This window comes from Pseudomonas sp. Yb2C2 (assembly GCF_052112325.1).
GTDB lineage: Bacteria > Pseudomonadota > Gammaproteobacteria > Pseudomonadales > Pseudomonadaceae > Aquipseudomonas > Aquipseudomonas marginalis.
The window spans coordinates 1-115343 of the sequence record NZ_JAVAJK010000011.1; the positions used below are offsets into that span (position 1 = coordinate 1).

Here is a 115343-nt window from a genome sequence, read left to right on the forward strand (position 1 = left end):
ACCCCGCCCGCCGCCCCGACCCCGACCGCTCCAACCGAGCCTGCGCCGACGCCCGCTGCGTCGCCCGCGCCCCATGACCCTACATTGCCGCCGCGAGCCCCATGAGCGCTGATAAACCGGAAAACGACCAGCATATGCCGCTGGTCTCGCACCTGACCGAGCTGCGGACCCGCCTGCTGCGTTGCGTGGCCGCGATCTTCGTGATCTTTGCCGGGCTGTTCGCCTTTACCCAGCAGATCTACACCTTCGTCTCCACGCCACTGCGCCAGTACCTGCCGGCCGGCGCGACGATGATTGCCACCGATGTGTCATCGCCCTTCCTGACGCCGTTGAAGCTGACGATGATGGTCTCGCTGTTCCTGGCGATCCCGGTGATCCTGCACCAGATCTGGGGCTTTATCGCACCGGGCCTGTACAAGCATGAGAAGCGCATCGCCGTGCCCTTGCTGGTATCGAGCATCCTGCTGTTCTACACCGGCATGGCCTTCGCCTACTTCCTGGTGTTCCCGTTGATCTTCAAGTTCTTCGCCGCCGCCACCCCGGCCGGCGTGGAGATGATGACCGACATCACCAGCTACCTTGACTTCGTCATGACGCTGTTCTTCGCCTTTGGCGTCGCCTTCGAAATCCCGGTGGCCGTGGTGTTGCTGGTGTGGATCGGCGTGGTCAACGTGCAGTACCTGAAGAAGATCCGCCCGTACGTGATCATCGGCTGCTTCGTGGTCGGTATGATCCTCACGCCGCCGGACATCTTCTCCCAGACCCTGCTGGCCGTGCCGATGTGGATGCTGTTCGAGATCGGCATCCTGTTCAGCGGCCTGATCAGCAAGCGTGGCGATCACCCGGATGACCAACCCGCCGACGACGACCAGCCGCCAGCGACCCAGCCGTGAACCTGCTGCTGCTGTTCGATGCCGACTTTATCGCGGCCGACCGGGTGATCCTGCGTGATCGGCGCCTGGTGCATATGCAGGAAGTCCACCGTGCCGCCGTAGGCGACAGCCTGCGGGTCGGGCGCCTTGGCGGGTTGATGGGCAACGCGCAATTGCTGCGCCTGGAAGCCCGCGAAGCCGAACTGCAAGTGAGCTTCGACCAACCACCGCCGGTCAAACTGCCCCTGACCCTGCTGCTGGCCCTGCCACGTCCGAAGATGCTGCGCCGGGTCCTGCAAACCGTGGCGGCCATGGGCGTGCCGAAAGTGGTGCTGGTCAACAGCTACCGGGTGGAAAAAAGCTTCTGGCAGACCCCCTTCCTGGAGCCCGAGGCCATTCGCGAACAACTGATCCTCGGCCTGGAACAGGCGCGGGACACGGTACTGCCGCAAATCGTTATCGAAAAGCGCTTCAAGCCCTTCGTCGAAGACCGCCTGCCGGCCATGACCGCAGGCACCCTTGGCCTGATTGGCCATCCAGGCGACTACCCAGCCTGCCCCCGTGGGCTGGATGAACCGGTCACCCTGGCCATAGGCCCGGAAGGTGGCTGGATTCCCTACGAAGTGGATTTACTGACCAAGGCCGGCTTGCAGCCAGTGCAATTGGGTGCGCGCATCCTACGCGTCGAAACGGCCGTCACCGCCCTGCTCGCCCGCCTTTTCTAACCACACCGCATAACCCTGTGGGAGGGGGCTTGCTCCCCCCCACAGGGGACAGCGTCGCTACAGAATTCCGTATGCAAGCCGATAACCCGTGAATAAGTCCAAGCTTTGTTCCAGGGGAGTTCGCAGCATGTATCGTTGGTTAGCCGAAAAACTGGGAAATGTCAGCGTCAAAACCAAGCTGGCGGTGGGCTTTGGCCTGGTATTGCTGTTGACACTGATGATCACCTTCACCGGCTGGAGCGGCCTGGGCGACGTGATCAGCCGTGGTGACAAGCTGGGTTACATCTCCAGCCTCAACGGCTTGACCAAAGACCTGCGCCTGGCACGCCTTGACTACGAGATGCGCCGTGGCGAACAAGGCCCGACCGCCGTCAGCGAGCTGCTGAACAAGCTGGACACTGGCCTGAAGACCGCACGCAGCCTGATCGAACAACCCACGGATGCCGCCCTGGTCGATGAGCAATTGGCCGCCGTGGACCAGTACAAGCGCGCGTTCAACGATATGGTGCAGGCAGGCACCAACCGCGAAAATGCCCGCAGCAAGCTGGGCGATACCGCCGATAATGCGGTACTCAAGGTCAGCGAAGTGGAGAAATCCCTGCTGCAAGGCGACAGTGTCACGCTGTTCAACAGCGTGGTGGACCTGAGCAAACTGATCCAGCAAGCGCGCTTCCAAGTACGGGGCTACACCTACAGCGGCAAGGTCGAGGCCGAGCAGCCCGCGCTGGATGCCATCGACAACGCGCTGAAAAAAATCACCAGCCTCACCAGCCAAATACCTGATCAGTATTCAGCCAACCTGCAACAGGCCAGCGTCTCACTGCAAGCCTACCGCGCCGCCGTCAGCCAATACCGCGACTCTCAAGTGGCCAGCGCAGCGGCACTCAAGACCATGTCTGCCCAGGGCGATATCCTGCTGGGCCACAGTGACAAACTGACGGTTTCCCAGACCGCGGTACGCGATGCGGATGCCGCGCAAGCCAAATACTTGCTGCTAATGGCCACCGTGCTGGCGCTGATCTTCGGCCTGGTTGCCGCCTGGGCCATCACCCGCCAGATCATCCTCCCCCTGAACCAGACCCTGCAGGTCGCCGAGCGTGTCGCGTCGGGCGACCTGAGCCACAACCTCACCTCCTTGCGCCAGGATGAGCTGGGCCAATTGCAACGCGCCATGCAAAGCATGACCATGGGCCTGCGCGAGTTGATCGGCGGCATCAGTGAAGGGGTCACCCAGATCGCCAGCGCTGCCGAGCAACTGTCGGCCGTGACCGAACAGACCAGCGCCGGGGTCAACAGCCAGAAAGTCGAGACCGACCAGGTGGCCACCGCCATGAATGAAATGGCCGCTACCGTGCAGGAAGTGGCGCGCAATGCCGAGGAAGCCTCGGAAGCCGCGCTGGCCGCCGACCAGCAGGCCCGTGAAGGCGACAAAGTGGTCGGCGAAGCGATCGCCCAGATCGAACGCCTCGCCACTGAAGTCGGCAACTCCACGGTCGCCATGGCCGATCTGAAGCGCGAAAGCGACAAGATCGGCAGCGTGCTCGATGTGATCAAGTCCGTGGCCCAGCAAACCAACCTGCTGGCCCTCAACGCAGCCATTGAAGCGGCACGGGCCGGTGAGGCCGGACGCGGTTTCGCGGTGGTGGCCGATGAAGTACGCAGCCTGGCCCAGCGCACCCAGAAGTCCACCGAAGAGATCGAAGAGCTGATCGTCGGCCTGCAAAGCGGCACCCAGCAGGTGGCGAACATCATGGACAACAGCCGTGGCCTCACCGACAGCAGTGTCGAGTTGACGCGCCGCGCCGGCAGCGCCTTGGAGAACATCACACGTACGGTCTCGACCATCCAGGCGATGAACTCCCAGATCGCCACCGCCGCCGAGCAGCAAAGCGCCGTGGCGGAAGAGATCAATCGCAGTGTGTTGAACGTGCGTGATATCTCCGAGCAGACGGCTTCGGCCAGTGAAGAGACTGCCGCATCGAGTACCGAACTGGCGCGCCTGGGCACCCATCTCCAGGCGCTGGTCGGCCGCTTCCGGGTCTGACCCCTTCCCCGCGTGGCGACCCGCCCTGGGTCGCCGCCTGCAATCTGTGAAATTTCCTACGCGTTTATCAGCCCCACCTCTGCGCCGAGAGAACTAGCGTTCAATTCAGCTCAATGTGCCTGCGCATGTTGAGAACGCCCACTGTTCACTTGTCGGAGGTTGATCATGCTTCGTCGAATGACTTACCTGTTGGGTGACGCCAGTGTCACTCTCAAACTGGCCCTGGGCTTCTCCCTGGTCCTGGCATTGAGCCTTGTGATTGCCGTGACTGGCTGGCAGGCGCTGGCCGCGTCCCTTTACCGCTCGCAAACCCTGACCGTGCTCGCGCAACTGGCCGTGACGGGTGAAGAACTGCGGGCCGACAGAATCGTCTACCGAACCCTGGACGATACCAACAGCCTCAACAAATTGAGCGTGAGCATAGAAAAAATAGACGGGCTCCTGAGCGAGCTTTCCAACCGGCTCAAAGTCCCCAAATCCATTCAATACCTGCAGGAGATGACCCGCCTCTCCGCAACGTTCAAAACCACGCTCAAGGAGGTGCCTGCCCTGGTCGAGAAACGTGAGAGTGCCCGTGAACAACTGAAGCAGAGCTCCGTACGCACCGGTGACGTGCTGGCACAACTGGCCAGCGACTTACCCGACCAGGAGGATGAAAAAGCCCTCGATGCCATCGAAAACCTGCGCCAGGCCATAGAGCAGGCGGAGGATCGCGCCCAAACCCCTGCCTGGGCCGCCAGCTCGCTGGATGCCTACGCCCAGGCCGTCAGCGACGCCGAGCGTAACCTCGAACTCGCCCAGGCTGGCGTAGCAAAATTGCCGGTCGACAGCGGCGCCCTGAAAAATACCGTGCTCAGTATCCGCACCCACCTCACACGCCTCAAGGACACGCAACTCACAACCGAAGGCGCGCAAAATCAATTGGAACAGCAGCTGGACCAACTGCTCGCCCAGAGCGATCTCTTGAGCCAGGACCAAACTCAACGACGCGAACGCGAAGCCGAACAAGCCCGCACCCAAACCCTTGGTACGACCGCTGCAGCCTTGCTCCTCGGAGCCCTGGCGGCCTGGCTGATTGCCGGGCAAATCGTGAAACCGCTGCGCAAAGCGCTGTCCGCCGCCAATCGCATTGCGCAAGGCGACCTGAGCCATGACGTGCAATCCCGACGGCGTGACGAGTTGGGTCAACTGCAACGCAGCATGAGCCAAATGACGCTGAACCTGCGGGGGCTGATTGGCAACATCAGCGACAACGCGCGGCAAATTGCCAGCGCCGCCGAGGAGCTCTCCACCGTGACCGAACAAACTCGCGCAGGGGTGAATAATCAGCGCGATGAAACCGAGCAGGTCGCCGCCGCCATGAACCAGATGCTCGCCACCGCCCAGGAGGTTGCGCGCCACGCCGAGCAGGCGTCCCTCGCCGCCGGACAGGCCAATCAACAGACTGAGCTGGGCGATCAGGTGGTGACGGATGTCGTGGCGCAAATCGAGCACCTTGCCCATGAAATGGCGCGCGCAGGCCAGGCCATGATTGGGCTGCAACGGGAAAGCCAGAAAATCAGCAGCGTGCTGGATGTGATCAAGTCCGTGTCACAGCAGACCAACCTGCTGGCGCTCAACGCTGCGATAGAAGCCGCACGGGCCGGCGAGGCCGGTCAAGGCTTCGCGGTGGTCGCCGATGAGGTGCGCGGTCTCGCCCAACGGACCCAGCAGTCCGCCGAGGAAATCGAAGAGCTGATTGGCGGCCTGCACAGCGGAACCCAACAAGTGGCCGACATCATGGATTACAGCCGCACCCTGACCGACAACAGCGTCGGCCTGGCCCGCAACGCCGGGGACTCCCTGACGGAGATAGCCCGCACGGTGTCGGTCATCCAGGAAATGAACCCGCAGATCGCCGCTGCCGCCGAGGAGCAAAGTGCGGTGGCCGAAGAGATCAATCGCAGCGTATTGAAAGTACGCGACGCCTCGGAGCAAACCGCCGCCGCCAGTGAACAGACGGCAGCGGCCAGTATCGAACTGGCGCGGCTGGGAACGGATTTGCAGCAATGCGTGGGGCGGTTCAAGGTATGAACGCCCCGCGCCCTATAGCACCTGGCGCAGGAACGCCTGGGCACGCGGGTCTTTGGGCGCCGCGAAGAACTCGGCCGGGGCCGCATCTTCCAGCAACTTGCCATGATCGAAGAACAGCACCCGGTCCGCCACTTCACGGGCAAAACCCATTTCGTGAGTGACGCAGACCATGGTCATGCCTTCCAGGGCCAGGGTCTTCATCACGTCCAGCACCTCGCCGACCATTTCCGGGTCGAGGGCCGAGGTGGGCTCGTCGAACAGCATCACCTTGGGCTCCATCGCCAACGCCCGGGCAATCGCCACGCGCTGTTGCTGGCCACCGGAAAGCCGCGACGGGAACTCGTTGGCTTTCTGCGCAATGCCGACCTTTTCCAGCAGCGCCAGGGCCTTGGCTTCGCGCTCTTTCTTACCGCGCTTGCGCACGACTTTTTGCGCCAGGCACAGGTTTTCCAGCACGGTCATGTGGGGGAACAGGTTGAAGTGCTGGAACACCATGCCGACTTCACGGCGATAGGCATTCACATCGGTTTTCGGGTCGGCCAGTTGCAGGCCATCGATGCTCACCGAGCCGGAATCGAACTCTTCCAGGCCATTGAGGCAACGCAGGAACGTGGACTTGCCGGAGCCGGACGGGCCGATCACCACCAACACTTCGCCCTTGGCCACCTGGGTGGTCACATGGTCCACCGCGCGCACCACATGCCCGCGGGTATCGAAGACTTTTACCAGATCGCGGACTTCAATCACTTTGGGCGAGCCTCCGCTCAAGCCGGCTGGCCATTTTCGACAGCGGCAGGTTGATCAGCAGGTACAACCCTGCGACGCAGAACAGGATTTCAAACGGCGAGAACGAGGTGGTGATCACTTCGCGACCGCTTTTGAGCAGCTCGGTAATCGCGATCACCGAGACCAGCGAGGTGTCTTTCACCAGGCTGATAAATTGCCCGGCCAGCGGCGGCAACACGCGCTTGAAGGCCTGCGGCAGCACCACATGACGCATCGACTGGCTGGCGCTCAGGCCCAGGGAGCGAGCCGCCTCGTTCTGGCCACGGGTGATGGACTGCACCCCCGCGCGGACGATTTCCGCCACATAGGCGCCGGTGAACAACGACAGGGCGGCGATCCCGGCGAATTCCCGGGACAGGTTGAGCACCGTGCCGATAAAAAAGTAGAAAATGAAGATCTGCACCAACAGTGGCGTACCACGCACCAGCTCGACGTAGATCGTCGACAGATCGCGCAGGGTCGGGTTATTGGACAGTCGGCACAACCCGGTTGCAAGACCGATCGCCAGGCCGAGAATCCCGGATACCACCGACAGCCACAACGTGGTCCACAGCCCCCACATCAAGGGGCCCAACGCCCAATGGCGGTTAACCCCGATGACATCGCCTTCGGCCACATCATCGCCGCGCGCCACTTGCAGGCTGTTGTCGGCCACGCTCACGCGTTGTTCGACGCCGGCATCGTTGCGCAGGGTGACTTCGGCCACATCGCCCTTGCGGACCAGCTCCACGACAGTGGAGATGTCCGCAGCGCGCTGGGACTCTTCGGCCTGGTAGGCGAAGTATTGCGGGACCCGGTTCCAGCGCCATTCGTAGGACATCAGCGAGGTAGCGTAGTACAAGGCGCCAGCCAGGCCGACCAGCACGACGACGGTCAGCAGGTGCCAGGGCCATTGGGCTTTTTTCTGTTTCATCTACTCAGCATCCAAAAAATTCGAGGCCCGCACACTTGAGGTGGCAAGCCCGCTCCCCACATCAAGCCCTCTCGCAACAGAAAACAGTCCCGCTTTATTCCATGTCCTTGAGCCACTCGGAGCTCTTGAACCACTTGTCATGGATGCGATCGTAGGTGCCGTCGTTCTTGATCTGGTGCAGGAAATTGTTGATGAAGTTGATGCTGTCGTAGTCACCCTTCTTCAGGCCGAACGCCAGGGGTTCAAAGGTGAAGGGTTCTTCGAGGAACACCAGCTTGCCGTTACCGACTTTTTTCTCGGCGACCACGTTGTATGGCGCGTCATACACGAAGGCATCGGCCTTGCCGTTGACCACGTCCAGCACACCTTCCTGCTCGTTGTCATAGCCGTGGTACTTGGCCTTGGAGATCAGCTTCTTGGCGACCATCTCACCGGTGGTGCCGAGCTTGGAGGTCAGGCGGTACTTCTCGTCGTTCAGGTCTTTGTAGGACTTGATGGTGCCTTCCAGCTCCTTGCGGATCAGCAGGGTCTGGCCAACCACAATGAAGGGTTCGCTGAAGTTCAGGCGCAGGTTGCGTTCCTGAGTCAGGGTCATGCCGCTGCCGATCATGTCGAACTTGCCGGTGAGGAACGCCGGGATGATGCCGTCATAGCCGGTGGACACCAGCTCCAGCTTGACACCCATGGACTTGGCCATGGCCTTGAGGATATCGACCTCGAACCCAATGATTTCGCCGCGTTTGTCGGTCATTTCGAACGGCATGTAGGTCGGGTCCATGCCGACTTTCAGCGTGCCGCGCTTGACCGCATCATCGATGGCACCGGCCTGGGCGGCATTGGCCGCAACCAGCGCGGCGACGCCGAGCAGCAGCATCGAAAGATACTTTTTCATCATCAAGTCCCCTGAACGATTCTTATACGGTCGGCGCGCAAAAGGGCTGCACCAATTCGGGGTGCGATCCTAACCCACTCATTGCCTGTCACAAAGGTTTCACGGGTATTTGTTATCTGCGTATGTCGGAAAAGTCCCACAACAACGCAGCCAGCTGCTGGGATAGACGCTTGCGTTGGTAGCGCTGGCAACGGATTGATGTGTAAGAAGTTATGACTTCCAGTCGACCTCTACCAGCCAGTCCATGTCCTTGAACCACTTGTCGTGCAAGCGATCGTAGGTCCCGTCCTGGGCGACTTGATTGAGGAAATGGTTGATCCAGTTGAGGCTGTCAAAATCGCCTTTCTTCACGCCAAACGCCAAGGGTTCAAAGGTGAACGGCTGTTCAAGCGCCAGCAGCTCGCGGTTTTCCGGCAAGCTCAGGGCGATCAGGTTGTAGGGCGCATCGTAAATAAAGGCATCGGCGGCACCGTTCACCACTTGGCGCACAGCTTCCCGGGGCGTTGCAAAACTGCTCAAGCGCGCCGCCCCCAGGAAGCGTTGCGCCGCCGCCTCGCCAGTGGTGCCCTGGACGGTGGTGACACGGTAAGTGGCGTCGTCCAGGTCTTCGACACTGGCGACCTTGTCCTTCAGGCTGGGGTGCAGCAACACGGTTTGCCCTACCACGATAAAGGAGTCGCTGAAATTCAGCTTCAGGTTGCGCTCCTGGGTGACGGTCATGCCGCTGCCGATCAGGTCGAACTTTTTCGCCTGTAGCCCAGGCAGCAACTCGGTATAGGGCACGCTGACCAATTCAAGCTCAACGCCCAGGGCCTGGCTCATCACCTTGAGCAGGTCGATTTCAAAGCCAACGATACGGCCCTCTTTATCGGTCATTTCAAAGGGGACATAGGTGGGCGTAGTACCCACTTTCAACACACCACGCCGAACCGCATCGTCGATGGCACCGGCCTGCACCAGACCAGCGTGAATCAATGCAATAACGCCGATCAGCAATGCCGAACAATACCTTTTGATCATGAATCCCCCTGTGACCGAGTCAAATTTGGGGGGCGATCCTACCCCACTCGCGGGCACGCAAATACGCCTCGGACAAGGGACTTTTGTTTCGAAATAACAAGGAGTTAGAGCGATAGAGAAACGCTGTAGGACCAGCGCTTCGAACGCCCCCGAAGTGAACCCTCGGGGGCGCCTGAATCAGGCCGGTTGGGCCTGGGACGACAGCGGTTGCAGCGGCAGTAACGGCGCGTGCGGGTCGGCCTTGATCGAATTACGCCAGGCAGCGAGCCACTCGGCATGCCCTTCGCTCCAGATCTGCTCATGCAAGCGGGCCAGGGCTACCGGGTCGCTGAGCAACGCCAGGCGTTCGCCGTTGTTGAGGCCGGCAGGGCCGACTTTCAACGCGTGGCGCACACGCTCGGCACGCAGGTACTCGATCGGCTCGGCCTGACCGTGACGCGAGGTCGCCAGGGCACAGGCCAGGGCGTTCTGCTGCGGGTCGACCACCGAGCGCACAAAGCCGTCTTTCAGCGCGTGCCAACGGTTTTCGTGGGTGTACTTGTCGGTGGACAGCAACGCTTGCGGCGGATTGTATTCCTCAGGGATCAGGAACAGGCTCTCATCGCGGGACTTCAGGCCAAGGTTGACCCGGCTGGAGATCACCGACACCGGGATCGACAGCATCAACGAACCGACGATCGGTACCAGCCACCACAGGAAGCTCGGGTTCAACCACACCACCAGCAGGGCCCAGAAGAAGCCCAGCAGGGTCTGCGTGCCGTGACGCTTGATCGCTTCGCCCCACGGGGTGGAGTCGTCGTCACGCTGCGGCGAGTTCCAGGTCGCGGCCCAGCCGAGGAACGCGGCGAGCACGAAACGGGTGTGGAAAATCATCCGCACCGGCGCCAGCAGCATGGAGAACAGCATCTCCAGCAGCATGGACATCGTCACCTTGAACTTGCCACCGAACTCCTTCGCACCTTTGGCCCAGATCAGGATGATGCTCAGCAACTTCGGCAGGAACAGCAGCACGATGGTGGTGGAGAACAGCGCCACCGCCTTGTCCGGATGCCATTGCGGCCACAGTGGGTACAACTGGCGTGGCGCCATGAAGTACTGCGGCTCCATCAGGGTGTTGACCGCCAGCAAGGCCGTCGACAGCACCAGGAACAGGAACCACAACGGCGCCGACAGGTAGGACATAACACCGGTCAGGAACACCGCGCGGTGCACCGGGTGCATGCCCTTGACCAGGAACAGGCGGAAGTTCATCAGGTTGCCGTGGCACCAGCGACGGTCACGCTTGAGTTCATCCAGCAGGTTCGGCGGCAGTTCTTCGTAGCTGCCCGGCAGGTCGTAGGCAATCCACACGCCCCAGCCGGCACGGCGCATCAGCGCCGCTTCAACGAAGTCGTGGGACAGGATGGAACCTGCGAACGCACCTTTACCCGGCAATGGCGCCAGGGCGCAGTGCTCGATAAACGGTTTCATGCGGATGATCGCGTTGTGACCCCAGTAGTGGGATTCACCCAACTGCCAGAAGTGCAGGCCGGCGGTGAACAGCGGGCCGTACACCCGGGTGGCGAATTGCTGCATGCGCGCATACAGGGTGTCCATGCCCGACGCACGCGGCGCGGTCTGGATAATCCCGGCATCCGGCGTGGCTTCCATCAGGCGCACCAGGCTGGTCAGGCATTCGCCGCTCATCACGCTGTCGGCGTCGAGAACCACCATGTACTTGTAGTCGCCGCCCCAACGACGGCAGAAGTCGTCGAGGTTGCCGCTTTTACGCTTCACGCGACGGCGACGGCGGCGATAGAAGATCTTGCCGAAGCCACCCGCCTCACGGCAGACGTCGAGCCAGGCTTGCTGCTCGGCGATGCAGATGTCGGCCTCGTTACTGTCGCTGAGCACGAAGAAGTCGAAACGATCGAGGTCACCGGTGGCGGCCACCGATTCGAACGTCGCGCGCAAACCGGCGAATACCCGCGGCACGTCTTCGTTGCAGATCGGCATGACCAGCGCGGTGCGCGCCTCTTTCGGGATCGGCTCGTCGCCGGCACTTTTACCGGAAATCCGGTATTTATCGTGGCCGGTGAGCAGTTCGAGGAAGCCCATCAATGCAGTCCAGAAACCGGCCGAGACCCAGCAGAACAAGATCCCGAACATGATAAGGATGCTGGTCTGCAGGGCGTAAGGCAGCACCTGGGTGGCGGTTTGCAGCAGGGTCTGGTTGCGGATCTCGTCGAAGTCGACCAGCGACCAGCCCTGGTACGGCATGATGCCTTTCATGTACCAGCCGGCCACAATGGTCTGGCCGAGCATCAGCACCAGCAGGATGTAACGACGAATCGAACCCACGGTACGCCAGCGGGCTGCCGGCAATACGCGCTCATCCTTCGGCGGGGTCGGCGGGTTGCTGCGGCCGGTGATCCGTCGCCAGCCGCGCACCAGGATATTGGTGCGCCACGGTTCAGGCACCACGCGGGTACGGCGGATGGGCGGCGTGGCCTTGAGGCACACGCGCCCACTGGCGTCGAGCCCGAGCATTTCGGCGTCTTGCAGCTCTTCGGCCGTGCTGAGGGTCAAGCGGCGACCCACCGACGCCTGGGCGGCGTCGACGGGTGCATCGAACGCCTTGGACGACAAGCGCTCGTGCAACTCGGTGAAGGATGTGCAGCCCGCCAACTCGGCGCGCTGCTCAGCGGTCATCGGAAGATGCGCCAGGTACTCGGAGAGAGTCTCTGGCTGGACTTGAGAATTACTCATCGGCAGGCAACTGATAGCTCCAGGTTTCGGTCAGGACTTGCTCGGTCTTGATCGGCTCCGGTGTGGCTGGGGCAGCTTCTGGCTGCTTGGCTTCCTTGTCTTTCGCGTCTTTCTTGGCCTGTTTATCATGCTGCTTGGCCAGGACCTTGTCGGCCTTCAGCACCTGGGTGGAAACATGCTCAGGCTCAGGCGGCGTGATGTCCTGGACCAGGGCTGCACGCATCTCGGTCGGCTTGCCTGCGTCCTTGATCTTCATACGCAGGGTCAGGCGCCAGCCTTTGGTGTGTTCGTTGTAGCGCACGCTGTTTTCTACCAGCTCCGCGTTGTCACTCACGCTCACCTGGCTGCGCACCGGGGCGTCCGGCAGCAGTTTCTTCAAGGACGGGCCCTCGAAGTCCACCAGGTAAGCCACGCTGCCATCCGGCTGACGGATCAGGTTGGATTGCTTCACGTCACCGGTGGAGCGCAGGGTCTGCTTGACCCAGGCGCTGTCCGGCGAATGGAACGCGGCATCATCGAGGGTCCAGTGCAGGCGGTAGGCCACTTCCAGCGGCTTGCCGACTTCCGGCAACTCGGCCGGACTCCAGAACGCAACGATGTTGTCGTTGGTTTCATCGGCAGTCGGGATCTCGACCAGGTCGACGGAGCCCTTGCCCCAGTCGCCTTCAGGCTCGATCCACGCGCTTGGACGCTTGTCGTAGTTGTCGTCGAGGTCTTCGTAGTGGCTGAAGTTGCGACCGCGTTGCAGCAGGCCGAACCCACGCGGGTTCTCCACGGTGAAGTTGCTGACCGACAGGTGTTTAGGGTTGTTCAGGGGGCGCCAGATCCACTCGCCGTTGCCGGCATGGATCGACAGGCCGCTGGAGTCATGCAACTCGCGACGGTAGTTGAGCACCTTGGACGGCTGGTTGGCGCCGAACAGGAACATGGAGGTCAACGGCGCAACGCCCAGCTTGCTGACCTTGTCACGCAGGAACATCTGGGATTTCACATCGACAACCGTGTCGGTGCCCGGACGCAGGATCAGGCGATAGGCGCCGGTCGCACGTGGGGAATCCAGCAGGGCAAAGATCACCAGGTGCTTGTCACCCGGTTTTGGACGTTCGATCCAGAACTCGGTGAAACGCGGGAATTCTTCACCCGACGGCAGCGCGGTATCGATCGCCATGCCACGGGCGGACAGGCCATAGACCTGGTCCTTGCCGACGACGCGGAAATAGCTGGCGCCGAGCATGGTCATGATTTCGTCTTGCTTGTCGCCCTTGTTGATCGGGTACAGCACACGGAAACCGGCGTAACCCAGCTGTTCGGTGGCTTTAGGATCAAACTTCACGTCGCCGAAATCGAAGCGAGTCGGGTCGTATTTGATTTCCTGGACGCTGTCGGCGGTCACTTCGTTGATTTTCACCGGTGTATCGAAATGCATACCCTGGTGATAGAAGGACAACTTGAACGGGGTGTTCTGATCGGCCCATTCGGCTTTTTCATTGCGGAAACGAATCTTCTGGTAGTCCGCGAACTTCATTTCGCGGAACTCGTTCGGCAGATTGCTGCGCGGAGCTTCGTATTTCTGCCCGGCCAGCTCTTTTGCCTTGGCCGACACATCATCCAGACTGAATGCCCACAGTTGACCCGCGCCGAACAGGCAAAACAGGGCGGAGCCCGTCACCAGTGCGTTTCGTAACCGTTTGGCAGACAATTTTGGTGCATTACAGGGACTAACAATCACGAGCAACCCTCGCCGAAAACAGATCAAAAAACCAACGGCCAGCTATCTATATGCCAGGTTGGCGAGCATTGTTCCGACTCCCCAGGGTCCAAATGATTCCCCTGAGGCCGTCGGACAAGTCTCTACCTAAGTCAAAAATGGACCAAACAACGCTGATCCCCGTAGCGCGCGATTATCTAGTAGCCCGCGAGACAACGCATCAGGGACAACGAAGTATTTGTAGCGAAACCCTACGTTTTTAGGCATTAAAGTCGTTTTTAATACATTCATGTCTGTAAGAGAAAGGTCACAGGGCCATCATTGACCAGATGCACCTGCATATCTGCGCCAAAACGCCCCGAGGCCACCTTGCCATGCAATTGTTGCGCTTGTAACAGCAAGTGATCAAAAAGCGCCGTTCCCAGGGCCGGCGGTGCAGCGGTTGAGAAGCTTGGCCGCAGGCCGCTCTTGGTATCCGCCGCCAGGGTGAACTGCGACACCAGCAGCAATCCGCCATCGATATCCTTCAACGACAGGTTCATCTTGCCCTCGTCGTCGCTGAACACCCGGTAGTTAAGCAGCTTGTGCAGCAGTTTGTCGGCGCTCTCGGGCGTATCTGCAGGTTCGACGGCCACCAGCACCAGCAAACCTTGGTCAATCGCTCCGACGATTTCGTCCGCCACTTCGACCCGGGCGCTACGCACCCGTTGCAGCAAGGCCTTCATGCTTCTTCTGGCGGCAGATCAAGCAGGCGCCGTGCCATTTCGCCGGTCGCGCGCACCAGTGCATCGGTAATCCCGGGCTCGGACGCCGCATGACCCGCTTCACGAATGACCTGCAGTTCGCTGTTCGGCCAGGCCTGATGCAGCTCCCAGGCGTTATCCAGCGGGCAGATCATATCGTAGCGGCCATGGATGATGACGCCAGGCAGATGGGCGATCTTGTGCATATCGCGAATCAGCTGGTTGGGCTCCAGGAAGGAGTTGTTGGTGAAGTAGTGGCACTCGATACGGGCGATGGACAGCGCGCGCTGAGGCTCGGAAAAACGCTCCACGTGCTGCGGGCTCGGGCACAGGCCGAGCATGCGCCCTTCCCAGCCGGACCAGGCCTTGGCGGCGTGCATCTGGGCGATCTGGTCGTTGCCGGTCAGGCGCTTGTGGTAGGCCGCGATCATGTCGTGACGCTCATCGGCGGGAATCGGCGCGATGTAGTCCTGCCAGTAGTCCGGGAACAGGCGGCTGGCACCAGCCTGGTAGAACCATTCGATGTCCTGGGGGCGGGCGAGGAAAATACCGCGCACGATCAGGCCATGCACACGTTCGGGGTGGGTTTGCGCGTAGGCCAGGGCCAGGGTCGAGCCCCAGGAGCCGCCGAACAGCACCCATTTGTCGATGCCAAGATGTTCGCGGATGCGCTCGAGGTCGGCGACCAGGTCCCAGGTGGTGTTGTTTTCCAGGCTCGCGCGCGGGGTGGAACGGCCGCAGCCACGCTGGTCGAAGGTGACGATGCGGTACAGGTTGGGATCGAAATAGCAGCGGCTCTGGGCATCGCAACCGGCGCCAGGGCCACCGTGGATGAATACGACAGGCAAGCCTTCGGGGGAGCCACTTTCATCGACGTACAGCGTGTGGGTGTCATCGACGGCCAGATCGTGCCGGGCGTAGGGTTTGATCTGCGGGTACCAAGTCTGCATTGCGCGCTCCGTAGGGGGTCGGGTTCATCCCTGGGGGGACGTCTTTTATTTTGCCGTCTGGCACTATAAACCCGAATTGTGCAATGAGCATGTCCTTGAGCGCTTAGAGCTGCGTCAGTAGTTCGCTCCTCAGGTAATCCAACAGGTAGCCGTACAGCCGATCCACCTCCGGGGCCTGGCCCTTTGCGCGTAGACAGCCGTGGACCAGGCCTTTGCCCGGATACAACCGCGCAGGCACACCGGCCTGTTGCAGGCGCTCGGCGTACAGCATGCCGTCGTCGCGCAGCGGGTCGAATTGGGCTACTGCGATCAAGGCCTTGGGCAAACCACTGAAATCCTCGGCCAGCAGCGGCATAGCATAGGGCGATGGTTTAGCCAAACCACGCAGGTAGAGCGCCAGGTAGTAGTCGGTGTCGGCAGTGCTGAGCAGCGGCGCGTCCATGCAGTCACGGCGCGAGGGCAAATCAGCCGGGCCGCCCAGTCCGGGGTAAATAAGGACCTGGGCCCGCGGCATAGGCTGGCCATCATCGCGCAACCCCAGGCACAACGCCGCCGCCAGGTTGCCGCCCGCACTGTCACCGACCACTGCCAGGCGTTGCCGATCGATGGCGTGTGGCGCCTGCCCTTTCTGGATCGCCTGCCACACTGCGCGGCAATCGTCGTAGGCGGCCGGGAATGGGTGCTCGGGCGCCAGGCGGTAGTCGATGGCGATCACCAGCACCCGGAGGGCATTGGCCAGCTCGAAGCAGATGAAGTCGTGGGAATCCAGGCCGCCGACCACCCAGCCACCGCCGTGTATATAGAGGAGACATGGCCAGCCGTCGGCGGGTGGCGGTGTGGGGGGCAGATAACTGCGCACGTCCACGCCGGCCAGGGTGAAGTCCGTGAGCTGCAAGCCTTCCGGTTTCGGCGGGGTGAATGCCTGGCACATGCGTTCGTAACTTTGGCGCAGGCTCGCCAGGGAAGAGTCGGCGCTGGTGAAAGACTCGGTTTTTTCAACGAACGCGACAAGTTGCGGGGATATCGGGTACATACGCAATGATCTCTGGCGCGGCAGGTTCAAGGTCGGAGGTTTCCGATTGCGATGGATCAGTCACTTGATAGGTGGCCCGGCATGGCGCTATCGGGGCAGTCGTATCTACACATCTTCGGTGAAAGCATAACCTGAGGTAATGAAGCCCTTGTGGTGAGCGGGGGCTGCACTTGGCTTAGGGTTTGAGGTAGGCCTGGAGCGACGCCAAGCCATCGCTGCCATCAAATGCTGTAACCCCGGCCAACCAGCGCTGCAAATCCTCGGGGTGGTCGCGCAGCCATTGCCTGGCCACGTCCTGCGGTGACTGGCGCTCCATGATCGGCACCATGAGCTGGCTTTCCTGGGCCGCGGTGAAGGTCAGGTTCTCGAGCAATCGGTTAGCGTTGGGGCAGCGTTCGGCGAAGTCCGGCGCGGTCACGGTGGAGACCGTGGCGCGCCCTTCGTCAGGACCGAACACGTCTTCGCTGCCAGTGAGATAGGCCATTTTCATATTGATGTTCATGGGGTGCGGGGTCCACCCGACAAATACCACGAACTCCTTGCGGTTCACCGCGCGCTGCACCGCCGCCAACATGCCAGCCTCACCGGAAGCCACCAGCTTGAAGCCGCCCAGGCCGAAGTGGTTGGTGTCGATCATTTTCTGGATATCGGTATTGGCGCCGCTGCCGGGCTCGATGCCGTAGATCTTGCCGCCCAGCTTGTCCTTGAAGCGGGCGATGTCGGCAAAGGTCTTCAGCCCGGCGTCAGCCACGTATTGCGGCACGGCCAGGGTGGCCTGGGCGTCGGCGAGGCTGGGTTTATCAAAGACTTTGACCTGCCTGGCGGCCAGAAACGGCGCGATGTTGTTGTCCATCGCCGGCTTCCAATAGCCGAGGAACACGTCCAGGCGTTTATCGCGGATACCGGCAAAGATGATCTGCTGCACGGCGCTGGTCTGCTTGCTGTCATAGCCCAGGCCGCTGAGCAGCACGTCGGCCATGCCCGAGGTGGCGACCACATCGGTCCAACTGACCACGCCCATGCGAATGGATTTGCAGGAGGCCGGTTCGGCGGCCATGGCTTGGGCACTGAGGAGTGCGGCGCCGGTGAGGGTCAACAGGTAACGGTTGAACAGTCTTCTCATGAAAGAGGTCTCACTCGGCAGCTTTTATTATGGGAAGTGGCGTCTGGTGCGCCATAACCACAACCTTACCGAGCGAGACCTCTCCCAACACGACCTGTGGCGACTGTGAGTTGCACAGGGGCGACCGTTCGTCACTCGTAGCGCTTGCGCCCCCACGCCAGCAAGCCTTCCAGCAGCTGCTTCAACACCACCTGCGTCGGCTCGGCCAGATCCGGGCGATAGCGGAACGGCTCGAACTCTTCCATATACGTGCTCTGGCACAATTCCAGCTGCACCGCATGGATATCCTGCGCCGGGTTGCCGTAATGGCGGGTGATATGGCCGCCCTTGAAGCGCCCGTTCAATACATGGGTGTACTGAGGATGGGTGGCACAAATGGCCTCGAGCTGGCTGGCCAGTTCCGGATCACAGGCGGCGCCGTTGAAGGTGCCCAGGTTGAAATCCGGCAGTTTGCCGTCGAACAGGTGCGGGATCACCGAGCGGATCGAGTGCGCATCGAACAGCAACGCATAACCGAACTCGGCCTTGAGCCGCGCCAGTTCCTCTTGCAGCGCGCGGTGATACGGGCCCCAGATCTTTTGCAGGTAACTGGCGCGCTCTGTCTCGCTCGGCTCCAGACCTTCGCGGAACAACGGCACGCCATCGAACAGGGTCGCCGGGTACAGGCCCGTGGTGGCACCGGCGTACAGCGGCTTGTCGTCCGAGGGCCGGTTCAGGTCAATGACAAACCGCGAGTACTCCGCCGACAGGGTGCTGGCACCCAGCGCTTCGGCGAAGTCATACAGCGTGGGGATGTGCCAATCGGTGTCCGGCAGGCTTTGCGCTTCGGGGATCAACCCGGCTTCCACCGCAGGCGTCAGGCGCAGGCCGGCGTGGGGCATGCTGATCAGCAGCGGCACACGGCCTTGTTTGAAGTTCAGAACCTTATCCACAGCAGTGCTCCTTATAGGGTGACGTCGACGCCGTGGCGCACGACGCGTTTATCCAGCTCACCGCCCAGCCAATAGGCGAGGTCGGCGGGGCGATCAATCTGCCAGGCGACAAAGTCTGCGACCTTGCCCACTTCCAGGGACCCATGGGTGTCGCCCATGCCCAGGGCGGTGGCCGCATGTTGTGTGACACCGGCCAGGGCTTCTTCCGGGGTCATACGGAACAGGGTGCAGGCCATGTTCAGCATCAGGCGCACCGACAACGCCGGCGAGGTGCCGGGGTTGAGGTCACTGGCGATGGCGATCTTCACGCCGTGCCTGCGCAGGGCGTCCATCGGCGGCAGCTGGGTTTCGCGCAGGAAGTAGAACGCCCCCGGCAGCAACACGGCGACGGTGCCGGCAGCGGCCATGGCGATGGCGTCTTCTTCGGTCATGAATTCCAGGTGATCCGCCGACAGCGCGTGGTAACGCGCCGCCAGGCTGGAGCCGTGCAGCGACGACAGCTGCTCGGCATGCAGTTTCACCGGCAGGCCGAGTTGCTGGGCGGCCTTGAACACCCGCTCCACCTGCTCGGTGGAAAACGCCAGGTATTCGCAGAACGCATCCACCGCGTCCACCAACCCCTGCGCCGCCAAGGCCGGCAGCATTTCATTGCAGATGTGCTCGATGTAATCGTCGGCGCGGTCCTTGTACTCCGGCGGCAATGCATGGGCCGCCAGGCACGTGGCACGCACGCTGACCGGCAGCGCTTCGCCCAGGCGCCGAGCCACACGCAACATCTTGCGCTCGTTGGCCAGGTCCAGGCCGTAGCCGGACTTGATCTCCACCGTGGTCACGCCATCGCGCAGCAGGCTGCGCAGGCGCTTATGGGCGCTGGCGAAGAGTTCATCCTCCGTGGCGGCGCGGGTGGCGCGCACGGTGCTGGCAATACCGCCGCCCTTGGCCGCGATGTCGGCATAGCTCACGCCCTCGAGGCGCTGCTCGAATTCGCCGCTGCGATTGCCGCCAAACACCGCGTGGGTGTGGCAGTCGATCAGCCCGGGGGTGACCCACGCGCCTTGCAGGTCATGCACCTGGGCGTAATCCGCCGTCGGTACTTCGCTGCGCGGACCGATCCACTCGATGAGCGAACCGGCGGTGACCAGGGCGGCATCCTCGATGATCGAGTATTTGCCCTGGGCCATGGTTGCGACGTGGCAGTGTTGCCAAAGGGTTTTCATCAACGCCTCCCTAAGTTATCGATGAGACAAGGCCGGGTCGTAATGGACCTTGGCCGCTTGCCCGGCGGCGGGCTTGACCCACAGCAGATAGGCAACGACCAGCAACACGATCCACACCGCACCGACCAGCAAGGCCGCCTGGGTGTCCGGGAAGTAACCGAGCACGCCAAACACAAACAGCATGAACACGATGGCCGCAGCCGGTGCGTAGGGCCAGAACGGCACCGGGAATTTCAATTCGGCGACCTGCTCTTTCGTCATCGAGCGGCGCATGGCGACCTGGGTGAACAGGATCATCAGCCACACCCATACGGTGGCGAAGGTGGCAATCGACGCGATCAGCAGGAACACGTTTTCCGGGATCAGGTAGTTGAGCAGCACACCGCCGAGCAAGGCGGCGCCCATCACCACCACCGTCATCCACGGTACGCCTTGCCTGGACAACCGGGCAAAGCCCTTGGGCGCCTGCCCTTGCTGCGCCAGGCCGTACATCATGCGGCCGGCACCGAAGATGTCGCTGTTGATAGCCGACACGGCCGCCGAAATCACCACGATATTGAGGAGGGTCGCCGCCGAGCCTATCCCGAGGTTGCTGAAGATCTGCACGAACGGACTGCCCTGGCTGCCGATCTGCGGCCATGGGTAGATGGCCATCAAGACAAACAACGTCAGCACGTAGAACAACAGGATGCGCAGCGGCACGGCGTTGATCGCCTTGGGGATCACGCGCTGCGGATCCTTGGCTTCACCGGCGGTGATGCCGATGATCTCGATGCCGCCAAACGCGAACATCACCACTGCAAACGAGGCGATCAGCCCACCAATGCCGTTGGGCATGAAGCCGCCGTGGGCCCACAGGTTGCTCAGGCCGCTGGCCTGGGTTTCGCCGGCCGAGTGGATGCCGAACAGCATGATGCCGAAACCGCCGAGGATCATCGCCACGATGGCGCCGACCTTGAGCAGCGACAGCCAGAACTCCATCTCGCCAAAGACCTTGACGTTGCACAGGTTCAGGCCGCCGATCAAAAACACGATGCCGAGCACCCAGACCCAGCGTGCGACCTCGGGAAACCAGAAGCCCATGTAGATGCCGAAGGCGGTGACGTCGGCGAGACAGACGATGATCATTTCAAAGGCGTAGGTCCAGCCCAGGATAAAACCGGCCAACGGGCCCAGGTAGGTGCTGGCGTATTGGCCGAAGGAGCCGGAGACCGGGTTGTGCACGGCCATTTCACCGAGGGCGCGCATCACCATGAACACCGCGGCGCCGCCGATCAGGTAGGCCAGCAGCACGGCGGGGCCAGCCATCTGGATGGCCGAGGCGGACCCGTAGAACAGCCCGGTGCCGATCGCGGAACCGAGGGCCATGAAGCGAATATGTCGGGCGCTCAGCCCGCGTTTCAAACCCTTTTCTTGCTGGTGCATTTCTCGTCCCTAATTATTTTTATCCTGAGAAAGTTGTTTGTGGTGAGCGAGCTTGCTCGCGCTCGAGTGCGAAGCGCTCGCGGCCTTTTTTGGGGCGGCTGCGCAGCCCGGCGCGAGCAAGCTCGCTCACCACAGAGAGCCATGCCGTTGTCTGAACCGCTTACAGGCTCGGCAGCAACGTGGCCGGCACCAGCTCATTCAGGCAGCGGCTGGCGAGCAGTTCGCTGGCGGCGATGATGTCCGGGGCGAAGAAGCGGTCCTTGTCGTAGAACGTCACTTTGTCGCGCAGGATGCCACGGGCTTTTTCCAGCTTCGGCGAGGTTTTCAGGCCTTCGCGCAGGTCCAGGCCCTGGCACGCGGCCAGCCATTCCACGGCGAGGATGCCGCGGGTGTTCTCGGCCATTTCCCACAGGCGCTTGCCGGCAGCCGGGGCCATCGACACGTGGTCTTCCTGGTTGGCGGACGTCGGGATGCTGTCGACGCTATGGGGATGAGCCAATGCCTTGTTCTCACTGGCGAGGGCGGCGGCGGTCACCTGGGCGATCATGAAACCGGAGTTCACCCCGCCATTGCCCACCAGGAACGGCGGCAGTTGCGACATGTGCTTGTCCATCATCAGCGAGATGCGACGCTCGCTCAGGGAGCCGATTTCGGCGATGGCCAAGGCCATGTTGTCAGCGGCCATGGCCACCGGTTCGGCGTGGAAGTTGCCACCGGAGATCACGTCACCCTCAGCGGCAAAGACCAACGGGTTATCGGACACGGCGTTGGCTTCGACCACCAGTACCTCGGCCGCCTGGCGCAACTGGGTCAGGCAGGCGCCCATGACTTGTGGCTGGCAGCGCAGGGAGTACGGGTCCTGCACCTTGTCGCAGTTCTGGTGCGACTGCGACACCTGGCTGCTCTCACCGAGCAGGTCACGGTAGGCCGCCGCCGAATCGATCTGCCCACGTTGACCGCGAGCCGCATGAATACGGGCGTCGAACGGCGAGCGCGAACCCAGCACCGCTTCCACGGTAAGGCCGCCGCACGCCAGGGCGCCGGCGAACAGGTCTTCGCCCTCGAACAGGCCACGCAGGGCATAGGCGGTGGACACCTGGGTGCCGTTGAGCAGCGCCAGGCCTTCCTTGGCGGCGAGGGTCAGCGGCGTCAGGCCGGCGACTTTCAGCGCGTCGGTGGCTTCCAGCCATTCGCCCTTGTAGCGCGCCTTGCCTTCGCCCAGCAGCACCAGGGACATGTGCGCCAACGGCGCCAGGTCACCGGAAGCACCAACGGAGCCTTTCAGAGGAATATGCGGGTACACCTCGGCATTGATCAGCGCAATCAGCGCGTCGATCACCTGCCGGCGAATCCCGGAGAACCCACGGCTGAGGCTGTTGACCTTGAGCACCATGACCAGCCGCACCAGCGCATCGCTGATCGGCTCACCGACGCCGGCGGCGTGGGACAACACCAGGGAACGCTGGAGGTTTTCCAGGTCTTCGCTGGCGATGCGGGTCGAGGCCAGCAGGCCGAAACCAGTGTTGATGCCATAGGCGGTGCGGTTCTCGGCGAGAATCTGTTCCACGCAGGCCACACTGGCTTCGATCTGGGCCGAGGCACTGTCATCCAGACTGAGGGTTACCGGCTGCTGGTAGATGGCCCGCAGTTGGGCGAGGCTCAGTTGGCCTGGAATCAGGTTTAGCGCAGTCACATTCATACTCCTTGTGAATTATTCTTTTGAAATAAGTATTCAGTACAGATTCGGTAATGCGGTGTCCTTGAGCACCTTGGCGGCGGCCGCAATATCCGGCGCCAGCCAACGGTCCTGCTCATAGGCCGGCACCACTTCACGCAACAGGCGCCAGGCGCGCTCGGTGCCCGCGCCGAAGCGCTGGTCTTTCAGGAATTCGAAGGCCTGGGCCGCCAGCAGGTACTCGATGGCGAGGATCTGGGTGACGTTGGCCACTACCTGGTGCAGCTTGAGCGCGGCGTTGGTGCCCATGCTCAGGTGGTCTTCCTGCAGCCCCGAGGTGACGAAGTTGTCGAGCACCGCCGGTTGCGCCAACTGGCGGTTTTGCCCGCACAGCGAGGCGGCGACGTACTGCACGATCATCATCCCGGAATTGACCCCTGGGTTGCTCACCAGGAACGCCGGCAGGCCGCTGACGTGGGGGTTGATCAGGCGGTCGAGGCGGCGTTCGGCCACCGAGCCGATTTCGGCCAGGGCAATCGCCAGCATGTCGGCGGCCAGGGCGACGGACTGGCCGTGGGGGTTGGCCTGGGACACCACGCGGTAGTGGTCCGGCGTGCCGAGCACCAGCGGGTTGTCGGTGGCGCTGTTGAGTTCGGTCTCGATCTGGCGAGTGGCGTGTTCCACCTGGTCGCGCGCCGCGCCGTGGATCTGCGGGATCGAGCGCAGGCTCAGGGCGTCCTGGGTGCGGATGCCTTTGCTGCTCGCAATCACTTCACTGCCATCGAGCAACGCACGCAGGTTGCGGCCGACATGCTGCATGCCCGGGTGCGGCTTGAGGGCGATGATTTCTTCGTCGAAGGCGTCGATCTGGCCGCGCTGGGCTTCGAAGCTCATGGCACCGATCACGTCGGCCCATTGCAGCAAATGATGGGCGTCGGCCAGGGCCAGGCAGCTCAGGCCGGTCATGCACGGAGTGCCGTTGACCAGGCACAGGCCGTCCTTGGCGCCGAGGACCACCGGCTGCAAACCTTCTTCGTCCAGAGCCTGTTGCGCCGGGACGATCCGGCCGCGATAGCTCACATTTCCGACACCCAGCAGCGCCACGCCGACATGGGCCATATGGGTCAGGTAACCCACCGAGCCCTGGGACGGTACTTGTGGCGTGATGCCGTGGTTGAGCAGCGCCAGCAGCGAATGCACCACCTGCGGATGCAGGCCGGATTTGCCGTGGCTGTAGTTGATGACCGCCGCGCAGATGATCGCGCGGGTCTGCTCGTCGCTGAGGACCGGGCCGACGCCACAGGCGTGACTCAACAGGGTATTGCGCGACAGCTGGCTCAGTTGCTCGCCTTTAAGCGACACGTTGCACAATGCGCCCAACCCGGTGTTCACGCCGTAGGCGCGTTCGCCGCTGGTAACGATGCGCTGCACGATGGCCTGGGCATTGTCGATACGCGCCCAGGCCTGGCCCGAGAGTTCGAGCACCGCACCGTGACGGGCCACGGCGACCACGTCCTGCCAGCGCAGGGGGGTGTCGGCGATGATGATTTTTGCTGCCTGGGACATTGTTGACCTCTTCATATTCTCTACAGCTTTGCCGGCCTCACCACAGAACCTGGGTCAGACCACCGCCGCACGCCGCTGGACAAACCGATCCACATACTCATCCGCCGGCGAATGCAGGATCTCCCGCGGCGTGCCGACCTGGATCAGCCTGCCGTCCTTGAGAATCGCGATGCGGTTGCCGATACGCACGGCCTCGTCGAGGTCGTGGGTGATGAACACGATGGTCTTGTGCAGGGTCTTTTGCAGCTCGAGCAACTGGTCCTGCATCTCGGCGCGGATCAGCGGGTCGAGGGCGCTGAAGGCTTCGTCCATCAGGATGATGTCGGTGTCAGCGGCCAGGGCGCGGGCCAGGCCGACACGCTGGCGCATGCCGCCGGAGAGCTGGTGCGGGTACTTGTTTTCGTAGCCCTTGAGGCCCACGGTTTCGATCCAGTGCAGCGCGCGTTCAGCGCAGACCTGCTTGGTTTCGCCACGCACCTTGAGGCCGTAGGCGACGTTGTCGAGCACGCTCTTGTGGGGCAGCAGGCCGAAGCTCTGGAACACCATGCTGATCTTGTGCCGACGGAATTGGCGCAGGGCGTCCATGTCCAGTTGCAGGATGTCTTCGCCGTCCACCAGGATCGCGCCGCTGGTGGGGTCGATCAGGCGGTTGAAGTGGCGCACCAGCGTGGATTTGCCCGAGCCCGACAGGCCCATGATCACGAAGATCTCACCGGTGCCGATGCTCAGGGACAAATCGTTCACGCCGACCACGCAGCCGGTCTCGGCCAGCACCTGGTCCTTGGTCTTGCCCTGGCCAACCATCGCCAGCGCCTCCTTGGAGCGGGCGCCGAAGATCTTGAAGACGTTTTTAACTTCGATTTTGCTGACAGTAGTCATTTGCTCGCCTCATGCCGTGGACGACCATAGGCCTGGGTAATGCGGTCGATGACCACGGCGAGAATCACGATCGCCAGCCCGGCTTCGAGGCCACGGCCGACGTTGAGGGTCTGGATGCCGACCAGGACGTCTTCACCCAAGCCACGGGCGCCGATCATCGAGGCGATCACTACCATCGACAACGCCATCATGGTGGTCTGGTTGATACCGGCCATGATGCTCGGCAGCGCCAGCGGCAATTGCACGCCGAACAGCTGTTGCCAGCGGTTGGCACCAAAGGCGTTGATGGCTTCCATGACTTCGCCGTCGACCTGGCGAATCCCCAGGTCGGTGAGGCGAATCAGTGGCGGCGCGGCGTAGATCACCGTGGCGAAAATCGCCGGCACCTTGCCCAGGCCGAACAGCATCAGCACCGGGATCAGGTACACGAAGCTGGGCATGGTCTGCATGATGTCGAGCAGCGGCATCAACACCGAACGCAGGCGATTGCTGCGCGCCGACAGGATGCCCAGCGGGATGCCGATCAACACCGAGATCACCGTGGCAACCATCATCAGCGCCAGGGTCTGCATCAGCTTGTCCCACAGGCCGACCGCGCCCACCAGGAACAGCAAACCAACGATCACCGCCGTGGTCAGCACCTTGCGGGTGGCATGCCAGGCAACGGCGCCGACGATGGCCAGCATCAGCCACCAGGGGGCGGCGCGCAGCAGCCCTTCCAGGTTGACGATGGCCCACAGCAGGGTGTCGGAGATGTGCCGGAACACATCGCCGTAGTTGGTGACCAGTGAATCCACCCAACCATTGACCCAGTCGGCGATGGAAAACGTAAAACTCTCAGGAAACATAGCGTGCTCTCGATCCAGTGGGTTGTGGCCAGGCGCCCGGCTACCCATGAGGGTAGCCGTGCACACTTGACCTACAAGGCCGCGTCGATTTTCTTGGCTGCCTCGTCGCTCACCCAGGCGTGCCAGACTTCAGGATGTTCCTTGAGGAAAATTTTCGCCAGTTTCGGCGACTCAATGCGCTCCTTGGCCATGCGCCCCAGGTTCTGGTTCAGCAGGTCGATGGGCAAGTTGACTTTTTCCAGCACGGCCACCAGTTCCGGGGCTTGTTCGTGGAAGGTCTTGGACAGGCCGACCTTGATGCTCACGGTCTTATCCACACCGGGTTTTTCTTCCAGCTTGACCAGGTCGACCTGGCCCATCAGCGGGGTTGGCGACCAGTAGTAGAACAGGATCGGCTCGCCACGCTTGTAGCTCGACAGCACCGCCGCATCCAGCGCCGGGCCGGTGCCTGGGCGGAAGTTGGTGTAGGTGCTTTCCAGGCCGTAGCTCTTGAGCATTTCGCTGTTGTCCAGCTCGCAGGTCCAGCCGGCCGGGCAGTTGTAGAAACGGCCCTTGGACGGTTCTTCCTGGTCCTTGAACACCGCGGCGTACTTGGCCAGGTCGGCGATGTTTTTCAGGTCCGGCGCCTTGGCTTCCAGCTTGCGCTTGGCGTCGCCTTCGATCACGTAGCGCGGTACGTACCAGCCTTCGACGGCGCCCACCACCGGGGCACCGACACCGACGACTTTGCCGGCCTTCTCGGCCTTGTTCCAAACTTCGCTGCGGCCGACCCATTCTTCGGCAAACACTTGGATGTCGTTGCTGCTCAGGGCGTTTTCCATGGTGATGGAGTTGCCTGGCAAGCTGTCGGTTTTGCAGTCGTAGCCTTTTTCCAGCACGGTTTGCAGGATGTCGGTGAGCAACATGCCGCTTTCCCAGTTCAGGCCGGCGAATTTCACCGGTTTGCCGGATTCACACCAACCGGCCGCCTGGGCGCCAGCAGTGGCCAGCAAGCCCGCGGAAAACACGGTGGCCAACAGGGTCTTATGCATTTTCATTGTTGTGACGCTCCCAAATCTTGAAATGGATTACGGCAGTCAGTAGGCATCCTGCCCTGTCCACGTCCCATCAGGCCTGTGCAACCAGCCCGTTTGTCGTCGTCGGTGCAACGCCCTGCTCTAGCGGCAGGATCAGGTGTTCAGGGTGTGCGGCGGGCCACTTTTTCGCCGCCCAGTAGTAAAGTGCGGCGGGTAGCACCAGGCCGATGATCCAGGAAATATCCACATCCCCCAGGGCCGCCACCAGGGGACCGGTGTAGAACTTGGTGGAGATGAACGGCAATTGCACCAGCACACCGAAGACATACACGCTGATACCGAGCAGGTTCCAACGGCCATAGCGCCCGTTCGGATCGGCCAGCGCCGGCACGTCGTAGCGATCGCGGGTGATGCAGTAGTAGTCGACCAGGTTGATCGCGCTCCATGGGGTAAAAAACGCCAGCAGGAACAGGATGAAGGACTTGAACGCCCCCAGGAACGAGTGCTGCCCGAGCAAGGCGATCAGGGTCGCCGTACCGACGATGGCCAGTACGAAAAACAGGCGCTGCAAGCGCGTGACCTCGAGGCGACCGCGAAAGCCGCTGATGATCGTGGCAATGCACATGAAGCTGCCGTAGGAGTTCAGCGTGGAGATGGTGACCTTGCCGAACGCGATGCTGAAATACAGCAGCGCCGCAGTGGCTCCGGTACCGCCCAGGCCGACGATGTAGGCCACTTCGTGACCGGCAAATTGCCCGTTGGACATGGCCGCGGCAAACACGCCGAGGATCATCGCCACTTGTGCACCCACCACCGAACCCGCGCCTGCGGCAAGAAAGGTTTTCAGCGAGGACGTGTTGCTCGGCAGGTAGCGTGAATAGTCCGCCACGTACGGGCCGAAGGCGATTTGCCAGGAGGCCGCGAGCGACACCGCCAACAGGAAGCTGCTCCAGCTGAAGTGTCGGATTTGCAGGAGTGCGCCTACGTCGGCCTGGCTCATCAGACGGCTGAACAGGTAGACAAAGGCAATCACGCCAATGACGCTGGCAACGCGGCCGATGAAGTGGATCACCCGGTAACCGAGCACCGTGACCAGCACGATGACACTGGCGAAGATCAGGATCCCGACGCTGTCGCTGACACCAAACAACTGGCCCAGGGCCTGGCCGGAAAGCACGGTGCCGGTGGCGGTGAAACCGAGGTACATCAGGCAGACCAGCACGATCGGAATCGCCGCGCCGTACACACCGAACTGCACCCGGCTGGAGATCATCTGCGGCAGACCCAGCCTGGGCCCTTGCGCCGCATGCAACGCCATGACGCCACCGCCCAGCAGTTGACCGATCAACAGACCGAGCAACGACCAGAACACATCACCGCCCAGCACCACGGCCAGGGCCCCGGTGACAATCGCGGTGATCTGCAGGTTGGCACCCAGCCACAGGGTGAACTGGCTCAAGAGACGACCGTGTCTTTCCGCTTCCGGGATGTAGTCGATCGAACGCCTTTCGATCAACGGGGTGGTGCTTGCACGCGCGTCACTTGCAGCCATGGGTGTTCAACCTCTGATGGATTGTCTTGGGGGTCGCCGCCGCTCAACTGTGGGAGGGGGCTTGCTCCCGATAGCAGTGGGTCAGTCACCAGACCTATTGGCTGATACACCGCCATCGGGAGCAAGCCCCCTCCCACATTGGTTACTTGATCATTGGAAGATTGAGGCCCTGCTCTTTGGCGCAGTCGATGGCGATCTGGTAACCGGCGTCCGCATGACGCATCACACCGGTGGCCGGGTCGTTGTGCAGCACGCGGGCGATGCGCTCGGCCGCTTCGTCGGTCCCGTCACAGACGATCACCATGCCGGAGTGCTGGGAGAAGCCCATGCCCACGCCGCCACCGTGGTGCAGCGAAACCCAGGTCGCGCCGCTGGCGGTGTTGAGCAAGGCGTTGAGCAGTGGCCAGTCGGACACGGCGTCGGAACCGTCCTGCATGGATTCGGTTTCGCGGTTGGGGCTGGCGACCGAACCGGAGTCCAAGTGGTCACGACCGATCACCACCGGTGCCGACAGCTCGCCGCTACGCACCATCTCGTTGAACGCCAGGCCGAGCTTGGCGCGTTGGCCCAGGCCAACCCAGCAGATACGCGCTGGCAGGCCCTGGAAGCTGATGCGCTCGCGCGCCATGTCCAACCAGTTGTGCAGGTGTGCGTCATCGGGGATCAGCTCTTTGACCTTGGCGTCGGTCTTGTAGATGTCCTGCGGGTCGCCCGACAGCGCAGCCCAGCGGAACGGGCCGATGCCACGGCAGAACAGCGGACGGATGTACGCCGGTACGAAGCCTGGGAAGTCGAAGGCATTTTCCACGCCCTCTTCCTGGGCCATCTGGCGGATGTTGTTGCCGTAGTCGAAGGTCGGGATGCCTTGCTTCTGGAAGTCCAGCATGGCTTTGACGTGCACCGCCATCGACTGCTTGGCGGCCTTGATCACGGCAGCCGGTTCGGTCTTGGCGCGGTCGCGGTATTCGTCCCAGGTCCAGCCGGCCGGCAGGTAACCGTTGAGCGGGTCGTGGGCGCTGGTCTGGTCGGTAACCATGTCCGGGCGCACGCCACGCTTGACCAGTTCCGGCAGGATTTCAGCGGCGTTACCCAGCAACGCGATGGAGATGGCCTTGCCTTCCTTTGTGTACTTGGCGATGCGGGCCAGGGCGTCATCGAGGTCGGTGGCCTGCTCGTCGACATAGCGGCTGTTGAGGCGGAAATCGATGCTGACCTGCTGGCATTCAATGTTCAGCGAGCACGCGCCAGCGAGGGTTGCGGCCAGAGGCTGGGCACCGCCCATGCCGCCGAGGCCGGCGGTGAGGACCCAACGACCCTTCAAGTTGCTGTCGTAATGCTGGCGACCGGCTTCGACGAAGGTTTCGTAGGTGCCCTGGACGATGCCCTGGCTGCCGATGTAGATCCAGCTGCCGGCGGTCATCTGGCCGTACATGGCCAGGCCCTTGGCATCCAGTTCATTGAAGTGCTCCCAGCTGGCCCAGTGCGGTACCAGGTTGGAGTTGGCGATCAGCACACGCGGGGCATTGCTGTGGGTCTTGAACACGCCGACCGGCTTGCCGGATTGCACCAGCAGGGTTTCGTCGTCATTCAGGTGGGTGAGGCTCTCGACGATCTGGTCGTAGCACTCCCAGTTGCGCGCTGCACGGCCAATACCGCCGTACACCACCAGTTCCTTGGGGTTCTCGGCCACTTGCGGATCGAGGTTGTTCATGAGCATGCGCAGCGGTGCTTCAGTCAGCCAGCTTTTGGCGGTGAGCTTGTTACCGCGGGCGGCGCGGATTTCGACGTCACGGTATTTTGTAGGCTTGGTCACAACAAGAACTCCTCGGCGATCGATGCGCGAACATGGATGGTGCGAAGGAGAGTCTTACGCACACATCTTTACTTGTACATACAAGCATATGCAATCAAGCGGCCAACTTTCCGAGGGAGGTGTTAGGATTTTTCCGAAAAGCGTGTGCGAGCCTTGGAAATTAAGGCTTCGAGGCGTGATGAAATTTCTTGCGAAGGGGTTTTATAGCGAAGGAGGTGTGTCACGACAGCGCGGTTTTGCGCCGAGCTGGGGCGTTCGGTAACAAATTGGTGCAGGGACTGGAAACAGATTCTATAAGCGACACAAAAACAAATGTGGGAGGGGGCTTGCTCCCGATTGCGGTGTGTCAGCCCAGGATATACCCACTGATCCACCGCTATCGGGAGCAAGCCCCCTCCCACATTTTTTAACCCCGCGGGGTCAGTTCGATGATGCAGCAGCGACCCGTGACGGAAATATCCAGCAGACCGCTGTTACCGTCCACTTGCAGGCAATCGTGATGGCCCAGTACCTCGTCCAGCACCTTCACTTCATCCGCCACACTGAACACCAGCACCGTCTGCGCCGTGCTGAAAAACCGTTGCACACCATCCACCCACTGCAACCGCGCATGGTAACGCTGGGGCGAGTAGATCAGGTTGAAGTCGCGGATCGGCCCGGTAATCAAGCGGCATGAAACCTGGCTGTCGCCTTTGAAGGCGAACGGTTGCAGCGGTAACAACCCGCGCTGCTCCTCGCCATCCACTGTCAGCACCATGCCTGCGCCTTTGATCACGGTGATCACGCGCTGGTAGCCGGCAAAGGTGGAAAACCCGCCAGACTCGCCGATATCGGCAATCGACAGGCGCCAGCCGAAGCCTTCCAGGCCCTCGCCGGCATCGCGGGTGATTTCTTCGGTACTGCCGCCGCCGTTTTTCCACGGCATGCGCACGTAATCGGCGGCGCGCCAGACTTTTACTGCACTCATTTACTGAACCGTCCTTCCAGGCTGTGGCGGGAACCGGGGTGGATCAAACGCGCGGCAGTCACCGGCTGACGACCGGACCAGGTACGCCGGCGAATCAACAGGCACGGCTCGCTCGGCTCGATCTGCAGCAACTTGCACTCGGCAACGTCGGCGAGAATCGCTTCGACCACATGCTCGCCTTCGGTCAACGGCGCCACCTGGTTGAGATAGGCATAGGGGGTTTGCAGGGTGAAGTCCTGTTGCAGGTACTCCGGCGCGACCAGGGCGTTGACGAAACGGTCCTCGATTTGCACGGGAATATCGTTTTCGTAATGCACGATCAACGAGTGGAACACCCGCCCGCCTTCGCGCATTTCCAGGGCGACGGCGCGCTCGGAACCGGCAGCCTCTTCGCCCAGGGTGATGACCTGGCAGGTATGCCGATGACCGCGGGAGGCGATCTCATCGGCAATGTTGTGCACTTCGAACAGCGCCGACTGGCTCTTGGGCTCGGCGACGAACGTACCGACACCTTGCATGCGCACCAGCAAACCTTCGGCGGTAAGCTCGCGCAGGGCACGGTTGATGGTCATGCGGCTGAAGCCCAACTGGCTGACCAGTTCGCTCTCCGACGGTACGCGGTAATGGGGCGGCCAGTTGCCGTTGAGGATCTGCTGGCTGATCATCTGTTTGACGCGGGCATACAAGGGCGCCGGACTTTCGTCCATGTGGGCAGCCAGTGAAGACTTGGCGGGCGGAGTCGGCACAGGGAATCCTTGCAAGGGGAAAAGATGCATAGATTGCCGGAGTTTACCGAGCAGGCAAACGTCTGTATATGTATATACAAATAAACACACGACCGGGGTGCTCTAATCATGTCCGCTTTCTTCGCCGAACGCGCGCTGCTGCCTAGTGGATGGGCCAACGATGTACGTCTTGAAGTCAGCGCCGATGGCCTGCTGACACAGGTTGAGGCCAACGCCAGCGCAGACGGTGCCGAACGGCTCAGGGGCCCGGTATTGGCGGGCATGCCGAACCTGCACTCCCACGCCTTTCAGCGCGCCATGGCCGGGTTGGCCGAAGTGGCCGGCAACCCGAATGACAGTTTCTGGACCTGGCGCGACCTGATGTACCGCATGGTCGGCAAGATCAGCCCGGAGCAACTGCAGGTGATTGCCCGCCAGCTGTACATCGAGATGCTCAAGGCCGGCTACACTTCGGTGGCCGAATTCCACTACGTGCATCATGACGTCAGCGGTCACCCGTACTCCGACCGCACGGAACTGTCGCGGCAGATCAGCCACGCGGCCGCCAGCAGCGGTATTGGCCTGACCTTGGTGCCGGTGCTCTATACCCACTCAGGGTTTGGCGGCCAGGCGCCGAATGAGGGGCAGCGACGGTTTATCAACAGCACCCAAAACTACCTGGACCTGCAGGCGCGCCTCAAACCGATCCTCGCGGCGCAACCGGCGCAGCAACTGGGCTTGTGCTTCCACTCCCTGCGCGCGGTTACGCCACAGCAGATCAATGAGGTATTGGCCGCCAGCGACAAGACGTGCCCGGTGCATATCCATATCGCCGAACAGCAAAAGGAAGTCGACGACTGCCTGGCCTGGAGCGGCAAACGCCCGTTGCAATGGCTGTACGACAATGTCGAGGTCGATGAGCGCTGGTGCCTGGTGCACGCGACCCATGCCAACCCGGAAGAAGTGACGCGCATGGCCAAGAGCCGCGCGATTGCCGGCTTGTGCCTGACCACCGAAGCCAACCTGGGCGACGGGATTTTCCCGGCCGTGGATTTCCTCGCCCAGGGCGGACGCCTGGGCATCGGTTCCGACAGCCATGTATCACTGAGCGTGGTGGAAGAACTGCGCTGGCTGGAATACGGCCAACGCCTGCGCGATCAACGGCGCAATCGCTTGTATCGCAGCGACCAGCCGATGGTCGGTCGTACGTTGTTCGATGCGGCGCTGGACGGCGGCGCACAAGCGCTGGGGCAGCCGATAGGTCGACTGGAAGTGGGCAAGCGTGCGGATTGGATTGTGCTGGACGGTAACGATCCCTACCTGGCGACTGCCAGCGAGGATGGGATTCTCAATCGCTGGCTGTTTGCCGGCGGTGATCGGCAGGTGCGCGATGTGCTGGTGAACGGCAAGTGGGTGGTGCGCGATGGGCGGCATGCCGGCGAGGAAGAAAGCAACCGGGCGTTCACTGAAGTCTTGAGAGATTTGCTGAGCTGACAGGCAACACATAACAAATATGGGAGGGGGCTTGCTCCCGATTGCGGTGTGTCAGCTAGAAATAATCTGCTGATACACCGCTATCGGGAGCAAGCCCCCTCCCACAATTGGATCTGTAGTGATCCTGGATTATTGCGAAGTCTTGGCCATCTGCTTATCCGACGTGCGCCAGATCAACCGCGTGGTGTCATACCCTTGCTGCCGCGCCCTGCTCAACAGGTCTTCACGGGTGTCCGCACTGACCGTCGGCGTGCGCGAAAGGATCCACATATAGCGCCGGCTCGGGCTGCCGACGATGGCGGTCTTGTAGTCATCGCTGACATACAGCACCCAGTAATCGCCCTTGGCGACGCCTGGCAGCAGTGACGTAAACCAGTTGTTGAATTCCACCCAGAGCTTGTCGGTCTTGCCAGGCACCTGCGGCGTGGCCGTGCCCTTGGCTTCTTCCCACTTCCACTCGGTGGTGAGGCAGCGGTTGAATACCGACATATCGCCATCAGGCAGCAATGTGTAGCGGGCTTCGGACTGCGCGCAGTTGCGCTGGAAGTACATCGGCAATCGAGCCAACTCATACCAGGTGCCCTGGTAACGCTTGAGGTTGACGTTGCTCGCTGTCTTGGGTTGCAGATCATCGCCAGAATGGCTGGCGCAGCCCGCCAAAAACAGGCTGGCGCAAAGGAACAAAACAAAACGCATCATTCTTCTTCTCCCGCAGGCTTTCGCCCCGGTTTACTTCAGGCCTTGCCCGGAAAACATCAGAACTTTGTCACCGGCATATTGAACGCTGATAAAGCTGTTTTTATCGCCCCATGTGCAGCTGGACATGCCCAGTGCGCCGGAACAATCGGTCGGCTTGCCCAGCAGCGACTCCACCTCGGCCTTAGGCATGCCGGCCGACAACTTTGCGTAGTTTTCTTGATTGACCTTGCTGCAAGCGGCCAACAGCACGCAAAAGGCCAGCAAAGCGAGACGGCGTAACGACATGGAATAACTCCTGGAGGGACGAAGCAGCTTGGGTATCTGCCAGAAGCTTAGAAGGGAAAAGAGGTGTCTGGTTCCCGACGAACGAAAACAAAAAAGCCCCGAAAACGCTGAAACGTTTCGGGGCTTCTTTAAGGGTGAACCGGCTCACAACAACGCCGTTCACTTATCGCCGCAGCTTACTTCTTGTGGTAGGCGGTCACACGCTCAACTTCTTCCTTGGAACCCAGGAACACCGCCACACGCTGGTGCAAGCCGTCGGGCTGGATATCGAGGATACGCTGGTGGCCGTCGGTGGACGCACCGCCCGCCTGTTCTACCAGGAAGGACATCGGGTTGGCTTCGTACATCAGGCGCAGTTTGCCCGGTTTGGACGGCTCGCGGCTGTCGCGTGGGTACATGAACAGGCCGCCACGGGTCAGGATACGGTGTACGTCGGCCACCATCGCCGCGACCCAACGCATGTTGAAGTTCTTCTTCAACGGGCCTTCTTCGCCTTCCATCAACTCGTTCACATAGCGCTTGACCGGCTCTTCCCAGTGGCGCTGGTTGGACATGTTGATCGCGAATTCCTGGGTGGAAGCCGGAATGGTGATGTCTTCATGGGTGAGGACGAAGCTGCCCATTTCACGGTCCAGGGTGAAGCCTTTGACGCCATCGCCCAGGGTCAGCACCAGCATGGTCTGTGGGCCGTAGATCGCGTAGCCGGCAGCGACCTGCTCAGTGCCCGGCTGCAGGAAGGCCTTTTCGTTCAGGGCTTCGTTCTGGCTCAGGTATTCGTTCGGGCAACGCAGTACCGAGAAGATGGTGCCGACCGGGGCGTTGATGTCGATGTTGGACGAACCGTCCAGTGGGTCGAACACCAGCAGGTAGGCGCCCTTCGGGTATTTGCCCGGGATCTGGTAGGCATTGTCCATTTCTTCGGACGCCATGCCGGCCAGGTGACCGCCCCATTCGTTGGCTTCGAGCAGGATTTCGTTGGAAATCACGTCGAGCTTCTTCTGCACTTCGCCCTGCACGTTTTCAGTGCCCATGCTGCCCAGGACACCACCCAATGCGCCTTTGGACACGGCGTGGCTGATTTCCTTGCAAGCACGCGCCACCACTTCGATAAGGAAGCGCAGATCGGCAGGCGTGTTGTTGCTGCGGGTCTGCTCAATCAAATAGCGACTCAAGGTAACGCGGGACATGGAAGGCTCCGATGAAGGGGGGGCTAAAAACCCGCGCAGTTTAACGCGAGTCGGGGGTGTATTTCCTCCTATCAGAGGATTTAAACCCAATAGAGTTCATGGACTTTATTTAACGTGCCTCCGGCGGCTTGCGCAGCAAACTGTAGGCCATGCCTCCCAGCGCCGCCACGCCGAGCAGTAATACGGCCCAGAGTCCGAGTTTTTTCCAGTTCGGCCCGCTGTCGACCGCCGCCGGGACCGCTGGCGAAGTGACCGCGACGGCCCCGGCCACCTTGGCCTGTCCCAGGGTGTTGAGGCGCTCGGCGGTGTAATCCGGGATCAGCGTCGACAACGGCAGGTTCGCCGCCTTCACCGAAGCATTCCCCAGCGCCAGCGTGAACGGCGGCTCGCCCCGCGCCAGGAACACCAACTGCGTGGCGCGCACCGCGAAGTGCAGGGCCGGCTCCACGACGCCCAGGCCACCGCCGCGCTCGTCGACCTGCAACTTGAGTTCGGTGACCGTCTGGCCGGGCAGTTGCAACTCGTCCTGCACCACATCCTGGCCATTCTGGGTCAGGCGGTAGAGCAGACCATTGCTCAGCGGCTGCCAGGCTTGATTGCCATCCCGTCGCCCCGCCAACGTCACCGGCGCCAGCGTATTGGCCTGCTTCAGCTCGATACGCAAGCGTTCGACACCCAGCCCGGTGGGCAGCTTCCAAGTGTACTCACCCGCCTTGAGCCGCGTGCCCGAGAGCGGCTGCGACCAAACCAGCGGCAGCGGCAGGCTGCTGCTGGTGGCACTGGCCAACCTGGCAGAGGTCAGCAACGGTGCCGCCTGCCCCTTCCACACCAGGCGCAGGTAACGCGCGGACTGGCCCGGCAAACTGACGTCATGCTGCTCGACCCGCTCGTCGGCAAACGACAAACGCGCCACTTGCCCATCCCCCCAGGATTGCCAGTGCTGCAAGTCATCACTGGCTTCAATGCTGAAGCGCTGGAAGCCCTCCTGCTCGCGGCTCCAGTCCAGGCTCAACTGCTGCAACGGCGCCTTGATTTTACTGGCATCGAGCACCCAGCCACGCAGCACCTGCTTGCCGGGCTTGGGTGCGGTGGACGGTTTGATTTCCACCAGGGTGCCTTCGGCCGTGGTTTTCATCACCACACCGGGCAAGGTTGCCTGGGTGTCGGCGGCGTACAGCGGGAACCACTTCACGTCGGTGACTTCACGACTTTCGGTGCGTTGCGACGCTTGACGCGACAGCGCGTAGGCCTGGGGTTCACCGGCAGCGTTAAACACCCGCACATCGCTGAGGTCAGCCTGGCGCGCATTCAGTTGCACGGCCAAGGGCAACTCAAGGCGATACCAGGGGCCGTTGCCGCTGACGCTGAGCGGCACCTGGCTGCTGAAGTCGGCCGGCGTTTCCAGCGCCCACGCCGACAATGTCGTACACATGCCCAGCACGACCACGCTCAACTTACCGATCAAGAGGATGCTCCTTCAGTGTCCAACACAGGTTCGGCACGCTTGGGCGGCAGCGGCGCAAAGTAGCCCACCACCAGCAACAACCCGCCCACGCCGATAAACGACACGATCCGCGCCAGGCCGCCACGGTTGCTCAGCTCGACAAAGAACAGCTTGGCCACCACCACCGCGATCAGCGCCGCGCCGATCAGCCACACTTCGCGACGATGGCGCAGGTGACCGCCGATCATCAGGCCGAGGGCGATCAGGGTCCAGACAATCGACAGGCCGGCTTGCACCAACATCGATTCCAGCAACCCATCCAGATGGAACGGCACGCCGCCCCAGTGGTGTGCGGTGCGCATCACCAGGGCCGTAAAGAACGCGAACAGCGAAATACCGGCAATGCCTTGGGCGATCAATTCAGCACGCGGCCCGCGTTGCGGCGCCACGCTGCGCGACCACAGGTACACGCCCAGCAGCGCAAACAGCAAGCCGAGGTCCAGCGGGTTGAGCAACGGCACATAGGGCAGCGGCCTGGCCGTGCCGTCGCTGAAGGTATTCGCCAGCCAGAACCAGCCCAGCATCAGCACCGCCAATGGGAGTGCCGCCAGCACTCGATATTCCCGTGGATACGCCGACACCGGCCACGGCCAGCGACGCGGTGCAGCAGCCAGCACCAGGTACAGACTTGGCAGGATTGCCCAGCCCAGCCAGCGCCAGGCGTTGTATTCGCTCGACAGCAACAACAGGCCGTAGCGCAGCTCCAGCGCCAATACGCCGATCAGCATCCAGCAACCCAACACGTGAGCAACGCTCAGGACGGTGGCCGGCACCAGCGTCGCCAAACGCCGCAGCGCGATGAAATGCACCCCGAACACCGCCAGCCAGGCCAGCCAGCCGTAGTGCGCTGCCGGGTGGTAATAATTATGCGCAGACACCAGCAATACCATCCCCGCCGCCGGCATCAACAGGGTGCAGAGCATGCCCAGGGACGCCCAGCGCAGGCGCGTCGCGAGCAACGCCCAGATCGCCACGCTGACCGCCGCACTACCCAGCAGGAGCGCACCCCGCAGCTCATCGGGTATAAACCGCAGCACTTCAGCGATCAGCGCCAACGCCCACCACGCCGCGCCCCACACCAGCAGCAGGTCCGACAGGCGTTGCAGCTTGAGTACGGCAAACACCGGCGCATGGGGTTCACGCTGCAGGCGCCAGGCACCGATCAAGGCGGCCAGGCCCAACACCATCGGTGTCCAGAACCCGCTATGCCCCAGGGGACGCAGGCCCTCGCTGGCCAAAGGCCCGAGCAGCTCCGGCACCGCCAGCAGGAACGACGCGCCGCCGATCACTTGCAGCAGTAACCCGAACACGAAACTGACGCGCTGTTGCAGGTACAGACTCAACCAGATGATCAACAACCCACTGGCCGCCCACACACCGCTGGCGCTTTCCCATGGCAGTACAAACAGCACGGCAAGGTTGATCAGCACCAACCCGGCCAGCAGCACCACGGACAGCCCGCGCAACAGCCGTACATCGCTGCGCACCATGTCATCGCGCGCCGCCAGCAGCATGCCGCCGATCAACGCCAGGCCGATCAACGACGCGCTGAGCAGGCCGCTCCAGCCGGCGTTGAATACCGCTGCCGAGTCGCCGCCTTGCAAGCGCAGCAGGAACAACGCCCCGCCCAGCAGTTGCACGGCAAACGCCGTGAACAGGAAGGTGCGCGAGCCAATCCGCAAGCCGATGAACAGGGTCGCCAGGCCGGCGAGCGCCCAACTGATGGCAGTGCCTTGAGTCAGCAACAACAGCGGCGCGAGCAGGTACACAAAGGCCAGGCCGAGGCTGGCCAGAACCGGCAGGCCCTTGCGCTCCCACTCCGCCGCCTGCTCCGTCGCGGCCCTGCGCAGTTGGTCGAAGCTGAACAGCAACGCCGCGCCCAGCAGCAACGCCCCCAGGGGCGCCCCCTCCAGCAGCGTGTGTTCGCCGATGCGCAGCTCACTGAGAAACGCCAGCGCCGAGCCCAATTGCAGCAACAGGCCAAATGCCCGCGCCAACGGCCGCTGCTGGCGCAAGCCGAGCCAGAAGATCCCGGCACCTTCCACCGCCCAGGCGGCTGCGGTCCATCGGGCATCGAGGCCCAGGGGAATCGCCAGGCTGGCAAAGATCACCCCCAGGGCCAGGCAGGTTTCCGCCAGCAGCAAGGCGCGCCCGCCATTGAGCACGCGGGCCAGGCCCATGTAGAGGATGCCCAGGCCCAGCGCGCTGAATGCTGCGGCGAACTCAAGGTGTTGCACCAGCGCGAACTGCAGGCCAAACCCCACCAGCGGCGGGCCGAACAGCATGCTGCCATCAACGTAATCGCCCTTGGCCGCCGACCAGCGCAACAACGCATCGCGACCTTCGGGGGCGTCGCCCATCTCCCGCAATTTGCGCCGGGCGAACAACAGGCCGATAGCCAGGTACATCAGGAAAAACAGGATCAGGAACGGCTCGGTACTCCACAGCAACTCAGGCGTATAGGAACGCATGCCCCAGGCAAAGCCGATACCGAAGGTGCCGACAAAGCCGATCAGGTTGAGCAGGCGCCAGGCCTTGAACCAGGCGATGGCGAGGATACCGGCATTGAGCAGGGCAAAATAACTGAACAGCGCGACATGATTACCGGCGCCGGTGGACGTGAGGATCGGCGCCGCGAAGCCGCCGAGCGCTGCCGCACAGGCCAGTCCCAGCGCATCCTGGGTAATCGCCAGGATCGCCGAGAACACCGTGACCGCCACCAGCAGGCCCAGCGCCGCGCTCGGGTCGATCAACGGGTGCAGGCGCATCGCGGCAAACACCGTCAGGTACAGCACCGCGATCCCGGTGCCTTGCAGCATCAAGCCGTAGTTGCTGTTGCGCAGCCGCAGCCACCAGCCCAGGCCCAACAGGCCAAGGGCCGCCGCCGCAACGCCGGCGTAACGCAGTTCGATCGGCACCACCATACCTTCGGTGGCGTAGCGCAGCAGGAACGCCAGGCCGAGAAACAGCAGCACCACGCCGACACGCAGCACGGTGTTGCCACCAAACAGCCAATTGCGTGCGCCGCTGATGGCGCGTTCGATCAGGTTGGGGCCACGGGGAGCGGCAGGTTCTTGAGGCGGGCGTGGCGTCGGGGCAGGCGTCCAGACGTCATCCGGCAAGGGCTGGCTCGGTTCGGCGACCATGGCGACAGGCGTCAATTCAGCCGGCAGCTCCCACACCAGTTCAGGCGCCTTGGCGACAGGTGCCGCCTCAGGGACAGGCGGCTCGACGATGACAGTGCGTGTCGGCGTGGGTACTTCCAGTTGCCGCAGGCGCTCACCCAGGGCGATCAACGCCTTCTGCGTGGCTTCCAACTGAACAGCCTGTTGCTGCGCCTGGGCCGCCAGCTTCGACAGGCGAATCGCCTGGCCAATGCCCAACCCCAACAGCGCACCAATGCCCGCATCATAGAACGACTCATCGAGCGTCCAGCCGAGCACCAGGCCAATCAGCATGAAAATCCATTGCATGGTCGATATTCCCTAAACAAACCGTGCTGTAGGAGCGAGCTTGCTCGCGAAGAACGCAAAGATACCGCGTTAAATCAGAAAGCACGCGTTATCGTTGGCGTTTTTCGCGAGCAAGCTCGCTCCTACAGTAGATCTAGTCGAGGGCTTTCCAGATTTCCGTAGCGTACTCGCGGATCGTCCGGTCCGACGAGAACCAGCCCATCCGTGCGGTATTGAGCACCGCCGAACGCCACCACGCCTTGGAATCATGCCAATGCGCTTCGACCCGCGCCTGGGCGTCCCAGTAGGAATCGAAGTCGGCGCAGACCAGGAAGCGGTCGTAGTCGATCAACCCGTCGATCAAGCCCACATAGCGGCCCGGATCGTCCGGCGAGAACACCCCGCCCCGAATCGCTTGCAGCACATCGTTCAGACGATGGGACGCCGCAATATCGGGCCCGGCGTTGAATTCCCCGGCGTGTTTACGTGCCTCGACCTGCTGTGCGCTGAGACCGAAGATAAACATGTGATCGGCGCCCACGCGCTCGTGCATCTCCACGTTGGCGCCGTCCATGGTGCCGATGGTCAGCGCGCCGTTGAGGCCGAACTTCATGTTGCTGGTGCCCGAGGCTTCAAAGCCGGCGGTGGAGATCTGCTCCGACAAGTCCGCCGCCGGGATGATGCTTTCCGCCAGGCTGACGTTGTAGTTGGGCAGGAACACCACCTTGAGCAGCCCACGTACGGTCGGGTCGTTGTTGACGGTGCGCGCGATGTCGTTGGTCAGCTTGATGATCAACTTGGCCTGGTGATAGCTGGCCGCCGCCTTGCCCGCGAAGATCTTCACCCGTGGCACCCAGTCGGTGCCCGGCTCGGCACGGATCGCCTGGTACAGCGCCACGGTGTGCAGCAGGTTGAGCAACTGGCGCTTGTATTCGTGGATACGCTTGACCTGCACGTCGAACATCGCCGCCGGGTTCACCGAAATGCCCAGGCGCTCATGGATGATCTCGGCCAGCGCACGCTTGCTGTGCAGGCGCTGGTCGGCAAAGGCTTTGCGGAAGGTCTGTTTCTCGGCGAAGGTTTCCAGCTCGCCCAGGCGGGTTTCGATGTTGTCGAGAATGTCCGGGCCCAAGGCTTCCACCAGCATATCGGTGAGCTTGGGGTTGGCCTGGTACAGCCAGCGGCGGAAGGTAATGCCGTTGGTCTTGTTGTTGATGCGCTCCGGGTAGAGCTTGTGCAGTTCGGAGAACACCGTGCTGCGCATCAGTTGGGTGTGCAGGCCGGACACGCCGTTGACGCTGTGGGAGCCGAGGAACGCCAGATTGCCCATGCGCACACGGCGGCCGTTGTCTTCTTCGATCAGGGACACAGCGCGCAGCACGTCGAAGTCATGGATGCCCTTGGCGCGCAGCGCATCGATGTGCTGGGCGTTGATCAGGTAGATGATCTGCATGTGCCGGGGCAGCATGCGCTCCATCAGGCCGACCGGCCAGGTTTCCAGGGCTTCGGGCAACAGGGTGTGGTTGGTGTACGACAGGGTTTCGACGGTCACATCCCACGCGGCTTCCCACGGAATGTCGTGCAGGTCGACCAACTGGCGCATCAACTCAGCCACGGCGATCGAGGGGTGGGTGTCGTTGAGTTGGATCGCCGCGTGTTCGCCCAGGCTCAGGACCGAGCCGTGCATGTTTTTGTGGCGACGCAACAGGTCTTGCAAGGAGGCGGCGACGAAGAAGTATTCCTGGCGCAGGCGCAGTTCCTGCCCCGCTTCGGTGCTGTCCGCCGGGTAAAGCACTCGGGAGATGCTCTCGGCGCGGGCCACTTCGGCGACGGCGCCCAGGTGGTCACCGGCGTTGAAGCGCTCCAGGTGCAGGTCTTCCACCGCACGGGCACGCCACAGGCGCAAGGTATTCACGCTGGCGCCGCGCCAGCCGACCACCGGGGTGTCGTAGGCAACGGCACGCACGGTTTCGTTGGGCGTCCACACCTGTATCAGCTTGCCGGAGGCATCCGGCAGGGTCTCGACGCTGCCGCCAAAGCCAATCGGGTAAATCACCTCGGCCCGCTCGAATTCCCACGGGTTGCCGAAATCCAGCCAGCGTTCGGTCTGTTCCTGCTGCCAGCCATCGACAATCGCCTGGCGGAACAAGCCGTGCTCATAACGAATGCCATAACCATGGCCGGCGATGCCCAAGGTCGACATGCTTTCCATAAAGCACGCGGCCAGACGGCCGAGGCCGCCGTTGCCAAGCGCCGCGTCGGGCTCCAGCAGGCGAATGCGTTCGAGGTCCACACCCAGCTCGGACAAGGCTTCGCGAGCGATCTCCAGCACGCCGAGGTTGCTCAGGCTGTCGTAGAGCAGGCGGCCGATAAGGAATTCCAGGGAGAGGTAATAAACCCGCTTCTGGCCTTTGCGGTAGATACGCCGCGTGTGATCCATCCAGTGGTCGACCATCTGGTCGCGGGCGGCCAGGGCAATGGCTTCGAACCAGTCATGGTCGAAGGCATGGTCCGGGTCTTTGCCCACCGCGTAGGTGAGTTTGGTCAAGACAGCATCGCGGAATGCGGCTACCTCTGCTTCTCGTGCAAGCGGTTCCTGAGACATCGGTGTGACCTCGGGCGAGATTGAAAGAGTTGCTAGAGCCTAGTCGGTCTGACAGACGGTAGACGCTCTGGTTCGGCAGTTTTTTAACTCATTCACCTTTACAGGCATTTGATGCAGGGGTCGTGCCCGATCGGCCCATGCCCAGCCTTTGAGCTGAAATACGCAAAATATTGTTCAAAAAACCACCAATCCCGGTATGATCGCGCGCCCGGATACAGCCCCACCTTTTGGAACCCCGATGAAGCCTCAACTGATCGCCGCCGCGGAACTCGACCGTCTCGAGACTTGGCAGAAATATTCCGCCCATATGTGCGGCGGCTGCGTGTCCAGCTGCTGCACGCTGCCGGTTGAGGTGAAGATCAAGGACCTGATCCGCATTGGCATCGTCGATGAATTCGAGCGCGGCGACCCGCCGAAGAACATCGCCAAGCGGTTGCAGAAGGAAGGCATCGTCGAGCGCTACAACAACAAATCCGAGATTTTTACCCTGCAGCGCATGAGCAACAACGACTGCCTGTACCTGGATCGTAAGACGCGCTTCTGCACTATTTATGACAAGCGCCCGGATACTTGCCGCAACCACCCGAAGATTGGGCCGCGCCCGGGGTATTGCGCGTACAAGCCGAAGGAAGTGGTGCGCGAGACCAAGTTCAAGACCCTCGACAAGTTCTGATCACAACCTTGTAGTGAGCGGGCTTGTTGTGGTGAGCGGGCTTGCCCCGCGCTGGGCTGCGAAGCGGCCCTAACCCGGTCTCTGCATTTTTCCAGATAAAACTCAGGTGCCTGGATTTGGGGTGGCTTCGCCACCCAGCGCGGGGCAAGCCCGCTCACTACAAGAGCCCGCACAACACAAATTGCAGGCAAAAAAAACGCCCCCGGCCTTTCGACCGGGGGCGTTTTTCATTCAGCCTGAGTTAACTCAGTTCTTGGCTTTCTTGGCAGCGCGGGTACGCTCGCCTTCGTCCAGGATCTTCTTACGCAGGCGGATCGACTTAGGCGTGACTTCGCACAGCTCGTCGTCCTGGATGAATTCCAGGGCCTGTTCCAGGGTGAAGCGAACAGGTGGGACCAGGGCGATGGTTTCGTCTTTGCCCGAAGCACGCATGTTGTCGAGCTTCTTGCCTTTGGTTGGGTTGACGCCCATGTCGTTGTCACGGCTGTTCAGACCAACGATCTGACCGTTGTAGATCTCTTGACCGTGCTCAACGAACAGCTTGCCACGCGCCTGGAGGGTTTCCAGGGAGTAGGTCAGTGCCTTGCCGGTTTCTACCGATACCAGAACACCGTTCTGACGGCCGGACATGTCGCCGGACTTCATGGTGTCGTAGCGATCGAAGATCGAGGTCAGGATGCCAGCACCGTTGGTCAGGGTCAGGAACTGGTTACGGAAACCGATCAGACCACGAGCAGGAATGTTGTATTCCAGACGCACACGGCCTTTGCCATCCGGCACCATGTTGGTCAGGTCGCCCTTACGCAGGCCCATCTCTTCCATGACCTTGCCCTGGGATTCTTCCGGGGTGTCGATGGTGACGTTTTCGAACGGTTCCTGCTTCACGCCGTCAACCTGACGGATGATCACTTCTGGACGACCAACGCCCATTTCGAAGCCTTCGCGACGCATGGTTTCGATCAGTACCGAGAGGTGCAGCTCACCACGGCCGGAAACCTTGAACTTGTCAGCCGAGTCGCCTTCTTCAACGCGCAGTGCAACGTTGTACAGCAGCTCTTTGTCCAGACGTTCCTTGATGTTACGGGAAGTCACGAACTTGCCTTCTTTACCGCAGAAAGGCGAGTCGTTTACCTGGAAGGTCATGGAAACGGTTGGCTCGTCGACGGTCAGAGGCTTCATCGCCTCAACGTTGTCCGGCTGGCACAGGGTGTCGGAGATGAACAGGGAGTCCATGCCGCTCACGCAGACGATGTCGCCAGCGAAAGCTTCTTCAACGTCGATACGGTGCAGACCGTGGTGACCCATCAGCTTCAGGATACGACCGTTACGCTTCTTGCCGTCGGCGCCGATAGCAACAACCGGGGTGTTCGGCTTGACGCTACCACGAGCGATACGGCCAACGCCGATAACACCCAGGAAGCTGTTGTAGTCCAGTGCCGAGATTTGCATCTGGAACGGACCATCACGGTCAACTTTAGGCGCCGGTACGTTGTCGACGATCGACTGGTACAGCGGGGTCATGTCTTCAGCCATGTCGGTGTGTTCCAGACCGGCAATGCCGTTCAGGGCCGAGGCGTAGACGACTTTGAAGTCCAGCTGTTCTTCGGTGGCACCCAGGTTGTCGAACAGGTCGAAGATCTGGTCCAGAACCCAGTCCGGACGCGCGCCTGGACGGTCAACCTTGTTGATGCACACGATCGGACGCAGGCCGGCTTCGAAAGCCTTCTTGGTCACGAAACGGGTTTGCGGCATAGGGCCGTCTTGAGCGTCAACCAGCAGCAGAACGGAGTCAACCATCGACATTACGCGTTCTACTTCGCCGCCGAAGTCGGCGTGGCCCGGGGTATCCACGATGTTGATGTGGTAGCCGTTCCAGTTGATAGCGGTGTTTTTTGCCAGGATGGTAATACCGCGCTCTTTTTCCTGGTCGTTGGAGTCCATCACGCGCTCGTCGTTGAGCTCGTTGCGCTCCAGGGTGCCGGATTGACGCAGGAGTTTGTCTACCAGGGTGGTTTTACCATGGTCAACGTGGGCAATGATGGCGATGTTACGTAGATTTTCGATCACTTGTGTATCTCGATCAGAGGATTCGGTGTGCTGACAGGTCGTGGCAGCGATTAACAGTAGAGTCAGGCCTTGCCGTTACAGCTTGACGGCAGAGTCGGGGGGCCGGTGACGCAGGCCACAGGCAAACAGCCCCGGGCTCTTAGCTCGGTCGATAAACGCGCACATTGGCATGCCCCTCACTGAGCAAATGGTGGGCATGCAGGCGACTCATCACGCCTTTGTCGCAATACAACAGGTACTGACGGCTGTTATCCAGTTCCTTGAAACGCGCGTTCAATGCATAGAACGGCAGCGTTTGTACGTCGATGCCGGCGACTTCCAGCGGCTCATCTTCAGCGGCATCCGGGTGACGGATGTCGATGACGATTTGTCCGGCCAGGGCTTCGCTGACTTCTTCGATCTGCACATCCTGGCCCAGTTCGTCGATAACACGATCGATCGGGACCAGCTTGGCGTTCTCGAGCGCACGCTCCAGAACCGCCATATCAAACTGTTGTTCTTCGTACTCCACGCGGTTGCGCTTGGCGTGGGTCTTGGGGTTCACCGAAATGACCCCGCAATATTCAGGCATGTGCTTGGCAAAGTCGGCGGTGCCGATTTCTTCTGCCAAGTCGATGATGTCCTGCTTGTGGCTGGCGATCAGCGGACGCAGTACCAGCTTTTCAGTCACGCAGTCGATCAGTGACAGGTTCGGCAGCGTCTGGCTGGAAACCTGGGAAATCGCTTCACCGGTCACCAGCGCGTCGATCTGCAACTGATCGGCGATTCGGGACGCAGCGCGCAACATCATACGCTTCAAAACTACGCCCATATGACTGTTATCGACTTTACCGAGAATTTCGCCCAGCACTTCCTCGAACGGTACGCTCACAAATAGCACGCGCTGGGAGCTGCCGTACTTCTTCCAGATAAAGTGCGCAACCTCCATCACGCCCAATTCGTGTGCACGCCCGCCCAGGTTAAAGAAGCAGAAGTGGCTCATCAGGCCGCGGCGCATGATCTGGTAGGCCGCCACCGTGGAATCGAAACCGCCGGACATGAGGACCAGGGTCTGTTCCAGGGCGCCCAGCGGGTAGCCGCCGATGCTGTCGTGCTGGCTGTGAATCACAAACAACCGTTGGTCGCGAATTTCCATGCGCACTTCAATTTGCGGCGCCTTGAGGGAAATTCCGGCGGCGCCGCACTCGCGACGCAGCTTGCTGCCGACGTATTTCTCGACGTCCATGGAGCTGAACGGGTGCTTGCCGGCACGCTTGCACCGCACCGAAAAAATCTTGCCTTCAAGGCTGTCGCCGAAGTGCCGTTTGCATTTTTCGGTGATGTCGTCGAAGTCCCCCAGCGGGTACTCATCCACCTGCAGGAAATGCGCGATACCCGGCATGCAGCTCAGGCGCTCGGTCATGTCCTTCAAGGCTTTGACGTCGGTCAGGCGGGTTTCCAGCTCGAGGTTGTCCCACACACCGTTCACCACCACAGCCGGGTCCAGATCGCGGAGCACGGCACGGATGTTCTTGGCCAACTGACGGATGAAACGCATCCGTACCGGTCGGCTCTTGATGGTGATCTCGGGGAAGACTTTAACGATTAATTTCATGGAAACAGCGCGCGCAGGGCCTGCCGAAAAAGGGGGGCGCGGATTATAGCGGAAATCGCTCAAGGTTTAACCAGTTAATATGCACAACACTCAACTCGCACTAAAGAGGTGCGTTTGCATCGCATTGCGCCACATTTCGGTGCTCGTATTTCAGGCTTTTGTCGCTATGTACCCTTTATAGGGCGTTTTTGGAGCAAAAAACCCATGTTGGCGCACTGGCATGCAATTTGCTCTCTTGTGAGGCAGGTTGCCATGGCGGACTATCCGCGCCGGCATCACCCACATTCTAAGGGCTAACTCCACTACCCCAGCCCGAAGCCACCCGGAGGACACTATGTCGAAGTCGGTTCAACTCATCAAAGATCATGACGTTAAATGGATTGATCTGCGCTTCACGGACACCAAAGGCACTCAGCACCACGTGACCATGCCGGCTCGCGACGCGCTGGATGATGCTTTCTTCGAAGAAGGCAAAATGTTCGACGGCTCCTCCATCGCTGGCTGGAAAGGCATCGAAGCCTCCGACATGATCCTGATGCCGGACGACAGCACTGCCGTCCTCGACCCGTTCACCGAAGACCCAACCCTGATCATCGTCTGCGACGTGATCGAGCCTTCGACCATGCAAGGCTACGACCGCGACCCACGTGCGATCGCCAAGCGTGCCGAGGAATACCTGAAGTCCACCGGTATCGGCGACACCGTATTCGTAGGCCCGGAGCCGGAATTCTTCATCTTTGATTCGGTCAAGTTCAAGTCCGACATCTCCGGTTCGATGTTCAAGATCTTCTCCGAACAAGGTTCGTGGATGTCCGACCAAGACGTGGAAGGCGGCAACAAAGGCCACCGTCCAGGCATCAAAGGTGGCTACTTCCCGGTTCCGCCGTTCGACCACGACCACGAAATCCGTACCTCCATGTGCAACGCCATGGAAGAAATGGGCCTGGTCATCGAAGTTCACCACCACGAAGTGGCGACTGCCGGCCAGAACGAAATCGGTGTGAAGTTCAACACCCTGGTCGCCAAGGCTGACGAAGTCCAGACCCTGAAGTACTGCGTACACAACGTGGCTGATGCCTACGGCCGTACCGCTACCTTCATGCCTAAGCCACTGTACGGCGATAACGGTTCAGGTATGCACGTTCACCTGTCCATCGCCAAAGAAGGCAAGAACACCTTCGCTGGCGAAGGTTATGCCGGCCTGTCCGACACCGCCCTGTACTTCATCGGCGGCATCATCAAGCACGGTAAGGCCCTGAACGGCTTCACCAACCCGTCGACCAACTCCTACAAGCGTCTGGTCCCAGGTTTCGAAGCACCGGTCATGCTGGCCTACTCGGCTCGCAACCGTTCCGCCTCGATCCGTATTCCTTACGTATCCAGCCCGCGCGCTCGCCGTATCGAAGCTCGCTTCCCGGATCCAGCAGCCAACCCATACCTGGCCTTCGCTGCCCTGGTCATGGCCGGCCTGGACGGTATCCAGAACAAGATCCACCCTGGCGACGCCGCCGACAAAAACTTGTACGACCTGCCGCCTGAAGAGGCCAAAGAGATCCCACAAGTGTGCGGCAGCCTGAAAGAAGCCCTGGAAGAGCTGGACAAGGGCCGTGCGTTCCTGACCAAAGGCGGCGTATTCAGCGACGACTTCATCGATGCCTACATCGAGCTGAAAAGCGAAGAAGAAATCAAAGTACGCACCTTCGTACACCCACTGGAATACGAGCTGTACTACAGCTGCTGATCCGGTAGCGCTGCTTAAGGTGGCGTGATGCGAAAAGACCTCCTTCGGGAGGTCTTTTTTTGCCTGGGGATTGTCAGGTGGCTGCTCGGCGGTCGAGCATATGGCTGACCATCGAAGACGGAGGGCGGTGGATTTGGGGTTGGCTTGAGCCCTACGCGACCACTGTAGGAGCGAGCTTGCTCGCGAAAAACGCCAGGGCACCGCATTTCTTCAACATTTACGCGTTATCGTTAACGACCTTCGCGAGCAAGCTCGCTCCTACAGGGGGATTTCCTTTGAAACATCGACTTGCGTTCACTTTGTTCTTTATCAGCGCCAGTGCATTGGCTGCGCCACCTACGCTTGAGCCTTTACTCAACAGCATCGCCGAGCGCCTGGAGATCGCCGACCAGGTGGCCTTGAGCAAATGGGACAGCAAAAAACCTGTAGAGGATAAGAAGCGCGAGCAAGAGGTGATCGCCAGCGTCATTGGCCAGGCGCCGAGCTACAAACTGGCACCCGCCGCCGCCGAGCAATTCTTCTCGGCCCAGATCGAGGCAAACAAGCTGGTGCAGTACACCCACCTGTCCGATTGGCAGTTCCAGGGCAAGGCACCCGACGATCCGCGCCCGGACCTGGTGAAGCAGATTCGCCCGCAGCTGGATCAATTGCAAACACGCCTGCTGCAACAACTGGCGGACTTCACCCCCCAACGTACCGACCCGCAGTGCCCTCACTGGCTGGCCGAAGCGGTGCATGAGCCGCTGAACGACCCGCTGCGGCAACTGGCGATGATCCGCGCCACGGCCGAGCTGTGTATTCGCATAGGCCAATAACGGATGACACCCACATTATTTTAGGCACCTTCCGGCATCCCTCCCCGAACAGCGATCGTAGCCTGACCGGCCACTCAGCGAACGGGATGAAACCAACCATGGAAGCCCTCAAATGCTTGATCGCAACAGCGGCCTGCTTGTCTGCCCTAGGCTGCAGCAGCCAGCCGAAAGTCGTCGTGCAAATCGAAAAGGAAATCCTGCTGCAGAGCAGCGCTTCATGGGACGGAACACCTTACAAGGCCTACCCCTCCGGACCGCCGGAACTCACGCTGTTGCGGCTCAAGATCCCCGCGAATACGCAGTTACCCTGGCACAGCCACCCCATGCCGAACGCAGCGTATATCCTCTCGGGCGAGTTGATCGTTGAAGCCCGTAAAGGTGGGCAAGCCCTCACCCTGACACAAGGGCAAACCCTGGCCGAGATGGTAGGCACAGTCCATCGCGGCAGAACCGGGAGCACACCGGTGGAACTGCTGGTCTTTTACGCCGGCAGCGCGGGCATGCCACTCTCCCAGCCACACTGATAAAGCCCCACCACTGAGATCGCTCTCGCACAGCCGCCGAGAGCACTCTCTCATCACTTCCTGAACAAACCTCACAAAACCGCACTATATTGGTGCGACGACCTGCACCCTTCCCACTGACTCACCCCATTTTGGTTCGAAACTTCCCGGCCAAGCTGGCAGAACGCCACAGTTTCGCGCCTTAAACCCCTATTTCAGGGGATTAACGCTTCTTTTCGGAGCCTTGGTTTGGTTTTTGCATTTTCCTTGTATCAGCGCGTGCCTCAAGCCCGCGCCTTGCTCCAAAAGAGGTCCCGATGACCATCAGCGATGCACTGCACCGTTTGTTACTCGACAATCTGACTACCGCGACCATCCTGCTCAATGACGACCTGCGCCTTGAGTACATGAACCCGGCGGCGGAGATGCTCCTGGCCATCAGCGGCCAGCGCAGCCATGGGCAGTTCATCAGCGAATTGTTCACCGAGTCGGCCGAAGCCTTGAGTTCATTGCGCCAGGCGGTGGAGCAGGCACATCCGTTCACCAAGCGTGAAGCGATGCTCACGGCACTGACCGGCCAGACGCTGACCGTCGACTACGCCGTCACCCCGATCCTGAGCAACGGCGCGACCCTGCTGCTGCTCGAAGTGCACCCCCGCGACCGCCTGTTGCGCATCACCAAGGAAGAAGCCCAGCTGTCCAAGCAGGAGACCAGCAAGATGCTGGTGCGCGGCCTGGCCCATGAGATCAAGAACCCGCTGGGCGGCATTCGCGGCGCGGCGCAGTTGCTGGCCCGCGAGCTGCCGGACGAGCACCTCAAGGACTACACCAACGTCATCATCGAAGAGGCTGACCGCCTGCGTAACCTGGTGGACCGCATGCTCGGCTCCAACAAGCTGCCGTCGCTGGCGATGACCAACGTGCACGAAGTACTTGAGCGCGTCTGTCAGTTGGTAGAAGCCGAAAGCCAGGGCTGCATCACCTTGGTGCGCGACTACGACCCGAGCATTCCCGACGTGTTGATCGACCGCGAGCAGATGATCCAGGCGGTGCTCAACATCGTGCGCAACGCCATGCAGGCCATCAGCAGCCAGAACGAGCTGCGCCTTGGCCGCATCAGCCTGCGCACCCGTGCCCTGCGCCAGTTCACCATCGGCCACGTGCGCCATCGCCTGGTGACCAAGGTCGAGATCATCGACAACGGCCCAGGCATTCCTGCGGAACTTCAGGAAACCATCTTCTTTCCCATGGTCAGCGGCCGCCCGGACGGTACCGGGCTGGGCCTGGCCATTACCCAGAACATCATCAGCCAGCACCAGGGTCTGATCGAATGTGAAAGCCATCCCGGCCACACCACGTTCTCGATCTTTCTGCCTCTGGAACAAGGAGCCCCATCGACATGAGCCGTAGTGAAACTGTGTGGATCGTCGATGACGACCGTTCTATCCGCTGGGTCCTCGAGAAAGCCTTGCAACAGGAAGGCATGACCACCCAGAGCTTCGACAGCGCCGACGGGGTGATGAGCCGCCTGGCGCGCCAGCAGCCCGACGTGATCATCTCCGACATCCGCATGCCCGGCGCCAGTGGCCTGGACCTGCTGGCGCGGATTCGCGAGCAGCACCCGCGCCTGCCGGTGATCATCATGACTGCGCACTCCGACCTGGACAGCGCTGTCGCGTCCTATCAGGGCGGCGCCTTCGAGTACCTGCCCAAGCCATTTGATGTGGACGAGGCCGTGGCGCTGGTCAAGCGCGCCAACCAGCACGCCCAGGAACAGCAGAACCAGGAAGCCCCGCCGACCCTGACCCGCACCCCGGAAATCATCGGTGAAGCGCCGGCGATGCAGGAAGTGTTTCGCGCCATCGGGCGCTTGAGCCATTCCAACATCACCGTGCTGATCAACGGCGAGTCGGGTACCGGTAAAGAGTTGGTGGCCCACGCCCTGCACCGCCACAGCCCGCGGGCGGCCTCGCCGTTTATCGCGCTGAACATGGCGGCGATCCCCAAGGATCTGATGGAGTCCGAGCTGTTCGGCCATGAGAAAGGCGCGTTCACCGGCGCCGCCAACCTGCGTCGCGGCCGCTTCGAACAGGCGGACGGCGGCACGCTGTTCCTCGATGAAATCGGCGACATGCCGGCCGACACCCAGACCCGCCTGCTGCGCGTACTGGCGGACGGCGAGTTCTACCGCGTGGGCGGGCACACACCGGTCAAGGTCGATGTGCGCATCATCGCCGCGACTCACCAGAACCTGGAAACCCTGGTGCACGCCGGCAAGTTCCGTGAAGACTTGTTCCACCGTCTCAACGTGATCCGCATCCACATCCCACGTATGTCGGACCGTCGCGAAGATATCCCGACCCTCGCCCGCCACTTCCTCAGCCGCGCCGCCCAGGAGCTGGCCGTCGAGCCGAAGCTGCTGAAAAGCGAGACCGAGGAATACCTGAAGAACCTGCCATGGCCCGGCAACGTGCGCCAGCTGGAGAACACCTGCCGCTGGATCACCGTGATGGCGTCCGGCCGCGAAGTGCATATCGGCGACCTGCCGCCGGAGCTGTTGAGCCTGCCGCAGGATTCGGCACCGGTGACCAACTGGGAACAGGCGCTGCGCCAATGGGCCGACCAGGCCCTGGCACGCGGCCAGTCGAACCTGCTGGACAGCGCCGTACCGGCCTTCGAGCGGATCATGATCGAAACCGCCCTCAAGCACACCGCCGGCCGCCGTCGCGATGCCGCTGTGTTGCTGGGTTGGGGTCGCAATACCCTGACGCGCAAGATCAAGGAGCTGGGCATGAAGGTGGATGGTGGTGATGACGATGAGGGCGACGACGCCTGATCTCCAATCTATCGAGGTCTAATGTGGGAGGGGGCTTGCTCCCGATAGCGGTGGATCAGTCAGATAGATATCGACTGACACTCCGCCATCGGGAGCAAGCCCCCTCTCACATTTGGACCTCCACACGGACTCAGAACCGTGCACCGCTTCAATGCACCCTGTTCTAGCATCGCGCACACGTTCCAAGCCCGAGGCAAGCCTCTTGTTAAAAAAATGCTGAACCCCGAAAACACCAAAGCCCCGTATTCCGGGGCTTTGCGCTTTCTGATGAAATTATTTGGCACAGTTTGGCGAGTCTGGCACGCGCCCTGCAATAACCCTTGTACAACCCAGTTTCGGGGACCTTGGTACAGGCAGGCCGAGAATCCCCTCTTTACACCCGGGGTGCTTGATGCGAACCGCGTCGCGCTCCACACCGCTTTCGGGAACCTCGGTACAGGCAGGCCGGGGATTCCCTCTTTAACACCGAAGCCTCTGGCTTCACCCCGTTTTGGGAGCCCTGGTACAGGCAGGCCGGGAACTCCCTCTTTTATTGCTCTTGGAGATGGATCTCCAGCCGCCAGCGGTCATCGACCTCCTCGCCCTTCCACTCCCCGCGCAACGGCCGAGCCGCCACCAGGTTCAGCAGCAAGCCCGCATCGGTCTTGCGCACGCGCCAGTTCACATCCTTGTCGTTGACCTTGAGCTGCCCGCTGGCGGCTTTGCCTTGTGCATCGAACAACAGCGCCACGGTGCCGTCGATGTGCTCGCCGTGCAGCTTGGGTTCGCTGTTGAACCACACCACCACACCGTCCGCCGCCGTCTCTATCTGCTGCAACTCGACCGGGTCAGGGGTGGTCAGGCGGCCGATCATCAGGCCCACCATCAGGCCGACAATCGCCAAGGAGCCCATGACCCTCGGCATTAGCTTCGGTCTTGGGTCTTCTTCAGGGGTAGAATGCAGCGCATCTTTGCCTTCGGAGCCGTGCATGTTTCACGTCATCCTTTTTCAACCAGAAATTCCGCCGAATACCGGCAACGTTATCAGGCTGTGCGCCAACAGTGGCTGCCACCTGCATTTGATCGAGCCCCTGGGCTTCGACATGGACGACAAGCGCCTGCGCCGTGCCGGCCTGGACTACCACGAGTATGCCACCCTGCAGCGCCATGCCGACCTGGCCAGCTGCCTGGAAAGCCTGGGCCACCCACGGCTGTTCGCGTTCACCACCAAGGGTTCGCGACCGTTCCATGATGCCAGCTTCGCCGAAGGCGACGCCTTCCTGTTCGGCCCGGAAAGCCGTGGCCTGCCGGCCGACGTACTCGACGCCCTGCCGGACGGGCATCGCCTGCGCCTGCCGATGCGCGAAGGCTGCCGCAGCCTGAACCTGTCGAACACCGTCGCCGTTGCCGTCTACGAAGGCTGGCGCCAACTCGGCTTCAAGTAACACACATAACAAATGTGGGAGGGGGCTTGCCCGATGGCGGAGTGTCAGTCGACATCTACGTGACTGATCCACCGCTATCGGGAGCAAGCCCCCTCCCACATTGGGTTCTGCGTCGGGTTCGAGATTACTGAACCGTCGGGGCGCCTTCCTGTTGCATGCGCTGCAGCTCTTGAGCGTACAGGGCATCGAAGTTCACCGGAGCCAGCATCAACGCCGGGAACGAACCACGGGTGACCAGGCTGTCCAGGGTCTCGCGGGCATACGGGAACAGGATGTTCGGGCAGAACGCACCCAGGGTGTGGCTCATGGACGCTTCGTCCAGGCCCTGGATCAGGAAGATACCGGCCTGTTGCACTTCAGCGATGAAGGCCACTTCTTCGCCATTCTTGACGGTGACCGACAAGGTCAGCACGACTTCGTGGAAATCGCCTTCCAGTGCCTTTTGACGGGTGTTCAGGTCCAGGGCAACGCTTGGGGTCCATTCCTGGCGGAAGATAGCCGGGCTTTTCGGCGCTTCGAACGACAAGTCACGCACATAGATACGCTGCAGCGAAAATTGTGGGCCTTGGGCTTCTGCTGCTTCGGTGTTCTGTTGGTCAGTCATCGCAGATCCTTCTTGATCTTGGGGTCTTTTAGGGGTTAGGAGTCAGACGAGCAGCAGCGCATCGAGTTTACCGGCGCGCTCCAGGGCAAACAGGTCGTCGCAACCACCGATGTGTTTGGCGCCGATCCAGATCTGCGGCACTGACGTGCGCCCCGCCTTCTGGGCCATTTCGGCACGCACCTGGGGTTTGCCATCGACCTTGATCTCTTCGAAGGCAACGCCCTTTTTCTCCAGCAGGGCCTTGGCCCGCATGCAGTAAGGGCACCAATCGCTGGAATATACGACGACCTGGCTCATATCACTTCACCAGCGGCAGGTTATCGGCGCGCCAGCTGCTGATGCCACCGGATAGCTTGGCGGCGGTGAAACCGGTCTTGAGCATCTCGCGGGCGTGGGTACCGGCGTGCTGGCCCTGGGCGTCGACCAGGATGATGGTCTTGGCCTTGTGCTTTTCCAGCTCGGCCAGGCGCGCGATCAGCTTGTCCTGAGGAATGTTCAGGGCACCGACGATGTGGCCGGCGGCGAAATCCTTGACTGGGCGGATATCCACCACAATGGCCTCATCCTTGTTGACCAGCGCGGTCAGCTCCGACGTGCTCAGGCTGCGGCCCCCACGGCTCAATTCGTGAGCGATCAGCAGCGCCAGCAGGATGACGAAGGCACCCACGAGCAGATAGTGGGCAGTGGCAAATGCAATCAGGTGATCAACCATCAAGGAGGTTCCAGGGCGTTAAAATGGCGGTAAGTATACACAGCCGTCAGGGGGGGCCAACCCCCGTAAGGCGGTGACGTGGTCGGAACTTCGCTTTAAACTGCCACTCCCTTTTCAATTGCCTTCCTTTATTACCGCCGCGAGAGGATCTATGACTACTACGCCTAAACCTTTGGTCCTGATAATTCTCGATGGCTTCGGACACAGTGAAAGCCACCACGACAACGCGGTGTACGCGGCCAAGAAGCCCGTACTCGACCGCCTGACCGCGACGGTGCCCAACGGCCTGATCTCCGGCTCGGGCATGGACGTGGGCCTGCCGGACGGCCAGATGGGCAACTCGGAAGTCGGCCACATGAACCTCGGCGCCGGACGAGTGGTCTATCAAGACTTCACTCGCGTGACCAAATCGATCCGCGATGGCGAGTTCTTCGAGAACCCGACCCTCTGCGCAGCGGTAGATAAAGCAGTGGCCGCCGGCAAGGCCGTGCACTTCATGGGCCTGCTGTCCGACGGCGGCGTTCACAGTCACCAGGACCATCTGGTGGCGATGGCCGAGCTGGCCTTCAAGCGCGGCGCCGACAAGATCTACCTGCACGCCTTCCTCGATGGCCGCGACACCCCGCCAAAAAGCGCGCAATCCTCCATCGAGCTGCTGGACGCCACCTTCGCCGCCCTGGGCAAGGGCCGCATCGCCAGCCTGGTGGGCCGCTACTTCGCCATGGACCGCGACAACCGTTGGGACCGCGTGTCCCAGGCCTACAACCTGATCGTCGACGGCCAGGCCGAATTCCACGCCGCCACCGCCCAGGAAGGCCTGGAAGCTGCCTACGCCCGTGGCGAGAGCGATGAATTCGTCAAGGCCACCACCATCGGCGAGCCGGTCAAGGTCGAAGACGGCGACGCCGTGGTGTTCATGAACTTCCGCGCCGACCGTGCCCGCGAGCTGAGCCGTGTGTTTGTCGAAGACGGTTTCAAGGAATTCGAGCGGGCGCGCCAGCCAAAAGTCCAATACGTCGGCCTGACCCAATACGCCGCCAGCATCCCGGCCCCCGCTGCCTTTGCTGCCGGCAGCCTGGACAACGTGCTGGGCGACTACCTGGCGAAGAACGGCAAGACCCAGCTGCGTATCGCTGAAACCGAAAAATACGCCCACGTCACCTTCTTCTTCTCCGGCGGCCGTGAAGAACCGTTCCCAGGCGAAGAACGCATCCTGATCCCTTCGCCGAAAGTCGCCACCTACGACCTGCAGCCGGAAATGAGCGCGCCGGAAGTCACCGACAAGATCGTCGACGCCATTGACCACCAGCGTTACGACGTGATCGTGGTCAACTACGCCAACGGTGACATGGTCGGCCACAGCGGCAACCTGGAAGCTGCCACCAAGGCCGTGGAATGCCTGGACCTGTGCGTCGGCCGCATTGTCGAGGCTCTGGAAAAAGTCGGCGGCGAAGCGCTGATCACCGCCGACCACGGCAACTGCGAGCAGATGTCCGACGAAACCACCGGCCAGGCCCATACCGCCCACACCACCGAGCCGGTGCCGTTCATCTACGTCGGCAAGCGCGACTTCAAAGTGCGTGAAGGCGGCGTGCTGGCGGATGTGGCGCCGACCATGCTGATGCTGATGGGGTTGGAGAAGCCCAAAGAGATGACCGGGACCTCAATTCTGGTCTGATCTCAACAAACATGTGGGAGGGGCTTGTCCCTTCCCACATGGGATCTGCGGTGTTTGGTAGATGTCTTTTTGCCATACCACCGCCGCTCGGCACCTATCTTGCCTTCCAGGCCGAATTGGGCGTTTTTTTTGCAGCGCTTGGCGGGCATACTAGGCCGTCCCTTTCCCTGGTGTCGCCCGCCTCTATGCTTCGCGCCTTGATTACCCTCGCTCTTGTCTGCCTGCTCCAACCGGCGTTTGCCGACGAGCGCGCACAAACTCAACAACAGTTGGACGCTACGCGTCAGGACATTACCGAGCTGAAAAAACTGCTCGGCAAGCTCCAGGAAGAAAAATCCGGGGTGCAGAAAGATCTGCGCGGCACGGAAACCGAAATGGGCAAGCTGGAGAAGCAGGTCCAGGAGCTGCAAAAAGAACTAAAGAAGAGCGAGTCGGAACTGGAGCGACTCGACGCTGAGAAAAAAAAACTCCAGAGCGCACGCGTTGAACAGCAACGCTTGATCGCGATCCAGGCCCGCGCCGCCTACCAGAGCGGCCGCCAGGAATACCTCAAGTTGCTGCTCAACCAGCAGAACCCGGAGAAATTCGCGCGCACCCTGACCTACTACGACTACCTGAGCAAGGCCCGCCTGGAGCAACTGAAAAGCTTCAACGAGACCCTGCGCCAGTTGGCCAACGTCGAACAGGAAATCGCCAACCAGCAGTCGCAGCTGGAGGACCAGAAAGCCAGCCTCAGCGCCCAGCGCGACGAGCTGGACAAGGTCCGCAAGGAGCGCCAGCTGGCCCTGGCCAAGCTCAATGACGACGTGAAGGCCCGCGACGCCAAGCTGCAGGCCCGCGAGCAGGACCAGGCCGACCTGGCCAAAGTGCTCAAGACCATCGAAGAAACCCTGGCACGCCAGGCACGCGAGGCCGAAGAGGCGCGACAGAAAGCGCTGATCGCCCAGCAGGAAGCGGAAAAAAAGCGCCAGCGTGAGGCCGAACTGGCAGCCACCACCGATGCCCCGGCGCCGCGCAAACCGGTACATGCCGCCCCTGGCCCGCTGGTTTCCAGTTCTGGCGAGTCGTTCGGCGGCCCTTTTGCTTCAGCCCGCGGCAAACTTCCATGGCCGGTTGATGGTCGACTGCTGGCACGCTTTGGGGAAACCCGGGGCGATGACACCCGTGCCAAGTGGGACGGGGTGATGATCAGCGCCTCTGCCGGCAGCCAGGTCCACGCCGTACATGGCGGGCGCGTGGTGTTTGCCGATTGGCTGCGGGGCGCCGGTTTGCTGGTGATTCTCGACCACGGTAATGGCTATTTAAGCCTTTATGGCCACAATCAGACGTTACTCAAGTCGGCAGGTGATGTTGTAAAAGCCGGTGAATCTATCTCCACTGTCGGTAACAGTGGTGGCCAGGACACCCCGGCGCTGTACTTCGCTATTCGTCAGCAGGGTCGCCCGAGCGATCCCGCACAATGGTGCCGGTCCCAAGGATAGGGTCGCATCTACATTAGGAGTTCGTTCGACATGCTGCATTTGTCCCGCCTCACTTCGCTGGCCCTGACGATCGCCCTGGTCATCGGCGCGCCTCTGGCTTTTGCCGACCAGGCCGCCCCGGCTGCACCCGCCGCCACGGCCGCGACCACCAAGGCGCCATTGCCGCTGGACGAGCTGCGCACCTTTGCCGAGGTCATGGACCGGATCAAGGCCGCCTATGTCGAACCTGTAGACGACAAGACCCTGCTGGAGAATGCCATCAAGGGCATGCTCAGCAACCTTGATCCGCACTCCGCCTACCTGGGTCCGGAAGATTTTGCCGAGCTGCAGGAAAGCACCAGCGGTGAGTTCGGCGGCCTGGGCATTGAAGTCGGCGCCGAAGACGGCAATATCAAGGTGGTCTCGCCCATCGATGACACCCCGGCGTCCAAGGCCGGCATCCAGGCCGGTGACTTTATCGTCAAGATCAACGGCCAGCCGACCCGCGGCCAGACCATGACCGAAGCCGTCGACAAGATGCGCGGCAAGATCGGCCAGAAAATCACCCTGACCCTGGTGCGCGACGGCGGCAACCCGTTTGACGTGACACTCACCCGCGCGACCATCGTGGTCAAGAGCGTGAAGAGCCAGCTGCTGGAGTCTGGCTACGGTTACATCCGCATCACCCAGTTCCAGGTCAAGACCGGCGACGAAGTGGCCAAGGCCCTGGCCAAGCTGCGCAAGGACAACGGCAAGAAACTCAGCGGCATCGTGCTCGACCTGCGCAACAACCCGGGCGGCGTGCTGCAGTCGGCGGTGGAAGTGGTCGACCACTTCATCACCAAGGGCCTGATCGTCTACACCAAGGGCCGTATCGCCAACTCCGAGCTGCGCTTCTCGGCCACCGGCAACGATCTCAGCGAGAACGTGCCATTGGCCGTGCTGATCAACGGCGGCAGCGCCTCGGCCTCGGAAATCGTCGCTGGCGCCCTGCAAGACCAGAAGCGCGGCGTGCTGATGGGCACCACCAGCTTCGGCAAAGGCTCGGTACAAACCGTGCTGCCGCTGAACAACGATCGCGCCCTGAAGATCACCACCGCGTTGTACTACACGCCGAACGGCCGCTCGATCCAGGCCCAGGGCATCGTGCCGGACATCGAAGTGCGCAAGGCCAAGATCACCAACGAAATCGACAGCGAGTACTACAAGGAAGCAGACCTGCAAGGTCACCTGGGCAATGGCAACGGCGGTGCCGACCAGCCAACCGGCAGCAGCAAGAAAGCCAAGCCGATGCCGCAGGACGATGACTACCAGCTGGCCCAGGCGCTGAGCCTGCTCAAGGGCCTGAGCATTACGCGCAGCCGTTGATATGCGTGTTGCCCTGATCATCGCTGTGCTGTGCAGCCTGGCAGGGGTCGCCCAAGCGGCCCCTGCCGGCGAATCCCACAAAGCCTACCTGACCCTCATCATCGACGACCTGGGGCAAAACCTGCCTCGGGATCGTCGCGTGCTGGCCCTGCCTGGGCCGGTGACCACGGCGATCATGCCCGACACGCCCCACGCCGCCGAATTCGCCCGCGAAGCGCACAAGGCCGGCAAGATCGTGATCCTGCACATGCCCATGGACCCCGCCACCGGCCCGTTCGCCTGGCACCCGGAACTCTCCATGGAAGAACTTGGCCAACGCCTGGACGCCGCCTTCAAGGCCGTGCCCTACACCGCCGGCATCAACAACCATATGGGCAGTCGCATGACCGCCCAGCCGGCCGCCATGGCCTGGCTGATGGCGGAACTGCAGCGGCGCAACAAATTCTTCGTCGACAGCCGCACCAGCGCACAGACCGTGGCCGCCGCCGAGGCGCAGAAGATCGGCCTGGCCCATGTCTCGCGGGATGTATTCCTCGATGATGAACGCACCGAAGCGGCGATTGCCACGCAGCTGCAAACCGCGATCAAGCTGGCGCATAAACAGGGTTCGGCGGTGATGATCGGCCACCCCTATCCGCAGACGCTGGCGGTGCTCGAGCGCGAATTGCCCAAGCTCCAGGCCCAGGGCATCGAGTGGATTGATATCAAGCTGATGATCAGTGTGCGCAGCAATCAAGCCATGCCGGGGCACGGCAAGAACGGCGTCTACCGCTACAAATAGTCCGCCATGATCTGTTCCACCCGCCCTTCAGAGCGCAACTGATCCAACGCTGCCTGCAGCCTGGCTACCGTCTCATCCGGCACATCCTTGTTCAGCGCCAGGTACAACTGGGCACTGTTGAACCGCAGCACAGTCTTGAGCCCGGTCACACCGACCTGGCGCGCCAGGTAACGCCCGGCCGGGTCGCCGGTGGCCCACAGGTCGATCTGGCCATCCACGAGCTTTTGCGCGTTGTCCTGGTCACGCAACACCACCACCGGGTTAAGGCCCTGCTTCTCCAGGGTCTCGGCGATGGCATCGCCTTTATAGGCGCCGATCCTGTAGCGGCGCGCATGCTCCAGGTCGTCGAGCTGGATCTTGCTGTCGGCCTTGGCCAGCAGCACCCAGTCGTCCGGGCCGATGGGGCCGACCCACTTGAACAGCGCTTCACGATCCGGCAGGCGCGCCATCACAAACACGCCATAGCCGGGTTTCTCCAGGGCGAGCTTATAGATTCGCTCCCAGGGAAAACGCAGGGTGAGATTGTAGGAAATGCCGGCACGCTTGAAGGTTTCGCGCACGATGTCCACGGCGATGCCTTCGATGTTCTCGTCCCTGGCGAAGTTCTTGCCGTTCTTGGCCATGTTGTAGGGCGGGAAATTTTCCGTCAGCAACACCAGGGAGGCGTCGGACGGCTCTTCGGCGTGGGCCGCACTCACCATGAAGATGGAGGTGCTGGCGAGGGCAAGCAGCAGGGTCTTGAACATGAAGGCTACCGGAATCCATGGCAAGCGCAGAGAGTGCCGCGCGCCTGCCATGGTGTCCAGCAACGTTTAGCGAACGACGATACCGCGCGCCGCCATGTAGGCCTTGGCCTCGGGAACGGTGTATTCACCAAAGTGAAAAATACTCGCCGCCAGCACCGCGCTGGCATGGCCTTCGATGACGCCGTCGGCCAGGTGTTGCAGGTTACCGACGCCGCCGGAAGCGATCACCGGAATACCCAGCGCATCGCTGATGGCGCGGGTCACGCCCAGGTCGAAGCCGTTCTTCATGCCGTCCTGGTCCATGCTGGTCAGCAGGATTTCCCCGGCGCCCAGGCCTTCCATCTTCATCGCCCACTCCACCGCGTCCAGGCCGGTCGGCTTGCGACCGCCATGGGTGAAGATCTCCCAGCGCGGGGTTTCGCCCGGGCCGGAGACTTTCTTGGCGTCGATGGCGACCACGATGCATTGCGAGCCGAAGTGCTGCGCGGCTTCGCCGACGAACTCCGGGTTGAACACCGCAGCGGTGTTGATCGAGACCTTGTCCGCACCGGCATTGAGCAGGTTGCGGATGTCCTGCACGGTGCGCACGCCACCGCCGACGGTCAGCGGGATAAACACCTGGCTGGCCATGCGCTCGACGGTATGCAACGTGGTGTCGCGGCCGTCGACGCTGGCGGTGATGTCGAGAAAGGTAATTTCGTCGGCACCTTGCTCATCGTAGCGACGGGCGATTTCCACCGGGTCGCCGGCGTCACGGATGTTCTCGAACTTGACGCCCTTGACCACGCGACCGTTGTCGACGTCCAGGCAAGGGATGATGCGTTTGGCCAGCGCCATGGTCAGTCCTCAGCCGTTGTAGGCATCGCAGTAAGCCTGGGCTTCGGCGACGTCCAGGGTACCTTCGTAGATCGCGCGGCCGGTGATGGCGCCGATGATCCCTGGCGCCTTGGCGTCCAGCAGCGACTTGATGTCGCCCAGGTTGTGGATACCGCCGGAAGCGATCACCGGGATCCTGGTGGCAGCGGCCAGCGCAGCGGTGAACGGCACGTTGCAGCCCTGCATCATGCCGTCTTTGGCGATGTCGGTATAAACGATGGCGGACACGCCGTCGGCTTCGAACTGCCTGGCCAGGTCGATGACTTGCACGGTGCTGATTTCAGCCCAGCCGTCGGTGGCGACGAAACCGTCCTTGGCGTCCAGGCCCACGATCACCTTGCCCGGGAACGCGCGGCAGGCTTCGGCGACGAAGGCCGGGTCTTTCACGGCCTTGGTGCCGATGATCACGTAGCTCACGCCGGCCTTGACGTAATGCTCGATGGTTTCCAGGGAGCGGATACCGCCGCCGATCTGGATCGGCAGGTTCGGGTAGCGCCTGGCGATCGCGGTGACCACCTCGCCGTTGACCGGCTGGCCTTCGAAGGCGCCGTTCAAGTCCACCAGATGCAGACGCCGGCAGCCCCCTTCCACCCATTTGGCAGCCATGCTCACCGGGTCATCGGAGAACACGGTGGAATCTTCCATACGGCCTTGGCGCAGACGGACGCAGGCGCCGTCCTTGAGATCGATAGCGGGGATAATCAGCATCTGGCAAACCTTATTCGATATTCAGCAATGCTTGGGAAATCAGGGTTTCTCAAGCGACCACAGGTCGCTTTCGATGCTTTCGAACCTTTCTTTAAGGAGCGTCTGCGTATCGAAAATCGCCCTGTTGTAATAGTGCGGAGCCACTTCGGTGGTGAACAGCTCAAGAATCTCGGCGACCTCGAACGAGCCCAGCTTGAGCTCGAAGCGGTCTTCCATGAAGCGCTTGATCTTGAGGGTAGCCTCACTTTCCTGCTCTGGCGTGAGGTTCAAGATCGGCAGCTTCGGCTTCCTGGCCATTTACCAGCGCCCATCCCAGGCGGCGAAGTTCTGCAGCAATTGCAGGCCATGGGTATGGCTCTTCTCCGGGTGGAACTGCACGGCAAAACGCGAACCTTCGGCCAACGCAGCGGCGAAGTCGACGCCGTAGTGCCCACCCCCCACCACCTGGCGCGGTTTACCGGCGGCGATGTAGTAGCTGTGCACGAAGTAGAAGCGCGCCATGTCCGGGATGTCGTGCCACAGCGGGTGATCCACCGCCTGGCTGACTTCGTTCCAGCCCATGTGCGGGACTTTCAGGTGGGCGCCGTCTTCGTGCAGGTCCTTGCCGAAGAACTTCACCTGGCCGGGGAACAGGCCGATGCAGTCGACGCCGTCGTTCTCTTCACTGTGATCGAGCAAGGCTTGCATGCCCACGCAGATGCCGAGGAACGGACGATCCTGGCTGACTTCGCGCACCAGGCTGTCAAAGCCCAGGCGACGGATCTCGGCCATGCAATCGCGGATCGCCCCCACACCGGGGAACACCACGCGGTCGGCTTCGCGAATCACGCTGGCATCGCTGGTGATCAGCACCTTGCCGGCCCCTACGTGTTCGAGGGCCTTGGCCACCGAGTGCAGGTTGCCCATGCCGTAATCGATAACCGCGACCGTCTGCATTACAGGACGCCCTTGGTCGAGGGCATCTGCCCGGCCATGCGCTCATCCAGCTCCACGGCCATGCGCAGCGCGCGGCCGAAAGCCTTGAACACGGTTTCGATCTGGTGGTGGGTGTTGGTGCCACGCAGGTTGTCGATGTGCAGGCTGACAAGTGCGTGGTTGACGAAGCCCTGGAAAAATTCCTGGAACAGGTCGACGTCGAAGCCGCCCACGGTGGCGCGGGTGTACGGCACGTGCATCTGCAGGCCCGGGCGGCCGGAGAAGTCGATGACCACACGCGACAGCGCTTCGTCCAGCGGGACATAGGCGTGGCCGTAGCGACGGATGCCTTTTTTGTCGCCGATGGCCTTGGCAAACGCCTGGCCGAGGGTGATGCCTACGTCTTCCACCGTGTGGTGGTCGTCGATATGCAGGTCGCCCTTGCTGACGATATCCAGGTCGATCAGCCCGTGACGGGCGATCTGGTCCAGCATGTGCTCAAGAAAAGGTACACCGATATCAAATCGGGCCTTTCCGGTGCCATCCAGGTTGATCGAGGCTTTGATCTGGGTTTCCAGAGTGTCGCGCTCGACGGACGCCTTACGTTCGGCCATCACCAGCTCCGCAAAATCATTGGGCGAAAAAGGCAGCCATTATAGGGGCGCGGGCGCTAAACAGAAACATCGAAGGGGATAAGACTGACGAGTTGAGGCGGGGAAGGTCGGGGATAGACATGTATACACAAGCGGGCGCTCCAGGATGGTGCGCCCGCTTGTATTCAACTTAGTGGAACAGTACCGCCGTCTTCTGCAGGGTCACCCACACACCCCACGCCAACGGAATACCCACCACCAGCCAGGCGGCAATTGCCAACGGCACGGTGCCGGGCGCCGCTTTCCACTCCAGAGAAGTGGTGGCATCAGCCCCTTTGTCATGGCCCAGCGCTTGCTCTGCGGCAAGTTCTGCATCGGTCATGAAGTACTTGTCGGCCACCGGGCGGACCAGCATGTTGCAGATAAAGCCCAGCACCAGCAGGCCGGCGAGGATGTACAAGGTGATGTCATAGGCCGCAGCGCGTTCAACGCCGATGCTCAGTTGATACTCACGCAGGTAGTTCACCAGCACCGGGCCCAGCACGCCCGCCGCTGCCCAGGCGGTCAGCAGGCGACCGTGGATCGCGCCGACCATCTGGGTACCGAACAGGTCGGCCAGGTAGGCCGGGACGGTCGCAAAGCCACCGCCGTACATCGACAGGATGATGCAGAACGCCGCCACGAACAGCGCCACGTTGCCCAGGTGCCCCAGGTTCGGGATCAGCGCATACAGGGCAAAGCCCAGGGCGAAGAACACGAAGTAGGTGTTTTTACGCCCCAGGTAGTCGGAGAACGACGCCCAGAAGAACCGACCACCGATGTTGAACAGGCTCAGCAGGCCGGTGAAGCCCGCAGCGATGGCGGCAATCGACGCCAATTGCCCGGCGTCCAGTTGGCCAAACGGCACATCGACACCCAGCAGCTTGCCACCGAACACTTCCTGCAGCAGCGGCGAAGCCATGCCGAGGATGCCGATACCGGCCGACACGTTCAGGCACAGCACCAGCCATACCAGACGGAATTGCGGGGTTTTCCACGCCACATTCACGTGCACGTGACGGTGGGTGATCATCGCGTTACTGGCTTTTTTCGCCGGTGCGGTCCAGCCCTCAGGCTTCCAGCCAGTGGGTGGAACGCGGTAGGACAGCGCGCCGCCGATCATGAACACGAAGTAGATCGCAGCCATGACCAGGAAACTCTGCCATACGCCCACGCTAGTCGGCGAAGCAAAATGCCCCATCAGCGCAGCAGCCAGCGGGGCGCCCACCATTGCGCCGCCGCCGAAGCCCATGATCGCCATGCCGGTGGCCATGCCGCGCTTGTCCGGGAACCACTTGATCAGGGTCGATACGGGCGAGATATAGCCCAGGCCCAGGCCGATACCGCCAATGACCCCGGAGCCGATCCACATCAGCCAGATCTGGTGGGTATAGATACCCAGCGCCGAGATCAGCAGGCCGCCACACCAGCACAACGCCGACACAACACCGGCCTTGCGCGGCCCGGCATGTTCCAGCCAGCCACCCCAGATCGCTGCCGAGCAGCCCAGGAAGATGAAGAACAGGGTGTAGATCCAGCCCAGCATGGAGATGGGCCAGTCGCATTGGGACGAGAAGACCTGGGCGATGAAGCTCATGTCCGGTGCACAGGCGACAGGCTTGGTGATACCCAGCGCCTTGGACAACGGCAACCAGAACACCGAGAAGCCGTAGGCCATGCCGATGCACAGGTGGATGGCCAGGGCGGCCGGTGGAACCAGCCAGCGGTTGAAGCCGGGCTTGGCGATAATGCGCTCCTTGGACAGGAACGCAGGCTGGGCGGCGGTAGTGCCGGCCACAGTGCTAGTGCTCATTGATGAATCCCCCAGTTATTAGTATGCGTTCGTCAGGCGCTCTCTCCCTCGGCCTTGCACGCAAAGCGTGGCCGTTTTTGTAGAGTGAAGCTCCATTTTGGCGCGACGATAAGTCGCAGAAGGCGAACGAACGGCCGAAGATTAGCATTAGCGAGTGACAGAAAAACCAAAATGACATCATCTTTTTGCGATTTTTCGGTTTTATTGGCGTCAAAAACCCGTTTTCGCCCCTATGGATACAATGTAACGATCGGTGACCTGACGCAGGCCGTCGGGCGTTATACTCTGCGGCTAAATTTTGAAATCGACATACAAGGACTCGCCCATGAAAGCGTTCGGCAAAATCCTGGGTCTGGTACTTCTCGGGCTGTTGCTGATCATTGTGGCTCTGGGCTTCGCCCTGACCCATCTCTTCGATCCCAACGACTATAAAGACGAGATTCGCCAGATTGCCCGCGACAAGGCCCACATCGAGCTGACGCTCAATGGCGATATCGGCTGGAGCCTGTTCCCCTGGCTCGGCCTGGAACTGCACGAAGCCAGCGTGGCGACCCTGACCACGCCGACCCAACCCTTCGCCGACCTGCAAATGCTTGGCCTGTCGGTACGCGTGCTGCCGCTGCTGCGTCGCGAGGTGCAAATGAGCGATGTGCGTGTCGAAGGCCTGAACCTGCGCCTCAACCGCGACAAGCAGGGCCATGGCAACTGGGAAGACATCGGCAAGACCGCGCCGGTGGCAACTGCCGGAACCCCCGCGCCAGCGCAAGCGCCTGCCGAGCCCGAAGCGGAAAAACCGTCCAAGCCGATCCGCCTGGATATCGACAGCCTGACGGTCAACAACGCCCGCGTCGAATACAACGATGAACAGACCGGCAAGCAATTCAGCGCCGAAAGTATCCAGCTGAGCACCGGCGCCGTGCACGAAGGTGCGAGCATCCCGGTGAAACTCACCGCCTTCTTCGGCAGCAACCAGCCAGTGATGCGCGTCAAGACCGAGCTCAACGGCAACCTGCGTATCGAACGCGCGCTCAAGCGCTACCAGTTCGAAGACATGAAAGTTACCGGCGAAGCCACTGGCGAGCCGCTGCAAGGCAAGACCGTGACCTTCTCCACACAAGGCCAGTTACTGGTGGACCAGGCGGCCAATATCGCCGAATGGACCAACCTGAAGCTCTCGGCCAACCAGTTGCGCGCCTTGGGCGAACTGAAGGTCAACGACCTGGACAAGACCCCGCAACTCAGCGGCGCGCTGTCCATCGCCCAGTTTGACCTGGCCAAGTTCCTCGACAGCGTCGGCAACCCGCTGCCGCCCATGGCCGAGGGCAGCCTGAGCAAGGTCGAGCTGGTCAGCCGCCTCAAGGGCACGCCGACCAGCCTGGCGCTGGAAGACCTGAACCTGAAACTCGATGGCAGCACCTTTACCGGTCGTATCGCCGTGGACGACTTTGCCAAGCAGGCGCTGCGCGTGCAGCTCAAGGGCGATACCTTCAACGCCGACAACTACCTGCCGGCCAAGTCCGAATCCGCCAAGGGCGCGACCGCCGCCCGCCAGGCCGAAGTGCAGAACAGCGAAGCCGGCGCCATGGCGGCCGGGGGCACCACGCCACTGCCGGAAGCACCGACCAAAGGCGCCTGGAGCACCGACAAACTGCTGCCATTGGCCCATCTGCGCAAGCTGGATGTGAATGCCGACCTCGCCTTCGGCCAACTGACCCTGAGTAAATTGCCGATCCAGAATGCCGTGCTGAAAGCGTCCGGCGTCGACGGCCAACTCAAGCTCGACACCCTGAGCGGCGGGCTCTACAACGGCACCTTCCAGGCCAACGGCAGCCTGGACGTGCGCCAGGACATTCCGCTGCTGGCCCTGCAAAGCCGGATCAGGCAGGTGCCGGTCGAACGCATCCTGCAGGCCCAGGGGCAAACGCCGCCGGTGAAAGGCCAGGTCACCCTCGACAGCAACCTCAGCGGCCGCGGCAACAGCCAGAAAGCCCTGATCGACAGCCTCAACGGTACCGCCAGCTTTGTGATCAACAACGGCGTGCTGCTCAACGCCAACCTCGAGCAGCAACTGTGCACCGGTATCGCCCTGCTCAACCGCAAGACCTTGAGCGGCGAACAACGCGGCAAGGACACCCCGTTCCAGGAGTTGAAGGGCAACCTGACCTTCCGTAACGGCGTCGCCAACAACCCCGACCTGAAAGTGCGCATCCCCGGGCTGGCGGTCAATGGCAACGGTGACATCGACCTGCGCGTGCTGGGCATGGATTACCGCGTCGGCATCATCGTCGAAGGCGACCAGCGCGAAGTACCGGACCCGGCCTGCGAAGTCGGCGCCAACTTCCAGGGCATCGAAGTGCCGTTGCGCTGCCGTGGCCCACTGGAACTCGGTGCCAAGGCCTGCCGCCTGGACAAGGACGGCCTGAGCCAGGTCGCGATCAAGGCGGCCGGCAACAAGCTCAGCGAGAAGCTGGAAGAGAAGCTCGACAAGGTCAATCCGCAGCTCAAAGATGCTTTGAAAGGCCTGTTCAAACGATGAAAAACGAGCAGTTTTCAACGGCGGTGCTGGACTGGTACGACCGCCACGGCCGCCATGACCTGCCCTGGCAACAGGGCATCACGCCTTACCGGGTGTGGGTTTCGGAGATCATGCTGCAGCAGACCCAGGTCAGCACGGTGCTCAATTACTTCGACCGCTTCATGGCCTCCCTGCCAACGGTCGAAGCCCTGGCCGCCGCGCCGGAGGACGAAGTGCTGCACCTGTGGACCGGCCTGGGTTATTACACTCGGGCGCGCAACCTGCAAAAGACCGCGAAAATCATCGTGGCCGAGTACGGCGGCGAGTTTCCCAGGGATGTGGAAAAACTCACCGAGTTGCCCGGCATCGGCCTGTCCACCGCCGGCGCGATTGCCAGCCTGAGCATGGGCCTGCGCGCGCCGATCCTCGATGGCAACGTCAAACGCGTGCTGGCGCGCTTCACCGCACAAGAGGGCTACCCCGGCGAACCCAAGGTGGCCAAGCAGCTGTGGGCCACCGCGGAGCGCTTCACACCCCATGATCGTGTCAACGCCTACACCCAGGCGATGATGGACATGGGCGCCACCCTCTGCACCCGCAGCAAGCCCAGCTGCCTGCTGTGCCCGCTGGAAAAAGGCTGCGAAGCCCACCTGCTCGGCCTGGAGACACGCTACCCGATCCCCAAGCCGCGCAAGAGCATCCCGCAGAAGCGCACGCTGATGCCGATGCTGGCCAATGCCGAAGGCGCCATCCTGCTTTACCGCCGCCCCTCCACCGGCCTGTGGGGCGGCTTGTGGAGCCTGCCCGAACTGGACGACCTGCAAGACCTCGAACACCTGGCCAACCAGCACGCTCTCGAGCTGGGCGAGCACCAGGCACTGCCGGGGCTGATCCACACCTTCAGCCACTTCCAGCTGGCCATCGAACCCTGGCTGGTGCAGGTCGAGGAATCCGCCCATCACGTGGCCGAGGCCGACTGGCTCTGGTATAACCTCGCCACCCCGCCGCGCCTGGGCCTTGCCGCCCCGGTAAAGAAACTGCTGAAACGCGCGGCCGATGTATTGAACGCAGGAGAGTCGTCATGACCCGCACCGTAATGTGCCGCAAGTACAACGAAGAATTGCCAGGCCTGGAACGCCCTCCGTACCCAGGTGCGAAGGGCCAGGACATTTTCGATCACATCTCCGCCCAGGCATGGGGCGACTGGCTGAAACACCAGACGCTGCTGATCAATGAAAAACGCCTGAACATGATGAACGCCGAAGACCGTAAATACCTGTCAGGCGAAATGGACAAGTTCTTTTCCGGCGAGGATTACGCCAAGGCTGACGGCTACGTGCCGCCTGCTCAATAATTGATCAAAAATCGGGGTCGGCACGTAAGCGACGGTAATAATTAAATATTTTTTGAAAACTTGCTTGACGACCCCCTGAAAAACCCGTTTAATGCGCCCCGTTGCCCAGATAGCTCAGTCGGTAGAGCAGGGGATTGAAAATCCCCGTGTCGGCGGTTCGATTCCGTCTCTGGGCACCACTAATTAGTTTCAGGTGGTGCAAAAACCACCCGAAAGCCCACAAGAAGCCCGCCCAGTGCGGGCTTTTTGTTGTCCGGGATTTATAGATGCCGCCTGGGGCGATCGAGCATCGCCCCAGGGGATTTCAGTTAGCTGCGATCCGACATCAATGTGAACACTGCCACCCGCTCCTGATCGGATATCTCAAAGCCGCGCTCTTCCACCCGATCCAGCCAGCCCTGGGCTGACAGCTGCTCGCCAAAGCGTACCAGGCGCCCGTAACGCTCGAAGACCGCCCTCAACACATTGATCATCGCCGGATAGCTGCAACCGCCATCAAAGCCAATGCTCAGCCTTCCGATTCGCGAGCGCTCAATTACGTAGCCACTGACGGGCCGCTTAAAGTCCTTTTTCGTCATATCCCTGTGCTTCCAATACGGCAAGTTCAAAAAACGGCACAGCCAATTTGACCGACCGGTCACTCGATCGGCAAACATACAGCAAGGTGCCAGGTCACTTCAGCAAAAACACCATCAGCGGGTTGTCGTTCAATCGCCCCTCTAGGCTCGGCTGCAGGCGCTCCAGGGGCGTTCCCGGCAACAGCGCCGTTTCCTTGCGTGCCACGATCACCCAGGCAGGACGGGGCAAAGCATCCAGCCGTCCAACCTCGTTACCCGCGATAAACACGGGCTGCTCGTCATGGTCCAGGTTCATCATGTAGCGCACGGCCCAGGTATCACGCCCCAGGTTGAGAAACACCAAGGTACCCGGCTGCTTCACGCGAAGCGCCTCCACCTGCCCCACGAATCTCCGGGTATCGAACTGCAAATCCTTGGCCGGCTCCACGACAGCCACCAACACCAGCCATTGCGCCGCCAATGCAACGAGGCTGAGCCACACCAGTCGCTGCGGCCGTCGCCAGACACCCAGCGCCGCCACTTGCAGCACCAACAGGACAGCAATCAGTAGCGGCAACGAAACGTTAGGCCAGTAACCGTGCTTCTGCCACCCATGCCGACAGACAAACACGGCAACCACGCACAGCGCCGGCAGCGCCGCGACAAGCCACTCGTAGCCCCTACGCACGCCCGAAAGCCAGCCTTGCGCCTGAAGCAGCCCATAGGCCGCGACAGCCGCAAACATCGGCACCATGGGCAGAATGTAATAGGCACGCTTGAAATGCGGCACCGACAAGCCAAGCAGGATCATCAACCCACAGGCACCGAGCCGCACCACCAATTGCACAGGATCATCAAACCGCTCCGCCCAACGATGACGCAGCGCAACCAATGTGACCAACGCCAGCGGCACCACGGGGAAGTAACGGTACAGGCTCAGCTGGAAGTAGAAATAGAACGGCTCGCCGCTTTCATCAAGGCGCCCGCCCACTTGCATCTTGAACACTTCATCGGCAAACCCATCGCCGCCGCTGATGCGCGCCAGCTTCACCAACAGCCACCAACAGGCCGCCAGCAACACCAGGCCGACGATGCCGTGGATCAACACCTGCCTGACCCGCGCTCCAGGTCTGCCCAGCGCCCAATACACGCACACCACGCCGCAAACTTCGATCAAGCCCAGCGGGCCGCGTATCGCGAAACCCAGGATGAACAGCGGGAACACCGCAAGTTGCCTGAGCCGCGAACCCAGGCGCTCACCACTGTGCAGCAGGTAGAAACTGCCGACACACAGCACCGCCACCATCTGGTCCAGGCATACCGAGCGGGACTTCTCGAGCAATTGGGTGGTGAGCAACGTCAGCAGCACCGTGAGCAACGCCCACGGGCGACTCGCCGGGACCAGCAAGCGATAGATCAAGGCTACGACCCCGGCGGATGCAAGGGCAGTGGGCAGCACATTGGCCAAATGGTTGGGCGCACCGAACAACCGGGCAAATACGTAACTGAAGAAGGTCGCGGTACCAGGGTAGTCCGCGTAAGGCTGCCCATAGGTGGTGGGGAAAAGACTCGCGCCATGGCGAAACATTTCCTGCAGGAACAGCACCCAGCGCCCGTCAAAGCCCTGGGGTTGCTGGTCCCAGATACCCAGCGTGAACAGCAACAGCGCGAACAGGAAAATGCCCAGGGACTCCAGGCGGAAACGGTTGCAGTGATCCATGGGTTGGCCTGTCAGGTAGGGAACGCCGACCTAGGGTGCCGAACTTATCCCTAATAGCACCTGAACAAACCTGAACATTCACGTTTCACCGACCAGCAGGCCACACCAGCCTCGGGATCAGGCGCACGTAGATCAACTCGCCCACCAACTCGACCAGGGTTTGCAGGATCACCGCCGTCGCCGCCACGCCGCGCACGTCTTCTGGCAACGCCAGGGCCAGCGGCAACACCACCAATGAGTTACGCGTCGATGCGCTGAACGTCACCGCCCGTGCCGTCGCCGCCGGCAGCGCGAACAGCCTCGCAGCCAACGCCCCGATCACCGGCGCCAGCAACAGGAACGCCACGTACACCGGGATCACCGGCAGCAACAGGTTAATGTCACGCACCACCGAAGTGATTTGCGAACCGATCACCACCACCAACACCAGCGCCATCGCCGGCACCGGCAACCATGCCCAGGCGTCGCTCCACGCACTGACGCCCGATGAGCGCCGTGCCAGGAATGTGGTGATCACCGCCAGCCCCATGGGCAGCACGATCAACAACAGGAACGCCTCGATAAACGGCCCCGCCTGCACCACCACCCCGGACTGCGCCCCCAGCATCAACCCCAGGTACACCGGCAACAGCAGCAACTGCAGCAACAACAGCACCGGCGTCGCCGCCAGCATCAAGCGCGAGTCGCCTTTACCGATATGGGTAAACACCACCACATAGTCGATACACGGCGTCAGCAACACCAGCAATGCGCCCACCAGCAACGCCGGGCGCTCCACCAGGCCACGGGTCAACCCCCACACCAGCAGCGGCACGAGGATGAAATTGGCCAGCAGCAGCGCCGACAGAAAGCGCTTATGGCCCAAGCCCTGGCGCAGGTCCAGAAAAGGAATTTGCAGGAACATCGCATACATCAACACCGCGATGGCGGGCGTGACCAGCGCGCCGAGGCCCTGGGCCAACGAAGGCGCGAGCAGGCCGAACGCACCAGCCAGGAGGACAGCGGCGAAGTAGAGGGGGATCTGGTGGTGTTCGAGGGTGTCGCGGGTCATGAAAACGCTCTGGTGGACCGCAGAGGTGCAAGCCTATGCGTCTACTGGCGCGAGGTCGAGTGCAGCGGACCGGTCGCCTCTGAAGGATATTCTTGGCGTGTATGCAATACGGTCAGGATCTCGACCTGTTCCATAACGCGATAGACGACCCGATAGTTTGAATGAACAACCATTTCACGAGTGCCGGACAAGCGCCCTTGCCTGAATCCGTATGGCATTGACGATAAACCCTCAGCGGCCGCCACCATCGTACGGTGCAACGAAGCGGCGGAAGCGGCGTTGTACTGCTCGATGTAATCAATAATTTCGGTCAAGGCGACGATAGCCTCAGGTCGCTATTTAACGAGCAGCACGACGAGCCTTACGCCTCTCTTCCAGCATCCTCTCGACTTCTGCCATTGCCTCATCGTGTGGAATACTTGGGCGAGGATCATCAATGGAAGCCTGTACCTTGGCACGAAACCAACGGTCGTAGCTGGCAGCCCGCTCTTCAGTTTCAAACTCTGAAACGATGGGAGATCGTGGGATGCTCATGGAGACCTCCGGAATAGGTGCCTGCCAGTCTAATCTGTCCATGGTTTGCTGTCGTTTCTCTCGGATCTATGGCTTTCGCCGGGGCTCTGCACGCTTTGCGAGCGCCGAAGGTTAATGACCCAATCAAAGGGCAGACAAGTGCTGGCAAACTGGCTAGCTGTTACTAAAAAATAATAATCCACGCAGGGGCTTCGAAACGATGAATTTGAATGACGCCTCTTCAGTAGAACTTGCAACTACACCCCAAAATAGCCAAAGCGAATCCTTCAAGGAATCCGCCGCAGACGGCCACCCCCTCGGCGGCTTCACCTGGCGCCACCCGCGCACCGACCTAGAACGCGCGGTCGTCATCATCAACGCCGCCACCTCCGTGCGTTGCCGCCACTACTCACGTTTCGCCGACTACCTGTTTGCCAACGGCTTTGACGTGATCACCTACGACTATCGCGGCATCGGCGAGTCCCGCAGCGGTTCGTTGCGTGGGTTCAAGGCATCGTGGTCGGATTGGGGCACGCTGGATTTCGAAGCGATCCTGCTGCGGGCGCAGCGGGAGTTTCCAGGCCAGCCGATTGATGTGGTCGGCCACAGTTTTGGTGGCTGTGCGGCGGGGCTGGGCGCATCCGGCGCGGTGATCCGGCGAATCGTGACCGTGGGCGCGCAGTTCGCCTACTGGCGCGATTACGCCGCCGCCGGGCGCTGGCAGATGTTTGCCAAATGGCATGTGGTCATGCCGATGGTCACGGCACTCTGCGGGTATTTCCCCGGCAAGCGCCTGGGTTGGCTGGAGGATACGCCGGCAGGCGTGGTGCGCGACTGGAGCACGCCAACGCCCAGGTATGAGACGCGGCCCAGCGGGCGGGCCCTGGCGGACTTGCCATTCAGTCGCGTGAAGGCGCAGGTGCTGGCGATCAGCATCACCGATGACCCCTTCGGCACCGTGGCGGCGATTGAACGGTTGCTGGGTTACTTCGACGGCAGCGAGCGCACCCATCTGCGCATCGCCCCGGAAGACATCGGCGAAAAACAGGTCGGACATTTCGCGTTCTTTCGCAGGGAGTATCAGGATCGGTTGTGGCCGATTGCACTGGCCTGGCTGCAACACGGTCAATTAACGGCGGATACCCTTGGGATTTCCCTCAACCTGCGCTTCAATACCCCACCCAGATCCTGACCCAAGGACGTGAGCCCATGGCCTCGCCGAACAAGCAGCAAAAACGTGCCCACCGGGCCAAGGCCAAGGCCAAGCAGAACCGCACCCAGCGCGCCGTCGCGAGCAAACCGGATGCGTTTGCCGGCGATGACGACCGGATTGACCTTGAGTCAGTGGATTTGACCGAGCTGTTCGTGGAGATGCGCACCGCCGGCGAGACCAGCCAGCAGGCCCTCTGCGCGGTATTCCTGGCCCACCCGCTGCTCGCGCTGGTGCTGGAGCAGGAAGGCGAAGAAGAAGCCACCGACTTTATCCTGGCGGCACTGATCGAGTATCGGCAGTGGGCCACCGACAGCGACGATGAAGCCGCCGCACTGGCGTGGATCGAATCGCCGCAGTTCCAGGCGGATTACGTCGCCGCATCCGAGGCCCTCACCAACTAAAACCAAATGTGGGAGGGGGCTTGCCCCCTCCCACATTTGAACTGCGGCGCAATCGAGCACCGCATTCCATCACATCAATTCAGCACCGCAGCGCCCACTCTCTGCGCCTTGCGACGGCTGGACACAAACAACCCCGCCGCCACTACCAGCAAGCTCAAGACCCCGGTCGCGATGATCTCGACCCGATGCGCTTCCTGGAACAGCATGATGGTCAATGTGCCGACGATGAATACCATCACCGCGTAGGTCAGGCCTGGGAACAGCCACATCTTGAAGACAATTTTCTCGCCCGCCGCCATGCGCTTCTGGCGCATGCGCAGTTGCGACACCGCAATCACCAGGTACACCAGCAGCGCGATGGCGCCAGAGCTGGCCAGCAGGAATTCGAACACCGCTGCCGGCGCCACGTAGTTGGCAAATACCGCCAGGAACGCCGCGCCGGTGGACAGCAATACCGCCCAGTAAGGCGTGCCGCTTTTGTTGGTGCGCTTGGCCACGGCCGGTGCATCGCCGCGACGGCCCAGGGAGAACAGCATGCGCGAAGCGGTGTACAGCGCCGAGTTCAGGCAGCTGGTCACGGCAACCAGAACCACCAGGTCGACGATCAGCTTGGCGTTCGGGATACCCATGCGTTCCAGCACGGTCTGGTAGGAACCTACCGCCGCCAGGGTCGGATCATTCCAAGGCACCAGGGACACGACGATGAAGATCGACAACAGGTAGAACAAACCAATCCGCCAGATCACCGAGTTGGTGGCCTTGGTGATTTGCTGGCCCGGGTTCTTCGATTCAGCGGCGGCGATGGTGACGATCTCGGTGCCCATGAAGGAGAACATGGTGGTCAGGATCGCTGCCAATACCGCGCCCATGCCGTTGGGCATAAAGCCTTGGGTGTCAAAGAGGTGGGAAACGCCGCTGACCTGGCTGGTAGGAAGGAAGCCGAAAATCGCCGCCAGGCCGAGGATCACAAAGCCCACGATCGCCACGACCTTGATCAACGCGAACCAGAACTCGAACTCACCGTAGTTCTTCACGCTGAACAGGTTGGTGGCCGTCAGCAGCAACGTGATGATCAGCGTGAAGGCCCAAATGGCCACATCCGGGAACCAGGCGTTGAGAATGGTCGCGGCGGCGTTGGCTTCCAATGGAATCACCAGCACCCAGAACCACCAGTACAGCCAGCCGATGGTAAAGCCGGCCCAGTGACCGATCGCACGGTCGGCATAGGTGGAGAACGAACCGGTGTCCGGCGACGCCACGGCCATTTCGGCCAGCATGCGCATCACCAAGACCACCAGCGTACCCGCTGCGGCATATGCCAGCAGGACCGCAGGGCCAGCGGCAGCAATCGCGTGGCCGGAGCCGACAAACAAACCGGCACCAATGACGCCGGCAATCGACAGCATGGTGACGTGACGCGGTTTGAGCCCCTGTTCGAGGTCATTGGAGCTTTGCGTACTACTCATTGACACACCTTTGCGAGGAATTGCGAAAACGGTCCGCCCGGCCTGGGCTCTTCCTCGTGAAAAGAAACCAACAGGGCGTTCTTTATTTTTTACGCAAGATTTGCGCCAAAATGTTACAAAACCGCGATTGACGCGGCCTGCAGGACGATTCACCAGTCATCGCAAGTCATTGAGAACAATGGCATTTCGCTATAGCGTTACCGTGCGACTCACTTTCAAGACGAACAAGCGCACCAAAAACACACACGAAAAGTACGCGGCGCGCCATAAAAGGGCCGATAGCTACCGTTTGCCCGTTTAACCCTTCCAACACCCGGCCAAAGCTGGCACCATCGCGCCCTTTTTCACGCGAAGCCTGCGGATTCACGGGTTAAAACGGTTGTTCGGTTGTTGATGGCGCGACACCCTGCTGTGCCGATGCGACACCCTGCCGCACACCGCCCGTTTACCGCCCGCCGCGCTGTTGGCCGCCATCAGGACGCTATGCTAGCTTGGCGCCTCGCCAGGAAGGCGGCCCAACAGCGAAGATCGCAATGAACACAATGAGGACCCCACATGGCCGAGGCCACGCCCGCGCTTGAAATCCGCAACTTGCATAAACGCTATGGTGAGCTGGAGGTACTCAAAGGTATCTCGCTGACCGCTCGCGACGGCGATGTGATCTCGATCCTGGGTTCCTCCGGTTCCGGCAAGTCCACGTTCCTGCGCTGCATCAACCTGCTGGAAAACCCGCACCAGGGCCAGATCCTCGTGGCCGGCGAAGAGCTCAAGCTCAAGGCCGCGAAAAACGGCGAGCTGATGGCCGCAGACGGCAAGCAGATCAACCGCCTGCGCAGCGAAATCGGTTTTGTGTTTCAAAACTTTAACCTGTGGCCGCACATGAGCATCCTCGACAACATCATCGAGGCCCCTCGCCGTGTGCTCGGCCAGAGCAAGGCCGAGGCAATAGAAGTGGCCGAAGCCCTGCTGGACAAGGTCGGCATCGCCGACAAGCGCCATGCCTACCCCGCGCAATTGTCCGGCGGCCAGCAACAACGGGCGGCCATCGCGCGCACCCTGGCGATGCAGCCCAAGGTCATCCTGTTCGACGAACCCACTTCAGCCCTTGACCCGGAAATGGTCCAGGAAGTACTTAATGTGATCCGCGCGCTGGCCGAAGAAGGCCGCACCATGCTGCTGGTCACCCACGAAATGGGCTTCGCCCGTCAGGTCTCCAGTGAAGTGGTGTTCCTCCACCAGGGCCTGATCGAAGAGCAAGGATCGCCACAGCAGGTGTTTGAAAACCCGCTTTCGGCGCGCTGCAAACAATTCATGTCCAGCAACCGCTAACGGAGCAACATGCATGCAGAACTATAAAAAATTCCTTCTGGCCGCGGCCGTCTCGATGGCGTTCAGCGCCACGGCCATGGCAGAAACCTTGACCATGGGGATCGAAGCGGCCTACCCGCCGTTCAACAATAAAGACGCCAGCGGCCAAGTGGTCGGCTTCGACAAAGACATCGGCGACGCCCTGTGCGCCAAGATGAAAGTCGAAAAGTGCGACGTGTATGTGTCCGACTGGGACGGCATCATCCCGGCCCTGAATGCCAAGAAGTTCGACTTCCTGGTGTCCTCGCTGTCGATCACCGACGAGCGCAAGCAAGCCGTCGACTTCACCGACCCGTACTACTCCAACAAGCTGCAGTTCATCGCGCCCAAAGCCACCGCAGACTTCAAGACCGACGCCGCCTACCTGAAGGGCAAGGTCATCGGCGCCCAACGCGCGACGCTGGCCGGCACCTACCTGGAAGACAAGCTGCCTGACACCGAAGCCAAGCTCTACGACACCCAGGAAAACGCCTACCTTGACCTGACGTCCGGCCGCCTCGACGGGATCCTCGCCGACAAGTACGTGCAGTACGAATGGCTCAAGAGCAAAGACGGCCTGGCCTACGAGTTCAAGGGCGACCCGGTTGTCGAGAGTGACAAGATCGGTATCGCCGTACGCAAGGGCGACCCGCTGCGCGAGCGCCTGAACAAAGCCTTGGCAGAGATCAAGGCAGACGGCACCTACAAGAAGATCAACGACAAGTACTTCCCGTTCAGCATCGAATGACCTGAACGGCCTGCCCGGCGCGCTCACTTGAGCGCGCCGGCTTTCAGCAATGCCTGCCGCGATATGAAGACACCATGAATTTCGATCTCTACGGATTCGGCCCGGCGCTCGCTGCCGGCGCGCTGATGACCGTCAAACTGGCGCTCACGGCGTTATGCCTGGGGCTGGTACTCGGCCTCGCCGGTGCCCTGGCCAAGACTTCCCCGTACAAGCCGTTGCAATGGCTGGGCGGTACTTACTCGACAATCGTTCGCGGTGTGCCGGAGCTGCTGTGGGTGCTGCTGATCTACTTCGGCACGATCAACGCCATGCGCTCACTGGGTGAGTTGCTCGATATTCCCGACCTGTCCCTCAGCGCCTTTGCCGCTGGCGTGATCGCCCTGGGCCTGTGTTTCGGCGCCTACGCCACGGAAGTGCTGCGGGGTGCAATCATCTCCATTCCCAAAGGCCACCGCGAAGCGGGTGTGGCGCTGGGCCTGTCGAAGTTTCGTATCTTTACCCGGTTGATCATGCCGCAGATGTGGCGCATCGCCCTGCCGGGCCTGGGCAATCTGTTCCTGATCCTGATGAAAGATACCGCGCTGGTCACGGTCATCGGCCTCGAAGAAATCATGCGCCATGCGCAGATCGCCGTAACCGTCACCAAACAGCCTTTCACCTTCTATATGGTCGCCGCATTCATCTACCTGGGCCTGACGTCGCTGTCGATGGTGGCCATGCACTTCCTGGAACAACGCGCCGCCCGCGGCTTCGTGAGGACGACGTAATGGAATGGGAAGTCATCATCAAGTGGCTGCCGAAGTTTATCCAGGGCGCCATCCTGACCCTGGAGCTGGTGAGCATCGCTGTGATCCTCGGCCTGATCCTGGCCATCCCCCTGGGTATCGCGCGCTCGTCCAAGCACCTGTCTGTGCGCGCCCTGCCCTACGCCTATATCTTTTTCTTTCGCGGCACGCCGCTGCTGGTGCAGTTGTTCCTGGTCTATTACGGACTGGCCCAATTCGACAGCATCCGCTCAAGCTTCATGTGGAAATACCTGCGCGATCCGTTCTGGTGTGCCACCGCCACCATGACGCTACACACCGCCGCGTACATCGCCGAGATCCTGCGGGGTGCCATCCAGGCCATTCCGCCTGGGGAAATCGAAGCCGCCCGTGCGTTGGGCATGTCCAGGCCCAAGACGCTGTTCTACATCGTACTGCCCCGGGCCGCGCGCATCGGATTGCCGGCCTACAGCAACGAAGTGATCCTGATGCTCAAGGCCAGCTCGCTGGCGAGCACCGTGACCCTGCTGGAACTGACCGGCATGGCCAGGACGATCATCGCGCGCAACTACCTGACGGTGGAGATGTTCTTCACCGCCGGCGTGTTCTACCTGCTGATCTCCTTCCTGCTGGTACGCGGCTTCAGGCTGCTGGAACGCTGGCTGCGCGTCGATGCCTGCCAGGGACGTTGAAGCCCGCTTCGAGGCGCTGGATGCGTTTCTGATCGAGCACCAAGGGCTGTGGCGACCACGGCCCTTTACTCATCGGCAGTTGCCTTGGGAAACCGAGCATCCGCAACTGGCCCGATGGCTGCGTCAACGCTCGTTGTCCGACGCGGAAACCAGCCACAACCATCCCCACACCCTACCGGCGCCGGCGCCTTTTCCCTCACTGGCCCGCGAAGCCTTGCGCCTCAGTGCTGTGGATAAGTTACCGACGCAGCCCCTGCAACCGGCGGCGCGCCGCCTGAATGTCGACGTACCCGGGCGCAAGTGGCAGCAAATCGAAGCCTTCGGCGCCGCGCTGCAGTTTGCGCAAACACCCCGGCATTGGCTGGACTGGTGCGCCGGCAAGGGCCACCTCGGCCGCCGCCTGCTGGACACCAACCAACAGCTGACCTGCCTGGAATGCGACCCGGCGCTGATCGCGGCAGGCCAGGCCTTGAGCGACCACCACGGCCTGCCCGTCACCCACCGCCTGCAAGATGTCATGGCGGACGTGAGCCTAGACCCCGAGCACACCCCCGTCGCCCTGCATGCCTGCGGCGACCTGCATGTGCGCCTGCTGCAATTGGCCAGTGCCGCCGGCTGCAAGCAACTGGCCGTGGCGCCGTGCTGCTACAACCGCATCAACACGGACGCCTACCAGCCGCTGTCCGAAGCGGGCCGTGCTTCAGCCTTGCAGTTGTCGGTCGACGATCTTGGCCTGCCCCTCAGCGAAACCGTCACGGCCGGTAAACGCGTGCGGCTGCAGCGGGACATCTCCATGGCGCGCCGCCTGGGTTTCGATCAGTTACAACGCCAGTTACGCCACTGCGACGAGTACCTGCCTACCCCTTCCCTGCCCGCCGGTTGGCTGGACAAACCCTTCGCCGACTACTGCCAGGCGTTGGCCAGTATCAAAGGGTTATCCACAGGTGAACAGGATTGGGCGGTGCTGGAAGCGCACGGCTGGCAACGTTTGGCCGAGGTCAGGAACCTGGAGTTGCTGCGTGGGCTGTTTCGGCGCCCACTTGAAGTGTGGCTGGTACTGGATCGGGCACTGTTTCTTGGCGAACGTGGCTACAGGGTCGAAGTGGGCAGCTTCTGCGAAACCACACTGACACCACGCAACTTGATGGTGCTTGCCGAGCGCGATTAAGGGGCAGGATTGTCGCACCCCAGCCTGTGGATAACTCTGTTGATGGAATCTTTACAAGGCCTGTGGCTACCTGCGCTACAGGCAAAAAGCCACGTTGTTCATTTTTTGTTCACAGAATAAAACGCACGTAAAACAGGCAGTTGCGGGGTGTTGAGAATGGCTCCACAACCTGATCATTTCGCGACAGCCCAAACAACCAATTGTGCATAAGCATCTGGCGTCAAGCACATAAAGCGGCATTTACAGTTGCTTTTTGCGGGCAATCAGCAGACGGCAAAGCTCATTGATATCGTCACCGGCCAGGCTCAACGCCTGGCTGTCCAGCGGGTCGGCGCCGAACGCCAGGGCTTCGCTGATCCCTACGTCGTGATGCACCTCAAACGGCTCTTTCGTCCCCAGTCGCTGCCGGAATGCCTCAACCATATCCAGGCTGAAGGCACTGTCCTCATCCAGCTGGTTAAGCACGTAGTGAACGTGCGGCGCTCGGTCGCGCTCAAGGTGCGGCGCCAGCAGCCCATCGAGTTGGTCCAGGGTTCCCAGGGACGCCGCGTCGGCCTGGGCGACCACCAGCACCACATCCGCCACGCTCACGGCTTGATGGAAATAGACGCTGTTACCGGCGGGGGTATCGAGGATCACCGTGTGGCGGGCGTCCAGGCCCAAGGCGTGCAGCCGCTGCGCCAGCCAGTACGGTTCATGTTTCAGCCAGCGCTGCAGGGTGTCCTGCTGCTGGATATCGGTGTCGCCAAAGGTAATGACGCGGCTGCCGACAAAACCGGGCTGCTGGATGTGTTTCCAATGCGCATTCTGCAGGCTGGCGAGGCCGATGCCCGTTGAGGTCGGAGCGACACCGAAGTGACGGCGCAAGGCGTTTTGCGGGTCCAGGTCCACCGCCACCACCGATTCGCCCAGGCGCTGCAAACCACTGCTCAACAGGGTGGCCAGTGTGCTGCGCCCCACGCCTCCGTTGACCGACACCAGCGCCACCACGCAAGGGCGCCGCTCGGCCTTCTCCATCAGTGCGGACTGTACAGTGGAATCTTGAGGGGGAAAGGGGGTGCCATCCTCCACGGGAATGCTGCCAAAAAAGTGCAGTCGCGAATTCAGGCCACGGGGGTCACGCCTGACATCTTTGCCAAGCAGAGCAAGAAGACCGTCGGTAAAGCTCATAGCGCACCCTCCTCACGGCGAAGCTTAAAGACGTGAAAAGGTCAGCTGATACGACTGCTTACCGCAGGTCTTCTTATGGTCGCCCTTGTGCAGGCAGTCTGCTTCAAGCGCACAAAAGTGTCATTATTTTGATGGCTAAGCCGTCTATTTTTTAGATAAACGGCAAAACGTCAAATTACCGACCAATGCTGATCGCGTCGTATGGAGTCTGCAGATCCCGCTCAGGGATTTCCCAAATCAACAACTTCGGCGGGGTTTGCTTGAACGCCGGGCTGTCGAAGTACGCCTTGGCTGCGCCGGAGAACTCGCCGCCGTCCTTGCTGAAATTGCCCACGGGAGCGTTCAGGGCTTTCTGCAGGAAGCCGACAAAGTTGGAATTGCGCGAGAACGAAGTACCGATCAGTGCCACATTGGGCAACCCGGCGTCGCCGAACAGGTCATCAGTGTTGCTGGTGGCGCCACCCGCTTCGTGGGCGGAGCTGGCCGCGACCGACTCTCCCGGGGGCTGCAACTTCGGCGGTAACCAGTCGAGACCGGCCAGGCGCACCAGATCACCGGGGCGCACGGCAAGCGGTGCCTGGGTGATCTCAAAGGTTTGCTCGGGCGTAGCCTTGATCTCACGTTGCTGGATGCGTTTTGCCAGCGCCTGGGCGCCGGCGTTGGAGCCGATTTCGCTCCAGTGGGTGTCGGTGCGCAGGTATGCCTCGGGCCCGAGGGGTTTTAAGGTATCGGTGAGGTCCAGCGCGGACACTCCAGCGGCCTGCAAAGTGGCCGTCCAGTCCTGAATCCGGCTGTTGAGCACTGCCGGTCGGTACAAGCCACACAGCTGGGCAACCGCAATGCGGCTCTTGTCCGGTACCACCACCACTTGCAGCTCGATACCTTTTTCACCCAGTTGCCGCTGCAGGTCGATCACGGCCTGGGCCTTGGTCTGTGCGTTGGCCTGGGCGTGGCGGTTGATGCGCAGTTCATCGCTGATAAACAGCCAGCCCGGGCAACCCGGCCGCACGCGTGGGCCGGTGTCGCCGAACGCCAGCCAGCTTGCGCCACGTTCCAGGTTGGCCGCCTGGATCGCCATCGGCGCCTTGGCCAGTTCCTTGGCGAAACGGTGGGTCAACTCACCGTGCAGCAGCATGTCGCTGTCGACCTTGGCGGGCAAGAAGCTGATCGGCCCCTTCACCATCAGCCAGGCGCAGGACAGCAGCCCCGCCGCCAGGAAGGGCACCAGCACCCAGGCCGCCAGGGGGCTGGTGCGAACAGCCAAGTCGCTCGGAGGAGTCGGCGCGGTAGGAGCGGGCATGGTCGGGCGTCCTTAGAACTGAAAGTACAGAAACGGTACGGCGTCGCGGCTGGCGATCAGCGCGAACGACAACACAAACCCGGCCACCGGCCACAACGAAGCGGCCACCACAAACCAGGGCTGGGTACCGAAACGCTGCTCGCAACGCACCTGCCAGATCGGCGCAATGATGCATACCAGGCCCAGCAACGCCGCCATGCCGTGGGCCGGGCGCATGGCCACGGCCATGGCGTCACCCAAGGCCACGCCATGCATACCGAACTGGCCGGCGTACATGGTCAGTGCCGAATGGAAGTCCGGCGCGCGGAACAAGGTCCAGGCCAGGCACACAAACAGCAACGTCAGGATGTGCGACAGCACCGGCGGAATGCGCGGCAGGCTCGACCGCGACCAGGCGCGATCCACACACAGCGCGATACCATGCGCCGCCCCCCACAACAGGTAGTTCCAACTGTCGCCGCCGTGCCACAACCCGGCGATTGCCATGGTCAGGAACAGGTTGCGATAGGTACGCCACACGCCGTCGCGGTTACCGCCCAGGGCGATATACAGGTAGTCGCGCAACCAACTGGACAACGACAAGTGCCAACGACGCCAGAAGTCCTGGATGCTGCTGGCCAGGTACGGGCGGTTGAAGTTTTCCGGGAAGTGAAAGCCCAGCATCAGGCCCAGGCCGATGGCCATGGCGCTGTAGCCGGCGAAGTCGAAGAACAGTTGCAGCGAATAAGCCAGGCAACCGATCCACGCATCCACCAGGCTGGGGTTTTCCAGGTGGAAGGCAATGTCCACCAATGGCGACAAGGTGTCCGCCACCAGCACTTTCATGCCCATGCCGATCATGAAGCGCCGCGCGCCGAGGGAGAAATTCGGCCAGTTGAAATAACGCTGGTTAAGCTCACGGCGAACCCAGTCATAACGGATGATCGGGCCTGCAATCGAGTGGCCGAACATCGAAATGTACGTGGCGTAATTAATGAAGCTGCGTTCCACCGGCACCGTATGACGGTGCACGTCCACCAGGTAGGAAATCGCCTGCAGCACGATAAATGACAAGCCGGCCGGCAAGGCCACGCGCTGCCAATCCAGCGGCATGGCGCCGTACCAGGTGATCACCTCGCTCACGGTACCGGCGACGATGTTGGCGTACTTGTACCAACACAGCACCGCCGTGTTGAACACAATCAACGCGATCAACAGGCGCACCCGGCCTTTGCCGTCCTCACGGGAACGGTCCACCAGCAGGCCGCCGACCCATGCCACCACGGTCAACACCATGTGCAGGAACAGGAACAACGGACTCAGCCAGCCGTAGAACAACCAGCTGCCGATCAACAGGATGACGTTGCGCCAGCTCGGACGAGCCAGGGCATAGATCAACAGGAAGGCCGGCAGGAACAGCGTGAGGAATTCGAGTGAGGCAAAGACCATGGTGGTGTCGGGCCCGATCAGTTAGCGAGTGCGTCGGAAGCGAACAGCAACTTCGAACCTGCAGCCGAAGGGACGGCCAGCACGCTATAGCGCTCACCCGCCTTGAGGGTGAACGTCAGCGGCTGGCCCACCGGAGCACCGGCGCACTTGAGCTGCACCGACAATTCCAGCGGGTTGATCATGCGGCGTTGCAGCGAACCTTCGGCCACCTTCTTGAACAGCTCGGCCTTTTGGGCCACGGCTTCCAGGCTGGCGTCGGCGCAGGCGGCATCGGCATTGATAAAGGCCAGGGAAGCCTTGAGCGCGTTGAAGTCGTCCGGTTGCTCACGCACCACCAACTGGCGCGTGGCGCCCTGGGCGTCGACCAACGCGACCACGGTGGCGAATTCGCCGGGGGCCACGGTCACCGACAGGTCGGCGTTTTTGCCGTCGCGGCTCAACACGCCCTTGATCGGCTTGTCACCCCCCACCACCGGCAGGAAGGCCGACACGGCTTTATCCCCGCTCAACACCAGGCTGGCCTTGGAACCGTCCGCCACCAGCTTCAACTCGCCGGGAGTGCCATTGGCAAAACGCAGGAACGCTGCGTCTTGCTCCGGCCCGGTGGGGTACAACGGGATGTCGGCGCTGTAGGCGCTGACACTGGCGAGCAAGGTCGCCAGGCCCAGAGTCATGCGTTTCATTATTTGCTTCCTTTACCGTAGGCCGATGGCGGCAGGTCGCCCAGGGCCGTACCAATGGCCTTGGCCCATTTCTGGTAGCCGTCGATGGTGAAGTGCTGGCCGTCAGTGGTGATCCACTCGCCCGGCTTGGAGAAGGTCAGCGAATCGATGTAGGTGCACGGCGCCACGTTACTGGCCAGGAAGGCCGACATCAGCTTGGTGCGGGTGTCGTCCTTCTTGTACTGGGAACCGACCTTGCCCCACGGCGGACCGACCCACACGCACTTGGTGCCGGTGTCGGTGATCGCCTTGGTCAGCGAGGTCACGCTTTTCCAGGCCCAGGCCTTGGGGAACACCGGGTTGGTGTACGAGCCCATGGTGTCGCCGATGATCAGCACGACAACGTCGGGTTTGTCCTTGGCAATCAGTTCCTGGATCGGCGTGGTGCTCATGGCGTTCTTGCCGTAGATCACCGCTTTGCCGGTGGGCAGGCGCTCGCCGCCACACTCGACTTTTTTCGGTACGACCCAATCCGCCGCACCAGCACCGCAGGCACCGATGGAATGAACCACCGCGCCTTGCTTGGTCAGGTTGTCTTGCAGCGGGTTGAGCAACGAATCGGGAAAGCTCATATGACTTTCGCCCAGTACCAGCATGGTTAGGCCGGCAATCGCAGAAACAGGCATGAATGACTCCGATTTAATCAGTTGGAATAAGGGGAACGGTACGGGCTGACCGGCAAAGGCATAGGTCCGCTCAGGTCTTCGAACAAGTAGCGCAGATAGGCATTACCCGCGTACTGGCGGTAATCCTGGGCGTTATCGAGTCCGATTTCACCTCCCAGGTAGAACCGCGAGCTGAGACGGTATTCGGCAGCCGCGTTGAAGCTGTAGCCGACGCCGGTTTTGCTGGTGCTCTCGTACTTGGGATTACCCCTGGACGCTTGCAGCGTGCTTTCGCCCGGGAAGAAATCCGCCCCATCTTGCGCGATATGCTGCAGGCCTACCGAACTTTTTACCTGGTAACTGAAGCGATCAAAGCTTTGTGCCCAACGAATCGGCACGCCCAGGGAGAAGAAGCGCTGCGGACTGAAGTAACCACCGTTGCCGTAGGTGTAGAAGTCCTGGTTTTCCTTGAAGGTCATCGCCGAGCCGCTGATACCCAGGGTCAACGTGTCCCGCTGGTTGTTGCGCAGATACCAGTAGATGCCGCTGCCCAGTTCCAGGCGGGTGTTGTCTTCGACGTTATTGCCCAGCAATTCATGCAGCGACGCGTAGCCGTAGACGCCCAGCTTCTGGTTGTCATAGCTCAGCTCACCACGGCCGCCGTTGGCGGTGACGCCGCCCCATTTGTTGCCATCGCCGTCTTCGGAACCCGCGAAGGAAGTGACACTGTCGGTGACCGGACGCCGGGAAATATTGGCGCCATAGCGGAAGTTCGAATTGGCCTCGAACGGACGCGAGACACTCACGCCACCCACCAGGGTGTTGTAGAGGAAGCCCAACGGGCTGACCCCGACGTCGGCCTTGAGGCCTTCATCCGGATTCTCGAACGCGACGGCCAAGCCAACACCGGTGTCGCTCTGGGAGCCCGCCGGGGTGGTGGTGCCTTTGCCGAAACGCGACAACGCATCGCTGCCCACGCTGCCCGCACTCAAGTGCACCGGCGTGACGCGCAATGCTATGGTGTTATCGCCGACCGGCATGCGCGCTTCGAACGGCGCTTCCACATCGGTGATCTTGCTCAAGCCTTTCTCGCCGTTATTGCTGCGCACGCTCAAGCCCTGCACCACATACCCGGTACGGTCACGCAGGATGGTATCCAGCGCACGCCGTGCCGGGCTCAGCTCGGGGCTGTCGATGGAGGCGATGGTCGACGGCGGCACAAACGGGTCGCTCAGGTCGTTGGACGTCGCGCTGGCAAACGCGCTGGACGTGACGGTCTTGGTCGGTGCATCGATCGGCGGCGGCACGGCGCCGGCGACAGTCAGGTCGGTGACCTGGCGGCGCTGGCCCGGCAAGCCCACGAAGGGGTTATACGATTTGCCCTGAGGTTCGGCCTGGGCCACCTGGGTCCTGGCCTTCATCGCGGTTTCAATCGCCAGGGCCTTGCGCAGCAGTTCAGCGGCTTCGCTGTTCTTGCCCAGGCCCTGATAGATGCGTGCCGCCGAAGTGAGGATCTCCGGGTTGCCCGGTTCGAGCGCCAGGGCCTTGTCGCTGGCCGATTGCGCCAGGCTGCGGTCGTTGCCTTTCAGGGCGATGTCCGCCAGACCCAATTGCAGGCGCGCATTGTTCGGGTTCTGCTGGATCAACGGCGTGTACAGCTCCATGGCCTTCTTGCCATTGCCGCTGGCCGCGTACATGCGCGCCAGGGCACCGACACCCAATGCGTCGTTCGGGCGCTGGGCCAGGGCCGGGGAAAGCATGTCGTAGGCCGCCACCAGGTCGTTCTTCTCGCGCAGGGCGTCGGCCTGCTTGACCCGGTACAGGTAGATCAAATCGTCATAGCGCTGGCGACCGATCTCGGTCAACGGCTGGCCTTGCACTTCGCGCAGGATCTCGCCCGCCTCGCTGTACTTGTTGGCCTTGAGCAGTACGTTGGCGTACAGCAGTTTCTGGTCGACGGTGGGGTTGGGGTTGTTCTCCACCACTCTCTGCATCATGTCCAGGCCGAACTGCGGGGCGCCCACTTCAACATAAGCAGCAGCCAGCACCGCCACGCGCTCAGGTTTTTGCCGGGTCAGCGACTCGGAACGACCAAGCAGCGCCAGGGCTTCCGGACGCTGGCCACGGCGCGCTGTTTCGATGGCGATGTCCGTTTGCTGATGCAGGGCGATATCGATCGCCAGCTCGTTCATGTCCGCCGTGCGCTGGGCGGTGGGGATGCGCCCGAGGGTGGCCTCGGCTTGTTTCCACTCGCTCAGTTCAGCCGACAACAGGGTACTGGTGTACAGCGCATCCGGTTGGTTGGGCTGGGTCTTGAGCAGGCCGTCGATCAAGGCACGCGCATTGCGGATCTGACCGTCGCGCAGGTACATGCGCGCCAGGGCAAAGCGGGTCCAGGGGTTTTCCGGGTCGGCGTCGAGGGCCTGGCGGTAGGCGGCTTGCGCGGCCTTCAGGTCACCGCGCTGCTCGGCCAGTTTGCCGACCTGGGTAGCGCGCAGTGCGTTGATTTTCACGCTCGGCGCAAACTTGGCGCGCTGGGCCGGCGACACCGAGTCGATCAGCTTCAGGGCTTCATCCGGCTGGCCGGATTGGGACAATACGTTGATCAAACCGCTGAGCGCATCCGGGTCGCCAGGGTGACGGGCCAACACCTTGCGGTAGCCGGCTTCGGCAACGTCGAACTGGTTGTCCTGGGCCTGGAAACCGGCCAAGGCGATTGCCGCACCCGGTTGGCCCGGGTTCAGGCGCTCGGCCTGGGCCACCAGGTCACGGGCCTGGGCACCGCGGCCGGCGCGCTGGGCATCACGGCTCTGGCTGATCAGGTTCCAGTAACGCACGTCGTTCAGGGCCGACTGCCATGCGGCGCCACCGGGCAAGCGCGTGGCCTGCACCAGGTAGTTTTCCGCATCGCTGAAACGCTCTTGCTGTTGACGCAACACGCCCATGCCACCAAGGGCATCGACGTCATTGGATTTTTGCGCAAGGCGCGCCGTGAGCAGTGGCTCGGCGGTTTTCAAGTCGCCGTCGTCCAGGGCCTTGAATGCCTTGGTCATCTGCGGATCACGCTGCCAGGCACCGCCGCCCTTGCCTTGGGCGATGCCCTTGTCCATGAGCGCGCGGATCTCGGTGTCATCCGGGTGCACGGTGAGAAATTGCTGGAACAGCGCCACCTGGTCCGGCTTCGGTGGGCCGAGCCAGACCAGCGCAAAGCGCCAGGTTTCATCGGCGTTGCCGCCCACGTCGTTGTTCGAGGCCAGCTTGGCCAACGCACGGATACCGTCCGGCCGGGTTGCCGGGTTGCGTGCCAGGTGCTTGGCCAGGAACAGCGCAACGATCGGATCGTTGGGCCGCTCACGGGTCAGGCGCTGCAGGCCGGCAATGGCCTCATTGGTGCCCTTGGCGGTAAAACCCAGGGTGTTGTAGTACTCACGGGCGATCAGGCCCTGGGGCTGGCGGCCCTGGAAAATCTGACGGTACAAGGCCACGGCCTTTTCGCGCTCGTCTTCGGGCTCACCCAATTCACGCGCCTGCTCCAGCAGCTTGGCATTTTCCGGCATGTTGACGGTGATGTCCTGCTCCAGCTGCAACGCCTGGCGCGGCACCGGGCTCAGCGCTTGCAGTCGGGCCAGGTACTTTTGCGCCTCGGCCGGGTGGTTCTGCTGCATCTGGATCAGGCCGATGCCATAAAGCGCGTCCGGCTGCTCGGGGCTCAGGTTAAGCAGTTTCTGCCAGGTCTCCAGGGCCCGCTCGGGGTTTTTCTTCGCCTGCCAGTAGTAGCCCTGCTCGATCAGCAGGGACTGCGGGTCGCTGGTTTCAGCGAAGCTGGCGGTCGAGGCCAGGGCGGCGAGAATCGCAATGGCTAGCGTGTGACGGCGCATGCTGCCTCCCAGGAAAGTTTGACCGTACCATCTTGTTCAAAACGGTACTTCTGATCGGAAAAGCCTTGGCTGAACAGGCTGAGCATGTAGTCGTAGTAGATCGGCTGCGCGCTGTCCGGCGCCGAGGGAGCCAGGGCTTTGTTGAGCGCGTCGTCGACCTTGGCCTTTTGCAGTTGTGCCAGGGCGGTTTCGCCACGGGCCTGGAAGAAGGCAATGGTCGACGCCGAGAAGCCGATCGGCGAATAGCCGTTGTTCTTCTCGACTTCGCCGGTGGTGACGTGGATTTTCTCCGGCGGGAAGCCGGTGGCCGCCGCAGCCGTCGCCCGGGACATGCCCCCCAGGGACTTGAGCATGCCCGCCGCGAGTGGATCGGCCTTGGCGGTCATGCCGGCCCACATGTAGGTGCGGATCGCGTCGTAGCTGCCCAGGTCATCGGAGAACGGGTCGACCACAAACAGCCCGGTGTTGGCACTGGTCGCGCGGTAACCGACCCAGTTGGCCGCCAGGCCATGGGGGTTGCTGGCGGTGTCGGCGAGCATCCGCGCGTTGCTTTCGGCCACTTCGTTCCAGCCGGCATTCGGCCGCTCTTTATGGAAGCGACGTAGCTGCGCCAGCACCTGGTAGCTCGGGTTGAACCGCCACAGACCACCGGCATGGGCGTAACCCACCGGCCCCGGCAACAGCATCTTGCCCAGGCCCGGCACACGCACGATCAGGTTGCGTTCCACATTGGCCAGCACCAATTGCGCATCGGCGCGGTATTGCGGTGCATTCCACACGCGGGCCGCTTCAAGCAGGGCGTAGGCCATCCACAAATCCGCGTCGCTGGCAGAATTGGGGTCGATCACGCCCCAGGTGTTGTCAGGCTTTTTGCCCCACAACCAACCTGGCAGGTTCTGGCCGATATCGGCCCCCGACATGTTGGCCTTGGTCCAGGTCCACAGCTTGTCGAAGCTGCCACGGTCGTTGCCGACCAGGGCGAAGAACATCGCGTAGGACTGCCCTTCGGAGCTGCTCTCGGTAGGCTTCATGGAGGAGTTGAGCACGCGGCCGTCGTCCTGCACGAAGCGCTTGGCATAGTTCTGCCACAACGGCCAGTCGCAGCTCTGCGCCTGCGCCACACCAGCACACATCAGCGAGCCCAGCGCTATCAGGGCCATGCTACGCAGCGGGCTCATGCCAACCGCCGTTTTGCACGGGCACGCAGCGACAGGTAGATCAGCGACGTGACCACCGCCAGACTGAGGAAGGTGATCAACAGCATCCACCCCAGGTGCTGGGACAGTTGCCACTGCATGAACTTGAAGTAGTTGAGCTTGCCGACGTAGTACTGCTCGTCCGCCACCAGCGAGCTGATCTGCGTGCCTTGCACCACCGCCAGGCTGCCCTGGATCGAATCTTTGTAGTCGTCGCCGCCGATCAGGGCGGAGGTAGCTTCCAGCAGGCCTTGCGGCTGGTTGCTGGCGATCAGGACCACGCTGCGCCCGGACTTGAGCGGCGATTGGAAACCGGCCAGCCAGGTGCTGCTGCTCAAGCTGTTGAAGGTGATCCCGGTATTGGCCTTGTGGATATTGGCCGCCGGATCGGGGCTGACCCAGCTGCGCACATAACGCGGCAGGTCCGACAACAGGAACTGATGCTGCGCGCCATCGCTGGTCGCCGGCAGGTACTGCTGCCACTGCTTGAGCAGCGGTTGGTTGGCGGCGGTGGCGAGCACCAGCAGGTCCTTGTCGGCGACGCTTTGCACATCTTTGGCCTGTACCACTTTCACGGCAGTCGCCGGGTAACCGGTGGCTTCGCCGAAGCGGCCGAGCACGGTCAGGTAAGCGGTGATTTCATCGGTGCCGAAGTTGTCCGGCATGACCACGGCGGATTCCGACAGGTCGGCCAGGCGCGTGAACGGGAAACCGGAGTCGTTGAACACACCCAGGTTAGGCATGGCGATGTAGTGCTGGTAACCGGTGACATCGAGGGTCGAGTCCGGGTCGACGGAACCGCGCATGTTGTCGACGATAATGTCGCGGCATTCGCCTTCCTTGATGTAGTCGTACATAAAGCGCAACTGCAGCTTGGACTTGGGCGATGCCGAGCTGATCGGCAACAGGGTCGTCACTTCACGGGGCAGGCTTTCGTCTTTCTTCAACTGGTCGAGCAGGGTTTGACCGCCGCCCAGGTTGGTCACCGACGGCAGCGCCACGGACTTCATGAACTGGTCATTCAGACCGATCAGCAGCGCGGAATTGGTCGACACCTGCTGTGGGGTGTAACGGTATTTGAGGTGCAGCGGCACGCCTTCTTCACGCCAGTTGAACAGGTCAGGCGGCAGGCGCATGTCAACGCTGATGGCGCCGGGATTGTAGCCCGACACACTGAGTTTCTGCTGCTCGACCAACTCACCGAGGCGCACCGGGCGGTTGCTCGGCAGCCAGTTCGGGGCGTCATAGGGACGGCGCGGCGCGAGGGCTTCGAGCTTGGTGATGACCACGCTGTTGCCGGCCAATACCGGGCTACCCAGCACCACGGCGGTGGCGGCGCGCTTGAGCTCTTGCGCGTCACGGCCGGTGACGATCAGCAGCTTGCCATTGGCGTCGGTGGGGTTGGCGATCAGGGTCAACGTCGGGCCGGTCGGCTTGGCGATGGCGACACCGTGCACATCCATGGCTTCGGCGGTTTGCACCAACACGATGGCATTGCCCTTGGCCGGCAGCTCGCCGAGGGTGGTCGGGAAGGTCGCGCCACGGTAGCTGGCGAGGCCGCCGATCCAAGACGACAACGCACCGGCCGCTTCCAGGGCGGCACTGTCCGGCGCGGTGGCGAACACGAACGGCAGGCTCACCCGGCGCGCGTCACGCTTATCGAAGAATGGCAGCGGCAGCACGGCCAGGTCGTCCTTGAGGACGATCGGCTCGACCTGCACTTTCAGCTCACTGCTGTTGCTGATCTTGGCCCACAGGCTGCTGTGCAACGGGTCTTCGCAGGACATGGTGTAGTGACCGATGAACTGCAGGCTCAAGCGGTTGAATTCGGTGATCAACTTCGGCGGGATCTGCACCAGTTGTTCTTGCTGAGTACCGGCCCCCTCTTTGGGCAACGCCAGGCTGGCGGCTACTTCGCCGTTGACCAGCACGTTGATCTGCGACAGGTCCGCCAGCAACGCCGGCGAGTAGCTGTACTTGAGCAACAGTTGCGCGCCCTTGACCACTTCGTCGGCACGAATGTCGAAGTTGACGCTGTCGGAAGACTCCACCCCTTGCAGGTTCATGGTGTCGCGACGCCCCAATTGCTTGAGGGTCAGGCTGTAGCCGTTGTCGGTGCTTTGCACGGGCACGGTGGTCACCGCTTGCTCGGCAGCTTGCGCCAGGGTATTGAAACCCATCAGCGAGGCGATCATCAGCGCGAGTGCACGGCGCGGATGAGGGCGAGCGAAAATCTTCGAGGTCATGGCTTGTCCATCAGCGTATCAAGCGGTTTTTTGGGGGTGCGGCTCAAGGCCAGACGCAGTTCGTGTAGGGTGGCGCGGCCGAGGGTGAACAGGCCGCCGATGCCGATGGAGCTGACTTCGCGCAGGGCCGCCAGCGGCGTATCCGGTTGGCCGGCGCCCCAGCTCGCGGCCCAGGTGTCGGCACGGGAGAAGGTCAGGCGTACCAATTCGCTTTGCTGGCGCAGGCTGAGGGGTTCGAACTGGGCGCCGATCTGCGCCCCTTTGCTGAACACCACGCGTGCATCGAACAGGCTGTCCTGGCCGTTGCGCGAGAGCACCAGTTGCACGCGCTCGCCCTGGGTGATCGAGTGACCATCGGTGAGCATCAGGCCGAAGCCGTTCTGCGAGAAATCCTGGGTAGTGCCATCCAGCACTCGCCCGTCGGCACAGATAATGCTCACCGGTAGCTTGGCGCTGACGCGCGGCTCGGAACGCACCTGGCGCGCCTCCGAGGCCACGGCGACGGCGGCGCTGGTGATGATCAGGTTGTAGAGGGTCCAGGTCAGGTTGATCGCCACCGTCACAGCCGTGGACGCATCGCCCCAGATCAACTGATGGATACCAAAGCCTAGGCCGACCAGGTTCACGGCCAACAGCACCAGGTAAGGGCGCGCCAGCTTCCAGTCGAAGAACTGCTTGTCGATGATGCCGCCCTTGTCGGTGACGTTGAAGCCACCGGCCTTGGGGTTGACCAGCGCCACCAGCACCGGCGGCAGGATGTACCAGGCCAGTACGGTCTCGTATACCTCGTTCCAGAACGAGTGCCGGAAGCGGCCCTGGATGCGTGAGTTGGTCAGGCTTGAATGCACCAGGTGCGGCAGTACATAAGCGACGATCATCAGCGCCGAGGCATGGAAAATCTCCGCGCCAAAGACCAAATAGGCCAGCGGTGCGGTGAGGAATACCAAACGCGGCAAACCATAAAAGAAGTGCAACATAGCGTTGGCGTAGCAGATGCGCTGGCCCCACTTGAGGCCCTTGCCCAGCAGCGGGTTGTCGGTGCGGAAGATCTGCGCCATGCCCCGCGCCCAGCGAATCCGCTGGTTGATGTGGCGCGACAGGCTTTCCGTGGCCAGGCCCGCGGCTTGCGGGATCGCCAGGTACGCCGTGTTGTAGCCCAGGCGGTTGAGCTTGAGCGCGGTGTGGGCGTCTTCGGTCACGGTCTCGACGGCTACCCCGCCGATTGCCAGCAGCGGCTCACGGCGAATCACCGCACACGAGCCGCAGAAGAAGGTGGCGTTCCACAGGTCGTTGCCGTCCTGTACCAGGCCGTAGAACAACTCGCCCTCGTTGGGCACGGCGCGGAAGGTGTCGAGGTTCTTTTCGAACGGGTCCGGCGAGAAGAAGAAGTGCGGCGTTTGCAGCATCGCCAGCTTCGGATCCTTGAGGAACCAGCCAAGGCTGACTTGCAGGAAGGAGCGCGTCGGCACGTGGTCGGCGTCGAACAGCGCGACGTATTCGCCGTCGGTGACCTTCAACGCTTCGTTGAGATTACCGGCCTTGGCGTGGAAGTTGTTGTCGCGACGGATGTAGTTGACCCCGACCTTGCGGCAGAACTCGCGAAAGTCATCACGGCGGCCGTCATCGAGCACGTGCACACGCAGCTTGTCCTTGGGCCAGTCCATCGCCTGGGCGGCGAAGATGGTCAGTTTTACGATGCTCAGCGCTTCGTTATAGGTGGGGATGAACACATCCACCGTCGGCCATTCTTCCGGCTCGGTCTTGAGCCACACCGGGGTGCGACGCAGCGGCCAGGCGGTTTGTACGTAGCCGAAGATCAGCACGATCAGGGCGTAGAACTCGGCGGCGACCAGGCCGTAGCCGAAGAACATGTCGAGCCAGGTTTCAAAGCCCAGGGTGGAGGTGAGTCGCCAGAACATGTAGCGCAGCGAGGCCACCAGCGACAATACCACCAGCGCGAGGATTGCCAGGCGCCCCGGGATCTTGCGCAGCACCAGCACCGCCATGAAGCACACAACGGCAAACAGGCATTGGCTGTAGAGGTCCAGCGGCGCACTGATAACGCCAAAAAACAGCAGGGCACCGAGCACGCAACTGGCAAATACCAGCACCGTACGTAGTGCCGCAGGCCAGCGATTGAAGCGCGCGATGGCGCCATTCAGGCGCTGTTCAGCGCGCCCTTCGACGAAGGGCGTGGAGGACGTATTGTCGGTCATGGAAGGTCCGAGTCGATGCGTTCGAGCAAGGCGCGGCACAGGGCGTGGACGTCCTGGCAGCCGATACTGTTGACGGTAGGGTCGAGGGGATCACGCCCGTAGGCCTGGGCTTCGCTGAACGCCAGGTCGCGGTGTACCGTGCCCAGCAGGGCACTGCCGAGGCGCGTCTTGAACACCTCGGCCATGTCCAGGCTGAAGCGGTGGGCGGCGTCCAACTGGTTGATCACATAAAAGCGTTGTGGCGGTTTTGCGCGTTGCAGGTATGGCGCCAGCACGCTGTCCATCTGCTCCAGGGTGCTGAACGACGCCACATCCGACTGCACCACCACCAGCACCGCGTCGGCAACCGACATGGCTTGGCGGAGGTACACGGTGTTGCCCGCCGGTACGTCGATGATGACCGTGTCCTGGCCGTTCAGCTTAAGGCTGGCCAAACGCTTGCCAAGCCACTCGGGATCCTGACCCAACCAGCGATTCAAGCTCTGCTGCTGCTCGTGGTCAGTGCCACCGAACGCCACCAGGCGGCAACCGCCAAAGCCGCGTTCAGGCAGGGCTTCCCAGCTTTCGTTAAGCAAGCTGGTAGCGCCGATGCCAGGGAAGTCGAGGCCCAGGCACAGGTGGTGACGCAGGGCGTTTTGCGGGTCCAGGTCGAGGGCAAGCGCCGGGTGCCCCTGGCGCTGCAAGCCACTGGCAATCGCAGCAGACAAGGTGCTACGGCCGACACCCCCTTTAACCGAAACCACCACCACCACTTTCGGCGTGGACTGCTCCGAATACACCTCGCCTTGCGGGCCCGATATTACTTCGGACAGTGGCAGGTGGTCGGCATCGCCATGGTTCAGCTCTTCGAGCAAACGCAACAACGGGGCCGATGGGGCTTCATCCAAGAGAGCTGCCACTGCAGGCGGGGGAGCAACAACCTCCGGGCTTTCCAGGACCTCTACTTCGTCCTCGATAAACTCATGGATAAAGTCGATTTCGCGGTAGCCATTCGGGTTGGCACCCAGCTTGTTGAATAGTTTTGAAATGTCATCTGCTCGACTCACTCACTGCCCCTCCCCACCTGGTTTGCGCTTTAAAGGCGATAAAAAGGTCAGCGAAGAGCTGACCTTGTATTTTTATAGTTATGTGTTGGCCGAGGCATTCTGTGATATCACATTGATGGTGTCAGTATTTTGATGCTTTTAGCTCGATATTATCCGACGAACGGCGTGGCGCCATTTTTATGACGAATCCAGCGATAAAAATGCATTCGTTGTAAGAACATGAACTTGCACCGATTTATCGTGATTTTTGTTGGCCTGATGGTCAAAAACGGCACAAATCTGACATACCCATAAACAAATAATCCGTTGCCTCAAATCTGTCTCGAAAATTTGCCTACACGATTTTGCGATTAAACCTACTATTCATATCGCGCGACAGAATACGCAAACCGCGCCTGGATTCAAGGCAAAACCCACCCGGCGGTCGCCCGCGACGTCTGTGCACAACTAAGCAAAACCCACGCCGCTGGACACTTCCTCGACCTTCAATGAACCCACCCATTGAACCAAGAGGATACCCAGCACGAGCGCGAACGCGTTGACCATCGTCAGCCAGCGGACAACTGCTCAGGCTTATTGATGAACCCGCCGCTCGGTGAATTCATAATCACCCTGGCAATCGCTGGTGGGGTCCGCTGCCACACTCACGTAATGCACGGTGTCCGGGTCCACCAGCTTATAGGTGTACACATCCGGCGAACGCACCCCATCGGTGCGCAACTCGTTCTTACCGTCGGCCGCCGACCACGACCCCTGCTCGGTCCGAATCACCTGCGTCTGCTGCGCATCGCGAAAGAAGGTAATGGTGAAACGGCCATCGGCCTTGAGGTGGTTGGTCCACGACAGGAACTGACAGTTGCCGGTTTCCGAACGCAGGCCTTTCCAGGTACCGACCAGCGCGGGGTCGTTGCCGGGCTTGGTAATGGAGCACGCGCTGAGAGCGGCGGTGAGGAGGATGAGGCACAGGGAGAGAATCCGTTTCACGTGGGGCTTCCTTAGGCAGGGATGAACTCAACATCGCACCGGCCAGACCGCCCGACGACGAGGGAAGAATCCTACCCGCGCTTGCCGGAAAAAGGGGCGTTCGTGAAAAAAGCTCGGGTTCTGCAAAAATAGTCAGAATTCAGGGGTTTACAGAACGTTGCCAATCGCTATAATCGTCGCCCTAACACGCCGGTATAGCTCAGTTGGTAGAGCAACTGACTTGTAATCAGTAGGTCCCGGGTTCGACTCCTGGTGCCGGCACCACATTAGGCTCCATTGCATTCCACCGAATGCTCTAGAAGCCCCGAAAACCCGCCCTTTGGCGGTTTTTTTCGTTCCAGGACCCTCTGTCGGGATCCAACAAAATCCCCCTTCCCCGAGGGTATGTTAGGGGTACTGCGATTTTCCGGTCAGGAGCGCGTACCCCTATGCCACGTCTAGCGATCCCTCTCAGCGACCTGCAATGCCGCACGGCCAAAACCCGCGAACGCGCCTACAAACTGTTCGACGGCGGCGGCATGTACCTTTTCGTCAAACCCAATGGCGTAAAGACCTGGCGCTTGAAGTACACCAAGCCCAGCGGCAAGGAAGGCACGCTCATCATCGGCAATTACCCCATCGTTACCCTTTCCGTCGCACGACGTAAGCGAGACGAAGCCAAGGCGTTGCTGCTCGACAACCTCGACCCAATGGAAGAAAAGAAGAAGGCCAAGATCGTAGCCCAGCGTGCGGCATTGCTTTTCGAAACCGTTGCTCTGGAGTGGCACGCCGACATGTCCCGTCGCTGGACCGAAGGACACGCAAAAACCGTGATGAGCCGACTGCGTACCCACGTCTTCCCGCTGATCGGCCAACGACCCATCGCTGAACTCGATACCCATGACCTGCTAGAGATCACCCAGCGCATCAAGGAACGCGGCACCATGGATGTGGCGTTACGGGTACAGAACTACTTATCCACCATCATGCGCGGGGCCAAAAGGGCTCGGCAGATCACCATGAATCCTGCACTGGATCTGGCAGGCTCGATTCACGCGCCGCGCACAGTCCATCGCCCGGCCCTGTCCCTCAACCGCCTACCCGAACTGCTACACCGTATCGACAACTACAACGGTCGCGAGCTGACGCGCCTTGCCGTCCTGTTGACGTTGCATGTATTCGTCCGCTCCAGCGAACTACGCTTCGCTCGATGGAGTGAGTTCGACCTTCAACGCGCCATGTGGGAAATCCCAGATACGCGCACACCGATTGAAGGGGTACGCAACTCCACACGCGGGACCAAAATGAACGGCGACATTCAAATGGTTCCGCTATCGCCGCAGGTCATCGAAATACTGGAGCGCCTGCGCAGCCTCAGTCGCTTTTCAGAGTTGGTGCTACCGGGCGACCACAAGTACTGGAAGCCCATGTCCGAGAACACGGTGAACACCATGCTCCGCAACGTCGGCTATGACACCAGCAAGGACGTGTGCGGTCACGGCTTCAGGACCATGGCCTGTAGCGCCCTGCTGGAGTCCGGGTTATGGACCGACGCAGCCATCGAACGGCAAATGAGTCACAAGGAACGCAACCGCGTGCGCGCCGCTTATATCCACAAGGCCGAATTTCTCGAACAGCGTCGGCTGATCATGGCGTGGTGGAGCAACTACATCGACGCCAACCGCCATGGGCATGTGACGCCCCACGAATTCGCTCACCCGGTCGGCGACAACATTACCGCCCTACAAAATAGCCGTGGCGCATCAAAACGTGGGTAAACCAATGAGATCACCGCAGTCCGCCCTTCCACGCGGGTCCATCCAAGCGGGGCTGCAAAGCCGCCCTGCTTGGATGGACCTCACTTAAAAAATCTAAAGCCCACGCAACTGTCTGTGGAAAACCACTGATTTCCACCGGTGGATAATTTCATCCACAGCCGCAGAATTCCCGAAAATTCGAGCCTTGACCCAAATTATCCACAGGCGTAGAAAAGATCGGGCAAAGCGCTGTCGTTGACAGCAGCCCCAGGTAGCCAGAACCTTTAAGGCTACGCCACACCGTGGTGGTTCTCCCAAAGTGCGATTAGCGTCCGGCGGCTCGCACGGTCACAGCGATGTGATGGATGCCTACTTTTACCAGTGTGCCCACTGCGGCAACTTCCCCCTTTCATAGCTGCCTTGCAGCAACCTATCCGCTTGGCCATTTCCTTGCGCCAACCTGCGCCCGTCTCTTTCTCCCGGAAAGAGACGGGCGCTCCTACCGCTGCTGCAGCCCAACTCGTACAAGGCTTTGCGGCATTCCCCCTCGTGACAATCGGCGTGACAAACACCGAAATCACCAGCAACAGCGATGCAGATGATGGTGCCGCAGCCCACGGAATGGACTGCACCTGACTGACAGTCAGGCATGCCCCGGTCATCGCTTCACTGCCTTCACCCGACTCAGGATCTCGCGGCGCCGGTCTCGTCAGCCAGCGCTGCCTCCACCCGCCCGCTTCCTCGGAAGTGTTCAGGAGGCCAGATCATGAGATGCCCTAGCTCCCGGTCCTAAGGAGCCGCCAGTCCTGCGTAGTGGACAAACCCCACAGGTCGCAGGGGCCTTGATCCCTGATAACACTCAGCATTCTTGGCGGGATGACGTGGGGCGAGAACGGGAGAACGGCACATGAGGTGACCGACATGGCATTAGTGGGTAGACGCGATGGTCGTAATTTCGGTTACGGCAGGCAATTGAGTTATGCAGGGCCCCAGGCATTGAAAGACGTGTTCAGCGGTGGCCACTACGGCACGGTCAAGGCACACAGTGATCGGTGGCAGGCGTTCGTGAAGTGATGCCGTTCCGAACAGGGGCCCGGTATCAATGATGCGCGCCAGATTGAACGGAAAATGTTGGTGGATTACGCAGCGTACCTGTGCGACTTGGTTAGGCGCGGTGATCTTGCTATTAGTACCGCACAAAACCGCCTATCCAGCGTGAACAGGACCATGGCAGCGCTTCGCGGTGATCAGCATGTGAAACTGCCAAGTCCGAGCAAGGCATTGGGCATGCAGCGCACCTGTGTTCGTCACTCGGTGCCGCAGGGCCAAGAGCACGAACAGGTTAAGCAGATCGTCGATGCGCTTTGCCGGCATCATCAGCTACGGGTCGCCGCGATCGTTCTGTTGGCGCGATCCACCGGCATGCGCTTGCGTGAGGCCATCATGGCTGACCTGCCACGGTTAAGCCGTGAGGCTAACGACCTAGGCAGGATTAACATTCAGGACGGCACTAAAGGCGGCCGCGCCGGTGCCTCGGCACCCCGGTGGATTTCGGTGGATGCGCACGTTCGAGGCGCGCTTGGATTTGCGCAGCAGGCTTCGCCTGCGGGAAGCCGCAACCTGATAGCGTCAAACGAAAGCTACCTGAGCGTTTTGCAGAAAGTCGTCCGCCCGGCGCGGGACATCCTGCATGCATACAACCTCAAAGGCTTTCATGAACTCAGGGCCGCGTTCGCATGTGAGCGCTATGAGTGGATTACCCATCATCGCGCGCCTATCAACGGCGGTAGATGTTACCAGGTAGATGGGGGCCTTGATCATGAGGCTCGACGACAAATCAGCTATGAGTTGGGTCACGGTCGGATTGACGCGGTCGCTGCGTACATTGGAGGACGGACATGAGTAAGCCCTTCAATATGGAATTGTTCCTGGCTGGTGCGCTGACCGGATCGCATGCGACGCGGCAACGCCATTTGCGACAGGCGAAGTTTATCCAAGCTGAAATTGAAGAGCGTTGGCAACTAGAGACGCCTTGGGCTTGGAAGAGAAAGCATGTGACTTGGTTTCTTGAGTGTCGCCTAGATCGACGCAGCGAGGCGACGCGGTACTACTACCTGCTAACGGTCCGCCTGCTCGCTCGACGTCTAGATACGTCATGGGTTTTCAATCTCTGAGTGAGACCTGATCCTAACGGGACCATAGACACACCACCAAAGTTTACGTAGCCTCGGGGTAAGTCTTGTCGCTTCGTCCCTACTCATTGTCGCGTCTAAAACGTACTACTCAATGGAATCAAGGGGTTATGCGGAGACAAGGAAAGTTATGCGACACAGGTGGCAAAAAATATCACCTTATATAGGTCGCCTTATAGTTAGGCCTTTGAAACCAGAATGACAATCATAAACACGCGCGCCGGCTCGCAAATATTGGCCTCATTTTTAGACAGCCAAGTAAATTTACTTGTAGAAAATGTAAGCCTCATAAACCAGAATAGTCAATCGCGAATTTCAGACCTTTTTGCAATCTACTCTGCAATCATCGAAGACGCGATTTCAATAAGATTGCTGTGTGAGAATGGCCGCACTAACCAAGCCTACATTATTTCAAGAGCACTAATAGAACGAATTACGAATTTCTGCTTTCTTCAGCTATGCACAGACGCGGCGTTTTCAGATTATCTTGATTACTCCTTGAACAAAGCTGGCCGGAGTCTAGATCAATCCATTGAAGTTAATGGGGAGCTTAAAGCACGCCTTGCGCTCAACGGAGGAGACTTTGACCTCCCAGACGAAATCCGCGTAGCAATTGCAAAATTCACCAGTGAACGCGGAAGAGAAAAAACACGATGGACAAATATTTCCCTCCCTGAAAGAGCTGCTGTGATCGAAGCAAAGCTAGGCAGTACCGGATTATTCATGAGTCTACTGACAATTTATGCCAATGCATCAGAAGCACTGCACGGAACCATTTACGGAGCCGTTTTTCACCTAGGAGCCTATGAGGCGAAGCCACCCCATGATCAAGAGAGCTTGGATTGCCACTTTCATCAAACGCTCTCGACCTTGTACTTAATGGCCGGGGCCAGCATAGACACGCTGTTCGGCCTTTTAGCATCACTCGGCAATGAATTCATCGTTGCAGCAGCTCATGCATCTAAAAACTCGTTCAAGGAGACTGCAATTGCAACAGGGCTTGCAGTAGTCAAGGAGAGTTAATATGCTTTTAGCATCGAGCATTTTTGCTGCCAGCCTAACAAATCGCTCAAATCGTTCTCATCGCTTACTGGAACAGGCTAAAACCCGCCCGTTAACCAAAGGTTACGCTGCACAAGGAAGCGCAATAAATTGAACCTAGAAGAAAAGTTTGAGAGCATAACCCCTCGAAATCTATTCAAATGGATAACTTGGATATTGGGGATCGCAACAGGCGTCTTCGGCTTTGTACTCTCCTTATATCTCATGGAGTTCAACAACGGGTTCAGCAATGAAAATTCAGATTGGGGAACATTTGGAGATTTCCTCGGCGGCACATTAAATCCCATATTTGGCTTTTTAAGCCTGATTGCGCTTTTACTAACAATCGTATTACAAAGCAAAGAGCTTGAATCAACCAGAATAGAGCTTGAGCGATCCGCCTCTGCGCAAGAAAAAACCGAAGCAGCGCTAAACAAACAATCTGACACACAAGCAAAACAGCAGTTTGAAAACACCTTTTTCTCGTTGCTCGACCAACACAACAAAGCTCTCGAAAAAATATCCACGCCAACTGGAAAGTATACAAACGATCGATCAGACTTAGACATTGTTAGGCTTTCTGTATTTTCGGAGAATCACTCCGATCTACAAGACGCGAAAAATGCGTTAGAAAAACATAATGGTATTTGCGGCCACTATTTTAGGGTCCTGTACCAAGTCCTGAAATTTATAGCCACAAACGTACCTGACGGAAGTATTGGCTCAGAATTCAGCCAAGAAACATTAGCCGATAGCAAACTTGCACCAAGTGAAAAAATGTACAGCAACATTGTAAGATCGTTTCTAAGCTATGACGCAACCCAGCTACTAGCCATTAACTGCTATTGCGCAGACAACTCCGACACCTACTGGAATTTCAAGTTACTTATAGAGCGCTACTCATTTCTTGAGCACATGCCATTCAAAATCAAAGAAAGCGATCATGTACTACTAGTTTCAACAAAGGACTTTTATGAAAAAAATGCATTCGGGCGCACACAGTTCAAGACTAGCTCGCAAAAAGTATAACTAGTTGCTAACTGGCCCCGCAAAAGCTACTCTTTTGTTTGCCTGTTAGCTTATTTTTAGGACCCAGGAGGTATCACAGTTGGGCAATGAGCGCTTCGTAAGGTGGCAAGGGCAAACTATTAGCCAGCTCTCTACCGCCCTCGCTTTGTTTTCTGGACTGTCAGTGGGCGGTCTAGGCTTTCTCCTTTCTCTTCTGCGTGATGCTTCATTCAAACCCACAGGGATATTGGCTGTACTATTTCTACTCGCCTTCCTATCGCTGCTTGTTGCATCTATTTCTGGCTCCGCAGCCGTGGTAACACGTTTGCTTGACTTCCGTCTTACCGCTAAAAAATTGCGCAACATGAATACTGAACCGCTAACACTCTTTGGTACAGACTCCTCAGGATATGGCAAAGCCACATGGATACTATTCTGGGTCCTCTTAATGTCCTTCTCTACTGGCATATTACTAAGCAGCGTAGTGGTAGGAACCTTTTATTTAGCCGGCATGTTCTGCGCCATTGGTTCCTAACAACGCGCCCAACCCCCGCTGATTTAGCCGATCGGATAGGTAGACGCTACGCTTTTGCCTACTCGCTAGCTTAATTATTATGCATAAAGGTGATCCTGTGCCACTCAGCCAAGAAGCGCATCAATTTATGATAAATGAGATGTGCATAGACACCCAAGATCTGACAGAGAAGATCAACAGTTTAGGTTGCGATAGTCACGTAGACGATATTTACAGAATGATTGAGAGTTCCTTCACCTCTTTAAATAAAAAGAATGCCGAAGAAGAGATTCAGAGAATTTTCTTAAATTACGAGCACCTGTTTGAAAATGAGCATGCTTACGCTATCATCGATCCAATTCGGCATGCATTTGCTGGCTTTGCGTACGGTGGACTTCACCAACTCTTTACTAGACAAGAAAACGAAGCATGGTACCCAAGAGTACTTTTAACCAAAGAGCTAAAGCCTAACGACATCGCAAACCTTGCGGAAACTGTTGAAATCTACCGAGGTTGCGGCATGAACGAACACATAGTCCAAAAATATGGCCAGTCTTGGTCTACCTCTAAAAATGTAGCTGAGCAATTTGCTTATGTGCACTACCAAAACCAACCATGGTTTAACATCCAAAACCGCGCAGTACTGCAGTCCACAATTTCCAAGTCAGCTATTTTTTACTCAAAGCAAGAATGTGAGTTTGAAGTTGTGATAAACGTGAATTTACTAGGCAAAGTTCAAGTATGCCCATAACGATTCGACCAACTATCGCTTGCTTCATTCGCTGCATATCAAAGAGCTACGCTTTTGCCTGCCCGATTGCAGCCTTTTAAGCAACGGTAGCTGGGTCGTTTGCTGTTGCTTAGCATAGCTGGAGAGGCGCTCGCTTATTACTCAAGCACAACAACCTGCCATGCCTCTAGGGAAATAGATCGTAGCTTGGCTTTGCCTGAACCTAATGAATGCTAAAGGATAGTTTTAGAGATATAGAATCTCACCTAAAAATTAGGTCATTATAAAACATGTACTTATGTACACTTTCGACTCCTGGTGCCGCACCATACAAAACAAAGCCCTCACAGAAATGTGAGGGCTTTGTTGTTTCTGGGTTAATACAACCCAGTCGCTCGCCTGTAAATCCTTCCCCAAACCGACAAACCGCTATTGGCCGACTACCAGCCGAAGCATAGCGTCTGCATGCCGTGTACACAGCGTATACAAAAATGTATGGAGCAGCGTTATGGCAGCCTCCCGTTCTGTCTTTCCAAGTAAAGCCCGAACTTGCCAGCGAGCTGGATCAACTGGCGCAGGCGACCGACCGAGATCGTCAATACCACCTGCAGCGAGCTTTGAGCCGCTACTTGGCTGATGAATCCTGGCATTTCAAAGCCGTGCAGGAAGGCATTGCAGATACTAGTGCTGGAGCGTTTCCCTCATGCAGGGAAAGCGTCTCCAGAGCCCGATTGCCGGGAGCTGATTATGACCACGTATGCGTGTCGAGCGACCTATAGCTTGCCAGGTGACCGCGAAGCGCCCAGGTAATTGACCAACTGATTGCAAGTCAGTGGTCCAGACTCATCACCACAGCACAAAGCCCCGTAATTCGGGGCTTTGTACTATTTGGCGTTTGAATGAATATCGGCAACTGCAAGAAAACAAACCCGGCCAGGGTCATTCAAAGGCCGTCAGGAATATGGACGTAGAATTCCACCCCATCAAACAGGTGTAAACACTGTACAACCATGCGCCCGATCAATACGATGAGAAGCATTATCATTCACGCAGTGCGAGCCTCACATGCAGGATGCCAGCCCAACATCGTCCGTCGAACAGTTGTACGAGAATCATCACGGCTGGTTGCAGGGCTGGCTGAACCGGCGGTTGGGGCACAGTGCCGACGCCGAGGATCTGGCCCACGACACGTTCATCCGTGTGCTGCGCGCCCCTCAGCAGGTGTGCGAGTTGCGCCAGCCCATGGCGTTTCTCGCGGCGATTGCCAATGGACTGCTGGTCAATCGCTGGCGCCGCCAGGAGATCGAGCGGGCTTATCTTGAAGCGTTGGCTGCTCGGCCCGAAGGGGGGGAATCGTCACCCGAGGACCGGTATCTGGTGATCGAAACCTTGTTGCAACTCGACTCGCTGTTGATTGGCCTCTCTGAGCGCATACGGCAGATTTTCTTCATGTCTCAGCTCGACGGCCTGACGTATCCGCAGATCGCTGCGCAGTTGGGTTTGACTGTGGCTCAAGTGCAACGGGCCATGGGCAAGGCATTCAGTGTTTGCTATGCGAGCCGTTTCGAATGAGGGCCGAGATTAATCCGCAGGTGCGCGATATCGCCATTGATTGGCTTGTCAGGACGCAGTCCGGGCTTATGAGTGCGCCTGATCTGGAAGCATTGCGGTGTTGGCGCGAGGCGAGCGATGAGCATGAGCAGGCCTGGCAGCGCGTCGCCAGCTTACCGCTGTTGCAGCAGCCCGGAGCGAATCTTTTGCGCGATGCCACCGCGCGCAGGGCACTGGCGTCGGCTGGGCCGGACATGCAGAAACGTCGGCAGTTACTCAAGCGCCTGTTGGTCCTTGGTGCGGTTGGCACCGTTGCCTGGCAAGGCGCGGGGTCCACGCCAGTGCGCACCGCGCTGGCGAGCCACCGCACAGGAACCGGCGAGCGTCGCCAGTGGACCCTGGTTGATGGCAGCTCGCTATGGCTGAACACGGCCAGTGCGGTGAACCTGGATTTTAATGACCAGGTGCGGCGCATACAGATGATAGAGGGCGAGCTGGCCTTGAATGTGCGAGCAGAATCGCGCCCGCTGCAGTTGATCACGCCGGACGCGATCCTGCAGAGCCGCGATGCGCAGTTGCAAGTGCGCCATGACCGGCAGGGCACGCAGGTCACCGTCATGGGCGGCCAGGTGCAGGTGCACTCACGCGGCCAGCCAACGTCCTCTTCACTTGAGGCCGGATGGCAGGCACGGGTGGATCGCCTGGGTATCGGCGTACCGAGCCGCCCCGACCTGCTGGTCGCCCAGGCCTGGCTGCGCGGGATTCTGCCGGCGGATCGCCTGCGCCTGGATGCCTTGGTGGCGGAGCTCTCACGTTATCGTCCCGGTGTTTTACGTTGTCATGAGCAAGTCTCAGGGTTACGCCTCACAGGCAGTTTTTCGCTGGATGACACCGATGCAGCCTTGACCCTGGTAGCGCGCACGCTACCGGTGCGAATCGAGCGCATGACGCGGTATTGGGTCTCGATCGTGCCCGCCTGAAATATTTTTTCCGCTGCACGATAGTTTTTTCGTACTCGCTTGGCCTATAGGGATCACCCACCCGCCAGAGGTGGGTCTTGACCCCTTAGGAGCCCCGTATGACTTCACCTTCCCGCGCCCTGCGTGCCCGTACGCTTGGACTGTTGTTGCTCAGCGTGCAACCGCTTTGCAGCCTTCCAGTCTTTGCCGCGGGTAGTTCGCAGCATTACAGCATCGACGCTGGCCCCCTGGATTCTGCGCTGTCACGTTTCGGCGCACAGGCGGGGATTACCATGGCGGGCAGCTCAACGCTGACGGCCGGCAAGAAAACCCAGGGGCTGCAAGGCGATTTCAGTACTGAGGCCGGCCTGGCGCAGCTCTTGCTCGGCTCTGGGCTGACCTATGAGCGCCAGGACGACGGTAGCCTGCTGCTGGTACCGAGCAACGGCGACGTGCTGGAGCTAGCGCCGACCGCCATCAGTGGCACCGCCTACGACACCTCGTTAGGCCGCAACGATGGCCTGGTCGCCAGCCGGACCATGAGTGCCAACAAGACCGATACGTCGATCATGGAAACGCCGCAATCGATCAGCGTGGTCACCCGTAAGCAAATCGATGCCCAGCAGCCACAAAGCATCGGGCAGGTGCTGCGCTACACCGCCGGGGTCAATGGTGAAGCCAACGGTGTCGATACCCGGCGCGACACGATTAGTATTCGTGGCTTTGACGCGACGACTGGCGGTGGTATCTATCGCGATGGCCTGCGCCAGTACAGCTTTGCCAACCAGAGCCGTGCCGTGGGTGAAGTCTATGGGCTGGAGCGCGTGGAAGTGCTGCGCGGGCCATCGTCGGTGCTCTACGGTCAAAGCTCACCGGGCGGCATGGTCAACGTGATCAGCAAGCGTCCCACCGATGAGCCGCTGCATGAACTGGTGGCGCAGGCAGGCAGTTTTGATCGCAAGCAATTGGCTGCGGACTTCGGCGGGCCGCTTAGCGAGGACGGCGTCTTGACTTATCGCCTCACCGGGCTGTGGCGAGACAGCGGTACGCAAATCGACTACGCCCGTGATGACCGTCAATTCATCGCCCCGGCAATCAGTTGGCGCCCCTCGGACGACACCTCGCTGACGGTGCTGGCGTCCTTTCAAAAAGACCGCAATGTGCTGGGCTACTACGCGTTGCCCCGGGTAGGCACACTCGACAGCTCGCGTTACGGACGGATCGCTACGGATCGTTTTGTCGGCGACCCTGACTTCGACAAATATGATGTAGAACAGTGGTCACTGGGGTATCAGTTTGAACATCACCTCAATGATATCTGGACATTCCGCCAGAACGCCCGTTACAGCCGTTCCTACCAGGAACAGCGCACGATTTACCAATACGGCCTGGATGACGACCAGCGCACCGTGGGCCGCTTCGGTTATCTGGGCCACGAAAAGGTGAAGAATGCGCTGCTCGATAACCACTTCCAGGCCCAGTGGAACGCCGGCCGTTTCGAACATACAACGCTGGTCGGTATCGATTTGCAACACGCCAGTACCAACCAGTTGGGGGGTGGCAACGTGGTTGATCCCCTGGATGTGTATGCGCCGGTCTATCACCAGGATTACAGCGACCTGGACGCTTTTTACGACATCAACCAGCGTCGTCAGCTAGACCAAGCGGGTGTGTATCTCTCAGAACAGCTCAAATTCGACGAACATTGGGTCTTCAACCTGGGCGGTCGCCAAGACTGGGCACGCTCGAAAACGGTCCATTACGCCACCGACACGGCGGCAGACCTCAAGCAGCGCGATCACGCCTTCACGTGGCGGACCGGTGTGATGTACCTGGCAGACAACGGCCTGGCGCCCTACGCGAGCTATTCGGAGTCGTTTTTCCCTAACATCACGGCAGTGGCGCGTGACGGCAGTGCCTTCGAACCCGAAACCGGTCGCCAGTACGAAGTCGGGATCAAATTCCAACCCAAGGGCAGTGACAGCTACGTGACCGTCTCGCTGTTCGACCTGACGCGGCAAAACGTACTGACTGCCGATCCTGCCAACAATCGTTTCTCGGTGGCGACCGGAGAAATCCAGTCGCGCGGTATCGAACTGGAAAGCAAGGCGCAGGTGTCCGATGCGCTGGAGTTGATGGCCAACTACAGCTATTCACACCTTGAAATTACCCGCAGCAATACGGCCGATGAGAAAGGCAATCAACCTGGCAATACCCCTGAACAACTGGCCTCGCTCTGGTCGCAATACACCATTCAGGGCGGCGCGCTATCGGGCTTGGCGATAGGGGGAGGAGTACGCTATGTCGGCAAGAGCTATATCGACTCGCAAAACAGCGAAGGCATTCCCCACTACACGCTGTTTGACGCCAGCCTGAGCTACGACCTGGGCAAGCTGTCTTCATCCTATGCAGGGGCGAAGCTGGCGCTCAATGCGTCCAACCTGACCGACGAAACCTATGTCTCCCAGTGTGGTTACACCGGCGACAGCTGCAAATACGGGTATCGCCGAAATGTGACCGGGTCGGTGAGTTACAACTGGTAAGCACCCCCTTGGCGACCGGATCGGCACGTAGCGCAATTGCCAGACAAAACCGCTTTAGTACTCGATATTTCAACAGCGTCGTCCGATAGAGGGCGTTGACAGCGGACTGCTTTCGGCAGCCTGCTGCCTGCTGCCTGCTGCCACGGCAGCTTTTGGCGGATTCCTGCCTATTCTCTACGGAAGGGATGATCGACAACGTTCGAATTCAGGAGGTTTACCATTCGTTAATGGCATCAACGCCCGGTCGCTACCTTTAAGGAATAACTGAAAAATCAATCGATCTATTTTCCCGATTGCTCCTCACCGCTCACCACGCTAACCTCCCCCCGTCGCTGCCAATTCAGCGATCGGGCCTGAGAACCCGGCAAGATGCAGGCGCACCAAGCGCCCCCAACACCCGATTTTGAAGGCGTTTTTTTTTCGCCTGAAAATTCGTGCAATGGCGGCTGTGCGTGGGAGACCTTCGGGTCTGCCGGGTTCCTGTATCTCCGGTTTCTCAGCCTGCGCACAGCTGCCACCCATTCGCCTGAGAACGAACGTGGTAGCTCTCACTCGATATGGGAGTTTTACCAATGAACGCTCCAAATCCCTCTGCGTTAACCACCCTCGGCGTCACCCCGTTCTCCTTTCACTCCGACCAACCTCTGTTCCGCGTCAACAGCGGTGTTTCCCTGCATGAAGCCTTGCATCACGTTTCCGACTTGCTCCACGTTGCCAAGCTGCTCGCCGAAGATGCAGCGATGACGAAGGAGACGGACCGTCATGCCTGGGCGTCGCATTACTTGCAGGAGATGAGCAAGGCGGTGATTGATGATGGGGTGAAGGTGTTGGAGTCGCCTGGGAATACCGGGCTGTAAGTAGGGCTGTGAAGCGGCCCCAAAACCAGGTGCTTAGTTTTAACAGAAAAATCTCAGTGTCTTTATTGGGGCTGCTGCGCAGCCCGGCGCGGGGCAAGCCCGCTCACCACAGAGTGGTGTGCCCGCATTTGAGAGTGGTGTAGATACCCAGGGGCGTTTTTTTCGGTATAAACCTGAACATCCCTGCGTTGTGAACGGACTCCCATGAACGCTCTCAAACTGATCTGCCTCCTCATCGTTTTCCCGCTGTTGCTGGCCGCCCTCGGTGGCTGGGAGCGTCAGCGTGCTGACGAAACCACCACGGCGCTGGTCGATTACCACATCACGGTGACTACCGCTAAACAGCAACTCCAAGCGCTGGCGGCGAAGGAGCCGACGGCGACGGTCGATCTGGTCGATGAAAAAATCAGCGTGCAAATGGCCCTCTCGCGCCTGGCAAAAATCGAAGCCGAACTGCCCATCGCCCACCGCGTGAACGGTGCGATGCGGGTCCTGACGCCGTGGGTGATGGGCTTGGGGCTGTTGGCGGCGTTGATTGGTACGGCTGCGTTGGCAGGTACGTACTGGGCCGGGCGGCGGGCACGGCAATCACGGGAGAGGTTAGTGCAGGCGTTCTCCCTGGGCAGCCGCCTGCTGCCTTATGTGCTGGTGGGCCATGTGGTGGCGGTGGCGGCGGCCGTCGCGTTGGCGTTGAGTTTCGAAGGCTTGGGGATGTGGCATATCGGCCGGCTGGGCAGTGGCGAAGTCAAGCTGATGGCGGTGCTGGGGGTGATCGCGGCGTTTTGTGTGTATTCGATCTGGCAGTTGCTCAGACAGCTGCGCCCTATGCTGGGGATGTTCAAGCCCGAGCCGCTGGAGATGTTCGGCCAGGTGGTGACGCCCGCGCTGGCTCCAGGGTTGTGGCGCCATGTGGACGAGCTGGCGGGTCGGCTCGGTGCGCTGCCACCGGACCACATCGTGGTGAGCCTGGCCCAGGGCTTTTACGTGACCTCCAGCGCGGCCACTGTGCAACCGGCGAATACTTTGCTGCAGGGGCGCACCTTGCATGTGCCGTTGCTGTATCTGGGCCTGCTGAGCCGTGAAGAAATCAGCGCGGTGATCGGCCATGAGCTGGCGCACTTTGTGGGGCAGGACACGGAATACAGCCTGCGCTTTTTGCCGATCTACGATGGGGTCAATCGCAGCCTGGAGGCGCTGCTGCAAACCCTGCTGGGCAGCGATTTGATCCAAGGCTGGCTGATGCGCCCGTCTTTGCTGTTCGGGGTGTTTTTCATGCAGCGTTTCGATCACGCGGTTAACCACTGGAGCCGTGAGCGCGAATTGCTGGCGGACGCTGCCGGCGCGCAGTTGGTGGGCCCTGAGGCGGCGGCTTCGGCGTTGTTGCGGATGTCGGTGTTGCAGCCGCACGTTGAGGATGCACTGTTGGCGTTGTGTGAGGCAGGTACGGCTACAGACCTGCCCGACGCCGTGTTCACGAGCTTGCGTGAGTGTAAATTGCAACCATCAGCCGAAGCCCTGGAGATTCATCAACCCCATCCCACCGACTCCCACCCCTCCAATGGCGAACGCCTGCAGGCGCTGCACGTGCCACTGGACGATACCCTGCGCGGCGCCATCCGCGAGGTGGATAGCGACGTAGCGAATGCGCAGATGGATGCCTATTTCAGCGCCCCCCAGGCATTGCGCGAGCAGCTGTCTCGCGACGTGATGGACATGGCCGTGTCGGAGAACAGCGCGCACACCCAGCTGCTGGAAACCTTGGCCGCTTCGGCCGAGGGTGAGCGCAGCCTGCATGAAGGCGGCCAGTGGCGCGGGGTGCTGATGGCGGTGTCGGGCCTGCCCTTTGTGCTGGCGGCCCTGTTTATCCTGAGTCGAGTCTGGCTCGCCCCGGAGCGTTTGAAAGGCACGCCGCTGTCGGCAGTCGGCGCGGGCGCGGGCCTGGGTCTTATCGGGCTGGGCCTGCTCTGGCTGGGCATCCGTCGATTCAAGCGCGCGCCGCAGACCGCGTTGCGCCTGACACCGGAGCATTTTGTGTTCAATAACCTGGCGCAACCGCTACCCATCGAACATATCGAGGAGATCACGTTGCAGTTTGTCCAGGGCATCTGGGTAACCGTCCAACTGACGCCCGAGGCGCCGTTACCCGTAACGCGCAAGACCGCGTTCGGTGTACCCGGCGTGCGGGTCAACAAGAAGAAACGCCAGGTACTGCTGCTGATGGCACAGCTGTGTATCGACAATAAAAAGATCGAACCCTATGAGGGGTTGTCCTTGATGCTCGACTACAGGAATGCGGCGTTGGCGCGCAAGATTTTGCAGAGCCACGAGGACTGATGCACCCCCATAAAAAAACCCCGAACCAGTCGGGGTTTTTTATCGCCTGGAATCAGGCGCGACGTGTGATCACTTAGAAAACGTTGATCGGGTAGTCGGCGAACAGACGGATTTCGTTACCGCCTACGTTGTACTTGTCGGCATTGCTGGAAACGCGCAAC

96 protein-coding genes, 2 tRNA genes and 4 pseudogenes (1 of these 102 running past the window's edge) are annotated in these 115343 nt (G+C 60.8%); 43 read left to right on the forward strand and 59 right to left on the reverse strand.

The annotated features are described in order from the left end of the window. The 6 genes and pseudogenes from tatB to Q8X51_RS16540 all read left to right on the forward strand — a co-directional run. A pseudogene (gene tatB / locus Q8X51_RS16515) lies at window positions 1-105 on the forward strand (Sec-independent protein translocase protein TatB); the annotation flags it as partial. Continuing rightward, window positions 102-893, forward strand: coding sequence for a twin-arginine translocase subunit TatC (tatC, locus tag Q8X51_RS16520; protein WP_027605034.1), 792 nt, complete (start codon window positions 102-104; stop codon window positions 891-893). The pseudogene tatB and the gene tatC, both read left to right, overlap by 4 nt. Then, complete coding sequence (locus tag Q8X51_RS16525; RefSeq protein WP_407693545.1) at window positions 890-1597, forward strand: 16S rRNA (uracil(1498)-N(3))-methyltransferase; 708 nt, start codon at window positions 890-892, stop codon at window positions 1595-1597. Before tatC ends, Q8X51_RS16525 begins: the two co-directional genes overlap by 4 nt. Before the next feature lie 217 nt (window positions 1598-1814). Beyond that, window positions 1815-2786, forward strand: a pseudogene (locus Q8X51_RS16530) (methyl-accepting chemotaxis protein); the annotation flags it as partial. Window positions 2787-2927: 141 nt separating this feature from the next. Further along, window positions 2928-3641, forward strand: coding sequence for a methyl-accepting chemotaxis protein (locus Q8X51_RS16535; RefSeq protein ID WP_370671261.1), 714 nt, complete (start codon window positions 2928-2930; stop codon window positions 3639-3641). A gap of 165 nt (window positions 3642-3806) precedes the next feature. Continuing rightward, window positions 3807-5714 carry a methyl-accepting chemotaxis protein gene (locus Q8X51_RS16540; protein ID WP_137211645.1) on the forward strand — a complete coding sequence of 636 codons (1908 nt, stop codon included), beginning with the start codon at window positions 3807-3809 and terminating at the stop codon, window positions 5712-5714. A gap of 12 nt (window positions 5715-5726) precedes the next feature. Here Q8X51_RS16540 and Q8X51_RS16545 read toward each other — a convergent pair whose 3' ends face one another. From Q8X51_RS16545 to hutC, 22 genes are all read right to left on the reverse strand, one after another. Then, complete coding sequence (locus tag Q8X51_RS16545; RefSeq protein ID WP_027605038.1) at window positions 5727-6461, reverse strand: amino acid ABC transporter ATP-binding protein; 735 nt, start codon at window positions 6459-6461, stop codon at window positions 5727-5729. Beyond that, window positions 6454-7413: an amino acid ABC transporter permease gene (locus Q8X51_RS16550; protein ID WP_065925730.1), complete on the reverse strand. Its 960-nt coding sequence runs from the start codon at window positions 7411-7413 to the stop codon at window positions 6454-6456. The genes Q8X51_RS16545 and Q8X51_RS16550 overlap by 8 nt, the downstream gene beginning before the upstream one ends. 94 nt (window positions 7414-7507) lie before the next feature. Then, on the reverse strand, window positions 7508-8305 hold the full coding sequence (locus Q8X51_RS16555; RefSeq protein ID WP_065925731.1) for a transporter substrate-binding domain-containing protein: 798 nt from the start codon (window positions 8303-8305) through the stop codon (window positions 7508-7510). 210 nt (window positions 8306-8515) lie between these two features. Continuing rightward, window positions 8516-9325: a transporter substrate-binding domain-containing protein gene (locus tag Q8X51_RS16560; RefSeq protein ID WP_027605041.1), complete on the reverse strand. Its 810-nt coding sequence runs from the start codon at window positions 9323-9325 to the stop codon at window positions 8516-8518. A 177-nt stretch (window positions 9326-9502) separates the two neighbouring features. Further along, entirely contained in the window at window positions 9503-12073 is a 2571-nt protein-coding gene (gene mdoH / locus Q8X51_RS16565; protein ID WP_065946670.1) for a glucans biosynthesis glucosyltransferase MdoH, read from the reverse strand. Next, on the reverse strand, window positions 12066-13745 hold the full coding sequence (locus Q8X51_RS16570; RefSeq protein WP_235865643.1) for a glucan biosynthesis protein G: 1680 nt from the start codon (window positions 13743-13745) through the stop codon (window positions 12066-12068). The genes mdoH and Q8X51_RS16570 overlap by 8 nt, the downstream gene beginning before the upstream one ends. A 323-nt stretch (window positions 13746-14068) precedes the next feature. Then, complete coding sequence (gene dtd, locus Q8X51_RS16575; protein WP_407693544.1) at window positions 14069-14506, reverse strand: D-aminoacyl-tRNA deacylase; 438 nt, start codon at window positions 14504-14506, stop codon at window positions 14069-14071. After that, window positions 14503-15474 carry a prolyl aminopeptidase gene (gene pip / locus Q8X51_RS16580; RefSeq protein WP_027605045.1) on the reverse strand — a complete coding sequence of 324 codons (972 nt, stop codon included), beginning with the start codon at window positions 15472-15474 and terminating at the stop codon, window positions 14503-14505. Before pip ends, dtd begins: the two co-directional genes overlap by 4 nt. 103 nt (window positions 15475-15577) lie before the next feature. Then, entirely contained in the window at window positions 15578-16507 is a 930-nt protein-coding gene (locus tag Q8X51_RS16585) for an alpha/beta hydrolase (protein WP_065946671.1), read from the reverse strand. 175 nt (window positions 16508-16682) lie between these two features. Beyond that, complete coding sequence (locus tag Q8X51_RS16590) at window positions 16683-17630, reverse strand: choline ABC transporter substrate-binding protein (RefSeq protein ID WP_065925737.1); 948 nt, start codon at window positions 17628-17630, stop codon at window positions 16683-16685. A 131-nt stretch (window positions 17631-17761) separates the two neighbouring features. Next, entirely contained in the window at window positions 17762-18562 is an 801-nt protein-coding gene (gene hutG, locus Q8X51_RS16595; RefSeq protein ID WP_065925738.1) for an N-formylglutamate deformylase, read from the reverse strand. An 11-nt stretch (window positions 18563-18573) separates the two neighbouring features. Further along, on the reverse strand, window positions 18574-19779 hold the full coding sequence (hutI, locus tag Q8X51_RS16600) for an imidazolonepropionase (RefSeq protein ID WP_407693543.1): 1206 nt from the start codon (window positions 19777-19779) through the stop codon (window positions 18574-18576). Window positions 19780-19794: 15 nt separating this feature from the next. Further along, the gene (locus Q8X51_RS16605; protein ID WP_065925740.1) at window positions 19795-21204 is read right to left on the reverse strand and encodes an amino acid permease; all 1410 of its coding nucleotides are present in this window, start codon (window positions 21202-21204) and stop codon (window positions 19795-19797) included. 160 nt (window positions 21205-21364) lie between these two features. Next, the gene (hutH, locus tag Q8X51_RS16610) at window positions 21365-22903 is read right to left on the reverse strand and encodes a histidine ammonia-lyase (RefSeq protein ID WP_137211651.1); all 1539 of its coding nucleotides are present in this window, start codon (window positions 22901-22903) and stop codon (window positions 21365-21367) included. Between the two features lie 33 nt (window positions 22904-22936). Beyond that, a complete protein-coding gene (gene hutH / locus Q8X51_RS16615; protein ID WP_407693542.1) occupies window positions 22937-24445 on the reverse strand; it encodes a histidine ammonia-lyase in 1509 nt (502 codons plus the stop codon). A 54-nt stretch (window positions 24446-24499) separates the two neighbouring features. Next, window positions 24500-25324 (reverse strand): quaternary amine ABC transporter ATP-binding protein, encoded by an 825-nt coding sequence (locus Q8X51_RS16620; protein WP_051429333.1) that lies wholly within the window; start codon window positions 25322-25324, stop codon window positions 24500-24502. After that, a complete protein-coding gene (locus Q8X51_RS16625) occupies window positions 25321-26172 on the reverse strand; it encodes an ABC transporter permease (RefSeq protein WP_027605053.1) in 852 nt (283 codons plus the stop codon). Before Q8X51_RS16625 ends, Q8X51_RS16620 begins: the two co-directional genes overlap by 4 nt. A gap of 71 nt (window positions 26173-26243) precedes the next feature. Next, complete coding sequence (locus Q8X51_RS16630; protein WP_027605054.1) at window positions 26244-27209, reverse strand: ABC transporter substrate-binding protein; 966 nt, start codon at window positions 27207-27209, stop codon at window positions 26244-26246. A 70-nt stretch (window positions 27210-27279) separates the two neighbouring features. After that, window positions 27280-28740, reverse strand: a complete 1461-nt coding sequence (locus Q8X51_RS16635) for a purine-cytosine permease family protein (protein ID WP_407693541.1) — start codon at window positions 28738-28740, stop codon at window positions 27280-27282. 142 nt (window positions 28741-28882) lie between these two features. After that, window positions 28883-30553, reverse strand: coding sequence for a urocanate hydratase (gene hutU, locus Q8X51_RS16640; protein WP_407693540.1), 1671 nt, complete (start codon window positions 30551-30553; stop codon window positions 28883-28885). Between the two features lie 406 nt (window positions 30554-30959). Then, window positions 30960-31520, reverse strand: a complete 561-nt coding sequence (locus tag Q8X51_RS16645; RefSeq protein WP_315871238.1) for a HutD/Ves family protein — start codon at window positions 31518-31520, stop codon at window positions 30960-30962. Then, window positions 31517-32227 carry a histidine utilization repressor gene (gene hutC, locus Q8X51_RS16650; protein ID WP_223841674.1) on the reverse strand — a complete coding sequence of 237 codons (711 nt, stop codon included), beginning with the start codon at window positions 32225-32227 and terminating at the stop codon, window positions 31517-31519. The genes Q8X51_RS16645 and hutC overlap by 4 nt, the downstream gene beginning before the upstream one ends. Window positions 32228-32374: 147 nt before the next feature. On the opposite strand from hutC, the gene Q8X51_RS16655 reads away from it, so the two are divergent. After that, entirely contained in the window at window positions 32375-33739 is a 1365-nt protein-coding gene (locus Q8X51_RS16655) for a formimidoylglutamate deiminase (RefSeq protein WP_407693539.1), read from the forward strand. Between the two features lie 129 nt (window positions 33740-33868). On the opposite strand, the gene Q8X51_RS16660 is transcribed toward Q8X51_RS16655, so the two are convergent. The 6 genes from Q8X51_RS16660 to Q8X51_RS16685 form a co-directional block, all read right to left on the reverse strand. After that, on the reverse strand, window positions 33869-34438 hold the full coding sequence (locus Q8X51_RS16660) for a lipocalin family protein (RefSeq protein ID WP_027605060.1): 570 nt from the start codon (window positions 34436-34438) through the stop codon (window positions 33869-33871). A gap of 30 nt (window positions 34439-34468) precedes the next feature. After that, window positions 34469-34723 carry a hypothetical protein gene (locus Q8X51_RS16665; RefSeq protein ID WP_027605061.1) on the reverse strand — a complete coding sequence of 85 codons (255 nt, stop codon included), beginning with the start codon at window positions 34721-34723 and terminating at the stop codon, window positions 34469-34471. 176 nt (window positions 34724-34899) lie between these two features. Then, window positions 34900-35910: a class 1 fructose-bisphosphatase gene (locus tag Q8X51_RS16670; protein WP_027605062.1), complete on the reverse strand. Its 1011-nt coding sequence runs from the start codon at window positions 35908-35910 to the stop codon at window positions 34900-34902. A 109-nt stretch (window positions 35911-36019) separates the two neighbouring features. Next, window positions 36020-37372, reverse strand: a complete 1353-nt coding sequence (locus tag Q8X51_RS16675) for a DUF3999 domain-containing protein (protein WP_407693625.1) — start codon at window positions 37370-37372, stop codon at window positions 36020-36022. Then, window positions 37372-40887, reverse strand: a complete 3516-nt coding sequence (locus Q8X51_RS16680; protein WP_407693538.1) for a DUF2339 domain-containing protein — start codon at window positions 40885-40887, stop codon at window positions 37372-37374. Before Q8X51_RS16680 ends, Q8X51_RS16675 begins: the two co-directional genes overlap by 1 nt. A gap of 133 nt (window positions 40888-41020) precedes the next feature. Beyond that, window positions 41021-43471, reverse strand: a complete 2451-nt coding sequence (locus Q8X51_RS16685; protein WP_065925746.1) for a glycogen/starch/alpha-glucan phosphorylase — start codon at window positions 43469-43471, stop codon at window positions 41021-41023. Window positions 43472-43709: 238 nt separating this feature from the next. On the opposite strand from Q8X51_RS16685, the gene Q8X51_RS16690 reads away from it, so the two are divergent. After that, window positions 43710-44144, forward strand: a complete 435-nt coding sequence (locus Q8X51_RS16690) for a YkgJ family cysteine cluster protein (RefSeq protein WP_024072902.1) — start codon at window positions 43710-43712, stop codon at window positions 44142-44144. 246 nt (window positions 44145-44390) lie between these two features. On the opposite strand, the gene typA is transcribed toward Q8X51_RS16690, so the two are convergent. Next, complete coding sequence (gene typA, locus Q8X51_RS16695; RefSeq protein ID WP_032890153.1) at window positions 44391-46211, reverse strand: translational GTPase TypA; 1821 nt, start codon at window positions 46209-46211, stop codon at window positions 44391-44393. 139 nt (window positions 46212-46350) lie between these two features. Next, a complete protein-coding gene (gene thiI / locus Q8X51_RS16700) occupies window positions 46351-47805 on the reverse strand; it encodes a tRNA uracil 4-sulfurtransferase ThiI (protein WP_065925747.1) in 1455 nt (484 codons plus the stop codon). Between the two features lie 334 nt (window positions 47806-48139). On the opposite strand from thiI, the gene glnA reads away from it, so the two are divergent. From glnA to ntrC, 5 genes are all read left to right on the forward strand, one after another. Beyond that, on the forward strand, window positions 48140-49546 hold the full coding sequence (glnA, locus tag Q8X51_RS16705) for a glutamate--ammonia ligase (protein ID WP_024072899.1): 1407 nt from the start codon (window positions 48140-48142) through the stop codon (window positions 49544-49546). A 275-nt stretch (window positions 49547-49821) separates the two neighbouring features. Continuing rightward, on the forward strand, window positions 49822-50361 hold the full coding sequence (locus Q8X51_RS16710) for a chorismate mutase (RefSeq protein WP_407693537.1): 540 nt from the start codon (window positions 49822-49824) through the stop codon (window positions 50359-50361). A gap of 98 nt (window positions 50362-50459) precedes the next feature. Beyond that, window positions 50460-50885 carry a cupin domain-containing protein gene (locus tag Q8X51_RS16715; RefSeq protein WP_065925749.1) on the forward strand — a complete coding sequence of 142 codons (426 nt, stop codon included), beginning with the start codon at window positions 50460-50462 and terminating at the stop codon, window positions 50883-50885. A 296-nt stretch (window positions 50886-51181) separates the two neighbouring features. Further along, window positions 51182-52267, forward strand: coding sequence for a nitrogen regulation protein NR(II) (glnL, locus tag Q8X51_RS16720; protein ID WP_024072896.1), 1086 nt, complete (start codon window positions 51182-51184; stop codon window positions 52265-52267). Further along, window positions 52264-53700 (forward strand): nitrogen regulation protein NR(I), encoded by a 1437-nt coding sequence (gene ntrC, locus Q8X51_RS16725; RefSeq protein WP_027605069.1) that lies wholly within the window; start codon window positions 52264-52266, stop codon window positions 53698-53700. The genes glnL and ntrC overlap by 4 nt, the downstream gene beginning before the upstream one ends. A gap of 529 nt (window positions 53701-54229) precedes the next feature. Here ntrC and Q8X51_RS16730 read toward each other — a convergent pair. Continuing rightward, complete coding sequence (locus tag Q8X51_RS16730; protein ID WP_053140400.1) at window positions 54230-54670, reverse strand: hypothetical protein; 441 nt, start codon at window positions 54668-54670, stop codon at window positions 54230-54232. Here Q8X51_RS16730 and Q8X51_RS16735 point away from each other — a divergent pair. Further along, complete coding sequence (locus Q8X51_RS16735; protein ID WP_046070509.1) at window positions 54669-55124, forward strand: tRNA (cytidine(34)-2'-O)-methyltransferase; 456 nt, start codon at window positions 54669-54671, stop codon at window positions 55122-55124. The genes Q8X51_RS16730 and Q8X51_RS16735 overlap by 2 nt on opposite strands. Window positions 55125-55248: 124 nt before the next feature. On the opposite strand, the gene secB is transcribed toward Q8X51_RS16735, so the two are convergent. From secB to Q8X51_RS16750, 3 genes are read right to left on the reverse strand one after another with little or no spacing between them, the layout of a single operon-like run. Further along, a complete protein-coding gene (gene secB / locus Q8X51_RS16740) occupies window positions 55249-55728 on the reverse strand; it encodes a protein-export chaperone SecB (RefSeq protein WP_014716520.1) in 480 nt (159 codons plus the stop codon). Between the two features lie 42 nt (window positions 55729-55770). Next, complete coding sequence (gene grxC / locus Q8X51_RS16745) at window positions 55771-56025, reverse strand: glutaredoxin 3 (RefSeq protein ID WP_010213876.1); 255 nt, start codon at window positions 56023-56025, stop codon at window positions 55771-55773. Between the two features lies 1 nt (window position 56026). Then, window positions 56027-56440 carry a rhodanese-like domain-containing protein gene (locus tag Q8X51_RS16750; protein WP_065925750.1) on the reverse strand — a complete coding sequence of 138 codons (414 nt, stop codon included), beginning with the start codon at window positions 56438-56440 and terminating at the stop codon, window positions 56027-56029. A 151-nt stretch (window positions 56441-56591) separates the two neighbouring features. Here Q8X51_RS16750 and gpmI point away from each other — a divergent pair, with 151 nt between their 5' ends. The 4 genes from gpmI to Q8X51_RS16770 all read left to right on the forward strand — a co-directional run bounded on the left by gpmI (window position 56592) and on the right by Q8X51_RS16770 (window position 61727). Beyond that, window positions 56592-58118 (forward strand): 2,3-bisphosphoglycerate-independent phosphoglycerate mutase, encoded by a 1527-nt coding sequence (gene gpmI, locus Q8X51_RS16755; RefSeq protein WP_065925751.1) that lies wholly within the window; start codon window positions 56592-56594, stop codon window positions 58116-58118. A gap of 185 nt (window positions 58119-58303) precedes the next feature. Then, complete coding sequence (locus Q8X51_RS16760; protein WP_407693536.1) at window positions 58304-59599, forward strand: murein hydrolase activator EnvC family protein; 1296 nt, start codon at window positions 58304-58306, stop codon at window positions 59597-59599. Window positions 59600-59629: 30 nt separating this feature from the next. Further along, window positions 59630-60946, forward strand: a complete 1317-nt coding sequence (locus tag Q8X51_RS16765) for a S41 family peptidase (RefSeq protein WP_027605074.1) — start codon at window positions 59630-59632, stop codon at window positions 60944-60946. Window position 60947: 1 nt separating this feature from the next. Then, a complete protein-coding gene (locus tag Q8X51_RS16770; protein ID WP_315871233.1) occupies window positions 60948-61727 on the forward strand; it encodes a divergent polysaccharide deacetylase family protein in 780 nt (259 codons plus the stop codon). Here the strand turns inward: Q8X51_RS16770 and Q8X51_RS16775 are convergent. The 7 genes from Q8X51_RS16775 to Q8X51_RS16805 form a co-directional block, all read right to left on the reverse strand. After that, entirely contained in the window at window positions 61718-62473 is a 756-nt protein-coding gene (locus Q8X51_RS16775; protein ID WP_065925754.1) for a substrate-binding periplasmic protein, read from the reverse strand. The two genes, Q8X51_RS16770 and Q8X51_RS16775, sit on opposite strands and share 10 nt — an antisense overlap. 66 nt (window positions 62474-62539) lie before the next feature. Beyond that, window positions 62540-63310: an imidazole glycerol phosphate synthase subunit HisF gene (gene hisF / locus Q8X51_RS16780; protein WP_003171107.1), complete on the reverse strand. Its 771-nt coding sequence runs from the start codon at window positions 63308-63310 to the stop codon at window positions 62540-62542. A 9-nt stretch (window positions 63311-63319) separates the two neighbouring features. After that, window positions 63320-64057 (reverse strand): 1-(5-phosphoribosyl)-5-[(5-phosphoribosylamino)methylideneamino]imidazole-4-carboxamide isomerase, encoded by a 738-nt coding sequence (gene hisA / locus Q8X51_RS16785; protein ID WP_407693535.1) that lies wholly within the window; start codon window positions 64055-64057, stop codon window positions 63320-63322. A gap of 39 nt (window positions 64058-64096) precedes the next feature. Further along, window positions 64097-64354 carry a DUF2164 domain-containing protein gene (locus tag Q8X51_RS16790; protein WP_065925755.1) on the reverse strand — a complete coding sequence of 86 codons (258 nt, stop codon included), beginning with the start codon at window positions 64352-64354 and terminating at the stop codon, window positions 64097-64099. After that, entirely contained in the window at window positions 64355-64993 is a 639-nt protein-coding gene (gene hisH / locus Q8X51_RS16795) for an imidazole glycerol phosphate synthase subunit HisH (RefSeq protein ID WP_407693534.1), read from the reverse strand. Beyond that, window positions 64993-65586: an imidazoleglycerol-phosphate dehydratase HisB gene (gene hisB / locus Q8X51_RS16800; protein ID WP_017849940.1), complete on the reverse strand. Its 594-nt coding sequence runs from the start codon at window positions 65584-65586 to the stop codon at window positions 64993-64995. Before hisB ends, hisH begins: the two co-directional genes overlap by 1 nt. A 169-nt stretch (window positions 65587-65755) precedes the next feature. Beyond that, window positions 65756-67417: an OFA family MFS transporter gene (locus tag Q8X51_RS16805; protein WP_065925757.1), complete on the reverse strand. Its 1662-nt coding sequence runs from the start codon at window positions 67415-67417 to the stop codon at window positions 65756-65758. A 325-nt stretch (window positions 67418-67742) separates the two neighbouring features. Here Q8X51_RS16805 and Q8X51_RS16810 point away from each other — a divergent pair, with 325 nt between their 5' ends. The 4 genes from Q8X51_RS16810 (at window position 67743) to Q8X51_RS16825 (ending at window position 71465) form a co-directional block, all read left to right on the forward strand. Next, complete coding sequence (locus Q8X51_RS16810) at window positions 67743-69953, forward strand: AsmA family protein (RefSeq protein WP_137211657.1); 2211 nt, start codon at window positions 67743-67745, stop codon at window positions 69951-69953. Further along, window positions 69950-71017, forward strand: coding sequence for an A/G-specific adenine glycosylase (gene mutY / locus Q8X51_RS16815; RefSeq protein ID WP_065925759.1), 1068 nt, complete (start codon window positions 69950-69952; stop codon window positions 71015-71017). Before Q8X51_RS16810 ends, mutY begins: the two co-directional genes overlap by 4 nt. Then, complete coding sequence (locus Q8X51_RS16820; RefSeq protein ID WP_027605083.1) at window positions 71014-71286, forward strand: oxidative damage protection protein; 273 nt, start codon at window positions 71014-71016, stop codon at window positions 71284-71286. Before mutY ends, Q8X51_RS16820 begins: the two co-directional genes overlap by 4 nt. Before the next feature lie 103 nt (window positions 71287-71389). Beyond that, window positions 71390-71465: transfer RNA gene (locus tag Q8X51_RS16825), tRNA-Phe, on the forward strand. A 129-nt stretch (window positions 71466-71594) separates the two neighbouring features. On the opposite strand, the gene Q8X51_RS16830 is transcribed toward Q8X51_RS16825, so the two are convergent. From Q8X51_RS16830 to relB, 5 genes are all read right to left on the reverse strand, one after another. Beyond that, window positions 71595-71864: a hypothetical protein gene (locus Q8X51_RS16830; RefSeq protein WP_027605084.1), complete on the reverse strand. Its 270-nt coding sequence runs from the start codon at window positions 71862-71864 to the stop codon at window positions 71595-71597. A gap of 94 nt (window positions 71865-71958) precedes the next feature. Continuing rightward, window positions 71959-73563 (reverse strand): hypothetical protein, encoded by a 1605-nt coding sequence (locus tag Q8X51_RS16835; protein ID WP_407693533.1) that lies wholly within the window; start codon window positions 73561-73563, stop codon window positions 71959-71961. A gap of 85 nt (window positions 73564-73648) precedes the next feature. After that, window positions 73649-74614: an arsenic resistance protein gene (locus Q8X51_RS16840; RefSeq protein ID WP_065925761.1), complete on the reverse strand. Its 966-nt coding sequence runs from the start codon at window positions 74612-74614 to the stop codon at window positions 73649-73651. Window positions 74615-74655: 41 nt separating this feature from the next. Continuing rightward, window positions 74656-74937, reverse strand: coding sequence for a type II toxin-antitoxin system RelE/ParE family toxin (locus Q8X51_RS16845; protein WP_407693624.1), 282 nt, complete (start codon window positions 74935-74937; stop codon window positions 74656-74658). Between the two features lie 16 nt (window positions 74938-74953). Continuing rightward, the gene (gene relB, locus Q8X51_RS16850; protein ID WP_083221133.1) at window positions 74954-75148 is read right to left on the reverse strand and encodes a type II toxin-antitoxin system RelB family antitoxin; all 195 of its coding nucleotides are present in this window, start codon (window positions 75146-75148) and stop codon (window positions 74954-74956) included. A 199-nt stretch (window positions 75149-75347) separates the two neighbouring features. On the opposite strand from relB, the gene Q8X51_RS16855 reads away from it, so the two are divergent. Together Q8X51_RS16855 and Q8X51_RS16860 are read left to right on the forward strand one after the other, a co-directional pair. Beyond that, window positions 75348-76319, forward strand: a complete 972-nt coding sequence (locus Q8X51_RS16855; protein ID WP_407693532.1) for an alpha/beta hydrolase family protein — start codon at window positions 75348-75350, stop codon at window positions 76317-76319. 17 nt (window positions 76320-76336) lie between these two features. After that, window positions 76337-76741: a hypothetical protein gene (locus Q8X51_RS16860; RefSeq protein ID WP_027605088.1), complete on the forward strand. Its 405-nt coding sequence runs from the start codon at window positions 76337-76339 to the stop codon at window positions 76739-76741. A 74-nt stretch (window positions 76742-76815) separates the two neighbouring features. Here Q8X51_RS16860 and gabP read toward each other — a convergent pair whose 3' ends face one another. After that, a complete protein-coding gene (gene gabP, locus Q8X51_RS16865) occupies window positions 76816-78207 on the reverse strand; it encodes a GABA permease (RefSeq protein ID WP_065925763.1) in 1392 nt (463 codons plus the stop codon). A gap of 555 nt (window positions 78208-78762) precedes the next feature. On the opposite strand from gabP, the gene Q8X51_RS16870 reads away from it, so the two are divergent. From Q8X51_RS16870 to Q8X51_RS16890, 5 genes are all read left to right on the forward strand, one after another. Next, a complete protein-coding gene (locus Q8X51_RS16870; protein ID WP_065925764.1) occupies window positions 78763-79536 on the forward strand; it encodes an ABC transporter ATP-binding protein in 774 nt (257 codons plus the stop codon). Between the two features lie 13 nt (window positions 79537-79549). Beyond that, a complete protein-coding gene (locus Q8X51_RS16875) occupies window positions 79550-80302 on the forward strand; it encodes an ABC transporter substrate-binding protein (RefSeq protein WP_065925765.1) in 753 nt (250 codons plus the stop codon). A 74-nt stretch (window positions 80303-80376) separates the two neighbouring features. After that, the gene (locus Q8X51_RS16880) at window positions 80377-81069 is read left to right on the forward strand and encodes an ABC transporter permease (protein WP_027605092.1); all 693 of its coding nucleotides are present in this window, start codon (window positions 80377-80379) and stop codon (window positions 81067-81069) included. Then, window positions 81069-81758: an ABC transporter permease gene (locus tag Q8X51_RS16885; RefSeq protein WP_065925766.1), complete on the forward strand. Its 690-nt coding sequence runs from the start codon at window positions 81069-81071 to the stop codon at window positions 81756-81758. The genes Q8X51_RS16880 and Q8X51_RS16885 overlap by 1 nt, the downstream gene beginning before the upstream one ends. Then, complete coding sequence (locus Q8X51_RS16890; RefSeq protein WP_407693531.1) at window positions 81739-82926, forward strand: methyltransferase; 1188 nt, start codon at window positions 81739-81741, stop codon at window positions 82924-82926. The genes Q8X51_RS16885 and Q8X51_RS16890 overlap by 20 nt, the downstream gene beginning before the upstream one ends. Window positions 82927-83166: 240 nt before the next feature. On the opposite strand, the gene bcsQ (Q8X51_RS16895) is transcribed toward Q8X51_RS16890, so the two are convergent. The 11 genes from bcsQ (Q8X51_RS16895) to Q8X51_RS16945 form a co-directional block, all read right to left on the reverse strand. Continuing rightward, complete coding sequence (bcsQ, locus tag Q8X51_RS16895; protein WP_407693530.1) at window positions 83167-84096, reverse strand: cellulose biosynthesis protein BcsQ; 930 nt, start codon at window positions 84094-84096, stop codon at window positions 83167-83169. 175 nt (window positions 84097-84271) lie between these two features. Further along, window positions 84272-85396 carry an alginate O-acetyltransferase AlgX-related protein gene (locus Q8X51_RS16900; protein WP_074848431.1) on the reverse strand — a complete coding sequence of 375 codons (1125 nt, stop codon included), beginning with the start codon at window positions 85394-85396 and terminating at the stop codon, window positions 84272-84274. 12 nt (window positions 85397-85408) lie between these two features. Continuing rightward, window positions 85409-86824, reverse strand: coding sequence for an MBOAT family O-acyltransferase (locus Q8X51_RS16905; RefSeq protein WP_027605097.1), 1416 nt, complete (start codon window positions 86822-86824; stop codon window positions 85409-85411). Between the two features lie 17 nt (window positions 86825-86841). Further along, a complete protein-coding gene (locus Q8X51_RS16910) occupies window positions 86842-87507 on the reverse strand; it encodes a DUF4397 domain-containing protein (protein ID WP_065925770.1) in 666 nt (221 codons plus the stop codon). After that, entirely contained in the window at window positions 87507-88172 is a 666-nt protein-coding gene (locus Q8X51_RS16915) for an SGNH/GDSL hydrolase family protein (RefSeq protein ID WP_027605099.1), read from the reverse strand. The genes Q8X51_RS16910 and Q8X51_RS16915 overlap by 1 nt, the downstream gene beginning before the upstream one ends. A gap of 17 nt (window positions 88173-88189) precedes the next feature. Then, on the reverse strand, window positions 88190-92029 hold the full coding sequence (locus Q8X51_RS16920) for a cellulose biosynthesis protein BcsC (RefSeq protein ID WP_065925772.1): 3840 nt from the start codon (window positions 92027-92029) through the stop codon (window positions 88190-88192). Next, a complete protein-coding gene (bcsZ, locus tag Q8X51_RS16925) occupies window positions 92011-93207 on the reverse strand; it encodes a cellulose synthase complex periplasmic endoglucanase BcsZ (RefSeq protein WP_027605101.1) in 1197 nt (398 codons plus the stop codon). Before bcsZ ends, Q8X51_RS16920 begins: the two co-directional genes overlap by 19 nt. Next, window positions 93204-95471 carry a cellulose biosynthesis cyclic di-GMP-binding regulatory protein BcsB gene (gene bcsB / locus Q8X51_RS16930; RefSeq protein ID WP_027605102.1) on the reverse strand — a complete coding sequence of 756 codons (2268 nt, stop codon included), beginning with the start codon at window positions 95469-95471 and terminating at the stop codon, window positions 93204-93206. Before bcsB ends, bcsZ begins: the two co-directional genes overlap by 4 nt. Then, window positions 95468-97687 carry a UDP-forming cellulose synthase catalytic subunit gene (bcsA, locus tag Q8X51_RS16935; protein ID WP_065925774.1) on the reverse strand — a complete coding sequence of 740 codons (2220 nt, stop codon included), beginning with the start codon at window positions 97685-97687 and terminating at the stop codon, window positions 95468-95470. The genes bcsB and bcsA overlap by 4 nt, the downstream gene beginning before the upstream one ends. Beyond that, window positions 97684-98733 carry a cellulose biosynthesis protein BcsQ gene (bcsQ, locus tag Q8X51_RS16940; RefSeq protein WP_407693529.1) on the reverse strand — a complete coding sequence of 350 codons (1050 nt, stop codon included), beginning with the start codon at window positions 98731-98733 and terminating at the stop codon, window positions 97684-97686. Before bcsQ (Q8X51_RS16940) ends, bcsA begins: the two co-directional genes overlap by 4 nt. Window positions 98734-99306: 573 nt before the next feature. Then, window positions 99307-99717, reverse strand: a complete 411-nt coding sequence (locus Q8X51_RS16945; RefSeq protein ID WP_065925775.1) for a hypothetical protein — start codon at window positions 99715-99717, stop codon at window positions 99307-99309. 188 nt (window positions 99718-99905) lie between these two features. Here Q8X51_RS16945 and Q8X51_RS16950 point away from each other — a divergent pair. The 14 genes and pseudogenes from Q8X51_RS16950 to Q8X51_RS17015 all read left to right on the forward strand — a co-directional run bounded on the left by Q8X51_RS16950 (window position 99906) and on the right by Q8X51_RS17015 (window position 115182). Beyond that, window positions 99906-99981: transfer RNA gene (locus tag Q8X51_RS16950), tRNA-Thr, on the forward strand. Between the two features lie 164 nt (window positions 99982-100145). Continuing rightward, the gene (locus Q8X51_RS16955) at window positions 100146-101474 is read left to right on the forward strand and encodes a tyrosine-type recombinase/integrase (RefSeq protein ID WP_407693528.1); all 1329 of its coding nucleotides are present in this window, start codon (window positions 100146-100148) and stop codon (window positions 101472-101474) included. Window positions 101475-102374: 900 nt separating this feature from the next. Beyond that, window positions 102375-103355, forward strand: a pseudogene (locus Q8X51_RS16960) (integrase domain-containing protein). Continuing rightward, window positions 103352-103627 (forward strand): hypothetical protein, encoded by a 276-nt coding sequence (locus Q8X51_RS16965; protein WP_407693527.1) that lies wholly within the window; start codon window positions 103352-103354, stop codon window positions 103625-103627. The pseudogene Q8X51_RS16960 and the gene Q8X51_RS16965 overlap by 4 nt, the downstream one beginning before the upstream one ends. Before the next feature lie 216 nt (window positions 103628-103843). Beyond that, window positions 103844-104668 (forward strand): DUF5677 domain-containing protein, encoded by an 825-nt coding sequence (locus tag Q8X51_RS16970; RefSeq protein WP_407693526.1) that lies wholly within the window; start codon window positions 103844-103846, stop codon window positions 104666-104668. A 129-nt stretch (window positions 104669-104797) separates the two neighbouring features. Then, window positions 104798-105715, forward strand: a complete 918-nt coding sequence (locus tag Q8X51_RS16975; RefSeq protein WP_407693525.1) for a putative phage abortive infection protein — start codon at window positions 104798-104800, stop codon at window positions 105713-105715. 79 nt (window positions 105716-105794) lie between these two features. Next, on the forward strand, window positions 105795-106229 hold the full coding sequence (locus Q8X51_RS16980) for a hypothetical protein (RefSeq protein WP_407693524.1): 435 nt from the start codon (window positions 105795-105797) through the stop codon (window positions 106227-106229). A 97-nt stretch (window positions 106230-106326) separates the two neighbouring features. Further along, window positions 106327-106959, forward strand: coding sequence for a hypothetical protein (locus tag Q8X51_RS16985; protein WP_407693523.1), 633 nt, complete (start codon window positions 106327-106329; stop codon window positions 106957-106959). Between the two features lie 470 nt (window positions 106960-107429). After that, window positions 107430-107630, forward strand: a pseudogene (locus tag Q8X51_RS16990) (CopG family ribbon-helix-helix protein); the annotation flags it as partial. Window positions 107631-108003: 373 nt separating this feature from the next. Then, window positions 108004-108510 (forward strand): sigma-70 family RNA polymerase sigma factor, encoded by a 507-nt coding sequence (locus Q8X51_RS16995; protein WP_092358685.1) that lies wholly within the window; start codon window positions 108004-108006, stop codon window positions 108508-108510. Then, entirely contained in the window at window positions 108507-109469 is a 963-nt protein-coding gene (locus Q8X51_RS17000) for a FecR domain-containing protein (protein ID WP_407693522.1), read from the forward strand. Before Q8X51_RS16995 ends, Q8X51_RS17000 begins: the two co-directional genes overlap by 4 nt. A gap of 98 nt (window positions 109470-109567) precedes the next feature. Continuing rightward, complete coding sequence (locus Q8X51_RS17005) at window positions 109568-111991, forward strand: TonB-dependent siderophore receptor (protein ID WP_323146863.1); 2424 nt, start codon at window positions 109568-109570, stop codon at window positions 111989-111991. Window positions 111992-112563: 572 nt separating this feature from the next. Further along, window positions 112564-112848, forward strand: coding sequence for a DUF3077 domain-containing protein (locus Q8X51_RS17010; RefSeq protein WP_407693521.1), 285 nt, complete (start codon window positions 112564-112566; stop codon window positions 112846-112848). 204 nt (window positions 112849-113052) lie between these two features. After that, on the forward strand, window positions 113053-115182 hold the full coding sequence (locus Q8X51_RS17015) for a M48 family metallopeptidase (protein ID WP_407693520.1): 2130 nt from the start codon (window positions 113053-113055) through the stop codon (window positions 115180-115182). 73 nt (window positions 115183-115255) lie between these two features. On the opposite strand, the gene Q8X51_RS17020 is transcribed toward Q8X51_RS17015, so the two are convergent. Continuing rightward, window positions 115256-115343 carry the end of an OprD family porin gene (locus Q8X51_RS17020; protein ID WP_027605121.1) on the reverse strand. 1229 nt of this gene lie beyond the right edge of the window, so the window shows 88 of its 1317 coding nt (coding positions 1230-1317); the start codon falls outside the window, past its right edge — the gene reads right to left on this strand; its stop codon occupies window positions 115256-115258.

Coding starts and splice junctions, on each gene's coding strand:
- hisB (WP_017849940.1), bottom strand. CDS start 65,586: ATGGCCGAACGTAAGGCGTCCGTCGAGCGCGACACTCTGGAAACCCAG.
- hisH (WP_407693534.1), bottom strand. CDS start 64,993: ATGCAGACGGTCGCGGTTATCGATTACGGCATGGGCAACCTGCACTCG.
- hutH (WP_137211651.1), bottom strand. CDS start 22,903: ATGAATGTGACTGCGCTAAACCTGATTCCAGGCCAACTGAGCCTCGCC.
- ntrC (WP_027605069.1), top strand. CDS start 52,264: ATGAGCCGTAGTGAAACTGTGTGGATCGTCGATGACGACCGTTCTATC.
- Q8X51_RS16775 (WP_065925754.1), bottom strand. CDS start 62,473: ATGTTCAAGACCCTGCTGCTTGCCCTCGCCAGCACCTCCATCTTCATG.
- Q8X51_RS16915 (WP_027605099.1), bottom strand. CDS start 88,172: ATGCCTGTTTCTGCGATTGCCGGCCTAACCATGCTGGTACTGGGCGAA.
- Q8X51_RS16830 (WP_027605084.1), bottom strand. CDS start 71,864: ATGACGAAAAAGGACTTTAAGCGGCCCGTCAGTGGCTACGTAATTGAG.
- Q8X51_RS16820 (WP_027605083.1), top strand. CDS start 71,014: ATGACCCGCACCGTAATGTGCCGCAAGTACAACGAAGAATTGCCAGGC.
- secB (WP_014716520.1), bottom strand. CDS start 55,728: ATGACTGACCAACAGAACACCGAAGCAGCAGAAGCCCAAGGCCCACAA.
- Q8X51_RS16790 (WP_065925755.1), bottom strand. CDS start 64,354: ATGGCCAGGAAGCCGAAGCTGCCGATCTTGAACCTCACGCCAGAGCAG.
- tatC (WP_027605034.1), top strand. CDS start 102: ATGAGCGCTGATAAACCGGAAAACGACCAGCATATGCCGCTGGTCTCG.
- Q8X51_RS16560 (WP_027605041.1), bottom strand. CDS start 9,325: ATGATCAAAAGGTATTGTTCGGCATTGCTGATCGGCGTTATTGCATTG.
- bcsB (WP_027605102.1), bottom strand. CDS start 95,471: ATGACCTCGAAGATTTTCGCTCGCCCTCATCCGCGCCGTGCACTCGCG.
- bcsZ (WP_027605101.1), bottom strand. CDS start 93,207: ATGAGCCCGCTGCGTAGCATGGCCCTGATAGCGCTGGGCTCGCTGATG.
- Q8X51_RS16665 (WP_027605061.1), bottom strand. CDS start 34,723: ATGTCGTTACGCCGTCTCGCTTTGCTGGCCTTTTGCGTGCTGTTGGCC.
- Q8X51_RS16770 (WP_315871233.1), top strand. CDS start 60,948: ATGCGTGTTGCCCTGATCATCGCTGTGCTGTGCAGCCTGGCAGGGGTC.
- grxC (WP_010213876.1), bottom strand. CDS start 56,025: ATGAGCCAGGTCGTCGTATATTCCAGCGATTGGTGCCCTTACTGCATG.
- hutI (WP_407693543.1), bottom strand. CDS start 19,779: ATGAAAACCCTTTGGCAACACTGCCACGTCGCAACCATGGCCCAGGGC.
- Q8X51_RS17005 (WP_323146863.1), top strand. CDS start 109,568: ATGACTTCACCTTCCCGCGCCCTGCGTGCCCGTACGCTTGGACTGTTG.
- Q8X51_RS16860 (WP_027605088.1), top strand. CDS start 76,337: ATGGCCTCGCCGAACAAGCAGCAAAAACGTGCCCACCGGGCCAAGGCC.
- Q8X51_RS16620 (WP_051429333.1), bottom strand. CDS start 25,324: ATGACTACTGTCAGCAAAATCGAAGTTAAAAACGTCTTCAAGATCTTC.
- Q8X51_RS16555 (WP_065925731.1), bottom strand. CDS start 8,305: ATGAAAAAGTATCTTTCGATGCTGCTGCTCGGCGTCGCCGCGCTGGTT.
- glnA (WP_024072899.1), top strand. CDS start 48,140: ATGTCGAAGTCGGTTCAACTCATCAAAGATCATGACGTTAAATGGATT.
- Q8X51_RS16715 (WP_065925749.1), top strand. CDS start 50,460: ATGGAAGCCCTCAAATGCTTGATCGCAACAGCGGCCTGCTTGTCTGCC.
- Q8X51_RS16900 (WP_074848431.1), bottom strand. CDS start 85,396: ATGCCCGCTCCTACCGCGCCGACTCCTCCGAGCGACTTGGCTGTTCGC.
- Q8X51_RS17000 (WP_407693522.1), top strand. CDS start 108,507: ATGAGGGCCGAGATTAATCCGCAGGTGCGCGATATCGCCATTGATTGG.
- Q8X51_RS16660 (WP_027605060.1), bottom strand. CDS start 34,438: ATGATGCGTTTTGTTTTGTTCCTTTGCGCCAGCCTGTTTTTGGCGGGC.
- Q8X51_RS16750 (WP_065925750.1), bottom strand. CDS start 56,440: ATGGTTGATCACCTGATTGCATTTGCCACTGCCCACTATCTGCTCGTG.
- Q8X51_RS16585 (WP_065946671.1), bottom strand. CDS start 16,507: ATGTACCCGATATCCCCGCAACTTGTCGCGTTCGTTGAAAAAACCGAG.
- Q8X51_RS16805 (WP_065925757.1), bottom strand. CDS start 67,417: ATGAGCACTAGCACTGTGGCCGGCACTACCGCCGCCCAGCCTGCGTTC.
- Q8X51_RS16840 (WP_065925761.1), bottom strand. CDS start 74,614: ATGACCCGCGACACCCTCGAACACCACCAGATCCCCCTCTACTTCGCC.
- bcsA (WP_065925774.1), bottom strand. CDS start 97,687: ATGACCGACAATACGTCCTCCACGCCCTTCGTCGAAGGGCGCGCTGAA.
- Q8X51_RS16955 (WP_407693528.1), top strand. CDS start 100,146: ATGCCACGTCTAGCGATCCCTCTCAGCGACCTGCAATGCCGCACGGCC.
- glnL (WP_024072896.1), top strand. CDS start 51,182: ATGACCATCAGCGATGCACTGCACCGTTTGTTACTCGACAATCTGACT.
- Q8X51_RS16685 (WP_065925746.1), bottom strand. CDS start 43,471: ATGTCTCAGGAACCGCTTGCACGAGAAGCAGAGGTAGCCGCATTCCGC.
- Q8X51_RS16690 (WP_024072902.1), top strand. CDS start 43,710: ATGAAGCCTCAACTGATCGCCGCCGCGGAACTCGACCGTCTCGAGACT.
- Q8X51_RS16885 (WP_065925766.1), top strand. CDS start 81,069: ATGGAATGGGAAGTCATCATCAAGTGGCTGCCGAAGTTTATCCAGGGC.
- Q8X51_RS16730 (WP_053140400.1), bottom strand. CDS start 54,670: ATGCACGGCTCCGAAGGCAAAGATGCGCTGCATTCTACCCCTGAAGAA.
- Q8X51_RS17010 (WP_407693521.1), top strand. CDS start 112,564: ATGAACGCTCCAAATCCCTCTGCGTTAACCACCCTCGGCGTCACCCCG.
- relB (WP_083221133.1), bottom strand. CDS start 75,148: ATGAGCATCCCACGATCTCCCATCGTTTCAGAGTTTGAAACTGAAGAG.
- Q8X51_RS16810 (WP_137211657.1), top strand. CDS start 67,743: ATGAAAGCGTTCGGCAAAATCCTGGGTCTGGTACTTCTCGGGCTGTTG.
- Q8X51_RS16605 (WP_065925740.1), bottom strand. CDS start 21,204: ATGCACCAGCAAGAAAAGGGTTTGAAACGCGGGCTGAGCGCCCGACAT.
- hutH (WP_407693542.1), bottom strand. CDS start 24,445: ATGTCCCAGGCAGCAAAAATCATCATCGCCGACACCCCCCTGCGCTGG.
- Q8X51_RS16995 (WP_092358685.1), top strand. CDS start 108,004: ATGCAGGATGCCAGCCCAACATCGTCCGTCGAACAGTTGTACGAGAAT.
- gabP (WP_065925763.1), bottom strand. CDS start 78,207: ATGAGTAGTACGCAAAGCTCCAATGACCTCGAACAGGGGCTCAAACCG.
- Q8X51_RS16655 (WP_407693539.1), top strand. CDS start 32,375: ATGTCCGCTTTCTTCGCCGAACGCGCGCTGCTGCCTAGTGGATGGGCC.
- Q8X51_RS16970 (WP_407693526.1), top strand. CDS start 103,844: ATGACAATCATAAACACGCGCGCCGGCTCGCAAATATTGGCCTCATTT.
- Q8X51_RS16680 (WP_407693538.1), bottom strand. CDS start 40,887: ATGCAATGGATTTTCATGCTGATTGGCCTGGTGCTCGGCTGGACGCTC.
- Q8X51_RS16535 (WP_370671261.1), top strand. CDS start 2,928: ATGAATGAAATGGCCGCTACCGTGCAGGAAGTGGCGCGCAATGCCGAG.
- Q8X51_RS16630 (WP_027605054.1), bottom strand. CDS start 27,209: ATGAAAATGCATAAGACCCTGTTGGCCACCGTGTTTTCCGCGGGCTTG.
- dtd (WP_407693544.1), bottom strand. CDS start 14,506: ATGAAGGCCTTGCTGCAACGGGTGCGTAGCGCCCGGGTCGAAGTGGCG.
- hisF (WP_003171107.1), bottom strand. CDS start 63,310: ATGGCGCTGGCCAAACGCATCATCCCTTGCCTGGACGTCGACAACGGT.
- Q8X51_RS16965 (WP_407693527.1), top strand. CDS start 103,352: ATGAGTAAGCCCTTCAATATGGAATTGTTCCTGGCTGGTGCGCTGACC.
- Q8X51_RS16670 (WP_027605062.1), bottom strand. CDS start 35,910: ATGTCCCGCGTTACCTTGAGTCGCTATTTGATTGAGCAGACCCGCAGC.
- bcsQ (WP_407693530.1), bottom strand. CDS start 84,096: ATGAGCTTTACCGACGGTCTTCTTGCTCTGCTTGGCAAAGATGTCAGG.
- Q8X51_RS16645 (WP_315871238.1), bottom strand. CDS start 31,520: ATGAGTGCAGTAAAAGTCTGGCGCGCCGCCGATTACGTGCGCATGCCG.
- Q8X51_RS16765 (WP_027605074.1), top strand. CDS start 59,630: ATGCTGCATTTGTCCCGCCTCACTTCGCTGGCCCTGACGATCGCCCTG.
- Q8X51_RS16735 (WP_046070509.1), top strand. CDS start 54,669: ATGTTTCACGTCATCCTTTTTCAACCAGAAATTCCGCCGAATACCGGC.
- hutC (WP_223841674.1), bottom strand. CDS start 32,227: ATGGACGAAAGTCCGGCGCCCTTGTATGCCCGCGTCAAACAGATGATC.
- Q8X51_RS16550 (WP_065925730.1), bottom strand. CDS start 7,413: ATGAAACAGAAAAAAGCCCAATGGCCCTGGCACCTGCTGACCGTCGTC.
- gpmI (WP_065925751.1), top strand. CDS start 56,592: ATGACTACTACGCCTAAACCTTTGGTCCTGATAATTCTCGATGGCTTC.
- Q8X51_RS16875 (WP_065925765.1), top strand. CDS start 79,550: ATGCAGAACTATAAAAAATTCCTTCTGGCCGCGGCCGTCTCGATGGCG.
- Q8X51_RS16625 (WP_027605053.1), bottom strand. CDS start 26,172: ATGTTTCCTGAGAGTTTTACGTTTTCCATCGCCGACTGGGTCAATGGT.
- Q8X51_RS16890 (WP_407693531.1), top strand. CDS start 81,739: ATGCCTGCCAGGGACGTTGAAGCCCGCTTCGAGGCGCTGGATGCGTTT.
- Q8X51_RS16760 (WP_407693536.1), top strand. CDS start 58,304: ATGCTTCGCGCCTTGATTACCCTCGCTCTTGTCTGCCTGCTCCAACCG.
- Q8X51_RS16910 (WP_065925770.1), bottom strand. CDS start 87,507: ATGAAACGCATGACTCTGGGCCTGGCGACCTTGCTCGCCAGTGTCAGC.
- mdoH (WP_065946670.1), bottom strand. CDS start 12,073: ATGAGTAATTCTCAAGTCCAGCCAGAGACTCTCTCCGAGTACCTGGCG.
- Q8X51_RS16835 (WP_407693533.1), bottom strand. CDS start 73,563: ATGGATCACTGCAACCGTTTCCGCCTGGAGTCCCTGGGCATTTTCCTG.
- Q8X51_RS16590 (WP_065925737.1), bottom strand. CDS start 17,630: ATGAGAAGACTGTTCAACCGTTACCTGTTGACCCTCACCGGCGCCGCA.
- mutY (WP_065925759.1), top strand. CDS start 69,950: ATGAAAAACGAGCAGTTTTCAACGGCGGTGCTGGACTGGTACGACCGC.
- Q8X51_RS16880 (WP_027605092.1), top strand. CDS start 80,377: ATGAATTTCGATCTCTACGGATTCGGCCCGGCGCTCGCTGCCGGCGCG.
- thiI (WP_065925747.1), bottom strand. CDS start 47,805: ATGAAATTAATCGTTAAAGTCTTCCCCGAGATCACCATCAAGAGCCGA.
- Q8X51_RS16920 (WP_065925772.1), bottom strand. CDS start 92,029: ATGCGCCGTCACACGCTAGCCATTGCGATTCTCGCCGCCCTGGCCTCG.
- Q8X51_RS16855 (WP_407693532.1), top strand. CDS start 75,348: ATGAATTTGAATGACGCCTCTTCAGTAGAACTTGCAACTACACCCCAA.
- pip (WP_027605045.1), bottom strand. CDS start 15,474: ATGCAGACTTGGTACCCGCAGATCAAACCCTACGCCCGGCACGATCTG.
- Q8X51_RS16635 (WP_407693541.1), bottom strand. CDS start 28,740: ATGGCTGCAAGTGACGCGCGTGCAAGCACCACCCCGTTGATCGAAAGG.
- Q8X51_RS16870 (WP_065925764.1), top strand. CDS start 78,763: ATGGCCGAGGCCACGCCCGCGCTTGAAATCCGCAACTTGCATAAACGC.
- hisA (WP_407693535.1), bottom strand. CDS start 64,057: ATGCTGATTATCCCCGCTATCGATCTCAAGGACGGCGCCTGCGTCCGT.
- Q8X51_RS16540 (WP_137211645.1), top strand. CDS start 3,807: ATGCTTCGTCGAATGACTTACCTGTTGGGTGACGCCAGTGTCACTCTC.
- Q8X51_RS16905 (WP_027605097.1), bottom strand. CDS start 86,824: ATGGTCTTTGCCTCACTCGAATTCCTCACGCTGTTCCTGCCGGCCTTC.
- Q8X51_RS17015 (WP_407693520.1), top strand. CDS start 113,053: ATGAACGCTCTCAAACTGATCTGCCTCCTCATCGTTTTCCCGCTGTTG.